This window comes from Sphingomonas aestuarii (genome assembly GCF_054457155.1).
Genome location: NZ_JBTKVV010000006.1, coordinates 1 through 111,522 on the forward strand (window position 1 = coordinate 1; position 111,522 = coordinate 111,522).

Annotated in this window: 114 protein-coding genes, 3 tRNA genes and 1 pseudogene (1 of these 118 only partly in view); 68 read left to right on the forward strand and 50 right to left on the reverse strand. The window is 64.5% G+C overall.

Going from position 1 to position 111,522, the window contains the following annotated elements; translation table 11 throughout:
• Nucleotides 1-6 precede the first annotated feature (6 nt).
• Nucleotides 7-306 (reverse strand): hypothetical protein, encoded by a 300-nt coding sequence (locus tag ACX0GZ_RS11905; protein WP_458816700.1) that lies wholly within the window; start codon nt 304-306, stop codon nt 7-9.
• Between the two features lie 129 nt (nt 307-435).
• On the opposite strand from ACX0GZ_RS11905, the gene ACX0GZ_RS11910 reads away from it, so the two are divergent.
• Nucleotides 436-1,380: a hypothetical protein gene (locus tag ACX0GZ_RS11910; protein ID WP_458816702.1), complete on the forward strand. Its 945-nt coding sequence runs from the start codon at nt 436-438 to the stop codon at nt 1,378-1,380.
• A 58-nt stretch (nt 1,381-1,438) separates the two neighbouring features.
• Here ACX0GZ_RS11910 and ACX0GZ_RS11915 read toward each other — a convergent pair whose 3' ends face one another.
• The gene (locus ACX0GZ_RS11915; RefSeq protein WP_458816704.1) at nt 1,439-1,609 is read right to left on the reverse strand and encodes a CsbD family protein; all 171 of its coding nucleotides are present in this window, start codon (nt 1,607-1,609) and stop codon (nt 1,439-1,441) included.
• 92 nt (nt 1,610-1,701) lie between these two features.
• Entirely contained in the window at nt 1,702-2,715 is a 1,014-nt protein-coding gene (gene thiS, locus ACX0GZ_RS11920) for a sulfur carrier protein ThiS (protein ID WP_458816924.1), read from the reverse strand.
• 118 nt (nt 2,716-2,833) lie between these two features.
• Between thiS and aroQ the strand changes: the two genes are divergently transcribed.
• The 10 genes from aroQ to bfr all read left to right on the forward strand — a co-directional run bounded on the left by aroQ (nt 2,834) and on the right by bfr (nt 12,363).
• Complete coding sequence (gene aroQ / locus ACX0GZ_RS11925) at nt 2,834-3,268, forward strand: type II 3-dehydroquinate dehydratase (protein ID WP_458816706.1); 435 nt, start codon at nt 2,834-2,836, stop codon at nt 3,266-3,268.
• Between the two features lie 33 nt (nt 3,269-3,301).
• Nucleotides 3,302-3,784 carry an acetyl-CoA carboxylase biotin carboxyl carrier protein gene (gene accB / locus ACX0GZ_RS11930; protein ID WP_458816707.1) on the forward strand — a complete coding sequence of 161 codons (483 nt, stop codon included), beginning with the start codon at nt 3,302-3,304 and terminating at the stop codon, nt 3,782-3,784.
• Between the two features lie 6 nt (nt 3,785-3,790).
• A complete protein-coding gene (gene accC, locus ACX0GZ_RS11935; RefSeq protein ID WP_458816709.1) occupies nt 3,791-5,152 on the forward strand; it encodes an acetyl-CoA carboxylase biotin carboxylase subunit in 1,362 nt (453 codons plus the stop codon).
• Nucleotides 5,149-5,484, forward strand: a complete 336-nt coding sequence (gene arsC / locus ACX0GZ_RS11940; RefSeq protein ID WP_458816711.1) for an arsenate reductase (glutaredoxin) — start codon at nt 5,149-5,151, stop codon at nt 5,482-5,484. The genes accC and arsC overlap by 4 nt, the downstream gene beginning before the upstream one ends.
• A gap of 158 nt (nt 5,485-5,642) precedes the next feature.
• Nucleotides 5,643-7,220: a phospholipase D-like domain-containing protein gene (locus ACX0GZ_RS11945; RefSeq protein WP_458816713.1), complete on the forward strand. Its 1,578-nt coding sequence runs from the start codon at nt 5,643-5,645 to the stop codon at nt 7,218-7,220.
• 170 nt (nt 7,221-7,390) lie between these two features.
• On the forward strand, nt 7,391-9,619 hold the full coding sequence (gene purL / locus ACX0GZ_RS11950; RefSeq protein WP_458816715.1) for a phosphoribosylformylglycinamidine synthase subunit PurL: 2,229 nt from the start codon (nt 7,391-7,393) through the stop codon (nt 9,617-9,619).
• Nucleotides 9,620-9,730: 111 nt separating this feature from the next.
• Nucleotides 9,731-10,117 (forward strand): hypothetical protein, encoded by a 387-nt coding sequence (locus tag ACX0GZ_RS11955; protein WP_458816717.1) that lies wholly within the window; start codon nt 9,731-9,733, stop codon nt 10,115-10,117.
• A gap of 174 nt (nt 10,118-10,291) precedes the next feature.
• Nucleotides 10,292-11,521 (forward strand): DUF418 domain-containing protein, encoded by a 1,230-nt coding sequence (locus ACX0GZ_RS11960; RefSeq protein WP_458816719.1) that lies wholly within the window; start codon nt 10,292-10,294, stop codon nt 11,519-11,521.
• A gap of 84 nt (nt 11,522-11,605) precedes the next feature.
• A complete protein-coding gene (locus tag ACX0GZ_RS11965; protein ID WP_458816721.1) occupies nt 11,606-11,791 on the forward strand; it encodes a (2Fe-2S)-binding protein in 186 nt (61 codons plus the stop codon).
• 86 nt (nt 11,792-11,877) lie between these two features.
• Nucleotides 11,878-12,363: a bacterioferritin gene (bfr, locus tag ACX0GZ_RS11970; protein ID WP_458816723.1), complete on the forward strand. Its 486-nt coding sequence runs from the start codon at nt 11,878-11,880 to the stop codon at nt 12,361-12,363.
• Nucleotides 12,364-12,459: 96 nt separating this feature from the next.
• Here bfr and ACX0GZ_RS11975 read toward each other — a convergent pair whose 3' ends face one another.
• From ACX0GZ_RS11975 to panB, 6 genes are all read right to left on the reverse strand, one after another.
• The gene (locus ACX0GZ_RS11975) at nt 12,460-12,885 is read right to left on the reverse strand and encodes an Hpt domain-containing protein (protein WP_458816725.1); all 426 of its coding nucleotides are present in this window, start codon (nt 12,883-12,885) and stop codon (nt 12,460-12,462) included.
• Nucleotides 12,886-13,060: 175 nt separating this feature from the next.
• Complete coding sequence (locus ACX0GZ_RS11980) at nt 13,061-13,264, reverse strand: sulfurtransferase TusA family protein (RefSeq protein ID WP_458816727.1); 204 nt, start codon at nt 13,262-13,264, stop codon at nt 13,061-13,063.
• Nucleotides 13,261-14,619, reverse strand: coding sequence for a ribosome biogenesis GTPase Der (gene der, locus ACX0GZ_RS11985; protein WP_458816729.1), 1,359 nt, complete (start codon nt 14,617-14,619; stop codon nt 13,261-13,263). Before der ends, ACX0GZ_RS11980 begins: the two co-directional genes overlap by 4 nt.
• 59 nt (nt 14,620-14,678) lie before the next feature.
• Entirely contained in the window at nt 14,679-16,001 is a 1,323-nt protein-coding gene (locus tag ACX0GZ_RS11990; RefSeq protein ID WP_458816731.1) for an outer membrane protein assembly factor BamB family protein, read from the reverse strand.
• The gene (locus ACX0GZ_RS11995) at nt 15,998-16,738 is read right to left on the reverse strand and encodes a tetratricopeptide repeat protein (protein WP_458816733.1); all 741 of its coding nucleotides are present in this window, start codon (nt 16,736-16,738) and stop codon (nt 15,998-16,000) included. Before ACX0GZ_RS11995 ends, ACX0GZ_RS11990 begins: the two co-directional genes overlap by 4 nt.
• A gap of 70 nt (nt 16,739-16,808) precedes the next feature.
• Nucleotides 16,809-17,675 (reverse strand): 3-methyl-2-oxobutanoate hydroxymethyltransferase, encoded by an 867-nt coding sequence (gene panB, locus ACX0GZ_RS12000; RefSeq protein WP_458816735.1) that lies wholly within the window; start codon nt 17,673-17,675, stop codon nt 16,809-16,811.
• A 125-nt stretch (nt 17,676-17,800) separates the two neighbouring features.
• On the opposite strand from panB, the gene ACX0GZ_RS12005 reads away from it, so the two are divergent.
• Together ACX0GZ_RS12005 and ACX0GZ_RS12010 are read left to right on the forward strand one after the other, a co-directional pair.
• Nucleotides 17,801-18,220 carry a hypothetical protein gene (locus ACX0GZ_RS12005; protein WP_458816737.1) on the forward strand — a complete coding sequence of 140 codons (420 nt, stop codon included), beginning with the start codon at nt 17,801-17,803 and terminating at the stop codon, nt 18,218-18,220.
• A gap of 3 nt (nt 18,221-18,223) precedes the next feature.
• A complete protein-coding gene (locus tag ACX0GZ_RS12010; protein WP_458816739.1) occupies nt 18,224-18,439 on the forward strand; it encodes a helix-turn-helix transcriptional regulator in 216 nt (71 codons plus the stop codon).
• A gap of 19 nt (nt 18,440-18,458) precedes the next feature.
• Here the strand turns inward: ACX0GZ_RS12010 and ACX0GZ_RS12015 are convergent, their stop codons facing one another.
• The 4 genes from ACX0GZ_RS12015 to ACX0GZ_RS12030 all read right to left on the reverse strand — a co-directional run bounded on the left by ACX0GZ_RS12015 (nt 18,459) and on the right by ACX0GZ_RS12030 (nt 21,988).
• Complete coding sequence (locus tag ACX0GZ_RS12015; protein ID WP_458816741.1) at nt 18,459-18,893, reverse strand: hypothetical protein; 435 nt, start codon at nt 18,891-18,893, stop codon at nt 18,459-18,461.
• 101 nt (nt 18,894-18,994) lie between these two features.
• Nucleotides 18,995-19,342 carry an ArsC family reductase gene (locus tag ACX0GZ_RS12020; RefSeq protein ID WP_458816743.1) on the reverse strand — a complete coding sequence of 116 codons (348 nt, stop codon included), beginning with the start codon at nt 19,340-19,342 and terminating at the stop codon, nt 18,995-18,997.
• Nucleotides 19,343-19,352: 10 nt separating this feature from the next.
• Nucleotides 19,353-20,249, reverse strand: a complete 897-nt coding sequence (locus ACX0GZ_RS12025) for a hypothetical protein (RefSeq protein WP_458816745.1) — start codon at nt 20,247-20,249, stop codon at nt 19,353-19,355.
• Between the two features lie 14 nt (nt 20,250-20,263).
• Complete coding sequence (locus ACX0GZ_RS12030; protein ID WP_458816747.1) at nt 20,264-21,988, reverse strand: DUF885 domain-containing protein; 1,725 nt, start codon at nt 21,986-21,988, stop codon at nt 20,264-20,266.
• Between the two features lie 198 nt (nt 21,989-22,186).
• Here ACX0GZ_RS12030 and ACX0GZ_RS12035 point away from each other — a divergent pair, with 198 nt between their 5' ends.
• The 3 genes from ACX0GZ_RS12035 (at nt 22,187) to ACX0GZ_RS12045 (ending at nt 25,878) form a co-directional block, all read left to right on the forward strand.
• The gene (locus tag ACX0GZ_RS12035) at nt 22,187-23,512 is read left to right on the forward strand and encodes an MFS transporter (protein WP_458816749.1); all 1,326 of its coding nucleotides are present in this window, start codon (nt 22,187-22,189) and stop codon (nt 23,510-23,512) included.
• Nucleotides 23,509-24,429 carry a cysteine synthase A gene (gene cysK, locus ACX0GZ_RS12040; RefSeq protein ID WP_458816751.1) on the forward strand — a complete coding sequence of 307 codons (921 nt, stop codon included), beginning with the start codon at nt 23,509-23,511 and terminating at the stop codon, nt 24,427-24,429. Before ACX0GZ_RS12035 ends, cysK begins: the two co-directional genes overlap by 4 nt.
• Before the next feature lie 117 nt (nt 24,430-24,546).
• Nucleotides 24,547-25,878: a cell wall hydrolase gene (locus ACX0GZ_RS12045; RefSeq protein WP_458816753.1), complete on the forward strand. Its 1,332-nt coding sequence runs from the start codon at nt 24,547-24,549 to the stop codon at nt 25,876-25,878.
• Nucleotides 25,879-25,977: 99 nt separating this feature from the next.
• Here ACX0GZ_RS12045 and ACX0GZ_RS12050 read toward each other — a convergent pair whose 3' ends face one another.
• Genes ACX0GZ_RS12050 through hisI form a run of 6 tightly spaced genes read right to left on the reverse strand, consistent with a single transcriptional unit; the run spans nt 25,978 to nt 31,132 of the window.
• Nucleotides 25,978-27,492 (reverse strand): PH domain-containing protein, encoded by a 1,515-nt coding sequence (locus ACX0GZ_RS12050; RefSeq protein WP_458816755.1) that lies wholly within the window; start codon nt 27,490-27,492, stop codon nt 25,978-25,980.
• Nucleotides 27,492-27,974, reverse strand: a complete 483-nt coding sequence (locus ACX0GZ_RS12055; RefSeq protein ID WP_458816757.1) for a PH domain-containing protein — start codon at nt 27,972-27,974, stop codon at nt 27,492-27,494. Before ACX0GZ_RS12055 ends, ACX0GZ_RS12050 begins: the two co-directional genes overlap by 1 nt.
• 9 nt (nt 27,975-27,983) lie before the next feature.
• Nucleotides 27,984-29,786: an acyl-CoA dehydrogenase C-terminal domain-containing protein gene (locus ACX0GZ_RS12060; protein ID WP_458816759.1), complete on the reverse strand. Its 1,803-nt coding sequence runs from the start codon at nt 29,784-29,786 to the stop codon at nt 27,984-27,986.
• A 20-nt stretch (nt 29,787-29,806) separates the two neighbouring features.
• Nucleotides 29,807-30,232: a MerR family transcriptional regulator gene (locus ACX0GZ_RS12065; RefSeq protein WP_458816761.1), complete on the reverse strand. Its 426-nt coding sequence runs from the start codon at nt 30,230-30,232 to the stop codon at nt 29,807-29,809.
• A gap of 46 nt (nt 30,233-30,278) precedes the next feature.
• Entirely contained in the window at nt 30,279-30,773 is a 495-nt protein-coding gene (locus ACX0GZ_RS12070; protein WP_458816763.1) for a hypothetical protein, read from the reverse strand.
• Nucleotides 30,770-31,132 (reverse strand): phosphoribosyl-AMP cyclohydrolase, encoded by a 363-nt coding sequence (hisI, locus tag ACX0GZ_RS12075; protein WP_458816765.1) that lies wholly within the window; start codon nt 31,130-31,132, stop codon nt 30,770-30,772. The genes ACX0GZ_RS12070 and hisI overlap by 4 nt, the downstream gene beginning before the upstream one ends.
• 114 nt (nt 31,133-31,246) lie before the next feature.
• Between hisI and ACX0GZ_RS12080 the strand changes: the two genes are divergently transcribed.
• The 11 genes from ACX0GZ_RS12080 (at nt 31,247) to ACX0GZ_RS12130 (ending at nt 39,235) form a co-directional block, all read left to right on the forward strand.
• Nucleotides 31,247-31,582 carry a lipopolysaccharide assembly protein LapA domain-containing protein gene (locus tag ACX0GZ_RS12080; RefSeq protein ID WP_458816767.1) on the forward strand — a complete coding sequence of 112 codons (336 nt, stop codon included), beginning with the start codon at nt 31,247-31,249 and terminating at the stop codon, nt 31,580-31,582.
• Entirely contained in the window at nt 31,579-32,256 is a 678-nt protein-coding gene (gene pyrF, locus ACX0GZ_RS12085) for an orotidine-5'-phosphate decarboxylase (RefSeq protein ID WP_458816769.1), read from the forward strand. Before ACX0GZ_RS12080 ends, pyrF begins: the two co-directional genes overlap by 4 nt.
• A gap of 177 nt (nt 32,257-32,433) precedes the next feature.
• Entirely contained in the window at nt 32,434-32,811 is a 378-nt protein-coding gene (locus tag ACX0GZ_RS12090; protein WP_458816771.1) for a hypothetical protein, read from the forward strand.
• A gap of 8 nt (nt 32,812-32,819) precedes the next feature.
• Nucleotides 32,820-33,326, forward strand: a complete 507-nt coding sequence (locus ACX0GZ_RS12095; RefSeq protein ID WP_458816773.1) for a GNAT family N-acetyltransferase — start codon at nt 32,820-32,822, stop codon at nt 33,324-33,326.
• A gap of 16 nt (nt 33,327-33,342) precedes the next feature.
• On the forward strand, nt 33,343-33,981 hold the full coding sequence (locus ACX0GZ_RS12100) for a phosphoribosylanthranilate isomerase (protein WP_458816775.1): 639 nt from the start codon (nt 33,343-33,345) through the stop codon (nt 33,979-33,981).
• Between the two features lie 147 nt (nt 33,982-34,128).
• Complete coding sequence (trpB, locus tag ACX0GZ_RS12105; protein WP_458816777.1) at nt 34,129-35,358, forward strand: tryptophan synthase subunit beta; 1,230 nt, start codon at nt 34,129-34,131, stop codon at nt 35,356-35,358.
• Nucleotides 35,355-35,609, forward strand: coding sequence for a hypothetical protein (locus tag ACX0GZ_RS12110; protein WP_458816779.1), 255 nt, complete (start codon nt 35,355-35,357; stop codon nt 35,607-35,609). Before trpB ends, ACX0GZ_RS12110 begins: the two co-directional genes overlap by 4 nt.
• Nucleotides 35,606-36,406: a tryptophan synthase subunit alpha gene (gene trpA, locus ACX0GZ_RS12115; protein ID WP_458816781.1), complete on the forward strand. Its 801-nt coding sequence runs from the start codon at nt 35,606-35,608 to the stop codon at nt 36,404-36,406. Before ACX0GZ_RS12110 ends, trpA begins: the two co-directional genes overlap by 4 nt.
• Complete coding sequence (gene accD / locus ACX0GZ_RS12120; RefSeq protein WP_458816783.1) at nt 36,403-37,257, forward strand: acetyl-CoA carboxylase, carboxyltransferase subunit beta; 855 nt, start codon at nt 36,403-36,405, stop codon at nt 37,255-37,257. Before trpA ends, accD begins: the two co-directional genes overlap by 4 nt.
• 112 nt (nt 37,258-37,369) lie before the next feature.
• Nucleotides 37,370-38,734 (forward strand): bifunctional folylpolyglutamate synthase/dihydrofolate synthase, encoded by a 1,365-nt coding sequence (locus ACX0GZ_RS12125; RefSeq protein WP_458816785.1) that lies wholly within the window; start codon nt 37,370-37,372, stop codon nt 38,732-38,734.
• Nucleotides 38,735-38,803: 69 nt separating this feature from the next.
• A complete protein-coding gene (locus ACX0GZ_RS12130; RefSeq protein ID WP_458816786.1) occupies nt 38,804-39,235 on the forward strand; it encodes a DUF6628 family protein in 432 nt (143 codons plus the stop codon).
• A 16-nt stretch (nt 39,236-39,251) separates the two neighbouring features.
• Here the strand turns inward: ACX0GZ_RS12130 and ACX0GZ_RS12135 are convergent, their stop codons facing one another.
• A complete protein-coding gene (locus ACX0GZ_RS12135; protein WP_458816788.1) occupies nt 39,252-40,955 on the reverse strand; it encodes an AmpG family muropeptide MFS transporter in 1,704 nt (567 codons plus the stop codon).
• Between the two features lie 62 nt (nt 40,956-41,017).
• On the opposite strand from ACX0GZ_RS12135, the gene ACX0GZ_RS12140 reads away from it, so the two are divergent.
• Entirely contained in the window at nt 41,018-42,199 is a 1,182-nt protein-coding gene (locus tag ACX0GZ_RS12140; RefSeq protein WP_458816790.1) for an aromatic ring-hydroxylating oxygenase subunit alpha, read from the forward strand.
• On the opposite strand, the gene ACX0GZ_RS12145 is transcribed toward ACX0GZ_RS12140, so the two are convergent.
• The 3 genes from ACX0GZ_RS12145 to ACX0GZ_RS12155 form a co-directional block, all read right to left on the reverse strand.
• Nucleotides 42,178-42,254 (reverse strand) — tRNA-Met (locus ACX0GZ_RS12145). The genes ACX0GZ_RS12140 and ACX0GZ_RS12145 overlap by 22 nt on opposite strands.
• A gap of 58 nt (nt 42,255-42,312) precedes the next feature.
• A complete protein-coding gene (locus ACX0GZ_RS12150) occupies nt 42,313-42,855 on the reverse strand; it encodes a 2'-5' RNA ligase family protein (RefSeq protein ID WP_458816792.1) in 543 nt (180 codons plus the stop codon).
• Nucleotides 42,852-44,726: a potassium transporter Kup gene (locus ACX0GZ_RS12155; RefSeq protein WP_458816926.1), complete on the reverse strand. Its 1,875-nt coding sequence runs from the start codon at nt 44,724-44,726 to the stop codon at nt 42,852-42,854. Before ACX0GZ_RS12155 ends, ACX0GZ_RS12150 begins: the two co-directional genes overlap by 4 nt.
• Nucleotides 44,727-44,992: 266 nt before the next feature.
• Between ACX0GZ_RS12155 and ald the strand changes: the two genes are divergently transcribed.
• Nucleotides 44,993-46,096, forward strand: a complete 1,104-nt coding sequence (ald, locus tag ACX0GZ_RS12160) for an alanine dehydrogenase (RefSeq protein WP_458816794.1) — start codon at nt 44,993-44,995, stop codon at nt 46,094-46,096.
• Nucleotides 46,097-46,137: 41 nt separating this feature from the next.
• Here ald and ACX0GZ_RS12165 read toward each other — a convergent pair whose 3' ends face one another.
• The 7 genes from ACX0GZ_RS12165 to ccmC all read right to left on the reverse strand — a co-directional run bounded on the left by ACX0GZ_RS12165 (nt 46,138) and on the right by ccmC (nt 51,003).
• Nucleotides 46,138-46,773, reverse strand: a complete 636-nt coding sequence (locus tag ACX0GZ_RS12165; protein ID WP_458816796.1) for a tetratricopeptide repeat protein — start codon at nt 46,771-46,773, stop codon at nt 46,138-46,140.
• Nucleotides 46,770-47,171 carry a cytochrome c-type biogenesis protein gene (locus ACX0GZ_RS12170; RefSeq protein WP_458816798.1) on the reverse strand — a complete coding sequence of 134 codons (402 nt, stop codon included), beginning with the start codon at nt 47,169-47,171 and terminating at the stop codon, nt 46,770-46,772. The genes ACX0GZ_RS12165 and ACX0GZ_RS12170 overlap by 4 nt, the downstream gene beginning before the upstream one ends.
• Nucleotides 47,172-47,290: 119 nt before the next feature.
• Nucleotides 47,291-47,821 (reverse strand): redoxin family protein, encoded by a 531-nt coding sequence (locus ACX0GZ_RS12175; RefSeq protein ID WP_458816800.1) that lies wholly within the window; start codon nt 47,819-47,821, stop codon nt 47,291-47,293.
• A complete protein-coding gene (locus ACX0GZ_RS12180; RefSeq protein WP_458816802.1) occupies nt 47,818-49,785 on the reverse strand; it encodes a heme lyase CcmF/NrfE family subunit in 1,968 nt (655 codons plus the stop codon). Before ACX0GZ_RS12180 ends, ACX0GZ_RS12175 begins: the two co-directional genes overlap by 4 nt.
• A complete protein-coding gene (gene ccmE / locus ACX0GZ_RS12185) occupies nt 49,782-50,216 on the reverse strand; it encodes a cytochrome c maturation protein CcmE (protein WP_458816804.1) in 435 nt (144 codons plus the stop codon). Before ccmE ends, ACX0GZ_RS12180 begins: the two co-directional genes overlap by 4 nt.
• Entirely contained in the window at nt 50,213-50,338 is a 126-nt protein-coding gene (locus ACX0GZ_RS12190) for a hypothetical protein (protein WP_458816806.1), read from the reverse strand. The genes ccmE and ACX0GZ_RS12190 overlap by 4 nt, the downstream gene beginning before the upstream one ends.
• On the reverse strand, nt 50,335-51,003 hold the full coding sequence (ccmC, locus tag ACX0GZ_RS12195; RefSeq protein ID WP_458816928.1) for a heme ABC transporter permease CcmC: 669 nt from the start codon (nt 51,001-51,003) through the stop codon (nt 50,335-50,337). The genes ACX0GZ_RS12190 and ccmC overlap by 4 nt, the downstream gene beginning before the upstream one ends.
• Nucleotides 51,004-51,340: 337 nt before the next feature.
• On the opposite strand from ccmC, the gene ACX0GZ_RS12200 reads away from it, so the two are divergent.
• Nucleotides 51,341-51,709, forward strand: a complete 369-nt coding sequence (locus ACX0GZ_RS12200) for an SLC13 family permease (protein WP_458816808.1) — start codon at nt 51,341-51,343, stop codon at nt 51,707-51,709.
• A gap of 6 nt (nt 51,710-51,715) precedes the next feature.
• A complete protein-coding gene (locus ACX0GZ_RS12205; RefSeq protein WP_458816810.1) occupies nt 51,716-51,994 on the forward strand; it encodes an MFS transporter in 279 nt (92 codons plus the stop codon).
• Between the two features lie 519 nt (nt 51,995-52,513).
• Here ACX0GZ_RS12205 and ACX0GZ_RS12210 read toward each other — a convergent pair.
• From ACX0GZ_RS12210 to ACX0GZ_RS12225, 4 genes are all read right to left on the reverse strand, one after another.
• A complete protein-coding gene (locus tag ACX0GZ_RS12210; RefSeq protein ID WP_458816812.1) occupies nt 52,514-52,942 on the reverse strand; it encodes an ExbD/TolR family protein in 429 nt (142 codons plus the stop codon).
• A gap of 25 nt (nt 52,943-52,967) precedes the next feature.
• On the reverse strand, nt 52,968-53,450 hold the full coding sequence (locus ACX0GZ_RS12215) for an ExbD/TolR family protein (protein WP_458816814.1): 483 nt from the start codon (nt 53,448-53,450) through the stop codon (nt 52,968-52,970).
• Nucleotides 53,451-53,537: 87 nt separating this feature from the next.
• Nucleotides 53,538-54,356 (reverse strand): MotA/TolQ/ExbB proton channel family protein, encoded by an 819-nt coding sequence (locus tag ACX0GZ_RS12220; protein ID WP_458816816.1) that lies wholly within the window; start codon nt 54,354-54,356, stop codon nt 53,538-53,540.
• Between the two features lie 66 nt (nt 54,357-54,422).
• Nucleotides 54,423-55,100 (reverse strand): energy transducer TonB, encoded by a 678-nt coding sequence (locus ACX0GZ_RS12225; RefSeq protein WP_458816818.1) that lies wholly within the window; start codon nt 55,098-55,100, stop codon nt 54,423-54,425.
• A gap of 228 nt (nt 55,101-55,328) precedes the next feature.
• On the opposite strand from ACX0GZ_RS12225, the gene ACX0GZ_RS12230 reads away from it, so the two are divergent.
• Nucleotides 55,329-56,207 carry a hypothetical protein gene (locus tag ACX0GZ_RS12230; protein ID WP_458816820.1) on the forward strand — a complete coding sequence of 293 codons (879 nt, stop codon included), beginning with the start codon at nt 55,329-55,331 and terminating at the stop codon, nt 56,205-56,207.
• 9 nt (nt 56,208-56,216) lie between these two features.
• Here ACX0GZ_RS12230 and ACX0GZ_RS12235 read toward each other — a convergent pair whose 3' ends face one another.
• Nucleotides 56,217-56,588, reverse strand: a complete 372-nt coding sequence (locus tag ACX0GZ_RS12235) for a dihydroneopterin aldolase (protein WP_458816822.1) — start codon at nt 56,586-56,588, stop codon at nt 56,217-56,219.
• 179 nt (nt 56,589-56,767) lie between these two features.
• On the opposite strand from ACX0GZ_RS12235, the gene ACX0GZ_RS12240 reads away from it, so the two are divergent.
• Genes ACX0GZ_RS12240 through ACX0GZ_RS12255 form a run of 4 tightly spaced genes read left to right on the forward strand, consistent with a single transcriptional unit; the run spans nt 56,768 to nt 59,703 of the window.
• Entirely contained in the window at nt 56,768-57,313 is a 546-nt protein-coding gene (locus ACX0GZ_RS12240) for a GNAT family N-acetyltransferase (protein ID WP_458816824.1), read from the forward strand.
• A gap of 13 nt (nt 57,314-57,326) precedes the next feature.
• Entirely contained in the window at nt 57,327-57,902 is a 576-nt protein-coding gene (locus ACX0GZ_RS12245; RefSeq protein ID WP_458816826.1) for a DUF1285 domain-containing protein, read from the forward strand.
• A complete protein-coding gene (locus ACX0GZ_RS12250) occupies nt 57,899-58,501 on the forward strand; it encodes a CoA pyrophosphatase (RefSeq protein ID WP_458816828.1) in 603 nt (200 codons plus the stop codon). Before ACX0GZ_RS12245 ends, ACX0GZ_RS12250 begins: the two co-directional genes overlap by 4 nt.
• Nucleotides 58,489-59,703 carry a CCA tRNA nucleotidyltransferase gene (locus tag ACX0GZ_RS12255; protein WP_458816830.1) on the forward strand — a complete coding sequence of 405 codons (1,215 nt, stop codon included), beginning with the start codon at nt 58,489-58,491 and terminating at the stop codon, nt 59,701-59,703. Before ACX0GZ_RS12250 ends, ACX0GZ_RS12255 begins: the two co-directional genes overlap by 13 nt.
• Here ACX0GZ_RS12255 and ACX0GZ_RS12260 read toward each other — a convergent pair.
• Nucleotides 59,673-61,382, reverse strand: a complete 1,710-nt coding sequence (locus ACX0GZ_RS12260) for a putative bifunctional diguanylate cyclase/phosphodiesterase (protein WP_458816832.1) — start codon at nt 61,380-61,382, stop codon at nt 59,673-59,675. The genes ACX0GZ_RS12255 and ACX0GZ_RS12260 overlap by 31 nt on opposite strands.
• Nucleotides 61,383-61,444: 62 nt before the next feature.
• Nucleotides 61,445-63,685: a DNA topoisomerase IV subunit A gene (gene parC, locus ACX0GZ_RS12265; protein ID WP_458816834.1), complete on the reverse strand. Its 2,241-nt coding sequence runs from the start codon at nt 63,683-63,685 to the stop codon at nt 61,445-61,447.
• Between the two features lie 236 nt (nt 63,686-63,921).
• Here parC and ACX0GZ_RS12270 point away from each other — a divergent pair, with 236 nt between their 5' ends.
• From ACX0GZ_RS12270 to ACX0GZ_RS12325, 12 genes and pseudogenes are all read left to right on the forward strand, one after another.
• Nucleotides 63,922-64,971, forward strand: coding sequence for a type III polyketide synthase (locus ACX0GZ_RS12270; protein ID WP_458816836.1), 1,050 nt, complete (start codon nt 63,922-63,924; stop codon nt 64,969-64,971).
• Nucleotides 64,968-65,663: a methyltransferase domain-containing protein gene (locus ACX0GZ_RS12275; protein ID WP_458816838.1), complete on the forward strand. Its 696-nt coding sequence runs from the start codon at nt 64,968-64,970 to the stop codon at nt 65,661-65,663. The genes ACX0GZ_RS12270 and ACX0GZ_RS12275 overlap by 4 nt, the downstream gene beginning before the upstream one ends.
• Nucleotides 65,654-66,721 carry an NAD(P)/FAD-dependent oxidoreductase gene (locus tag ACX0GZ_RS12280; RefSeq protein ID WP_458816840.1) on the forward strand — a complete coding sequence of 356 codons (1,068 nt, stop codon included), beginning with the start codon at nt 65,654-65,656 and terminating at the stop codon, nt 66,719-66,721. Before ACX0GZ_RS12275 ends, ACX0GZ_RS12280 begins: the two co-directional genes overlap by 10 nt.
• Nucleotides 66,722-66,870: 149 nt before the next feature.
• Complete coding sequence (locus tag ACX0GZ_RS12285) at nt 66,871-67,686, forward strand: alpha/beta fold hydrolase (RefSeq protein WP_458816842.1); 816 nt, start codon at nt 66,871-66,873, stop codon at nt 67,684-67,686.
• A complete protein-coding gene (kynU, locus tag ACX0GZ_RS12290; protein ID WP_458816930.1) occupies nt 67,686-68,861 on the forward strand; it encodes a kynureninase in 1,176 nt (391 codons plus the stop codon). Before ACX0GZ_RS12285 ends, kynU begins: the two co-directional genes overlap by 1 nt.
• Before the next feature lie 104 nt (nt 68,862-68,965).
• Nucleotides 68,966-69,745 carry a phosphoribosylaminoimidazolesuccinocarboxamide synthase gene (gene purC / locus ACX0GZ_RS12295; RefSeq protein ID WP_458816844.1) on the forward strand — a complete coding sequence of 260 codons (780 nt, stop codon included), beginning with the start codon at nt 68,966-68,968 and terminating at the stop codon, nt 69,743-69,745.
• A gap of 146 nt (nt 69,746-69,891) precedes the next feature.
• A pseudogene (locus tag ACX0GZ_RS12300) lies at nt 69,892-70,620 on the forward strand (phytoene desaturase family protein); the annotation flags it as partial.
• A gap of 190 nt (nt 70,621-70,810) precedes the next feature.
• Nucleotides 70,811-72,262, forward strand: a complete 1,452-nt coding sequence (gene cysS, locus ACX0GZ_RS12305) for a cysteine--tRNA ligase (protein WP_458816846.1) — start codon at nt 70,811-70,813, stop codon at nt 72,260-72,262.
• Between the two features lie 165 nt (nt 72,263-72,427).
• Nucleotides 72,428-73,363 (forward strand): D-2-hydroxyacid dehydrogenase, encoded by a 936-nt coding sequence (locus ACX0GZ_RS12310; protein WP_458816848.1) that lies wholly within the window; start codon nt 72,428-72,430, stop codon nt 73,361-73,363.
• A gap of 87 nt (nt 73,364-73,450) precedes the next feature.
• Entirely contained in the window at nt 73,451-75,049 is a 1,599-nt protein-coding gene (locus ACX0GZ_RS12315) for a class II 3-deoxy-7-phosphoheptulonate synthase (RefSeq protein WP_458816850.1), read from the forward strand.
• A gap of 49 nt (nt 75,050-75,098) precedes the next feature.
• A tRNA-Glu gene (locus ACX0GZ_RS12320) sits at nt 75,099-75,173 on the forward strand.
• 73 nt (nt 75,174-75,246) lie between these two features.
• Nucleotides 75,247-76,638, forward strand: coding sequence for a leucyl aminopeptidase family protein (locus tag ACX0GZ_RS12325; RefSeq protein WP_458816852.1), 1,392 nt, complete (start codon nt 75,247-75,249; stop codon nt 76,636-76,638).
• Nucleotides 76,639-76,657: 19 nt separating this feature from the next.
• Here the strand turns inward: ACX0GZ_RS12325 and ACX0GZ_RS12330 are convergent, their stop codons facing one another.
• Nucleotides 76,658-78,364, reverse strand: a complete 1,707-nt coding sequence (locus tag ACX0GZ_RS12330; protein WP_458816932.1) for a class I adenylate-forming enzyme family protein — start codon at nt 78,362-78,364, stop codon at nt 76,658-76,660.
• A gap of 208 nt (nt 78,365-78,572) precedes the next feature.
• Here ACX0GZ_RS12330 and ACX0GZ_RS12335 point away from each other — a divergent pair, with 208 nt between their 5' ends.
• The 9 genes from ACX0GZ_RS12335 (at nt 78,573) to ACX0GZ_RS12375 (ending at nt 89,307) form a co-directional block, all read left to right on the forward strand.
• The gene (locus ACX0GZ_RS12335) at nt 78,573-79,793 is read left to right on the forward strand and encodes a serine hydrolase domain-containing protein (protein ID WP_458816854.1); all 1,221 of its coding nucleotides are present in this window, start codon (nt 78,573-78,575) and stop codon (nt 79,791-79,793) included.
• 121 nt (nt 79,794-79,914) lie between these two features.
• Nucleotides 79,915-81,942, forward strand: coding sequence for a 3-hydroxyacyl-CoA dehydrogenase NAD-binding domain-containing protein (locus ACX0GZ_RS12340; protein ID WP_458816856.1), 2,028 nt, complete (start codon nt 79,915-79,917; stop codon nt 81,940-81,942).
• A gap of 151 nt (nt 81,943-82,093) precedes the next feature.
• Nucleotides 82,094-83,401: an amidase family protein gene (locus ACX0GZ_RS12345; RefSeq protein WP_458816858.1), complete on the forward strand. Its 1,308-nt coding sequence runs from the start codon at nt 82,094-82,096 to the stop codon at nt 83,399-83,401.
• Nucleotides 83,398-84,579 (forward strand): acyl-CoA dehydrogenase family protein, encoded by a 1,182-nt coding sequence (locus ACX0GZ_RS12350; protein ID WP_458816860.1) that lies wholly within the window; start codon nt 83,398-83,400, stop codon nt 84,577-84,579. The genes ACX0GZ_RS12345 and ACX0GZ_RS12350 overlap by 4 nt, the downstream gene beginning before the upstream one ends.
• 93 nt (nt 84,580-84,672) lie before the next feature.
• Nucleotides 84,673-85,800: an acyl-CoA dehydrogenase family protein gene (locus ACX0GZ_RS12355; RefSeq protein WP_458816862.1), complete on the forward strand. Its 1,128-nt coding sequence runs from the start codon at nt 84,673-84,675 to the stop codon at nt 85,798-85,800.
• 34 nt (nt 85,801-85,834) lie between these two features.
• Nucleotides 85,835-86,728, forward strand: coding sequence for an acyl-CoA thioesterase (locus ACX0GZ_RS12360; protein WP_458816864.1), 894 nt, complete (start codon nt 85,835-85,837; stop codon nt 86,726-86,728).
• Between the two features lie 108 nt (nt 86,729-86,836).
• The gene (locus tag ACX0GZ_RS12365; protein WP_458816866.1) at nt 86,837-87,175 is read left to right on the forward strand and encodes a DUF4174 domain-containing protein; all 339 of its coding nucleotides are present in this window, start codon (nt 86,837-86,839) and stop codon (nt 87,173-87,175) included.
• A gap of 64 nt (nt 87,176-87,239) precedes the next feature.
• Nucleotides 87,240-88,409: an acetyl-CoA C-acetyltransferase gene (locus ACX0GZ_RS12370; RefSeq protein WP_458816868.1), complete on the forward strand. Its 1,170-nt coding sequence runs from the start codon at nt 87,240-87,242 to the stop codon at nt 88,407-88,409.
• A 115-nt stretch (nt 88,410-88,524) separates the two neighbouring features.
• Nucleotides 88,525-89,307, forward strand: a complete 783-nt coding sequence (locus ACX0GZ_RS12375) for an SDR family NAD(P)-dependent oxidoreductase (protein ID WP_458816870.1) — start codon at nt 88,525-88,527, stop codon at nt 89,305-89,307.
• 158 nt (nt 89,308-89,465) lie between these two features.
• Here the strand turns inward: ACX0GZ_RS12375 and ACX0GZ_RS12380 are convergent, their stop codons facing one another.
• The 8 genes from ACX0GZ_RS12380 to ACX0GZ_RS12415 form a co-directional block, all read right to left on the reverse strand.
• On the reverse strand, nt 89,466-91,484 hold the full coding sequence (locus tag ACX0GZ_RS12380) for an ATP-binding protein (protein ID WP_458816872.1): 2,019 nt from the start codon (nt 91,482-91,484) through the stop codon (nt 89,466-89,468).
• On the reverse strand, nt 91,485-91,865 hold the full coding sequence (locus tag ACX0GZ_RS12385) for a lysozyme inhibitor LprI family protein (protein ID WP_458816873.1): 381 nt from the start codon (nt 91,863-91,865) through the stop codon (nt 91,485-91,487).
• The gene (gene bioB, locus ACX0GZ_RS12390; RefSeq protein ID WP_458816875.1) at nt 91,850-92,947 is read right to left on the reverse strand and encodes a biotin synthase BioB; all 1,098 of its coding nucleotides are present in this window, start codon (nt 92,945-92,947) and stop codon (nt 91,850-91,852) included. The genes ACX0GZ_RS12385 and bioB overlap by 16 nt, the downstream gene beginning before the upstream one ends.
• Entirely contained in the window at nt 92,944-95,088 is a 2,145-nt protein-coding gene (gene scpA / locus ACX0GZ_RS12395) for a methylmalonyl-CoA mutase (RefSeq protein WP_458816877.1), read from the reverse strand. Before scpA ends, bioB begins: the two co-directional genes overlap by 4 nt.
• Nucleotides 95,089-95,224: 136 nt before the next feature.
• Complete coding sequence (locus tag ACX0GZ_RS12400) at nt 95,225-96,010, reverse strand: enoyl-CoA hydratase-related protein (protein WP_458816879.1); 786 nt, start codon at nt 96,008-96,010, stop codon at nt 95,225-95,227.
• Nucleotides 96,011-96,143: 133 nt separating this feature from the next.
• Nucleotides 96,144-96,563, reverse strand: coding sequence for a methylmalonyl-CoA epimerase (mce, locus tag ACX0GZ_RS12405; protein WP_458816881.1), 420 nt, complete (start codon nt 96,561-96,563; stop codon nt 96,144-96,146).
• 102 nt (nt 96,564-96,665) lie between these two features.
• Nucleotides 96,666-96,935: a GIY-YIG nuclease family protein gene (locus ACX0GZ_RS12410; RefSeq protein WP_458816883.1), complete on the reverse strand. Its 270-nt coding sequence runs from the start codon at nt 96,933-96,935 to the stop codon at nt 96,666-96,668.
• Between the two features lie 120 nt (nt 96,936-97,055).
• The gene (locus ACX0GZ_RS12415; protein ID WP_458816885.1) at nt 97,056-98,582 is read right to left on the reverse strand and encodes an acyl-CoA carboxylase subunit beta; all 1,527 of its coding nucleotides are present in this window, start codon (nt 98,580-98,582) and stop codon (nt 97,056-97,058) included.
• Between the two features lie 140 nt (nt 98,583-98,722).
• On the opposite strand from ACX0GZ_RS12415, the gene ACX0GZ_RS12420 reads away from it, so the two are divergent.
• The gene (locus tag ACX0GZ_RS12420) at nt 98,723-99,484 is read left to right on the forward strand and encodes a class II aldolase/adducin family protein (protein WP_458816887.1); all 762 of its coding nucleotides are present in this window, start codon (nt 98,723-98,725) and stop codon (nt 99,482-99,484) included.
• A 146-nt stretch (nt 99,485-99,630) separates the two neighbouring features.
• The gene (locus ACX0GZ_RS12425; protein ID WP_458816889.1) at nt 99,631-100,170 is read left to right on the forward strand and encodes a (2Fe-2S)-binding protein; all 540 of its coding nucleotides are present in this window, start codon (nt 99,631-99,633) and stop codon (nt 100,168-100,170) included.
• 125 nt (nt 100,171-100,295) lie between these two features.
• On the opposite strand, the gene ACX0GZ_RS12430 is transcribed toward ACX0GZ_RS12425, so the two are convergent.
• Entirely contained in the window at nt 100,296-100,874 is a 579-nt protein-coding gene (locus tag ACX0GZ_RS12430) for a hypothetical protein (protein ID WP_458816891.1), read from the reverse strand.
• A gap of 15 nt (nt 100,875-100,889) precedes the next feature.
• Between ACX0GZ_RS12430 and ACX0GZ_RS12435 the strand changes: the two genes are divergently transcribed.
• From ACX0GZ_RS12435 to ACX0GZ_RS12460, 6 genes are all read left to right on the forward strand, one after another.
• A complete protein-coding gene (locus tag ACX0GZ_RS12435; RefSeq protein ID WP_458816892.1) occupies nt 100,890-101,216 on the forward strand; it encodes an RcnB family protein in 327 nt (108 codons plus the stop codon).
• 90 nt (nt 101,217-101,306) lie between these two features.
• Complete coding sequence (locus ACX0GZ_RS12440; RefSeq protein ID WP_458816894.1) at nt 101,307-101,984, forward strand: 2OG-Fe(II) oxygenase; 678 nt, start codon at nt 101,307-101,309, stop codon at nt 101,982-101,984.
• A gap of 102 nt (nt 101,985-102,086) precedes the next feature.
• Nucleotides 102,087-103,853, forward strand: coding sequence for a single-stranded-DNA-specific exonuclease RecJ (recJ, locus tag ACX0GZ_RS12445; RefSeq protein WP_458816896.1), 1,767 nt, complete (start codon nt 102,087-102,089; stop codon nt 103,851-103,853).
• 70 nt (nt 103,854-103,923) lie between these two features.
• Nucleotides 103,924-103,998, forward strand: a tRNA-Glu gene (locus tag ACX0GZ_RS12450).
• 21 nt (nt 103,999-104,019) lie between these two features.
• Nucleotides 104,020-105,918, forward strand: coding sequence for a DUF6538 domain-containing protein (locus tag ACX0GZ_RS12455; RefSeq protein ID WP_458816898.1), 1,899 nt, complete (start codon nt 104,020-104,022; stop codon nt 105,916-105,918).
• A complete protein-coding gene (locus ACX0GZ_RS12460; RefSeq protein ID WP_458816899.1) occupies nt 105,915-106,412 on the forward strand; it encodes a hypothetical protein in 498 nt (165 codons plus the stop codon). Before ACX0GZ_RS12455 ends, ACX0GZ_RS12460 begins: the two co-directional genes overlap by 4 nt.
• A 117-nt stretch (nt 106,413-106,529) precedes the next feature.
• Here ACX0GZ_RS12460 and ACX0GZ_RS12465 read toward each other — a convergent pair whose 3' ends face one another.
• From ACX0GZ_RS12465 to ACX0GZ_RS12475, 3 genes are read right to left on the reverse strand one after another with little or no spacing between them, the layout of a single operon-like run.
• Nucleotides 106,530-107,297: a hypothetical protein gene (locus ACX0GZ_RS12465; protein ID WP_458816901.1), complete on the reverse strand. Its 768-nt coding sequence runs from the start codon at nt 107,295-107,297 to the stop codon at nt 106,530-106,532.
• Between the two features lie 49 nt (nt 107,298-107,346).
• Nucleotides 107,347-107,892, reverse strand: a complete 546-nt coding sequence (locus ACX0GZ_RS12470) for a hypothetical protein (RefSeq protein ID WP_458816903.1) — start codon at nt 107,890-107,892, stop codon at nt 107,347-107,349.
• A complete protein-coding gene (locus ACX0GZ_RS12475; RefSeq protein ID WP_458816904.1) occupies nt 107,893-108,390 on the reverse strand; it encodes a hypothetical protein in 498 nt (165 codons plus the stop codon).
• A gap of 748 nt (nt 108,391-109,138) precedes the next feature.
• On the opposite strand from ACX0GZ_RS12475, the gene ACX0GZ_RS12480 reads away from it, so the two are divergent.
• The 3 genes in view from ACX0GZ_RS12480 to ACX0GZ_RS12490 are tightly spaced (at most 45 nt apart) and all read left to right on the forward strand, a layout consistent with a single transcriptional unit that may run on beyond the window.
• Complete coding sequence (locus tag ACX0GZ_RS12480) at nt 109,139-110,431, forward strand: SidA/IucD/PvdA family monooxygenase (RefSeq protein WP_458816906.1); 1,293 nt, start codon at nt 109,139-109,141, stop codon at nt 110,429-110,431.
• A 45-nt stretch (nt 110,432-110,476) separates the two neighbouring features.
• Nucleotides 110,477-110,764: a ribbon-helix-helix domain-containing protein gene (locus ACX0GZ_RS12485; RefSeq protein ID WP_458816908.1), complete on the forward strand. Its 288-nt coding sequence runs from the start codon at nt 110,477-110,479 to the stop codon at nt 110,762-110,764.
• Nucleotides 110,757-111,522, forward strand: partial view of an SEC-C metal-binding domain-containing protein gene (locus tag ACX0GZ_RS12490; RefSeq protein ID WP_458816910.1) — the start only. 2,120 nt of this gene lie beyond the right edge of the window; 766 of the gene's 2,886 nt are visible here — the first part of the coding sequence; it begins with the start codon at nt 110,757-110,759; its stop codon lies beyond the right edge, outside the window. Before ACX0GZ_RS12485 ends, ACX0GZ_RS12490 begins: the two co-directional genes overlap by 8 nt.

Genomic DNA, 111,522 nt, shown 5'->3' on the forward strand with positions numbered 1-111,522 from the left:
TTGACCCTAGCGCAATCCCGCCGATTCGACGCGGTAGGCGGCGGCGAGGCCGAGATATTCCTCGTCCCAGCCATCAACGACCGACGCCATGTGGACCGGGCCGTCCCATGCGAACAGCGTGTCGGTCCCGGCAAGCGCGTCGGCTTCCTGTTCGCGAACCGCTTTGGCCAGCCGCAATATGTCCGCCGACAACTCGGTTCGACCGTTCCGCTCGGCAAAATCGGCGCAGCGTTCGAGCAGTTCGGCTAGTGCCGTGGCCTGCGCGTGCGCGGATCGCTCCGTCGCACCGGTTTCACGCCCGAACATTCTCTATTCCCCCCAGATGACGTCAGGGTGTTGCGCCAGCACCTTGGCGGCGCGCAATGCATCCACTACCCAATATGGCAATTCAGGCGTCCGTTCTGTTCGAAAATGTCGCGTTATCGAGAATTGACAATGATCTACATGGCGAATGCAGAGACTGCCCTGCCCGCCCGGCTGATCGGTCGGATTGCCGCCGAAATGGCAATCGATTGCATGATCGCCACGCGACGCGCGCATTTCGACGTGTTTTCGGGCGGCGCCACCTATGACCGGGTGGTGCTGTATCTCGCGCTGATGCGTCATGCCGCCTGTCCGTTGGCGGGTGCACGGACCGAGCCGCGAGCGATGAGCATCGCTGGCCTCGCCGCATCGCTCAACCAGCCCTTCGAAACGCTGCGTCGGCATGTCCGGCGACTGGAATTGGCCGGGCTGGCAGTCCGAACGTCCGACGGCGTCACAATCCCCCAATCGGAATGCGAATCGCCAGTCATGCTCGCACTCGCGCATCGCATCCATGACGTCATGGTGGCGATGATCGACGATCTGGCACGCTTCGGGGTTCCGATGCCGCCTTCCAGGCCCGTCGAGACACGGCCTGCGGAGACGCTGCACGCCGCGCTGGATATGGTGTTGTACCTCGCCGAGCGGATACGTCCGGTCTATGGCACGTCGCTCGCCGCGATGGTCCTGAACGCGATCGTCGCCGCAAATGTTCGGGCCATCACCTATGATCCGGTACTGGCGATGCAGTATGGCGCGATCGACACGATTCCGCCCGATCACCTGCGCCGTCCGATCACGGTGGCGGCGGTCGCGCGGGTACTGGCGTTGCCGCATTCGACCGTGGCCAGAGAAGTGAAGCGATTAAAGGCCGCCGGGCGGGCACGGACCGTTGCCGACGGCGTGATCGTCGATCGCACTGCGCTGGCCATCAACACGCTGACCGACAACAATCGCGCCGCCACGGTCCGCGCACTGCAACTGGTTCAGCGGTTGCGGAACGGCGGCTTCGATTTCGGCTATCCCGCGCAGCACTATTTCGGTGGCCAGCGCCCGACGATGACCATCTACGAATGACAGCAAAAAGGCCGCTCCCTTGATGGGAGCGGCCCTTCGCATCTGGATGCATCAGCGATCAGATGTCGTCGCCGAGCGCGCCCTTTACCGAGCCAGCAGCCTGCTGGGCCTTGCCCTTGGCTTCCTGCTTGGCACCTTCGGCCTTCGTTTCGGGATTGTCCGATTTCTGCTTCAGGTTGCCGATGGCTTCGTTGACGTTGCCTTTGACCTTATCGACGAATTCGCCCATGATTTTAGCTCCTTCTAAGACTTCGCGCTTTCGCGCGGTAGCCGCGTTGTGCGGTCTCGGATACAGAACGGGCAAACCGGAAAACGGTTCCGTCAAATAAGGCCAGCCAATGGCGACGACGGATCGGCGTACATCCGCCGCCCCATCCGTCCGGCGCGATAGGACAGCCGACCGCTTTCGACCGCAAGCCGCATCGCCTTCGCCATCATGATCGGGTCCTTGGCCTCGGCGATTGCCGTGTTCATCAGCACGCCGTCGCAGCCCAGTTCCATCGCGACGCCGGCGTCCGACGCGGTGCCGACGCCCGCATCGACCAGGACAGGGACCTTTGCGCCTTCGACGATCAGTCGGATCGTCACCCGGTTCTGGATGCCCAGCCCCGACCCGATCGGCGCGCCCAGCGGCATGATCGCGACCGCACCCGCATCCTCCAGCCGTTTCGCCGCGATCGGATCGTCGACGCAATAGACCATCGGCTTGAAGCCTTCCCTGGCCAGCACCTCGGTCGCGCGGATCGTCTCAACCATATCAGGATACAGCGTGCGCGCTTCGCCCAGCACTTCCAGCTTCACCAGATCCCAGCCGCCCGCCTCGCGCGCCAGCCGCAACGTGCGAATCGCTGATTCGGCATCGAAACAACCGGCGGTGTTGGGAAGGTAGGTAATCTTCTTGGGATCGATATAGTCGGTCAGCATCGGCGCGTTCGGATCGCTGACGTTCACGCGCCGCACCGCGACGGTCACGATTTCGGTGCCCGAGGCCTCGACCGCGGCGGCATTCTGTTCGAAATCCTTGTATTTGCCGGTGCCAACGATCAGCCGCGAGGTGAAGGTCTTGCCTGCCACGGTCCAGCTGTCGTCATGGTCGCCGCCGCCCGTGACCGCATGGTCGCCGCCACCGACGAAATGCACGATCTCCAGCTCGTCGCCATCCTCGACCGCCACCGTCTCCAGCGTCGATCGCGGCACGATTTCCAGGTTGCGTTCGACCGCGACCTTTTCGGGGACCAGCCCCAGGTCGCGCGCGAGTTGCGCGAGCGTCAGCCCGGCATGGACCCGGCGGTGTTCGCCATTCAATCGGATGCTGACGGTGCCGTCGCTGTGCAAGACCTGCTCTCCGGTGATCGGTTCGCCCGTGAAACGTGCCTCGACTTCGCTCGACACGAACGGGTAGGAAAGCGGCAGATATGGCGTGAGCCCCGCCCCCGCAACCGGAAGGTCCGCAATGACCGACACGATCTTTGTCCTGAACGGCCCCAACCTCAACCTGCTCGGGATGCGCGAGCCCGAGATTTACGGGCATGACACGCTCGACGACATCGCCAACCAGCTGGACGACCGCGCACGCGAACTGGGCCTGACCATCGACCTGCGCCAATCGAACCATGAAGGGCATCTGGTCGACTGGTTGCACGAGGCGCAATCGTTCGAGGCGAAGGCCGTGCTGCTCAACGCGGGCGGCTATACCCACAGCTCGGTCGCGATCCATGATGCGATCAAGGCGATCAGAACCCCGGTGATCGAGGTGCATCTGTCCAACCCGCACGCGCGTAATTCCTTCCGCCATGTCAGTCTGATCGGACAGGCGGCGAAGGGAACCATCGCGGGCTTCGGCGCGCTTTCCTATACGCTGGCGCTTGAAGCCGCCGCCCGTCTCTGACAGGAGGCCCGTTTCGGATTCACTGGGGGTCGCATGACCGAGCATAACAAGCATGGCGGAATGAGCGTCGATATCGAACTGGTGCGCGCGCTCGCCGCCGTTCTGGACGATACGCAACTGACCGAGATCGAGGTCGAGGATGGCGACCGCAAGGTGCGCGTGGCGCGCAAGGCCGCACCCGCCGCACCGATGGCCTATGCGCCCGCACCCACTGCCGCACCCGCGCCGGTGGCTGCCGCTCCGGTCGCTGCCGAACCCGGCGCATCGGCACCTGCCGCCGTGGTCAATGCCGTCAAATCGCCGATGGTCGGCACCGTCTATCTCGCCGCGGAACCCGGCGCCAAGCCGTTCGTCACCACCGGCCAGAGCGTCAAGGCAGGTGACACGCTGCTGATCGTCGAGGCAATGAAGGTGATGAACCCGATCCTCGCAACGGCTGCGGGCACGGTCAAACAGGTGCTCGTGGAGAACGGTCAGCCGGTCGAATTTGACCAGCCGCTCGTCGTCGTCGAGTAACGCGGCGTGGCCAAGATCAAGAAGTTGCTCATCGCCAACCGCGGTGAGATCGCGCTGCGCATCCACCGCGCCTGCCACGAAATGGGGATCAAGACGGTCGCGGTGCACTCCACCGCCGACGCCGACGCGATGCACGTTCGCCTCGCGGACGAGGCGATCTGCATCGGCCCACCGCCCGCGGGCGAAAGCTATCTCAACATCCCGAACATCATTTCGGCCGCCGAAATCTCGGGCGCGGACGCAATCCATCCGGGTTATGGCTTCCTGAGCGAGAACGCCAAGTTTGCCGAGATCGTCGAGCTGCACAACATCCTGTTCGTGGGGCCGAAGCCCGAACATATCCGCGTGATGGGCGACAAGGTCGAGGCGAAGCGGACCGCAGGCGCACTCGGCCTGCCGCTCGTCCCCGGATCGGACGGCGCGGTCAGCGACGTTGCCGAGGCCAAGCGGATCGCTGCCGAAATCGGTTATCCGGTGATCATCAAGGCGGCATCGGGCGGCGGCGGTCGCGGCATGAAGGTCTGCGAGAGCGAAGACACAATCGAAACGCTGATGAGCCAGGCCGGTTCGGAAGCGAAATCGGCATTCGGCGACGCGACCGTCTATATCGAGAAATATCTCGGCAATCCGCGCCACATCGAATTTCAGGTGTTCGGCGACGGCAATGGTCATGCGGTGCATCTGGGTGAGCGCGACTGTTCGCTTCAGCGCCGCCACCAGAAGGTGCTCGAAGAGGCCCCCTCGCCCGTGCTGGGTCAGGCCGACCGCGACCGGATGGGAATGGTCTGTGCCAAGGCGATGGCCGATATGGGTTATCGCGGCGCCGGGACCATCGAATTTCTGTGGGAAAACGGCGAATTCTATTTCATCGAAATGAACACCCGGCTCCAGGTCGAACATCCGGTGACCGAGATGATCACCGGCATCGACCTGGTCCGCGAACAGATCCGCGTCGCCGAGGGCGAGCCGCTGTCGGTAAAGCAGGATGAGATCGAATTTCGCGGCCACGCGATCGAATGCCGGATCAATGCCGAGGATGCGAAGACCTTTGCCCCCTCGCCCGGCACCGTGGTTCAGTTCCACGCCCCCGGCGGGATGCACGTCCGCGTCGATAGCGGCATTTATGCGGGCTACCGGATTCCCCCTTACTACGACTCGATGATTGCCAAGCTGATCGTCTATGGCCGCACGCGCGAAGGCTGTTTGATGCGCCTGCGCCGCGCGCTGGAGGAATTCGTGGTCACCGGCGTCAAGACGACCGTGCCGCTCCACCGCGCCTTGCTCGACGATCCCGAGTTCCAGAAGGGCGATTATACGATCAAGTGGCTTGAGGAATGGCTGGCGCGCGAGGCGGACGAGCCGGCGTGAAGGCGCGTATCCTCCACAATCCGCGCTGCTCCAAGTCGCGCGAGGTGCTGGCGATCCTGAAGGATGCCGGCGCCGATGTGGAGGTGGTCGAATATCTGAAGGACGCGCCCAGCGCGGGCGAGTTGAAGCGGCTCTACGACAAGGCGGGCATGTCGCCGCGGGACGGCCTGCGCGCTGCCGAGCCGGGCGCGAAACTGCTCCGCGATGCCGACGACGCCACCCTGCTCGACGCGATGGCGAGCGATCCGATCCTTATCGAACGCCCGCTGGTTGAAACCGACAAGGGCGTCCGGCTGGGTCGCCCGCCCGAGCGGGTGCGGGAAATCCTTTGATGGCCTGTACTCCCGCGAAGGCGGAAGTCTAGAGTAACTAAGTGCACCATTTGTGGTTCTGGGCTCCCGCCTTCGCGGGAGCGCGTAGCGGGCCGGGGTGACGGTTGGGGATCGCTCGCCTATACCCATCTCCGACAACCAAGGGGCAAGCTCAACAAATGAACACGCACGACAAACTCCCCCTGGAGATCGGTCGCAATTGCTGGCGTATCAAGAAGGCCGAAAAGGCCACCGTCATCGTCGATGCGGAGGATTATTTTCGCATCTCGCGCGAGGCGATGAAGTCGGCGAAACACCAGATCATGCTCGTCGGCTGGGATTTCGACGCGCGCATCCGGCTGGTCCGCGAGGGCGAGGACGAGGCCCCGGTCACCGTCGGCGAGTTCATCGACTGGCTGATCGAACGCACGCCTACCCTGCAAATCTACCTGCTGCGCTGGGACGTCGGCGCGATGAAGAACCTGTTTCGCGGGCGCACCATCTTCACGCTGATGCGCTGGGCGAAGCATCCGCGCATTCACTTGCGCCTTGACGGTCATCACCCGACCGGCGGGTCGCATCATCAAAAGGTGGTGGTGATCGACGACTGCATCGCCTTTTGCGGCGGTATCGACATGACCGCCGGCCGCTGGGACACGCGCGAGCATCTGGATGACGATCCCGAACGGATCGGTCCCGATGGCGAACCCTACGGCCCGTGGCACGACGTGACCACCGCGCTGTCGGGCGATGTCGCCGGCGCGCTGGGCGACCTGTGCCGCACCCGCTGGCAATTGGCGGGCGGCAAGCCGCTTCCCGTTCCACCGCCGACCAGGGCGTGCTGGCCCGACGGGCTGCGCGTCCAGTTCACCGATGCCGAGGTCGCGACCTCTCGCACCCATCCGTGCGTCGATGGCGACGACGAAGTGCGCGAGATCGAGGCGCTCTACTGCGACCTGATCGCTCACGCCAAACACTGGGTCTATGCCGAGAGCCAGTATTTCGCGTCGCGCAAGGTGGCCGAGGCGATCGCCAAGCGATTGGGCGAAGAGAACGGCCCCGAATTCGTGCTGGTCAACCCGACCACGGCGGAAGGATGGCTGGAACCCATCGCGATGGACAATGCCCGCGCACGGCTGGTCGAAGCGCTTCGCCAGCGCGACACCTATGGTCGCCTGCGCCTTTATCACCCTGTTACCGAAGGCGGCGAGCCCATCTACGTCCACGCCAAGGTGACGATCGTCGACGGCCATGTGCTGCGCGTCGGATCGTCGAATTTCAATAACCGCTCGATGGGTCTCGACACCGAATGCGACGTGACGATCGACGCGGCGCGCGACGGCAACGAGGATGAAGTCGATACCATTCACGACATCGCCTACGATCTGCTCGGCGAACATCTGGGCGTGGCAGCCGAGAAGGTCGAGTCGCTGCATGCCGCCGGCGGCTCTCTGATCGCCGCGATCGAGGAACTGCGGGGCGAGGGCAAGACGCTGATCCCCTATGAAATTCCCGACGTGAATGCCGTCGAGGAATGGCTGGCCGACAATGAAGTGCTCGACCCCGAACATCCCGACGACGCGTTCGAGATTACCGAACGCAAGGGGTTGTTCCGCCGGTTGAAGGCGCATCGCCCACATCGCCCTCAGACCAAGCGCGCGAGCTTTGCACTGGGGGCGGCAGCAGCGGCGGTCGTTGCCGGCGGCGTCGCGCTGGCGGTAAGCAAGCGGGGCAAGGCGGATAACGAGCAACCCTAGCCATCGTTCGTCATTGCGAGCGCAGCGAAGCAATCCAGCCTTCGCACGCGATACACTGGATTGCTTCGCTGCGCTCGCAATGACGGTATCGCCGGATCAATCCGGCATTGCCCTTGTCGCGCGCAATCCACACTAGCCCCCCGGCCCCGCCCTCGCTAAAGCCGCGAGCCATGACCGATACGCGCCAGATCTCGCCCGAAACCGTCGCCGAACACGGCTTCACCCCGGAAGAGTATGAGCGCGTCCTCGCGGCGATGGGCCGCGAGCCGAACCTGACCGAACTCGGCATCTTTTCGGTCATGTGGTCCGAGCATTGCAGCTACAAATCGAGCCGCATCCACCTGAAAAAGCTCCCCACCGAAGCGCCCTGGGTGATCTGCGGTCCCGGCGAGAATGCGGGCGTCATCGACATCGGCGACGGGCAGGCGGCGATTTTCAAGATGGAGAGCCACAACCACCCATCCTATATCGAGCCCTATCAGGGCGCTGCGACGGGGGTCGGCGGCATCCTGCGCGACGTGTTCACGATGGGCGCGCGGCCCGTCGCCAACATGAACGCGCTGCGCTTCGGTCGGCCCGATCATCCCAAGATGCGCCACCTGATCGCAGGCGTCGTCCACGGCATCGGCGGTTATGGCAATTGCGTGGGCGTTCCCACCGTTGGCGGCGAGGTGAATTTCCACCCCGCCTATGACGGCAACATTCTGGTCAACGCGATGACCGTCGGCGTCGCCGATACCGACAAGATTTTCTACAGCGCCGCCAGCGGCGTGGGCAATCCCATCGTCTATGTCGGGTCGAAGACCGGGCGCGACGGCATCCACGGCGCGACGATGGCCAGCGCCGATTTCGGCGACGATGCCGACGCCAAGCGCCCGACGGTGCAGGTCGGCGATCCTTTCACCGAAAAGCTGCTGATCGAGGCTTGCCTCGAACTGATGGCCTCCGACGCGATCGTCGCGATCCAGGACATGGGTGCCGCGGGCCTGACATCGTCGAGTGTCGAGATGGCGTCGAAGGGCGGCGTCGGCATCGAACTCATCATGGACGACGTTCCCCAGCGCGAAACCTGCATGACGCCCTATGAGATGATGCTGTCCGAATCGCAGGAACGCATGTTGATGGTGCTGAAGCCCGGCCGCGAGGCCGAGGCGCAGGCGATCTTCCGCAAATGGGAACTCGACTTCGCGGTGATCGGACACGTTACCGACACCGGGCGCATGGTGCTCAAGTGGAAAGGCGATGTCGTCGCCGACATTCCGCTCGCCCCGCTTGCCGACGAAGCGCCGCTCTATGATCGCCCGCACGTTCCGACGCCCAAACCAGCGGAATTGACGGACGAGCCCGAATCGACCGATCTGCGCGCCGATCTGCTGACGGTGATGGCCTCGCCCGACATCGCCAGCCGCCGCTGGATCTGGGAGCAGTATGACCATATGGTCGGCGGTGACACCGTCCAGCGCCCCGGCGGCGACGCGGCGGTGGTTCGCGTCCACGGAACGCAAAAAGGCCTGGCGATCACCACCGATTGCACGCCGCGCTATTGCTTCGCCGATCCGGTCGAGGGCGGGAAGCAGGCGGTGGCGGAGGCATGGCGCAACCTGACCGCGGTCGGCGCCAACCCATTGGCGATCACCAACTGCCTGAACTTCGCCAACCCGCAGCGCCCGGAGATCATGGGCCAGATCGTCGGCTGTCTGGAGGGCATGGGCGAAGCCTGTCGCGCGCTCGACTTCCCGATCGTCAGCGGCAACGTCTCGCTCTACAACGAATCGAAGGCAACGGGCGGCGGCTCCGCCATCCTGCCCACCCCCGCAATCGGCGGCGTCGGGCTGCTCGCCGACTGGTCGAAATCGGTCACCATCGGCTTCAAGGGCACCGGCGACGTCATCATCGCGCTGGGCGAGCGCGGCGGCCATCTCGGCCAGTCGATCTGGCTGCGCGAGGTGCATGGCCGCGAGGAAGGCCCGCCGCCGCCCGTCGATCTCCGCGCCGAACGCCGCACCGGCGATTTCCTGCGCGCGCAGATCGAACGCGGCAACGTCACGGCGTGCCACGACGTATCCGACGGCGGCATGGCGGTGACGATTGCGGAGATGGCGCTGGCGTCGAACATCGGCGCGATGATCAACGAGGCGCAGCCCTTCGGCGTCGCAGGATCGTTCTTCGGCGAGGATCAGGGGCTGTACGTCGTCACCGTCAAGGACGAGGCGCTCGCCGATTTCCTGAGCCACGCTGCCGAAGCCGACGTGCCTGCCGACCCGATCGGCCGCACCATCCGCGACCGGCTGGTGTTCGAACTCGACGAAGGCGATTTCTGCCTGACCATCGCCGATCTGCGCGAGGCGCATGAGAGGTTCTTCCCCACACTGATGGGCGAGGACGCCGCGCTGGCCTGAGCCCGTCATTGCGAGCGTAGCGAAACAATGACGGTTTGGTGGTCGATCTAACCGACGCATCCCTTTGCCCCGTGACTGCGTTGAGCAGCGAAACGGCAAAGGACCACGCGCATGACCACCGGCAACGAAACCACCGAGACCGCGACCGAACTGGGGCTGACGCGCGGCGTCCGGCTGTGGCTGCGCGACGCGCCGGAAGCGCTGCGCAACGCGATCGATCCCGAAGCGATCGGCGCCGAACTGCTGGCATCGCCCTCGACCGGCATGGACGTCGCGATCATCGTCGTCGATGCCGACAAGCCGATCGAGCGCGAGCTTCAGGCGCTGGCCGGACTGATGCAGCCCGCCGGGCACGTCTGGGTGCTGTGGGAAGGCGACGCGGTGGCGAGCGATGACGTCACGCGGATCGCGCGTGACCAGGGATTTCTGACCGGCGACACTCACCGCATCGCCGACCGCTGGACGGGGTTGAAGCTCGACCTCGCGCCGTCGGGTTGAGGCTCGGGGAATCAAGCCTCAAACCGTCCTTCCCGCGAAGGCGGGAATCCATAACCGATGTCGGAGGATATGGATTCCCGCCTTCGCGGGAATGACGAAAGGGCGGGCCATTGATTGCTGGCAGCTAGCCGCGCCTCTGAATAAAGCTCTCCCTCTCCACGGGGGAAGCCGCACATGACCATATCCATCACCGATCGCATCGCCGCACTCGACATCGTGCGCGGGATGGCGGTGATGGGCATCCTGGCGATGAACATCGCCGGGTTCGCGCTGATCTTCCCGGCCTATTTCAATCCGCTTGCGACCGGAGAGGCAACCGCGATCGACCGCGGCGTCTATCTGTTCAACTATGTCGTGTTCGACGGCAAGATGCGCGGGCTGTTCTCGCTGTTGTTCGGCGCGTCGATGCTGCTGGTGGTCGAGCGTGCCGCGGCCAAGGGCGAGAACCCTGCGCGCGTCCATTACGCGCGGATGATCGCCCTGCTCGCCTTCGGACTGCTGCATCTTTGGCTGGTCTGGTGGGGCGATATTCTTGCCCATTACGCCATTGTCGGCATGGTCGCGTATTTCGCGGTGCATCAGCCCGCGAGAACCCAATTCATGCTCTCGGCCGCGCTGATCGCCGCACATACTCTGTTCACGGTCGGCCTCCCCTTCCAGATCGCGACGCTGCAAGGCGAGCTTCCCGCCCCCGCCGCCGCGGCCGCGCTTCAGGGGTTCTCCAACAGCTTCGGCATCCCCGACGCGACGCGGGCGGCGACGGAGACGCTGATCTATCGCGGCGATTATGCGGGCATCGTCGCCGACCGCTTCGCGCGATTCGGCTGGGCGCCGATCCGCGACCTGCATTATATGGGAATGGAGACGCTGGGGCTGATGCTGATCGGGATGGGGCTGCTCAAGACCGGGCTGTTGCGCGGCGAATGGCCGGTCGCGCGGCTAAGGCGCTGGGCAGCGATCGGCGTCGCCATCGGTCTCGCCGTCTATCTGCCGCTTGCGTGGTGGATGACGTCGGCGAATTTTTCGTTGCTGAGCGTCGTCACCGCCACTCTGGTTGCGCCGGTTCCGCTGCGGCCACTGGTCATCATCGGCATCGCCTGTCTGATCCTGCTCGCCGCGCGGCCCGGAGGCGCGCTAACCGAGCGCGTGGCCGCAACCGGACGCATGGCGTTCACCAACTACCTGCTGACCAGCCTCATCTGCACCTCGATCTTCTACGGTTACGGACTGGGGCTGTTCGGCCACCTGTCGCGACTGGAACTCTGGGGCGTCGTGCTGGCCGTCTGGGCAGGAATGCTGCTCTGGTCGAAGCCCTGGCTCGACCGATTCGCCTACGGGCCGCTGGAGTGGCTGTGGCGCAGCATCGCGCGCGGATCGGTTCAACCACTGCGTCGCCTCGCCTGATCGCCATCGGTGCGAACGCCTCGCATTAGGCTTGCGAATCATTCTCACTCGCCCTATCACCGCCTCAGCGTAGCGAGGATGTGCATGGTCGTCTGTGTCTGCAATGCAATTCGGGAACGCGATGTCCGCGAAGCGGCCCGTCAGGGCGCTCGCAGTGCGTGCCAGGCGTATCGGTCGATGGGTCGCCAGGCGAAATGCGGCCAATGCGTTCCGTTTGCGCGAGCCATTATCGACGCCGAAGCCCGCGATTGCATGACAGTCGCAGCTTGAAAAATGGCGGATTTCCGCCGTTTTTTGCTGTTTAAATCAGCGATTTGAGCGTATCATCGCCGCCGACCAGATAAAGGAACGGCGCGATGAAGGGTGACGAAAAAGTCGTCGAGTATCTCAACGAGGTGCTCAAGAACGAACTGACGGCGATCAACCAATACTGGCTGCATTACCGCATGCTTGACCATTGGGGCGTGAAGAAGCTCGCCGAGTTCGAACGCCACGAATCGATCGACGAGATGAAGCATGCCGACTGGGTGTCCGAACGCATCCTGTTCCTCGACGGACTTCCCAATTTCCAGCTGCTCGGACGCCTGCGCATCGGCGAGACGGTCGAGGAAGTGTTAAGGGCCGATCTCGCGCTCGAAATGGAAGCGGTCGCGGTGCTCAAGGACGCGATCGAGCATAGCGAAAAGGTGCGCGATTATGTCAGCCGCGACCTGTTCCGCCGCATCCTCGACAGCGAGGAAGAGCATGTCGACACGCTGGAAACCCAGTTCGAGATGATCGAACGCATGGGCATCCAGAATTATATCCAGCTCAATTCGAAGCCCGAGGAAGCCGGGGAGTAACCCGAGCCGACATTGTAAGCGCAGCGAAGCAATCCAATTCGGCGGTCGACCGCACCGGATTGCTTTGCTGCGCTCGCAATGGAGAAATAAGGGCCGTCAGCCCACCGCGCGTCGGCCGAACCCGCCTTGCGGCTTGCGCATCACCAGCGGATTGGCTTCGCGCTCGAGCAGTTCCAGCGTCTCGTTGAACAGCTTGCGCAGGCCGACGACATGCTCCAGCGCCGCGTCGGGCGATTCGCGCGTCTCGACACAGGTGCGGGCGATATTCTCGATGATTTCGGCGCAGTCGCCCAGCGGGTCGGCGCCGAACTGGCGCGATTCGCCTTTCAGCGTATGGGCAGGCAGCACCAATGCGGTCGCGTCATGCGCACGCATCGCGGCCTCGATCCGGTCCACCGCCTTCATGCCGTCCTCGCGGAAATAGCCCAGGATCCGCACGAAATTGCCGCCCAGCTCGGCGCGCGCCTGCTGGTACGTCGTCCAGTTGACCAATAGGGTGCCTTCAACTGGCGCCTGCATCATTCCCACTCCGAACGCCCCCGTAACGTCACAGGCGAATTTAGTCGCCAATCGGTAAACAGGGCGTTGATGCAGCAGCGGAAAAATGCGCTCGCGGATTGGCGGATACGACAGACTCAATGAAAAGGGCATGGGTGGTGCCGAGTCCGTGCAACTCGCCCAAACCCTCTGTCCGAAATCACCGACGGATACGAAACAGCCCCTCGCCGATCACGGCAAAATCCGCGCCACCGGCCAGAGCGACACGCTCGATCTCGCCCGGTGCCGCCGGATCGTCGGCATGGATCAGAAATTCGCCCGGACCGCCATCGCGCATCGCCTTGGCCAGCCGGATCGCGGGCCACGGACATTTCAGCCCGCGCGCGTCGATCCGGGTGGTCAAGACTTGTCTTGATCGAACGGATTCTTCGGCGCACGCATCGTCATCCGCACCGGCACCGCGCCGAAGCCGAATTCGCGCCGCAACCCGTTGATCAGGTAGCGGCGATAGCTTTCGGGGAGCAGGTCTACGCGGGTGCCGAACAGGATGAAGCTGGGCGGGCGCGACTTGTTCTGGGTGATGTAGCGCGGCTTGATCCGCTTGCCGCCGGGCGCGGGGGGCGGGTTGGTTTCGATCGCGCGTTCGAACCAGCGGTTGAGCTGGCCGGTGGACACACGCGAACTCCATGCCTCGCGGGTTTCGAAGGCGACCTTCATCAGCGTATCGATCCCCTTGCCGGTCGCGCCCGACACCGTCATCAGCGGCACGCCCTTGGCCTGCGCCAGTCCTTCCTCCAGCGCGGCCTTGACGCCGTTGAACAGGCTGGAGGCGTTCTCCGCCACGTCCCATTTGTTGAGCGCGATCACCAGCGCGCGGCCTTCCTGAAGCGCGCGGTCGGCGATTTTCAGATCCTGAACCTCCAGCCCGCGCGTCGCGTCGATCAGGAGGATCACCACCTCGGCAAAGTCGATCGACCGCAGCGCGTCCATCACCGACAGTTTTTCGAGCTTTTCCTGAACCCGCGCCTTCTTGCGCATGCCCGCGGTGTCGATCAGCTTGACCGGGCGACCTTCCCATTCCCACGGGACCGAGATCGAATCGCGCGTGATCCCCGCCTCGGGTCCGGTAATCAGCCGGTCCTCGCCGACCATGCGGTTGATGAGCGTCGATTTGCCCGCGTTGGGGCGCCCGATGATCGCGAGTTTCAGCGGCCCGTCGGTTTCCTCTTCGACCTCGTCCGTCACCGCGTCATCGTCGCGGTCGACATAGGGACGCAGCGCGTCGAACAGATCGACCACCCCCTCGCCATGTTCGGCCGACAGCGGGATCGGATCGCCCAGCCCCAGCGCCATCGCCTCGATCACGCCGGTTTCGCCGGCCTTGCCCTCGGCCTTATTGGCGACGACGACGATCGGGGTGTCGGACGTGCGCAGCCAGCGCGCGATTTCCTCGTCCAGCGGCGTCACCCCGGCGCGGGCGTCGACCATGAACAGCGCGACATCGGCGACCGCGACGGCGGCTTCGGTCTGCTGGCGCATCCGGCCGGGCAGCGTCGCCGCATCCTCGTCCTCGTAACCGGCGGTGTCGATGATGACGAATTCCAGCCCGAGCAGGTTCGCCTCTCCCTCGCGCCGGTCGCGCGTGACACCCGGCTGGTCGTCGACCAGCGCCAGGCGCTTGCCGACCAGCCGGTTGAATAGCGTCGATTTGCCGACATTGGGTCGGCCGATAATGGCGACGACGGGCATTGCGGTCATAGTCTAATCCAATATGCCCATCGGGAGGTGCGAAAGCGGCGCGAACGCCGCCCGCTTCCTCAGCGATAGGCCGAAATCGTGCCTGCGTCGTCGATCACGTACAGCATGTTGTTGGCGACCACCGGCGGCAGCGAGAATGGCTGGCGCCCCTCGATCGTCTGCAATACCGATCCATCGGCGGGAGAAATGAACACCAGTTGGCCTTCGCTGTTCACGGCAACCAGACGGTCGCCCGCCAATACCGGCCCCACCCAGGAAATCGCGCCCGTGCTGCGCTTCACATTGCGCCAGCGCGGCAACTGGTTGGCCCAGCGCACACGACCGCTGTCGCGCGACAGCGCCAGCGCCCGCGCATCGTCGGTGACGACGAACATCCAGTCGCCCGCGATCCACGGAGTCGAAATGCCCGACAAATTCTGTTCCCACAACCGCCGCCCGGTCAGCAGGTCGAGCGCGACGGTGCGCCCGCCGAGACCGACCGCATAGACGCGGTCATTGTCGATCACCGGTTCGGCATCAATGTCCGACAGCGCCGACACGGACGTGGAGATCGACGTGCGCGACAGCGCGTCCGCCCACAGCGCGTTGCCGTTTTCGTAACGATAGGCGTTGAGTTCGCCCGAAGAGAAGCCCGCGACCACCGTGCCGCGCGCCGCCGCCGGGGCCGCGACGCCGAACACGCCCTGCGCTTCGGGCGATGCCGCCGCGGTCCAGGCGACGCTGCCGTCGGCCTGGTTCAGCGCGAACAGCTGGTTGTCCTGGCTCTGGACATAGACCTGGCCGTTGGCGATGGTCGGTGCGCCGCGCAGGGGGCCGCTCGGTTTGGCGCGCCATGCAACGCCGCCCGTGCCCGCGTCATAGGCGACGACATCGCCCAGTCCGTTGGTCGCATAGACCCGGCCATTGTCATAGCTGACGCCACCGCCGAACCGCGATGCTTCGTTGGCGCTGCCCTCGACCGTGTTGGCGCGCCACACCTGCGCACCGGTCGCGGCGTCGAGCGCGTGGACCACGCCGTTGACGTCGACGACATACAGCCGCCCGCCGCCGATCACCGGCGACGACGCCAGCCGCGCGCGCAGCGAGCTGCCGGGGATCGACGCCGTCCATGCCCGCGTCACCGACGCGCCCAGCGCCAGATGTCCCATCGATTTGGCCGCGTTCCCGCCCGGCTGCGACCAGTCGGCATTGACCTGGGCGGCGGGCGCCGTGACCGGCAGCGACGCGATGCTGGGGTCGACCGCCAGTTCGGCGTCCGACGTCAGGATCGGCATGCGTTCGCCGACGACCGGCGTTCCCCGGTCGCGACCGCTGAAAATACCACATGCGCCAAGGCTCAGGAGCGCGGTGATGGCCGCGGTCGCTTTCAACGCTGTCTTCATTCGCCGTTCTTTTCCTCGCCAGCGGCAGGAGCCGCGCTATTTCCCTGCGCCGCATTGCCTGCGTCGCCAGCCGTCGCACTCAATACGCTGGCCATCTGAACCGCACGTTGCCGGATCGATTCGGGCACATCCTCGGTCGCGGCAATATCCTGGAAGACGCGCAGCGCAAGGTCCGGGCGGTCCATGCGAAGATGTGCCGCGGCAACCAGTTCGCCCGCGCTGCCGAACCAGGCGTTTTCCTTCGACGCCAGCCCCTGAAGCCGCCCGATTACCGCCTGGGGCTGCATCGTGTCGAATTCGGCCGAAGTCTGGCGGATCAGCGCCAGATCGCGGTAAACCTGATCCAGCCCGCTATCGTTGGCGACTTCGGCAAACTTCGCCGCCGCGCCCTTCAGATCGTCACGCGCCAACAGCATGTCCGCCTCGGTAAACCGCGCCATCGCGCGCATCGCTTGCGAATCGGACTGCGCCAGTTCGGCCAGCTTGGGCTCGGCCGCCGCGGTGTTGTTCGCCGCCAGATCGTCGAACACGCTGGCGAGTTGCTCACCCTGCTCGCCTGCGGCGACCTGTTGCCGGTTCTGCCAGAACAGATAGCCGCCGAACGCGAGGATCGCGGCAATCACGCCGACGATCACCCAGCGGCCCCAGCGCTGCCAGAAACTCAGCAGCTCGTCGCGGCGCAGCTCCTCATCGACTTCGCGAAAGAATGCGTCGTTGTTTTGCGGGGTAAGCGCCAAGGGGAACTCCGTGGATGGCGGGGATGTCGGGCGCGGACATTAGCCGCGCGGGTTGAGGATGGGAAGCGGTTCAGGACTTCGGGCGATAGACCTGTTCGTCCCCTGGAAACACGCGCGATCGCACGTCGGCGGCATAGGTTTCGACCGCGGCGGAGATGCGCCCCGCCATATCGTCGAACTTCTTGACGAACCGCGGCGTGCGTTCGAACAGCCCCAGCATGTCCTCTGCGACCAGCACCTGGCCGTCGCAGCGATTGGACGCGCCGATGCCGATGGTCGGGCACGCGACCCGATCGGTGATTTCGATCGCGATCGGCTCGATCACACCTTCGATGACGATGGCGAACGCGCCTGCATCGGCAATCGCGACGGCGTCACCGACGATCTTCGCGGCTTCCGCCTCGCTGCGACCCCGCGCGCCGTAACCACCGAGCATGTTGACCGCCTGCGGCGTCAGCCCGACATGGCCGACCACCGGAATGCCGCGTTCGGACAGGAAGCGCACGGTGGGCGCCATCGCCGCCCCGCCCTCCAGCTTCACCGCCGCCGCGCCGGTTTCCTTGAGCAGCCAGGCCGCACTTTCGAACGCCTGTTCGCTCGACGCCTCGTAGCTACCGAATGGCATGTCGATGACAACCAGCGAATGATAGCTGCCGCGCACGACCGCCGCGCCATGCGCCGCCATCATGTCGAGCGTGACCGGCACCGTGGACGGCAGGCCGTAAATCACCTGACCCAGACTGTCGCCGACCAGCAGCATGTCGCAATGCGGATCGAGCAGTTGCGCCATCCGCACAGTGTAGGCCGTCAGCATGACCAGCGGCTCCGCCTCCATCCCCTTGCGCTGCCGGATCGCGGGCACCGTCACCCGCTTCATCGGCGCTGGCGTCGGGTTCGCGCGGCTGGTCGCGGTGTCGATCGTGAACGTCGTGGACATGGCGAGCGCTCCTAGGCGTTCGCCGCGTCGCCGCCAAGCTGCAAGCGATCCGATGCACTATTCAGGTGACACCGTGTTAGCTTTGATATACATGGAGTCGTATCAGGCTTACATGGAGTTCGGCAATGTCGTTCCGGGAAAAAATCCACTGGGTGGCGTTCGTCGCCATCATCCTCGCCTTCGGCTGGTACTTCCTCAACTACCCGTGGAGCGCTTCGCCCTCCAGCGCCGGTCTTTGGGCGAGCGGCGGCATGTTGATCGCGGTTTCGATCGGCATCATCCTGGCGATGTCGGTCGCGACGGCGGTCATGGCGATCCGCAACCGGCACGAAGTCGATATTCGCGAAGACGAGCGCGACCGGGCGATCCATCGCCACGGCACGCATCTGGCCTATTATCCGATGGTGATCGGCAGCTGGACCTGCATCGTCCTGATCTTCGCAGGCACCGACAGCGTCGTCCTGCTCAACGTCATCCTCGCGATGGTGGTGTGCGCCGAATTGCTCCGCATCGGATCGCAAATCTGGCTCTATCGACAGGGTTGAGCGATGGCGAAAATTCCGATCAGCAACGACATCCGCACGCTGCGCTTTCTTTCTGGAGAGATGACGCAAGCCGAATTGGGCGAACGCATCGGCGTCACGCGCCAGACGATCGCCGCGATCGAGGCAGGCAAATATTCGCCCAGTCTGGAAGCCGCATTCCGCATCGCCCAGGTGTTCGACAAGCCGCTTGACGAGATTTTCAAATGGGAGGGCGACTGACCACCCTCCCCTTTGCCCTTCAGCGCAGCCAACCGCGCTTTATGGCGAGGTTGGCGAACCAGATCTGGAAGATCGCGATGGCGAGGATGAAGATCGGGAAGATCAGCGTCCATGCGCCCTTTTCCGCGATCAGGTCGGTGACGCCGAATACCCAGCCGAACTGGACGACCACCGCCACCGTCGACAACAGGAACAGCACGATCGCCAGCCGTCGCCTGAGCAGAAGTGCGACGCCGCCCAGAAACCCGCCCCAGGTTGCGAGGCCGTAAACGGTCGCGAACCATGCCGGACGCCCCAGATACATCCGTCGGTCGTAATCATCCATCGCCGCGAGCATCTCTTCGCTCATCGTCACGTCGGTATAGAATGCGAATACCCCCATCGCGCCCCACAACAGGATCAGGATCGACACGATCCAGAACCAGGTCGGCGGCTTCGCGCTTGCGTCGTTCATGGCCAAACTCCCCCACTCTCCGTCGCGTCGTTACGCCGCGACGTCGATGGGCGATCCTACGCCTTTTCGTTCGCATTCGCCATCATTTCGATAGCGTTACGTCACAGCAAGGCGCGCGCCCATTGCTCGGCCTTGAACCCGACCAATACGCCGCCGGGATATTCGACCACCGGGCGTTTTATCATCGACGGCTGGTCGACCATCAATCGGGTGGCCTTGGCCTGATCGATATCGGCCTTGGCGGCATCGTCGAGCTTGCGAAAGGTGGTCCCGGCCCGGTTGAGCAACGGCTCCCAACCGACGGACTCCGACCAGCGCGCCAGATGCGCGGCGTCGATCCCGGATTTCTTGTAATCGTGGAACCGATAATCGATCGCGTTGTCGGCAAGCCAGGTCCGCGCCTTCTTCACCGTGTCGCAATTGGGGATGCCGTATAGCGTCACGCTCATCGTCGGTTCCTTATCGTGCGATACAGGCCATGCCCGCCCAGAGCCCCTCGATCCGCGCATCGGGGCCGCGCCCCGACAACACGCCCGACAAGCCGCCCGCGTCGAATTCGGTGCCGAGCGAGGTCTGGCTGATTTCGGCGACCAGACTGTCCTCCATCTCGGCGCGAGTCGATCCGATCCGCACCCCGCTCATCGACGAGAAATCGCGCCCGCCGCGCGGATTGGCCGACCAGCCTGCGAACCGGTCATTCTCGAAATAAATCGCCATCCGCTCGCCGAACTGCGCCCCCGTCAGCGGCGCGACATCGCAGCGGTTGGTGGCCAACGGATCGCCCAGCGCGCTTTTGACCAGCGCGAGCGTTTCGGCGCGTGGGGTTCCGAACGCAATCAGCCGGGTGCGCCCGCTGTTCGGATCGACCAGTTGCAACCCGTCGCCCGACAGCGCCAAAGGAATGCGCTCGGCCGGATCGGCATTGGCCGCAGCGGGAGCATTGCAGCGCACGCGCGTCGATTCGCTGCCGCTGATCGTGACGTTCAGCCGCCCGCCCTCGCCCATCGCCAGCCGATACTGGCGCTGCTCGGTGATCCCTTCCCCGGTGGAGACCGCATCGACGTCGATCGCGCCACCATCGCGCGGCGTCACCCGCGTGACCCTGGTGACGCTTTCATGAAACCGCATTTCGCGCGCATCGACAACCAGCCGCATCTCACTGCCATTTGCGCCGCACGCCACGGCATCGCTGTCAAACGTGCCACGAAACGCCGCGGGGATATCGGGAAGCGGGGCGGCGGTGGCGATTTCGGGTGTCGTCTCATTGACCGGCAACGCATTGTCCGCCTCGTCCGGGCCACTCGAACATGCCGACAACGCGAACGCCGACGCCGCCATCAACCAACCATAGTGCATTGGAAAACCCCTCATCAAAACACCGCTTTCGGAGCGTCCTCGCCCATCATCGCCTGGCGCACCAGCGGGATCGGCGGGCCGCCATAGGACAGGTAGGTGTCGTGAAACGCCTTCCACCCCTGACGCCCACCGCGCGATGCGGTCCAGTCCTCGCGGAGCTTGCGGATCATCAGCTTGCCCAGCGTGTAGTTGAGATAGGCGGGATCGTAAGTGCCCCGCGCCGCCTGTTGCCGGGCATTGCCCTCGTCCTGATAGCATTCGTTCTGGAACAGCGCCTGCGCCTGTGCCTGGGTCATCCCGCGCGCGTGCATCCCGATCGCGGCGGCATAGCGGCAATTGCGCAGCAGCGCGTTGGACAATTGCCCGATATGCGTCTCCGGATCACCGCGAAGCCCCGCTTCCCACATCATCTCCTCGACATAATGGCCCCAGCCTTCGGCGCTCGCATAACCCACCGCCAGCTTGCCCAGCAGGTTCGGATTGCGGTTCGAATGGAGGAACTGGAGGAAATGGCCGGGAAAGATTTCGTGGACGGTGATGAACAGCAAATCCGCCTCTCCGGGCAGATAGGCCTGCTGCACCGCCTCCGGCCAGGCAGGATCGGGCGGCGAGATGTAATAGATTGACGACAGGCCTTTCTCGAACGGTCCGGGTATGTCGATATAGGCCAGGTTCTGGCGGTTATATGGCGGGCTTTCGCGCACTTCCGCCTGTTCGGTGCCGGGGATCGTCACCAGATCCTGTTCGGTCAGAAAGGCGCGCAATTCCGGGATTTGCCGCGTTGCCGCCGCGACCGGTCCGCCTTCGGCCTTGCGCGAGCGCACTTCTGCCATGCACGCCGCAACGCTCGCGCCCGGCAGCAATTTGGCGCAGGCCTGCTGCAAATCCGTCTGGTTGCGGCGCAGATCGGCGATGCCGATGCGTTCGAGTTCGGCCAGCGGCACATCGACGCCTTCGGTCGCCTTCAGCATCCGCGAGAAGCGCTCCGGCCCCATCGCGAAATCCTGAGTCGCGCGCGGGCGTTCGCCCTCCAACCATTCGGCCAGTTCGCGCATCGCCTGCGACGCAGCCTGCGCGGCCGTCGCGAATTCGCGCTGCATTGCGGGGTCGCCGACCGACGCGAACGCCGCGCGCGCGTCACCGACATAATAATCGGCCAGGCCGCCGAATCCGGCGACGCCGTAATCGATATAACTGGCGGGCATCGGCACCCGCAGATTGGCGCGAATCTGCTGCGCGGCGGTCGGCACATTCTTCAGAAACGCGATCATCGCCGCCATCCGTGTCGCCGGATCGGCATAGTCGCGCGCGACATAGACATTGGGGTCCAGCCCGCCGCCGACATAAAAGGCGGGGTTGCGCCGCCATTGCTCGGCATCCTCCAGCCAGAACAGCTTGCCCTCGAACGTCTTGACCAGATGCTCGCGCGCGAAATTCTCCTCCGCGCTCAACCGGCGGAAGGCGCGCGCTTGGGAAATCGCATCCTTGTAGAAGGCCGCTTGTTTGCGGATGCCCGCCTCGCTCCAGTCGGGCAGGCGACCGTCAAACTCATGCCGCCCCTGATAGACCGCAAAGGCCGGGTCGATCGCCATCCAGCCGTCGATGGTCCGCTGGAGGAAGCCATCCCAGTCGCCCTGATTGGCGACGACGCCGACGCGGTTGCCCGCTTCTTCGTCCGACGAACAGGCCGCAAGCGCCAGCCCGATCGCCGTCAATGCTGCCAGGGGTGCAAACCGCATCGTCATCCTCTCACCTGTCGCGTCGTTTGATTACAGGGATTCGCGCGATCGGCCACCCCGCAATTGGACGGCGTTGGCGGGCCTTCCGTTACGGCACGCTGAACCAGCCTGACAAATTGCATCCATGCCTGGACAGGCGACGTGCACTATAAATCTTCATTGCCGCAGCCGCCCGTCCACGCCTAAACCCCCGGCCGCATGAGCCAGCACCCCTTCGCCATCCCCAGCTTTCGCGCCTATTGGGTCGCGCGGCTCACCTCGACGATGGCGCAGATGGCGATGGTCATCGTCATCGGCTGGCAAGTCTATGACATCGCCCGCGAAACGATGGGGATCAGGGCGGCGGCGTTTCAGCTCGGACTGATCGGCGTCGCGCAGTTCGTGCCGCTGCTGGTGCTGTCGCTGGTCGCAGGCTGGGTCGCCGACCGGATCGATCGCCGGGTGATTGCTCGTGCCGCCATCGGGCTGGAGGCATTTTGCGCCTTTGCGCTTGCATGGCTCAGCTGGACCAACACGATCACGTTGCCGTCTCTATTTGCGGTCGCGGCGCTGCTGGGCGTCGCGCGGGCCTTTGCCGGACCGGCGTTGCAGGCGCTTGCACCCAATCTCGTCCCGGCAAAGGTGCTGCCGACCGCGATCGCACTCAGCTCGATCGCCTGGCAGGCGGGCGCAGTGATCGGTCCGGCGCTGGGCGGCTATCTCTATGCCGCTGCGCCCTGGCTGCCCTATGGCGTGTCGGGCGGGCTGTTCGCGCTCGCCTTCGTCATGCTGCTGCTGATCCACCCGGTGAAGCGCGCGGCGATTACCGGATCTCGCAACCCGTGGCGTCAGATGGCCGAGGGGTTGAGCTATGTCCGCCGCAACCGGCTGGTGTTCGGCGCGATCAGCCTCGATCTCTTCGCGGTGCTGCTGGGCGGTGCGACGGCGATGCTGCCCATCTATGCGCGCGACGTGCTGATGATCGGCGCGGAAGGGCTGGGTCATCTGCGCGCCGCCCCCGCCATCGGTGCGGTCGCGGTCGCATTGCTGTTCTCATGGCGGCCGCTGACCAACGATGTCGGCAAGAAGATGCTGTGGTCGGTCGCCGCCTTCGGCCTTGCCACCGCGATCTTCGGACTTGCGGGGCCGGTGTTGCTGCCCGTGCTCGGGCCAAGCGCGGTCGGCAGCGATTTCGCGCCCGCCGTTGCGCTGTCGCTGGTGGCTTTGTTCGCGATCGGGGCGACCGACATGGTGTCGGTCTATGTCCGCCAGTCGCTGATTCAATTGCATACACCGGACGAGATGCGCGGGCGCGTCGGCGCGGTGTCCACCCTGTTCATATCCGGCTCGAACGAGCTTGGCGAGGCACGCTCGGGCTTTCTCGCGGCGCTGGTCGGTCCGGTCATGGCGGTTGTCGCGGGCGGGTTCGGTGCCATATTGGTCACTGCATTATGGGCCAGGCTGTTTCCGGAACTCGTCCGGGCGCGGACCTTTGACCCGCCAGAAACTTTGCAACTCGCGCCCCTCAAGGAGACACCGGCATGAAGGCGAACACCATCCTGGAGACGATCGGCAACACGCCGCACATCCGCGTGGCACGGCTGTTCCCCGACGCCGAGGTCTGGATCAAGTCCGAACGCTCCAATCCCGGCGGATCGATCAAGGACCGCATCGCGCTGGCGATGATCGAGGCGGCGGAAGCATCGGGCGACCTGAAACCCGGCGGCACCATCGTCGAGCCGACCAGCGGCAATACCGGCGTCGGCCTGGCGATGGTCGCGGCGGTCAAGGGATACAAGCTGATCCTGGTGATGCCCGAATCGATGTCGATCGAGCGCCGCCGGTTGATGCTGGCTTACGGCGCGAGTTTCGACCTGACCCCGCGCGAAAAGGGCATGAAGGGCGCGATCGAACGTGCGACCGAAATCGTCGACGAGACTCCCGGCGCCTGGATGCCGCAGCAGTTCGAAAACCCTGCGAATATCGACGTCCATGTCCGCACCACCGCTCAGGAAATCCTGGCGGACTTTGCCGACGCGCCGCTCGATGCGATCATCACCGGGGTCGGCACCGGCGGCCACATCACCGGCGTTGCCGAGGTGCTGAAAAAGCAGTGGCCAGGGCTGAAGGTCTATGCCGTCGAGCCGGTGCTGTCGCCGGTGATTTCGGGCGGACAGCCGGGTCCGCACCCGATCCAGGGCATCGGCGCGGGCTTCGTCCCCGCCAATCTGCACACCCAGTCGATCGACGGCGCCATCCAGGTCGATGCCGACGACGCCAAGCAGATGGCACGGCGTTCGGCGACCGAAGAAGGGATGCTGGTGGGGATTTCGTCGGGCGCCACGCTGGCGGCGATTGCCAAGAAGCTGCCCGATCTCGCGCCGAACGCGCGGGTGCTGGGCTTCAACTACGACACTGGCGAGCGCTATCTGTCGGTCCCGGATTTCCTGCCGGAGGCGTAGGAACTACCCTTCCCCCGTTCGTGCTGAGCTAGTCGAAGCACTGTCCTTCTTGGCACGAAGAGAAGAACAGCATTTCGACAAGCTCAGTGCGAACGGGTTTTGTCATTCGGGATGCGAATGCAGCAGCCAGAGAACTCGATCCCCAGCGCCCCCCGCCCCGCCATCGTCCTGCCCCTGTGGCTGGCGATGGCGGCGGTGGCGCTGTTCGCGATCGTTCTCCCGCTGCTCGTCGCCGCCAACCCGCCGTATATCCCCGCTGAGGTGGCGCGACAGGTCCGCGCGCCGGAGCGGATCGTGCAACGCACCGAACTGCCGCCAGTCGAGCCGATCGAGTTTCAGGCGGTCGATACCGACGATGCGCGAGCGTTCAACGCATCGATCCCGTTCGTGACCGGTCCCCATCCCACCGCGCGCCCGTTCCGCTTTACCGGATCGAACGAAGACCGCGCCCGCGCCGTCGATTGCCTCGCCGCCGCCGTACTCTACGAAGCGGGCGACGATCGCCGCGGTCAGGAAGCGGTGGCGCAGGTCGTGCTCAACCGCGTCCGGCACCCCGCTTTCCCCAAAAGCGTGTGCGGCGTGGTGTTCCAGGGCTCGGAACGCGCAACCGGATGCCAGTTCACCTTCACCTGCGACGGTGCGCTCGCGCGGCGCTATTCCGACGGGTTCTGGGCACGCGCCAAGCAGGTCGCAAGCGCCGCGCTGGGCGGCAGCGTATTCGCGCCGGTAGGCCTCGCCACCCATTACCATACCGACTGGGTCGTGCCCTATTGGAGCGCCAGCCTCGACAAGATCGCGGCGGTCGACACCCATCTGTTCTTCCGCTGGACCGGATGGTGGGGCACGCAGCCCGCGTTCAACCGCGCTCATGCCGGCGGCGAACCGGTCATCGCGAAACTCGCCGCGAGCTTCGCCGCGCATCGCAGCGGACTGGAGGAAGTTGCCGAATCCACTGGCGTGGAAGCGCCGGTGATCGTCGCCGCCGACCTGCTCCCGCGTCCGATGGCGGGCGATCCCAACACCTTTCTGGTCGCGCTCGATCCGCGTATGCCTGCGACCAACTTTGCAAGCCTGGCGGCACAAAGCTGTGGCGATCGGCCCTATTGCAAGTTCCTCGCCTGGACCGACAAGACGCCGACCCCTGCGGCCGTGCCGTCCGATCCCAAGCTGTTGGCGGCGATGTCGTTCAGCTATTTGCGCGACCGCGCGCGTGGGTTCGAAAAGGCGCTGTGGAATTGCGAGGAGTTTCCGCGCACCAGCCAGGCCGAATGCATGCGCCAGCGGGTGGTGGTCGCGGTGCCGACGCGGGCGGCGGCGGCCAAGACCGAGCAACCCGTTGCAGTCGCACGGCCCGACACGCCCGCGTTGAGCGGCGTTCGGCGAAAGACCGGGACACTTGCGCCGGTGGTGCCCGCGCCTGCGCCTGTCACCGCACCCCAGCCCGACTAATTTCCCCGTTCGTTTCGAGCGAAGTCGAGAAACGCTCGCGAGCGCCAAGTTCACGTTTCTCGACTTCGCTCGAAACGAACGGTGTCAGGCGTCAACTGGTCATCGCAACCGCCGCAGCGGGCGGATCGCATCGACCAGCGCCCACGCCTCGCCAGGCCGCACATCCTCGACAGATGGCGTCGCGATCATCGATGCGCCTGCCGTATCCGAATAGACGCTCGCGGTGCCCAGCCGCCGCTGGAGCCAGGTGCGCCGGACGGTGATCGCCTGGATGTTGCGCGCAGGCACGATCCATTTTCTCTGTCCCAGCACCCCGCGCTGGACATGGAAGGTTCGCCCGATCAAGCCATAGCGATGATGCCCGCGCTGGAGCGCCGCGACGATTCCGACAGGCACCAGCAGGAACACGAACAGCGCCATCAGCACCGCCAGGAACATCGCGGCCTCCACCAGATTGGCGCGCGCGATCACGAGCGCCACGATCGGCGCGACCATCCAGCCGATCCGGGTGATGACCATCCGAAGGACATGCATCGTCGAAACCCGCGTCAACGCATCGGGGTCGGCGCGTTCGAGCGATAATGGCGCGAGCACCCCGTCGATCTCCTCGGGCCGCGCGAACGGCGCGACATCCTGCCGCCCGCCTTCGCCTTTCTCGCCACTGCCCAGCGTCTGGAGCTTCACCCCCGCCCAGCCGAGCAGCCGCATGACGAATCCGTTCTCGATCACCGCGAGTTGCACCCGCCGCAGCGCCACGACCGCCTCGGTCCGGGTCAGCAACCCGCGCACCCGGCGATACCGCCCGCCCTCGTCGGTCAGCGTGAAGCCATAGTCGCGCAACAGGGTCCGCACGACACCGGCGATGACCCCCAGCTGGAACAGGACGAAAATCACGGTCAGCGTGACGCCCGCGACGAATGCCGCCTCCGCCGTGGCGCTTGCCGCTTCGGCGCGCGATCGCAGGTCGTCGACCTCGATATTGTCCCACGGCACCCAGTCGTCGAGATATTGGAACGCACCCCCGATCACCGCCAGCCACACCAGCGAAAAGCGGAACAGCCCCGAATAGAGCACCCGCCCCAGCGTCATCGAAAACAGCACGGGCGCGTCATGCTCGACTAGCGCGACGGCGACAGCATCGCCCCCGGCATCCGCCGCCGGTTCGGCATGGGCCTGTGCCGCGCGTCTGCGGATCACGCCGCGAAGCCGTTCGGCCTCCGCCATCGACACGCTGTCGAGCGCCCCTTCATTCTCGCCCGCGCCGCCGGTTTCCAGATTGACCTTGGCCAGCCCGAACAATCGCGCGAGCAAATTGCGCTCGATATCGACGTCCTGCACGCGGTCGAACGGAATGGTCCGGCGATTACGCGACAACACGCCGCTCTGGATCACCACCGCATCGTCGGTCAGTTCATAGGTGAAGCGTCGCCAGTCCAGATACTGCCATATTCCCGATAACAGGATCAGGCCTGCAATCACCGGCAGGATGTAAAGAAACGGAGTCTCGCTGATCACGGCGTAGGCCGCCGGGATGCCAAGGATGGCGCCGGGCGAACTCCTGATCAGCTTAAGCGCGATCGTCCCCGGATGCAGCCGCCGGGCATATTCCGACATCACCACGGTTCGGCCCGGACATGGGTGCGGACGACGTCGCGCAGTTCTTCCGCCGTCGCGCGCGAGATGCCGGGCAGCGATACCGTCGCATGCGCCGTGCCCGCCGTATGGACGATCAGCGTCGCCACCCCGAATGCGCGTTGCAGCGGCCCCTGCGCCACGTCGATATGCTGGACGCGCGTGAGCGGGACGATGGTATGAACCTGGGTCCAGACGCCGTGCGCGACGTGCAACTCGTCATCGGCCAGCGCCCAGCCCCACGCGCGAAACCGCCGCAGCGGCGCGCCTGTTCCGCCCCACAGCGCGATCAGGCCCAGAATCGCGAAGGACGGCCACCACGGCCAGCCCAGATTATCCTCCAGCACCTTGCCCAGCCCGAAACCGCCAGCGGCGAGCATCAGGCTTGGGATGGCGTTGAGGATGAGCATCACCCATCGCTGGCCGGGTTCCAGAGGGCTCAGCGTGGGCGGTGTGCTATCCATATAATGCGCTTATGCCGCGCGAAACATCTCCGGATCAAGCGCCATGATCGCGTCCGCGCCGCCTTCGATCTTTCGACGCAGCGCAGCCGTATCCGGCAGGATGCGTTCGGCGAAGAAGCGCGCGGTCACCAGCTTGGCCTCCAGGAACCTGGTATCGCCGCCGCCGCTTGCGAGCGCCTTCTGCGCCGCCGTTGCCATCCGCAGCCACATCAGGCCGGTCGCGACGATGCCCATCAGGTGCATATAGCTGTGCGCGCCCGCGCCGACATGGTTGGGGTTCTGCATCCCGTTGGCCATGAACCACATGGTCGCGGCTTGCAGGTCGCCCAGCGCCTTTTCCAGCCGGCCGGCGAAATCGGCGAGCTTTTCGTCGCCTTTCGCGGCGGCTATCTCGTCGGTCACGACCTTGAACAAAGCCTGCACCGCGCGACCGCCATTTTGCGCCAGCTTGCGCCCGACCAGATCCATCGCCTGCACGCCGTTGGTGCCTTCGTAGATCATCGCGATCCGCGCATCGCGGACATATTGCTCCATGCCCCATTCGGCGATGTAGCCGTGGCCGCCATAGACCTGCTGCGCGTTGGTGGCGATGTCATAGCCCTTGTCGGTGCCATAGCCCTTGATGACCGGGGTCAGCAGGCTGACGAGATCGTCGGCCATCTGCCGGTCCTCCTCGCTCGACGCATTGTGCGCCAGATCGACCTGGAGCGCGCCCCACAGGCACAATGCGCGAAGCCCCTCGGTCAGCGCCTTCGCCTCCATCAGCATCCGGCGAACGTCGGGATGGACGAACAAGGTGTCGGCCTTTTCCGATGGCTCGGCAGCACCGGTCAGCGCGCGCCCCTGCCGGCGATCCTCGGCATATTGCACCGCGTTCTGATAGGCGGTTTCGGCCACGCCCAGCCCTTGCAGGCCGACGCCCAGCCGCGCGGCGTTCATCATGATGAACATCGCGGCGAGGCCCTTCATCTCCTCGCCGACCAACCAGCCGATCGCGCCGTCATAGTTCATCACGCAGGTCGAATTGGCGTGGATACCCATCTTGTGCTCGATCGAGCCGCACGACACGGCGTTGCGCTCGCCCAGCGAACCATCGTCATTGACCATGAACTTGGGCACCACGAACAGCGAAATGCCCTTCGAACTGTCCGGCGCGCCCGGCGTCTTGGCCAGCACCAGATGGATGATGTTGCTGGTCAGGTCATGTTCGCCCGACGAGATGAAGATCTTGGTGCCGGTGATCGCGTAGGAACCGTCGCCCTGCGGCTCGGCCTTGGTCTTGATCAGCCCCAGATCGGTGCCGCAATGTGGTTCGGTCAGATTCATGGTGCCGCCCCATTCACCCGACACCATCTTGGGGACGTATTTCTCTTTCTGCTCCTGCGATCCCTTGGCGAGCAGCGCCGCGATCGCGCCGTGGGTGAGGCCGGGATACATGGCGAACGCCATATTGGCGGAAATCATATATTCCTGAAACGCGGTGGAGACGACATGCGGCATCCCCTGTCCGCCAAATTCCTCCGGCGCGGACAGCGTCGCCCAGCCGCTTTCGACGAACTGGTCATAGGCTGCCTTGAACCCGTCGGGCGTAGTCACGCTGCCGTCGTCATGGCGCGTGCAGCCCTGTTGATCGCCCGACAGGTTGAGCGGGAACAGGACTTCGGCGACGAACCGCCCGCCTTCCTCCAGCACCGCATCGACCACATCGGGGGTGGCGTTGGTGAAGCCGGGCAGATTGGCGTGACCTTCGAGGCCGAGTACATCGCTCAGAATGAAACGCGTGTCGCGCACGGGGGGGGTATATTGGGGCATAAATCTCTCCGGGCGTATCTTTAGTGGCGCTGGTCGGTGTCGATCACCGACAGGAATTCTTTGAGTTCGTCGATCGAGGCGTCGATGTCGCGCTTCTGTGCTTCGAGATGCGCGATCTTGGCGCGGCAGCGTTGGATGGTCACCTGGCGCTGCGCCTGACGCCCGTCGCCGATGTCGTACAGGTCGATCATCTCGCGGATTTCACCCAGCGAAAAGCCGACGCGCTTGCCGCGCAAAATCCACGCCAGCCGCGCGCGGTCGCGGTGCGAATAGACGCGTTGCAAGCCCTTGCGCTCGGGCGCGATCAACCCTTCGTCCTCATAGAAACGCAGCGCCCGCGCGGTCACGCCGAATTCGGCGCACAGATCGGAAATGCTGAAGGTCGTGCGGTCGGGGCGCGGCGAAATCGGCGCGAGCCCGGCAATAATGGGAGCAGCCTGTGACATGGCCGCAATTATGCTTTCCCTTTACGTGAACGTCAAGAGGGTGACGTTACGTCTCTGCACAGGGAAACCGCCCGCGCCGGTCGCGAAAGGCTGCGACTTCGCCCGTCGCATGGCTCAGTCGCTCGGTCGCCATTCCCGCCAGCGACGCATTGCCACGACAAAGATCGGCGCATTCGGCGGGCAGCGCGCCGGGGAAGCGGATCACCTCTCCGTCGTAATCGGCGTCGAAGCGACACGCTTCGCTCAGTTCGATCGCCAATCCGCTTCCGATCCGTCGCGCCGTGCCGCGCGCGCTGCACCCGTTACCCTCGCCATAATCGATCGACACACCGATGATCGCATCCGCCGCATCGCCGGCGCGCAGGCACAGCCGGTCGGCATCGCGAGCGAACAGCCCGGTCAGCGGTGCGGCGTCGGGATCCGGCACCAATCCCCGCACGATCGCCGCTTCCTCGAGCGAAGGTCCCGCCGCATCGGGCGCGTCGACAACTGGCTCCGAACAGGCCGCCAGTAACAGGAATGCGATCGCCGCGACCCTCAATCGATTCGCTCCAGCCCTTGCGGTGTGATCCGGCGAAAGAAGCAACTGCGCGCACCGGTGTGACACGCTGGTCCGGCGGGCTCGACGATCAGCCACAGGCAATCCTGATCGCAGTCGATGCGCATCTCGACGACGCGCAGCATGTTGCCCGACGTCTCGCCTTTCTTCCACAGCGCCGCTCGGCTCCGCGACCAGAAATGCGCAAGGCCCGTTTCGCGCGTCATCGCGAGTGCTTGCGCGTTCATATGGGCGACCATCAACACCTCGCCGCTGGCATGCTCGCTCACCACCGCCGTCACCAATCCGGCGGCATCATAGTTGGGATCGAGCGTCAGCCCGGCATCGCGTACATCGGTCATCGCATCGATCTAGCCGCTGACAGAGCGAAGGTCACGCCTACGCCGCCGCCTCTGGCAAAAGCCGGACGCTTTCCCTAAGCTGCGTGGCCTGACCAACCCAGCGACGGAATTTCGATGCGTTTTCTGAAGATCCTGTTCTGGATCCTGATCGGCGGCCTGGCGGCGGCGTTCGTCATCTATAACGAAGCCGAACGAGTCGAAATCGCGCTGTGGGGCAATCTGGTCGCCGATGTCAGCCTGCCGATCCTGCTGGTGCTGGTGTTCCTGCTGGGGCTGATCCCGATGCTGATCGCTTATCACACGCTGCGCTGGCGGATGCGGATGCGGGTCAATTCGCTGGAACGCACCATCGGCGAATTGCGCCAGAGCCAGGAACCCGCCCCGCCGCCGCCTGCGGTCGATCCCGGCGACCTGCTGGTCGGCGTCGATCCGGTCGGAGCGCGGGCATGAGTGCGCGCATCTATGTCGCGCTCGATACCCCCGATCTGGCGCGGGCAAAGGCGATCGCGACCAAGGTCGGCCACCATGTCGGCGGCATCAAGTTGGGGCTCGAATTCTTCATGGCCAATGGCCGTGCGGGCGTGCATGAAATGGCGGAAATCGGCCTGCCGATCTTTCTCGACCTGAAATTCCACGACATTCCGAACACGGTCGCAAAGGCCGTGCAGGCGCTCCGCCCATTGGAACCCGCGATCCTGACCGTTCACGCATCGGGCGGGCGCGCGATGATGGAGGATGCCAAGGCGGCGGCACCGACCGGGACCAAGGTTGTCGCGGTGACGATGCTTACCAGTCTGGACGCCCAGGACCTGACCTCGATCGGACTGGCGCCCGATCCGCACGAACAGGTGGTGCGGCTGGCCGAACTCGCAAAATCGGCAGGGGTGGACGGCATCGTCTGTTCGGGTGCCGAAGTCGCGGCCGCGAAGCGCGCCTGGAAGGACGGCTTTTTCGTCGTCCCCGGCGTCCGCCCCGCCAACGGATCGGCGCTGGGCGACCAGAAGCGGGTGGTCACTCCGCGCGCCGCGCTCGATGCGGGCGCCTCGATCCTGGTGGTCGGCCGACCGATTACCCAGGCCGAAGACCCCGACCAGGCCGCCCGCGCGATCGAGGCGACGCTGTAAGACCGGGTGTCATGACACCCTGCCGTCACTGCGAGCATAGCGAAGCCATCCACTATGGTGCGCGGCGCTCTGGATTGCTTCGCTACGCTCGCAATGACGACGTAAGGACGGCAGACGCTTCGATCGCTTCGAGCACCCCATCAGCGAAAGGATGACGCCTTGCCGGTAAGGGCCGACATGCCAGTGCGAATCCTGGGCATCACGGGGGCCGTGGTCGCAATCGCCTTGCTCGCGCTGATGATCCACTCGGGCGACCCGACATCCTCATCCTGGTGGCTGGCGGCGATCCCGTTCGCGCTGTGGATCGTCGGCCCGGCGATTGCACCCTATCTGCTCGCATGGCGGCAGCGCGACCGGCGAGTCGCAATCGCGATGCTCGGCTTTCTCGCCGTCTCCACCGGGGCATCGGCGGTCGCCTATTATGACGCCATGTTCGTATCTGAATCCTCGACCGCCGCGTTGGTGTTCCTGTTCGTGCCCTTGTACCAGTGGACCGCCTTCCTGATCGTCGCGGCCATCACCCTCGTCGCCGCACGATGGGTGAAGCGAGACTGATCGTGAGCATGGATATACGGATTGCCACCGCCACCGCCGACAATATTTCTATCCTCCACCCGGTCATCGAACGCGCCTATCGCGGTGACGAGGCGCGCGTCGGCTGGACGCACGAGGCCGATCTGGTCAGCGGGGCACGAACCGATGCGGCGACGCTGACCGCACTGGTGACCGATCCCGCATCGCGCCTGCTGATCGCATGGCATGGGGACACACCGCTCGGTTGCGTCAATGTCGCGGATCGCGGGGACGGCCTCGCCTATCTCGGGCTGCTCTGCATCGAACCGGCGCGTCAGGGGACGGGGCTGGGCAAGCAATTGATGGCGGCTGCCGAGGCCTGCGCCCGCGCCGATTTCGCCGCGACACGCATCGAGATGACCGTGATCGACCGGCGAGTCGAACTGATCGACTGGTATCGCCGCCACGGCTACGCCCCCAGCGGCGAAACGCGCCCCTTCCCGATCCCGCTCGATCCGCCGCTGCGCATGACGGTGCTGGTCAAGCCGCTCGTCTGACGGCAAAGCGGTCGCCATGCCGACCACAGCCAAGATTTGCGGCCTTTCGACGCCCGACACGCTGAACGCCGCGATTGCGGGCGGAGCGAGCCATGTCGGCTTCGTCTTTTTCCCACCCTCCCCGCGCCATGTCGGGTTCGACCGGGTGGCCGGACTGGCGAGCGGCGTCCCCTCGCACGTCATAAAGGTCGGGGTGTTCGTCGATCCAGACGATGCGTTGATCGACGCGGCGCGCATTGCCGCGCGGCTCGATGCGATTCAAATCCACAAGGCCGCGCCCGACCGTGTTGCCGCAATCCGCGCGCGAACCGGGCTGGAGCTATGGGCAGCGGTCGCGATCAAGACCCGCGCCGATCTGGATGGTGCCCGCGCATTCGCCGGAGCTGCCGACCGCATCCTCTACGACGCCAAGACGCCCGAGGGCGCCACCCTTCCCGGCGGCATGGGGGTGCGCTTCGACTGGTCGCTGCTGGAGGGCTTCCGCCATCCGCTGCCCTGGGCGCTGTCGGGCGGGCTGGACGCGGGCAATGTGTGCGAGGCAGTGCGGCGCACCGGAGCGATGCTGGTGGACGTGTCCTCGGGCGTGGAAAGCGCGCCGGGGGTGAAGGATGCGGCGCGGATTGCCAACTTTCTCAGCGCGGTTCATTCCGCCTGACCCCCGCCCCGTTCGTTTCGAGCGAAGTCGAGAAACCCTCACACGCGAATGGCCAATGTTTCTCGACTTCGCTCGAAACGAACGGGCTTTAAGGGCGGGTCGCCTTGGGCTTCCCTCAGCGTCCAGCCGTGCTAAAGCGCGGCCACGATGACCACACCCAACAGCTACCGCGCCCAGCCTGACGAACGCGGACATTTCGGCGATTATGGCGGGCGCTATGTCGCAGAGACGCTGATGCCGCTCGTCCTCGAACTGGACGAGGAATATAAGCGCGCCAAGGCCGACCCCGCCTTTGCCGCGCAGTTCGACGATCTGCTCGAACATTATGTTGGCCGCCCCAGCCCGCTTTATTATGCCGAACGCCTGACCGACTCCCTGCGCGAGAGCGCGGACAAGGGCATGGGCGCCGAAATCTGGTTCAAGCGCGACGAGCTGAACCATACCGGCGCGCACAAGATCAACAATTGCATCGGCCAGATCCTGCTCGCCATCCGCATGGGCAAGACGCGGATCATCGCGGAAACCGGCGCGGGCCAGCACGGCGTCGCCACCGCCACCGTTTGCGCGCGCTTTGGCCTCCCCTGCGTCATCTATATGGGCGCAAAGGACGTCGAGCGGCAACAGCCCAACGTGTTCCGCATGAAGCTGCTCGGCGCCGAAGTTCGTCCGGTGACGAGCGGCGCCGCGACGCTGAAGGATGCGATGAACGAGGGGCTGCGCGATTGGGTCGCGAACGTCCATGACACCTTCTACATAATCGGCACGGCGGCAGGCCCGCACCCCTACCCCGAACTGGTCCGCGATTTCCAAAGCGTGATCGGCAAGGAGGCGCGCGCGCAGATGCTGTCGCGCATCGACCGTCTGCCCGACCTGCTGGTCGCGGCGATCGGTGGCGGATCGAACGCGATCGGGCTGTTCCACCCGTTCTTGGACGATGCCGATGTGGCGATGCTGGGCGTCGAGGCGGCGGGCGAAGGGCTTGAAAAGAAGCACGCCGCCAGCCTCGCGGGCGGTTTCCCCGGCGTGCTCCACGGCAACAAGACCTATCTGCTCCAGGACGAGGACGGCCAAATCGCCGAGGCGCATTCGATTTCGGCGGGGCTGGACTATCCCGGCATCGGCCCGGAACATGCGTGGCTGAAGGATATCGGGCGCGTCGAATACACGTCGATCACCGATACCGAGGCACTGGATGCGTTTCAGCTACTCTGCCGCACCGAAGGCATCATCCCCGCGCTGGAACCCAGCCACGCCATCGCCGCCGTCGCCAAGCGCGCGCGGGAAATGCGGTCGGACCAGATCATCCTCGCGAACCTGTGCGGCCGTGGCGACAAGGACATCTTCACCGTCGCCGAGGCGCTGGGGGTGGCGATATGACGAATGATAAAGATCTAGCACCGAGCTTCGCTCGGCTCGCGCGACTGATCGTCCGTATGTTCCTGCTGCTTTCTGTCGCTAGAATTGCTGTCAAATGGATAGCATCGGATAACATCGATGCTTGGCTTGCATGGCTGACTGTTGACTGGCTCACTGAACTCGCGATTTGTGCTTTCAGCGCTGTTTTGGTGAGCGTGCCTGCCATCTACGGCTTGGCAAACAATCGTTACGTCGATCGCGCTTCACGATGACCCGCCTATTTTCCGTCTTCGAGCAACACCGCGCCGCACTCGTCGCTTTCGTCACTGCGGGCGACCCGTCGCCGCAGGCCACCCCCGCCATCCTCGACGCGCTCGTCGCGGGCGGGGCGGACGTGATCGAACTGGGGATGCCATTTACCGATCCGATGGCGGACGGCCCCGCAATCCAGGCGGCGAACATTCGCAGCCTCGCCGCTGGCACCACAACCTCCGACATCCTGAAAATCGCCACCGATTTCCGCGCGCGGCACCCCGACGTGCCGCTCGTCCTGATGGGCTATGCCAACCCGATGCTCCGCCGTGGGCCGGACTGGTTCGCGCAGGCCGCACGCGATGCGGGCGTGGACGGTGTGATCTGCGTCGACCTTCCGCCCGAAGAGGATGACGCGCTCGGTCCGGCGTTGCGCGCGGCCGGGATCGCGCCGATCCGCCTCGCAACTCCGACCACCGATGCGGCACGCCTGCCGCAAGTCCTCGAAGGCGCCAGCGGCTTCGTCTATTACGTCTCGGTTGCCGGGATCACCGGGCTGCAACAGGCCGCCCAATCCTCGATCGAGGAAGCCGTCGCTCGACTTAAAGCATCCACCGACCTGCCGATCGCGGTCGGCTTCGGCATCCGCACGCCGGAACAGGCGGCGGCCATTGCGCGCGTTGCCGATGGTGTGGTGGTCGGCTCGGCAATCGTCGAACTCGTGGCAGAGCACGGCGCGGATGCACCCGCCGCCGTCACCGCCTATATCCAGACCCTCTCCGCCGCGATCCGCGCGGCCAGAAAGGAACCCGCATGAGCTGGCTCGACAGCGTCCGCAACGCGCTCCCCTTCGTCGCCAAACGCGAGACTCCCGACAATCTCTGGCACAAGTGCAAGGGGTGCGGGCAGATGGTGTTCACCAAGGAACTGGAGGAAAACCTCCATGTCTGCCCCCTTTGCGAGCATCACGGTCGCATCGGGCCAAGCCAGCGCTTCGACTATCTGTTCGACGAGGGCGAGCATGAAGTGCTGCCGTCCCCACGCGTGACCGAAGACCCGCTCAGGTTCCGCGACTCGAAACGCTATGTCGACCGGATCAAGGCGGCGCGCAGCGAAACCGGCGATCAGGACGCCTTCGTCAACGCCGCCGGGCTGATCCAGGGCCGCGAGGCGGTGGTCGGCGTCCAGAATTTCGGCTTCATGGGCGGATCGATGGGCCAGGCCGTCGGCGAAGCCTTCATCGCCGGGGTCGAAGCGGCGATCGCCCGCCGAGCGCCGTACATCGTGTTCACCGCCAGCGGCGGGGCGCGGATGCAGGAGGGTATCCTGTCGCTGATGCAGATGCCGCGGACCACCGTGGCGATCGAGATGCTCCACGATGCGGGGCTGCCCTATATCGTTGTGCTGACCGATCCCACGTCCGGCGGCGTGATGGCGGCGTACGCGATGCTGGGCGACGTACAGATCGCCGAGCCACGCGCGACTCTCGCCTTCACCGGACGCCGCGTGATCGAAAACACCATCCGCGAAAAGCTGCCCGACGACTTCCAGACTTCGGAATATTATCTGGAGCACGGCCTGATCGACATGGTGACGCACCGCAAGGAATTGCCGGAGGTGCTGGGCCAGGTGATCGGCCATCTGTGCGGCAAGCGGAAGGCGGCTTAGCCTGTCTCCATACCCTTCCCGTTTGTTTCGAGCGAAGTCGGGAAACGTGAGCTGGGCGTAAGCGAGCGTTTCTCGACTTCGCTCGAAACGAACGGGTGATTGGAAGAAGCGCATGGACCACGCCCGCTCCACCGACCCCGCCGTGCAGGCCCAACTCGACCGCCTATGGGCGCGGTCCCCCGGCGCGGACGTCCTGGGGCTTGAGCGGATCACGGCATTGCTCGCTGCGCTCGACGACCCGCACCGCGCGATGCCGCCGGTGTTCCACGTCGCGGGCACCAACGGCAAGGGATCGACCTGCGCGTTCCTGCGCGCCGGGCTGGAGGCGGCCGGATACCGCGTCCACGCCTACACCAGCCCGCACCTCGTCCGCTTCAACGAACGCATCCGGCTGGCAGGCACGTTGATCGGCGACCCGGCGCTTGCCCCGCTGCTCGCGGAGGTGCTGGACGCAGCGGAAGCGGCGAGGATCGGCGCGAGCTTCTTCGAAATCACCACCGCCGCCGCCTTCCTCGCCTTCGCGCGCACGCCCGCCGACGCCTGCGTGATCGAGGTCGGTCTGGGCGGACGGCTTGATGCCACCAACGTCATCGATGCGCCGCTGGTCACCGGCATCGCGCAACTCGGCGTCGATCACGAAGCCTTTCTGGGCAGCGACCCCGTGGGCATCGCGCGCGAAAAGGCGGGGATCGCCAAGGCGGGCGCTCCGCTGGTGACGATGGATTATCCCCCTTCGATCAACGAAGCGATCGAACACGCCGCCGCCAGCGCAGGCGCGTTGTTGCTCCGCCAGGGTCGCGACTGGAACTGGCGCAACGATGTCGCAAATCAGCGCATCCTCGTCAGCAATTCTCGGACGCATACCCACCTGTTAGAAAAATCACCCGTGGCGCCGGGCGAAGTTAGCCTCCCCCTCCCCATGCTGGCGGGCGAGCATCAGCACGCCAACCTCGCGCTCGCGGCCGCGATGCTGCGCGCGCAGCGCCATTTACCGGTTTCCGATGGGGCGCTGAACGCCGCCGCCGCCGCGCGCTGGCCCGCGCGCATGCAGTTGTTACGGCAAGGCCCGCTGACCGATTCGCTACCGTCCGGCAGCCGGGTGTGGCTCGACGGCGGGCACAATGCCGCCGCTGCCGACGCACTGGCGCACGCGGTCGCCGCTGTCGCACCGGGTGCGGGCGTCGATGTCGTCATCGGCATGCTCGCCAACAAGGATTCGAGCACGCTGATCGAAGGGCTCGCCCCGCACGCGCGCAGCGTCACCGCGGTGCCGGTGCCCGACCATGCGCATCACGCGCCGGAAGAACTCGCCCGTGTCGCTCGCACGGCAGGCATCGCAGGCGTCTCGACCGCCCCCGGTGTGGCGTCCGCGCTCCGCTCCCTGGCGAATAACGGCAAATCCGCCACCGTGCTGATCTGCGGATCGCTCTATCTCGCCGGTGAAGTGCTCGTCGAGAACGATGAATTGCCCGACTGATCTCTATTGATATTGACTTGCAATAACGCGTCCGCCAGCTTGCAGATCAAGCCGATGGAGTCCCCGCTTATGCAAGTCGCTCAACGCTTCGCCCACAGCCTCCCCCACGCCGCGCCGTCTGACGATACGCGCCGCACCATCCTGTTCGCCATGCGCCTGATGGGCGCAAAGGGGCTGGACGACGCCGCGACCGCCCACGCGTTCATGACCCATTTCGGCAAGGATTTCCGCCGCCCGCTCACGCTGATGCGCACGCTGATGCTCGAAATGTCGCGCGGGGCGGCGGGGCCGATCACCATCGCGCCCTGGTGCTGCCGCCGGATGACCGCGCAGGAAGCGACCTTGCTCGCGGTGATCGAGCGCGCCAGCGACAATCCGTGCGCGGCGGCGTTGCTGCTCGCCGACCTGATGGGCGTGCGCGATGCGGGTGCGGCGCTCTCGACCGCGCAGGCGCTGGCCTTTGCGCTTGCGGATTGCGGGCGGCCACTCACATGCGGGTGATTTTCAGCGACCGTTGTTACACGGCGTCAGCCACGGGGTCTGGCGCAAGACCCGATCGACCTTGCCGCTGCCGCCACCATTCGACCGCCGCCAAAACCACAGCGATCAATCCAAGCCCAGCGGTGAAGTAGAATACCCATTCATATCCCCGAACCTCAATCGCCTCTCCAAGAGCGCTCCGACCAAGCGAGCCGATCAGAAAAGTCAGCGAAGAAAGAAGCGCATATTGTACAGCACTATACTTTTTCGAAGCGATTGAGGACAAGTAAGCGACAAAAGCCGCCCCGGCCAATCCACCGGAAACATTCTCGCCGGATATGGCAAGCAGTAGCCTAGACAAACGCTCGTCCGACCCAAATTGCTCGAATACCCAGTACACCCCGCTATATCGCCCGAAAATGTCGAGACCGGCACCGCCGCCGGCCAAATCGGCGTAAAGCAGATTGCTGGCGGCGGCGACAAGCGCGCCGAAAAACACAGTCGCCATCCGACCAATTACGCTGAACATGACCGCTGCGAGGGCGATGCCGACCATCGTCATCCCGACCCCGAAAAACTTCGAGGCGAAAGCCACCTCGTCATTCGTGTACTGCAATTCGCCCAGATAGAAAGGGAACGCGAATGGCCCCCAGATCGAATCCGTAATCCGATAGGAGAGGATCAGAGCGAGCACCAGAATGACTGCCCAGCGCAATCGTCCGACCAGTTCAGCCAGCGGCAGAATCAGCGCCCGATACCCGTGATCGACCGCACGGTCGAAACCCGTTCGCGCAGGCGTTGCCTTACTCAACACATGCCGACCCTTGATCCGCCACATTTCGAGCACCGCAGCGATTATCGCGGGTATGACTACCGTGGCGATTACGATCAACGGGCCGAAAAGCTGGATGAACTCGGTGGGGTTGGGCCGATCTTCTGGAGCCCCTCCCAGCGACCGCACCATGAACACAATTACCGTTATGAGCGCCCAGCTCCACAATAAGCCGACGATTCCCAATGCCGCAGCCCGTATCCCGGGGCTTAGTTCGCCCGGCTGGCGAAGAGCGTCGTCAGCACTCAGTTCCACGGGTCTTGGCGTGTCTGGCGCGAAGAACGCGATGGCCATGACGATCAGCATCGCGACGCCCATGCCGAAATACACCGCTGGCCAACCGATGCGGGCAGCAAGAACAAGCGCCAGCGCCCCTCCCGCCAGCGCGGCGATGCGATACCCAAACTGGTAGACGGTAGACAGAATGTCGAGCGTCGCGACCTCGTCTGCGACGTCCACGCGCCAGGCATCGATCGCAATGTCCTGTGTCGCCGACGCAAAAGCCCCCAGCCCGGCCAGCAGTGAAAACCACCCCAGTGCGCTTTGCGGATTGAGCATCGACAGCACGACCAGGATCACACCGAGCAATCCCTGTGCAGGGATAAGCCAGCTTTTTCTTCTTCCAAGGCGCGAAAGACCGGGAAGCGTCGTTCGATCGATAACCGGGGACCAAAGAAACTTGAAAGCATAAGCCAAGCCGATGAGCGAAAACACGCCCATAGTTTCCAGATCGACCTGAGCCTCACTCAACCACGCATAAAGCGTGCCCAGCAACAATGCATAAGGGAGTCCGGCGGCGAAGCCGAACGCGAGCATGACACCAATTTTCCGGTTTGCAAATGCTGCACGCAGCAGCGCTAGCCCTTTCAATTTTGGCGCTTCCAAAGGCCCCGCGACCGCTTCGTTCATTTACGCTTGCTCCCCGCACAGATTGCGCGCGACACTAGCGCAAAACCGGCGAGAGGATAGCCATGAACGCATGCCCCCCGACGCAGGGCCAACTCGCTCTGGCGAAGGCGCTGGCCGATGGCGGCACGCGCGAGGACCGCGCCGTCGCTTATGTCGATGCCGCGCATTACACCGACCCCGCACGTCACCATCTGGAACAGACTCGCATCTTTGCCCGCGTGCCACTGGTGATCGCGCCATCCGCGCTGCTTCCCGGACCCGGCATGGCGGTGCCGCATGACGGGTTCGGCAAGCCGCTTCTCATCACCCGCGACCGCGATGGCCGGGCACATGTCTTCCTGAACGTGTGCCGCCACCGCGGAACCCGGCTGGTCGAGGGTTGCGAACCCGTCAAAGCCGGTCGTCTCGTCTGCCCCTATCACGCCTGGACCTACGGCATGGACGGCACGCTGATCGGGCTGCCCCGCGCCGATGCCTTTCCGGGGCTCGACAAGGCCGAATACGGCCTGCGCGCCTTGCCGACCCGCGAGGAAGGCGGGCTGATCTGGTTCGCGTTCGACGACGCCGCCGATTTCGGCGAGGCCAAAGCGCTGGGCCATGATTTCGCCGCGTTCGACCTTGCCGGGCAGCACGCCTTCCGCAGGCGCACGCATAAAGTCGCGGCGAACTGGAAACTCATCATGGATGCGTTTCTGGAGGGCTATCATATCCAACGGCTGCACTCGGGCACCATCGCGCCCTTTTTCAAGGACGGCGTCGCCGCCGCCGACACGATGGGCGCGCACCAGCGCTCCGCGGTGGGCCGCGCCGCCGAACATGACGCATTGTCGTCCAGCGACTGGGCCGTGCTGCGCTCGGCGATCACCTATACCTATCAGATGTTTCCCGGCGCCGTGCTGGTCGTCAGCCCCGACTACATCAACCTGATGGTGCTGATGCCACAGGACGAAAATACCGTGCTGGTCGAGGATTTCATGCTGATTCCCGAAGCCCCCTCGACCGACAAGGCGTTGGCGCATTGGGAGCGAAGCTGGGAACTGCTCGACAACGGAGTGTTCGCGGCCGAAGATTTCCGGGCGGCGGAACTGGGCCAGCAAGGGCTGCGATCGGGCGCGATCGATCGGCTGACATTGGGGACGCTCGAACTCGGCATCCGCACCTTTCACGACCAGATCGCGCGTGCGATCGGAAAGTCGTCGATCGGTGACGTTGGCGATACCGATGGTAGCGGAGGAGGGACTTGAACCCCCGACCCCAGGATTATGATTCCCGTGCTCTAACCAGCTGAGCTACTCCGCCCCGAGGGGCCTCACCCTTGCGGGGAGAGCGGGCCGTTTAGTCAGCCCCGCGCGGTCGGTCAAGCGAACATGTGGCGCGAAATCGGCTCCCACGGGCCGCCGCGATAATGGAAGCAGCCGATGCCCGCGATCGCCAGCGGGCGCGGGCGGAAATCGGCTTCGAGTTCGGCTTTCAGCGCGCGCGCGATGGAAGTCTCGACCTTGTTCTGGATGGTGACGTGCGGTCGCCATCCGCCCGCATCCTGCGGGGTCAGCAGCGGCGCGAAGGCATCGCGCAGCGATTCGCGGATCGCCTCAAGCTCAGGGGATTCGACCCGGAAGGCGACGCCGCGGCCCAGGTTCATCAAACCGGCCAGCATTGCCCGAGGCGGGGCCGTCCCCCGCGTTTCCTGCGCAAGCCGCTGCTTCAACTCGCTCTCGATCGACGGCGGCAGATGGTGGAACAGCGTCAGATGCGCGTCGAGATGATTGCGCTCCGGTGGGAAATGCGCGCGGCGAAGGCCGGTCAGGTAGGCCGCATCCTCCGCCCCGAACAGCGCCGACACGATGATCGGCGCTCCCGCGAGGGGGATCGGCGCGCAGGACGGGGCGTCGTCGCTCAAATCTCGACCTGACTGCCCAGCTCGACCACCCGATTGGTGGGCAGGCGGAAGAACTCCATCGCGCTTTCGGCGTTGCGCAGCATCCACGCGAACAGCTTTTCGCGCCATACCGACATGCCGGGCGTCTCCGCCGTCAACAAGGTCTGACGTGACAGGAAGAAACTGGTCTCGATCATCCGGAAGTCCGCCCCACAGGCATGAACCTGTTTGAGGGCGGCAGGAACATCGGCATCCTGCATGAAGCCGAAGCGCAGGATCATGCGGTGAAATCCCTGCCCCAGCGTTTCGAGTTCGACGCGTTCGTCATCCGAGACATAGGGCACGTCGCTGATCCTGACGGTCAGCAGAATCACGCGTTCGTGCAGCACCTTGTTGTGCTTCAGATTGTGGAGCAGCGCGTGCGGCACGCCTTCGGGCGTCGAGGTCATGAACACCGCCGTGCCGGGCACGCGCGTCGCCGAAGTCGCGGCCGACTGGATGAACACCTTGATCGGCATCGCGGCCTCGCGCATCCGCTCGATCATCAACGCCCTACCGCGCGACCAGGTGGTGAGCAGCGTAAAGATCACCAGGCCCACCACCAGCGGGAACCAGCCCCCATCGGGAATCTTGGTCAGGTTCGCGGCGAAATAGGCGATGTCGACGATGAAGAAGACCGTCAGCAACGGCACCGCATAATACCATTTCCAGCGCCACAGATAGAAAAGCGCAACCGTCAGCAGACAGGTATCGATCAGCATCGCCCCCGTCACCGCGATCCCGTAGGCGGCGGTCAGATTCGACGAGGACTGGAAGGTCAGCACCAGCAGGATGACCATGATCATCAGCGCCCAGTTGACGAACGGGATGTAAATCTGGCCCGCGGTCGATTCGCTCGTATGTTCAATCCGGAGGCGCGGCATGAAGCCCAGTTGGATCGCCTGTTGGGTGACCGAGAACGCGCCGGAGATCACCGCCTGGCTGGCGATGATCGCCGCCAAGGTCGCGATCACCAGCAGGATGATCTGGAACCAGTCGGGCGCCAGCAGGAAAAACGGGTTCTGAAGTGCCAGCACCCCGTCGCGCATCAGCAGCGCGCCCTGGCCCATATAATTGCACATGAGGGCCGGGATCACGAACCACAGCCAGGACAGCTTGATCGGCTTGCGACCGAAATGCCCCATATCGGCGTAAAGTGCCTCCGCGCCGGTAACCGCCAGCACCACCGACCCCAGCGCGAGAAACGCGGGCAAAGGATCGATGATGAAGAAATTGACCGCATAATAGGGGTTGAGCGCCCACAGGATCGACGGGGTTTTCAGGAAACTGATGATCCCCAGCGTGGCAATCGTCGCGAAATAGGTCATCATGATGGGGCCGAAAAACGCCCCCACCCGCCCCGTGCCGTTGCGCTGGATGGCGAACAGGAACACCATGATCGCAACCGCGATCGGCACGATCCACCCGGCAAAGGCAGGGGCGGCGACCGAAATCCCCTCCACCGCGCCCAGCACCGACACCGCCGGCGTAATCATCGAATCGCCATAGAACAACGCGGTGGCGAACACGCCCAGGAATACAATTCCGCGAGACCAACGCTGGCTTTTCGTCTTGCCCGAAATCAGCGCGAGCAACGCCAGGCTACCGCCTTCACCCTTGTTGTCGAGCCGCATGATGATGGTGACGTACTTCAGCGTCACCACGATCATCATCGACCAGAACATCAGGCTGACGACACCCATGATATGTTCGGTGTCGAGCGCGAGCGGATGGTGCCCGGCAAAGGTCTCGCGAAACGCATAAAGCGGGCTGGTGCCGATATCGCCGAACACCACGCCGATCGCGCCGACCGCGAGTTTCCACATCCCCTGCGCGCGACCATGCGCGTCCAGATGCGGCGTATCGCCGTGCGCTGCTTCTGCGGGCGACGCAGCGTCCGGGTTTTTTTCGTTCGAGGTCACAGGCGCGCGTTTGCGACCTGGAGGAAAACCGAGGACTTGGCCATGCGACCGACTGCCTGCCTTCTGCGATAAGCGCGCGCCGTTAGCATGGGCGCATAGCGCTCGCAATGCATCCCCGATCCGCGCCCATATCGCTGGAAACCGGGCAGGGTGTTCGGCTATGGGGCAGCGAACGAATCTTGCCCGGAGAGGAAATAATGCGAGTCGGCGTCCCCAAGGAAATCAAGAACCACGAATATCGCGTGGGCCTGACCCCGCCTTCGGTCGAGGAACTGGTACGCCACGGCCATGACGTGTTCGTGGAAACCAACGCGGGCATGGGCATCGATTTCACCGATCAGGATTACATGGACGCCGGTGCGACGATCCTGAACACCGCCGCCGAAGTGTTCGCGCAGTCGGACATGATCGTGAAGGTGAAGGAGCCGCAGCAAGTCGAAATCGCGATGTTGGAGCCACGCCACACGCTGTTCACCTATCTCCACCTCGCCGCCGACCAGCCGCAAACCGACGGGCTGATGAAATCGGGTGCGACCTGCATCGCGTACGAAACCGTCACCAGCGATTCGCGCCAGTTGCCGCTATTGAAGCCGATGAGCGAAGTCGCGGGCCGCATGTCGGTTCAGGTCGGCGCGCATTATCTGGAAAAGGAACAGGGCGGGCGCGGCGTGCTGCTGGGCGGCGTGCCCGGCGTGGCCCCGGCCCGCGTCGCCATTCTTGGCGGTGGCGTGTCGGGCGTGAACGCAGCGCAGATGGCGACGGGCCTGCGCGCCGACGTCACCATCTATGACATCTCGAACGAACGCCTCGCCGAACTCGACATGCATTTCGGCAGCCAGATCAAGACCGCCTATGCCAGCCGTGCGGCGATCGCAGCGGCAGTCGCCAAGGCGCATCTGGTGATCGGCGCGGTGCTGGTCCCCGGCGCCGCTGCGCCAAAGCTGGTGACGCGCGACATGCTCAAGACGATGAAGCGCGGGTCGGTTCTGGTCGACATCGCGATCGATCAGGGCGGCTGCTTCGAAACCTCACGCGCGACGACGCATGACGATCCGGTGTACGAGGAAGAAGGCGTCATCCATTATTGCGTCGCCAACATGCCCGGCGCGGTCGCGCGCACCTCGGCCTTCGCGCTCAACAACGCGACGCTGCCGTTCGTGCTGAAACTGGCCAACCAGGGCGCGGAAGCGGCGATGCGGGCGGACAAGCACCTCGCCAACGGGCTGAACGTGTCCGACGGCAAGATCCGTCACGAAGCGGTCGCCGAAGCGTTCGGTTACACGTTCGAGGCTTGGCAATAAGGTTGGAGCGTACCCCGGCGAAGGCCGGGGTATGGTTTTGATTAACCCGCCCGATCCCGCATCTCGATGATCCGGTCGAGCAACGCCAGCCGCATCGCAATCGCGTCCTTCAACCGCCCTTCAGACGTCAGCGCATAGGCTCTGGCCCAGCGCGCGCGCGCGCCGTCGAGATCGCCGGTGCGGACATGCGCCAGCCCGTCGAAGAACCACGGCCCCGGCTGCGACGGATCGATCAGGATCGCGCGATCGAATGCCAGCCGCGCGGCGGGCGAGATTGCCTCTCCGCCGTCATGTTCGACGATCGCGTCGCCCAGCCCGGTCCACGCCCCCTGGCTCGCCGGATTGGCGCGCGCTGCAGCCAGCATCACCGACACCGCGCTGCCCGTCGCTCCGCCGCGACGCAACCCGTCGCTGGCGATGAAATTCGCCGCTTCGGGGCCGAACCGGCCAAAGAAGGCCTGGCGCAATTCGACGATCTGCGGATCGACAGGCCGCCCGGCGGCGCGGCGCTCGACCGGACTGCCCGGCATCGATGGCTCACCTTGCCACGCATATCCCGCCGCCCCCAGCATCAGCGCCGCCGCGCCGAACGCCCAGAGCGGGCGCGGGAAGTGCAGCCACCACATCGCAACCGCCGCCGCGACGCCCGCCGCCAGCAACATCGCCCAGCCGATCATGGCCGCCGCCTCCTGAAACTGCGCCGCGCGATCAGGATGCCGATCGCCAGCAGCGCCAGCGGAGCGAGCCACAAAGGCGCGGATAAGGCCGACATCGGCGGGTCATAGGTGATCTGGTCGCCATAACGGTCGATCAGCCACTGCCGTACCTGCCCCGCCGTTTCGCCACCTTCGATCCGTTCGCGGATCAGCGCGCGCATATCGCCCGCCATGTCGGCATCGCTGTCGGCGACCGACTGGCCTTCGCAGGTCAGGCAGCGCACCTGTTCCATCAGCGATTTGGCTTCGGCCTCGCGCGCAGGGTCGGTGAGTTGTGTGTTCGCATAGCGCGCGGGAGCGGTGGTTTGAGCAGCAACCGGGAATGCCGCCAGCACGGCCAGCCCCACCCAAACCGTCACCCCGGACTTGTTCCGGGGTCCACCGGGCGACCGACGCAATCGCAAGAGGCTCCAACCGCGCGCAAGCGGCTTGGTGGACCCCGGAATAAATCCGGGGTGACGGTGAGTATGCGCCCCGGTCACTCCGCCGCCTCCAGCGCCGCGAGTATCTCCGGCACATCCTCCGCGCGGATGTCACCGATATGCTGCATCACGATCCGCCCCTGCCCGTCGATCACGAACGTCTCCGGCACGCCCGCCGAACCCAGATTGAGCTGAACCCGCCGCTCCGCATCGTCGCCGATCGCGCGATAGGGATCGCCGTGCCGCGCCAGAAACGCCGCCACCGCGTCCGGTTCGTCGCGGATCGCGATCGCATCGATCGTGGCACCCGCATCCTTCAGCGCCATCAGATGGGGCGCCTCGGCGATGCAGGGCACGCACCAGCTGGCAAAGATGTTGAGCAGGCGGGGTCGGCCGGTCGCGAATGCCTGGGTGGCGAGGCCCGGCTTCCCCTCGATCATCGGGTCGAGCGCGAATTCGGGCAGCGGCTTGCCGATCAGCTTCGACTTCACCGTGCGGTCGGCGGGCGCATAAAGCGCGCTCGCGACCAGGATCGCGACGCCGACGAACACCAGAAACGGCACCCACAAGATCAGTTGGCGTTTCATGGGACATATCCCCGCACATCGGGTTTGGCCGTCCGCTTGCCACGCACCCGCCCGATCAGCGACACCAATCCGCCCAGCGCGATCAGCAGCGCGCCGTACCAGATCAGCGTGACGAACGGCTTCCACCACAGGCGAAGCTGCCACCGGCCCTCATCCGCGCGCTGGCCGATCACGGCGTAAAGTTGACCGTTCCAGTGAGTCGACAGCGCCGCCTCGCTGGTTTCGGTGGGGGGCGACGCGAAGAAGCGCTGTTGCGGGCTGAGTGTGACCGCACGCGCGCCCTCACCCTTGCGCGCGACCAGAACCGCTTCGACCCCCGTCCAGTTGTTGCCGACGGTCGGCCGCACGCCGGCAAACTGCACGTCGAACGGGCCGACGGCATAGCTCTGGCCAGGCCGGGCGGCGACCAGCACTTCCTTGTTGAACGCGCTCTCGCTCGCCATCCCGGCGATCGACACCGCAACCCCGAAATGCGCGATCACCATGCCGTAAATGTGGAGCGGGGTGCGGCGCAGCTTGCGTCCGGCCAGCGGCGCAAGGCTCGCCACCGCGAGACCCGCAGCGATGCCAAGCCCAAGCGTCGGAAAGATGCCAGCATCGGCTGCCAGCACCAGTACCGCCACGACAGCGAGGACGAACGCCGCGATCGGCCATTTCATTCGCCCTACCAGCGCGCGCGTCTCGTCGCGCCGCCAGCGCAGCAACGGCCCGGCAGCGGCGACCACGAACAGCGCCAGCGCAATCGGCACCGTCGTCTTGTTGAACACCGGCGGCCCGACCGAAATCTGTTGCCCCATCCACTGTGCGACGATCGGATAGAGCGTGCCGATCAGGACGATGCCGAGGATCACGCTGAGCAGCAGATTGTTGACGACCAGCGCGCCTTCGCGGCTGACGGGTTCGAACAATTTCCCCTGTTTCACCGCACCGATGCGCGCCGCGAACAACGCCAGCGCGCCGCCGATATAGAAAGCGAGCAGCAGCAGGATGAAGGTGCCGCGCGTCGGATCGACGGCGAAGGCGTGGACGCTGGTCAATATCCCTGACCGCACCAGAAACGTCCCCAGCATCGACATGGCGAACGCTACCAGCGCCAGCACGATCGTCCAGGCGCGCAAACCATCGCGCGTCGCCAACACCGTCACCGAATGGAGGAGCGCGGTCGCCGCCAGCCACGGCATCAGCGATGCATTCTCGACCGGATCCCAGAACCACCAGCCGCCCCAGCCGAGTTCGTAATAGGCCCAGTAACTGCCCGCCGCGATGCCGATGGTCAGGAAAATCCACGCCAACAGCACCCAGGGCCGCATCGCCCGCGCGAACGCCGGGCCGACATCGCGCGTGACCAGCGCGCCGACCGCGAACGAAAACGCCACCGACAGTCCGACATAGCCGACGTAAAGCGGCGGCGGGTGGAACGCCAATCCCGGGTCTTGCAGCAGCGGGTTGAGCCCCAGCCCCTCGGGCGCAGCGGGCAAAATCCGCGCGAACGGGTTTGAGGAAAACAGCAGAAACGCATAGAAACCAATGGCAATCAGTGCCTGTGCCCCGAGTGTCGCAATCAGCGTATCCTGCCGCAACCGCCGCTCGAACAACGCCACGCCCGCTCCCGACAGCGCCAGGATGGTAATCCACAAGAGCATCGAGCCCTCGTGATTCCCCCACGTCCCGGTGATCTTGTAGAGCATCGGTTTCAGCGAATGGCTGTGCTGCACGACCAGCGACACCGACATGTCCGACCGCACGAACAGCGCGATCAGCGCGGCGAACGAGGTGATGGCGAGGATGCCCTGCACGATGGCGACGGGACGGATCGAAGCGAAGAGTTGCTGGACGGCTTCGCCCCGACCGCCCGCTTGCGACGGTTTTCGCAAAAGGCTCAACCCCAGCGCCACCATCGCCAGCTGCAACACCGCCAGCGCCGCGGCCAGCCACAGCGCCGCCAGACCGAATTCGGCGATCATTGTTCCAGCGACTCGCTCTTGTGCATCGCGCCCGCGATCTCGGGCGGCATGTAACGCTCGTCATGCTTGGCGAGGATGTTGTCGGCGACGAAGCTGCCGTCCTGCTGGAACCGCCCTTCCGCCACGACGCCCGATCCTTCGCGGAACAGGTCGGGGGTGATCCCGGCGAAGCGCACCGGCACCGTCGCGCCACCATCGGTCACGTCGAACGCGATCGACACCCCGTCGGCGGCGCGCTCGATCGATCCCTCGACCACCATCCCGCCCAGCCGAACGCCGCGATCGAGCGGCGGTGCGCTCCGCTGAACGTCCGACGGCGCATAGAAAAACGCGGCCTGATCCTGCAACGCCGACAGCGCCAGCACCGCTGCGCCGATCACTGCTGCCAGCGCCGCGAGCCCCAGCCACAACCGCTGATGCTTCGCCTTCATCGCCGCAGACTTTCCGCCGCACGCTCGGCGCGGCGCATCGCCAGAAACGACAGCAATGACATGCCACCGGTCGCGCCGATGACGATGGCATAGGCCGCTGCGATGAAATTCCAGTGGTTCACGCCGCTGCCATCCGCCGCATCCGCGCCTCGACGCGGTTGTCCGCGATCATCGTACGCATCCGCATCAGCACCAGCGCGCCGAACAGCGCGGAGAATCCCGAAATGCTCCACCACAGCGGCCACAGCATCGACGGGTCGATGCTCGATCCGGTGAGGCCGATGCTCTGTCCCTGATGCAGCGTGTTCCACCACACCACCGAATAGCGCACGATCGGCAGCAACACCGTGCCCGCAATCCCGAACAGCGCAACCACCCGCCCGTCGCCGCCGCGATCATGGTCGGCGCGCGCGAGCGCCATCCAGGCGAGATAGACGAAGAACAGGATCAGCATCGAGGTCAGCCGCCCGTCCCATTCCCACCACGTCCCCCAGGTCGGGCGCCCCCAGATCGAACCGGTAATCAGGCATAGCGCAGCGAACAACGCCCCCACCGGCGCGATCGCGCGTGCGGCGACGAATGCCAGCGGATGCTTCCAAACCAGATAGGCGAAGCACGCGATGGCAAGGCTCGACCAGCCGCTCAGCCCCAGCCAGGCGGCGGGGACATGGATATATAGAATGCGGAAACTGTCGCCTTGCAGGTAATCGGGCGGTACCTGGGTGAGCCCACCCCAGAACGCGACGACCAGCGCCACCACCCCTCCCCAGAACAGGATGGGCGTCATCGGGCGCGCGATCTTCAGGAAGCGCGTGGGATTGGCGAGAGCGTGAATCACGGTGTCTGGGGCACGCTTTAGGAGCAAATGCCGGCAGTTTCCACCTGTATCGATATGGCCGGTCGAGCGTAGCGAAGACATGCTCGAGAGCCCACTGCGTCCATGCCACCCGGTATCCGTTCGCTTCGAATGGACCGGTGAGAAGACCTGAGGGCTGGAAGCACCCATTTTGCTTGATCTGCGTTAATCTCTCCACGACGGAACGTGCCGAATTGCCGACGAAATGTGGCATGTTCCACCATAACAAGGGGTTAGCGTCATTTCGCCGGAGACCACGATCCTCGCCGTGTTCGTCGCCGTCTATATTGGCATGGCGACCGGCGGTTTTCCGCGGCTGAAGGTCGATCGCGCATGGATCGCGGTTGCGGGCGCGACGCTGTTGATCGTCACCCACACGTTGAGCGTCGAGACTGCCGCCCCCCTGGTCGAGATCGACGCGATCGTGCTGCTGCTGGGGCTGATGATCCTGTCGGCGCAGTTCGACCTGGCTGAATTTTATGGGCGGTGCGCGGAAATGGTCGTCCGCAACGGCGACAACCCTGCGCGCCTGCTGGCGCTGGTGGTGGCGCTGGGCGGATTTCTCTCCGCCTTCCTGGTCAACGACATCGTGGTGTTCGCGCTGACCCCGGTGCTGTGCGCGGGCGTGCGCGCCTAGGGGCTCGTGCAGGCGCTGGACGGCGTCGGCGCGGGGATTTTCGGGGTGATCTGGGTGCTGATCGTCGCCGATCTGACCAAGGGGACCGGGCGTTACGCCGTGACGCTGGGGGTCATCAATGTCGGTCACATGATCGGCTTCTTCCTCAGCCAGACTTTGGCCGGGATGGTGGTGGACGCCACCGACAGCTATCGCTGGGGCTTCTGGTTCCTTGCCGGGATCGCGACGCTGGCGCTGATCCTGTTTCAGTTCGGGATGAAGGAAACCAGGCACGATCCCACCTGACCGTTCGGTGCGACCAAACACCCGTTCGTTTGGAGCGTCGTCGAGAAACGCGACCGAAAGGTGCAACCAGCGTTTCTCGACTTCGCTCGAAACGAACGGGTGTAGATTGTTCTTTACCGCCTCGCGAGCGCCCCCGCTTTCCCGGCCGAGTCCGGCGGCTCGCACGTCATCATCGCCTGAGCATCGCTCATCATCGCAGCACCTGCCGATCCGGCCTGGCGGAACTTGGTCGATTGCGACCAAGAGTTTCACAAGCGGAGTAGTTCCGATTCAGAGTGATGGTTGCGGGCGCGGAGCAAGAGACGTCGCAGGCACGAACGACCGGAAGCGACCGCCGTTTCCGGTTTCCCTCGGATGTGACCTGACTGCTGGGGCTGACCGAGATCGAGCCTGATCGGCCTGTCGACGAGAGCAGCTGTCCAGCGAATGTTCCAGACCTGTAACTGCAACCGCAAACAAAAAAGGGCGCCCCGAGGGCGCCCTTTTCGCATTACGCTCGACTGTCCTGTCCCGTGAGGATCAGAACGCCGCGCGATATTGTTCGTTGCCGACGAAGCCGAGATTGGTGACCTGCGACCGCTTGATGATCGCGAGCACTTCATCGACCGTTTCGTAACGGGCCATCGGGTCCGGCTGGAAATGCAATTCCGGCGCGGGATCGATGGTCAGTGTCTGTTCCAGATACTGGGCCAGCGTCACTTCGTCGATCGGCGCGTCGTTCCAGGTCAATTGACCCTGCTGCGTGATGATCAGCTTGTTGCTGATCGGGTCGATCAACGGTTGATTGGGGCTGTCAGACGGCTGCGGCAGATCGATTTTCACCGCGTGCGTCTGGATCGGAATGGTGATGATGAACATGATGAGGAGAACGAGCATGACGTCGATCAGCGGCGTCGTGTTCATTTCCATCATCGGTTCGCCGTCATCGGTACCGGCGCTAATTCCCATATCAGGCTACTCCTAACTCTCGCGCTTACTGCCGCGTCGTGACTGTGCCCGCGGGCGGCTCGGAGATGAATCCGACCTTCGCGAAACCAGCCGACTGCATAGTGTAGATGGTGCCTCCGATGCAGCGATAAGGCGTGTCCACATCGCCGCGAATATGCACTTCGGGAAGTTCGAGGCCAGCGGCATTCGGGCCGCCCTGGCGTTCGACTTCTTCTTCCAGCTTGGTCACTGCGCGTTCGAGCAGGTTTTCGGCCGTCACCGGAGTCATGTTCCAATAGACCTGGCAGGTATCGCCCTGGCCCATCACGGAAAGATTGACGTTCTCAGGCTTGGTTTCGGTCGCTTCGAACTGCACCTTTGGCAGATTCAGTTCGACCGTCTGCACCACGACCGGAATCGCAATCAGAAAGATGATGAGGAGAACCAACATGACGTCCACCAGGGGCGTCGTGTTGATGTCCGACATCGGCTTTTCATCGGAGCCATCGCCCCCAACGCTCATCGCCATCGGCGTTATCCTATCCTTGTCACGCGTCTCGCCCAAAGGCGAGCGGGGGTGGCGAGCGCATGGCCCGCCACCCGGTACTCCAATCGATTATGCGCGCGGCGTCTGAACGCCACCGGTCTGGCCGGCGGTCGTGGTCGGCGCCTTGTTCGCGGGCGCTGCAGCTGCGGCGGTTCGTGCGGCAGCAGCCGTGGTCGCGCCGTGGTTCGGGCGAACCGCGCCTTCCGACGCCAGGAAGCCGAGCACGTCGGTCGAGAAGGCCGACAGGTCTTCCGCGATCGCCTTGTTGCGGCGCTGCAACCAGTTGTACGAAAGCACCGCGGGAACCGCCACGGCGAGGCCGAGTGCGGTCATGATCAGTGCTTCACCAACCGGGCCTGCGACCGCGTCGATCGAGGCCTGACCGGCCGCGCCGATCTTGATGAGTGCGCGGTAGATACCGATAACCGTACCGAACAGACCGACGAACGGCGACGTCGCACCGACGGTCGCGAGGAAGGCGAGGCCGTTGCCCAGCGACGAGTTGATCGACGCTTCCGAACGCGCCAGCGAACCGTGCAGCCAGTCATGCGCCTCGACCGGATCGGTCAGCTTCTTGTGCTGGTCCTGCGCTTCGATGCCGTCATCGACGATCTGGCGATACGCCGAGTTCTTTTCGAGCTTGGCTGCACCTTCGCGCAGGCTGTTCGATTTCCAGAAGGTTTCGCGCATCCGCTTACCCTGGTTGATCACCTTCTGCTGCTCGAACAGCTTGGTGAACAGAATGTAGAACGAACCGATCGACATGATGACGAGGACCGCGAAGGTCGCCCATGCGATGACGCCGCCCTGTTCGAGTGCTTCCCAGAAACCGTAGGGGTTCGACCCTTCCGTAGCTGCCGCACCCGCGGCGAGGATGTTGATGAGCATTTTGAGGTTCTTCCTTAGAAAAATCTGCTTCCGACCAGCGCCGAGGCACCGACCGCCGGCAAGGGATTAGCGATCAAGCTGCCAGGTAACCGACAACGGATAAGTCGACTCGACGGGCTGACCCGCCTCGTTCTGCGCCGGCGTGAACCGCGCCCTGCGCGCACCGCGGCACGTGGCGTCGTCCAGCGCCGAATTGCCCGAGGAACTGGTGACGACGCAGTTGGACACGGTGCCCGTCGGCGAAATCGTCAGGGTCGCTCGCGTGCGCCCTTCCGCTTCGTCGCGAATGGCCGACGGGGGATAGTTCGCCTGCCCAAAGAAACGACTGATATCGCCACGCGGACCGGCTTTCTTGCTGACCGCGGGGGGCGCAGGCGGGGCCGGCGGCGCGGGAGGCGCAGGCGGCGCTGGGGGCGCGACGGGCTGGAAATCGGGAATGATGTCCGAGGTGCGAATGGGCGGTGAAGGCACCGGCACCCTGACAATCGGCTGCTGCACGACGACGGTCGTCTGCGGCGGCGGCGGCGACGCAGACTCCGGTGGCGGAGGCGGCGGCGGTAGTTCTTCCGGTGGCGGTGGCGGGGGCACGGTCACGTCAATGACGTTCAGTTCTTCCTGGGCCTTTTTCACATATTCATATGCGAGACCCGAAATGAACGCATAACCGATAATGACGTGGATGATCGCAACGATCCCGATCGCCACAAACCGACTGCCACCTGCTTTTTGGTCAGCGTAGGCCATTCAGCAAGGTCACTCCTAATTAACCCGTTCGAGACATCGCCCGGCCTGACGGCGACGGGAAACAAGCCTGACCGGCATATGCTTTCGCCCATGCCAGTCACGGAAACGATTCTCTAACTTCACGCTTTGCATTCCGCAAACCATTTGTCGGACGCAAGAAACGTACAAACGTCGTGGACAGGAATTATTTCTGTATCAAGACAGCTTGGTTCGTTAACGGTATCCCCTATGAACGCACTCGCCAAGCCTTTCGTTACGGCAACCGCCCTTTTGCTGGGTACCGCCGCGGTTCCCCCCGCTTTAGCGCAACTTAGCGCCCCTCCTGCCGTCGGCCAGCCGGCCGCCGATATCGATTATCCGCGCTATGCCGCACAGGTGATCGAAGCACCGCTGATCATCGACGCGACGGTCCGGTCGACCAGCCGGATTCGCGGCGACGAAGCGGCCGGTCTCGCTCCGGGACATGTCCGTTATTACGTGACCGCCGACGTGCTTTCGTTGATTCGCGGGACGACCGCGATCCCGTCGCGGGTCGGCTATCTGCTCGACGTGCCGTTCGATTCGCGAGGGCGCGCGCCGCGGTTGAACCGCCTGCGCGTGCTCTTGTTCGCGCGGCCCGTACCCGGTCGCAGCGATCAGGTGCAACTGCTGTCGAACGACGCACATTACGACTGGTCGCCCGAACGCGATTCGCTGGTGCGGCGAATCGCAGAGGAAGTCGTGTCGCCCGACGCACCGCCCGAGATCACCGGCGTCGGCAACGCTTTCCACACGCCGGGCGACCTGCCGGGTCAGGGCGAGACGCAGATTTTCCTGCTGACCGCGCGCAACGATCCGATTTCGCTCAGCATCCTGCGTCGCCCAAATGGCGAGCGGAACTGGGCGGTATCGCTGGGCGAGATCGTCGGCGAAGGATCGCGCCCGCCCGCGCGCGACACTTTGCTCTGGTATCGGCTGGCCTGCGGGCTTCCCGGCGCGCTGCCAGAGGGCAATGTCGCCGCCGACATGCCCGAACATGCGGCGATCGTGCGCGAGGATTACCAGTTCGTGCTCGAATCGCTCGGCCCGTGCCGGGGCAGCGGCACGACCAATCGCGCCGCCTGGTAGGCGTTTGCGCTATCTGCGGTGGCGGGTGAGCGTGATGCCGATCGCCTCGCCCGCCTCGGCGATTGCCAGCTTCACGATCTTCACCTGAACGCGCGACACCCGTGGATCCTCGACGAACAGGGTTTCGGCGATGTGATCGGCGACGCCCTCGATCAGGGTGAAATGGACTCCGGGCGGCAGCGACGTGCTGGCCGCGGCTTTCAGATCGAGATAGCTTTTGGACGCCGACAAGGGCGTATCGGGCGCGAAATGGTCGGGACAGTCGAGATCGACGGTGATCGAAATCCGCAACGGCTGGGGAAGATGCGTTTCCTCCGAATAGACGCCGGTCAGCACCTGGACCTCCAGGTCATGGACTTCGAGCTGCAAATGATCCTTCAACGCGCATTCCCCGCTGGTTACGAAGCGCGCCCATAGCGGTGGCGTCCGCCGGGGGGAAGCCGTGCGCGCGTCCGGCCTGGGCGTCGCCAACGCCAATTTGCTTTGCGTGGGCCAGACGCCCCGCTATCAGGCCGCGCCCCGAGCCATCCGCCCAAGCCACCCGAAAGCCAAAGCCCGCATTGAACCAGCCCTTCGTCCTCCTCGATACGATCGATCCCGAACGGATCGAAGCGCTGCTCGACCGCGCGTTCGGGACCGACCGGCATGCCCGCACCGCCTATCGCGTGCGCGAGGGGACGAAGGCGATTCGCGCGCTCAGCTTCGCGGCGCGGCGCGACGACGGCGACCTTGCGGGCACGATCCAGTGCTGGCCGGTCGAACTCCGCACCCAGGCTCGGGCGGTGCCGATGATCATGGTCGGCCCCGTGGCGGTCGATCCGCGCTGGCAACAGGCCGGGCTGGGAAAGGCGCTGATGACCCACATGCTCACCATCGCCGAACGCTCCGCCCTCCCCGGCGCCGACGCGCTGATGCTGATCGGCGATCAGGATTATTATGGCCGCTTTTTCGGTTTTTCCGCTGCACATACCGGCCAATGGACCCTGCCCGGCCCGTTCGATCGCGACCGGCTGCTCGCGCGGGGCCCCCGTGTTCCGGCGCTTGCCGGGCAGGTCGCCGCACGGCTCGTCCGATCGGACTTGCCCGCGCCCGCGCCGATGCCCTAACGGCTCGATCATCATGAACGATCAGACACCCGACCTGTCGAGCCTGTCGCTCGCCGACATCGCCCGGCTGGCCGAGGAGCACAAGCTGCCGCCGGTCGAACGCTGGAACCCCGATCATTGCGGCGACAGCGAAATGCGGATCGCGCGCGACGGGACATGGTTTCACCAGGGGTCGCCGATCGGCCGCGCGGCAATGGTCAAACTCTTCTCCACCATCCTGCGCCGCGAGGATGACGGCAGCCATGTGCTGGTCACGCCCGTAGAAAAGCTGGACATCGAGGTCGAGGACGCGCCCTTCGTCGCGGTGGAGATGAAGGCGGATGGCGACGGCGAAGCCGCGCGGCTGCATTTCCGGCTGAACACCGACGATATCGTCACCGCCGGTCCCGACAACGCCATCCGGTTCGAGGCGCACGAGGATGGCCCCCGGCCCTATCTCCACGTCCGTCGCGGGCTGGAAGCGCTGATTTCGCGCGCGGTCTATTACGAACTCGCCGAACGCGCCCTGGCGGACGCTGGCGGCACGCCCGGCATCTGGAGCGACGGCGCGTTCTTCGCGATGGAGCCTGCCCAAGGATCGATCGAGTGACGCTGGCCGACCGGCTGCGCCACGCGCTGGCGGCGGTCGATCACGACCAGCTGGTGCTGTTGACCGGCGACGATCGCGACGCCGATGTCGGCGCAAGCGAGGCGCTGTACGAAGCCGCAGTGCTGATCGCGGTGACCGACCGACCGGTGCCGGGCCTGATCCTGACCCAGCGGCGCGACGACATGCGCAACCATGCCGGCCAGGTCGCCTTTCCCGGCGGGCGAATCGATCCGACCGACGCCGACGCGGTCGCCGCCGCGCTGCGCGAGGCGCAGGAGGAAATCGCGCTGGCGCCCCATGCCGTCGAGATCGTCGGCACCGCCGATCGCTATCGCACCGTCACCGGGTTCGACGTGACGCCCGTGGTCGGCGTTGTAGCGCCCGATGTGGTGTTGCGCGCCAACGAAGCCGAGGTCGCCAACATTTTCGAAGTGCCGCTCGATTTCGTGCTGGAGCCGGCCAATCACCTCGAAGCCAGCGTCGAATGGCAGGGTCGCGACCGGCATTATTACGAGATTTTGTGGAACGAGCGGCGCATCTGGGGTGCGACCGCGGCGATGCTCGTCAACCTGTCGCGGCGGCTGCGATGGGCGGAATAACGCTGCCCCATGCCGATTGGCGGACGCGCCCCGGCCTGCGCGAACTGGCGGCGGCGTTGGGGGCGGGCGATGCGCGATTCGTCGGCGGCGCGGTGCGCGACACGCTGCTCGGCCTGCCGGTGTCCGATGTCGATATCGCCACACGCCACGATCCGGATACGGTGATGGCGACGCTGCGTTCGGCGGGGATCAAGCCGATCCCGACCGGCATCGCCCACGGCACCATCACCGCGATCACCGAAGGCGGCCCGGTCGAGGTGACGACGCTGCGCCGCGACGTATCGACCGATGGTCGCCACGCCCAAGTCGCCTTCACCGATGACTGGCGCGAAGACGCGGCGCGGCGCGATTTCACGATCAACGCGCTCTATGCCGATCCGCAGACGGGCGAAGTCTTCGACTATTTCGGCGGGCTGGACGATCTGAAAGCTGGCCGCGTGCGGTTCATCGGCGATCCGCTGGGCCGCATTGCCGAGGATCACCTGCGAATCCTGCGCTTCTTCCGCTTCATGGCGCGGTTCGGCGACACACCGGACGAAGCGGGGCTGGAGGCGTGCGTTGCGCGCGCCAACGGCCTGATGGCCCTGTCGCGCGAGCGGATCGCCGACGAGTTTCTGAAGCTGCTGGTCGCCCGCGACGCGGTGCGCGTGCTGCGGCTGATGGTTTCGCGCGGCGTGCTGCTGCCGGTCTTGCCCGAGGTCACGGCAGACGGCATCGACCGGCTCGAACGGCTGACGCTGCGCGAGGTGGCGCTAGGCTTCGATCCCGATCCCATCCGTCGCCTGATCGCCGTCGGTCCATCGGACGCGGCAAAGGCCGATGGGGTCGCTGCCCGGCTGAAACTGTCCAACGCCCATCGTAAACGGATTGCCGCCGCGATCGGCGATGCGAACGAAGCGCCGCGCCCGCTAGCCTTTCGCATCGGCAAACACGCCGCAATCGACCGGTTGCTGCTGGCCGATCTTGAGGAAGCCGATGTCGCGGCGCGCATGGCCGAGATTCGCGATTGGGACGTCCCCACCCTCCCCGTATCGGGCGGAGACATCGTCGCACGGGGGATTCAGGCTGGACCGGATGTGGCCAGGCTGCTGGGTCAGGTGCGTGACCAGTGGGTGGCGGAAGGATTTCCCGACACGCCCCGCGCGCGCGAAATCGCCGATGTCACCGTCGATCAGTGGTTGCGCGAAACCAGCAGGTCGTAAGCCGCATCCGCCTCGATCGGGCGCGAGAACAGATAGCCCTGGCCATAGGTGCAGCCCATCGCCGCCAGCGTCTGGGCAAGCTCGTTCTGCTCGATCCCTTCTGCGGTGGTCTGCATCCCCAGCGCCTGCGCCAGGCTGAGGATCGCGCGGACGATCGCGATCTTGTCGCGATCGGCTAGCATTCCCGCGACGAAACTGCGGTCGATCTTGAGCAGGTCGATCGGCAGTTTCTGAAGATAGGCCAGATTCGAATAGCCCGTTCCGAAATCGTCCATCGCCAGCGTCGTGCCCAGGTCGCGCAGCGCCAGCACGGTCTGCGACACGCGGTCGGGATCGCCGACGATCGCGCTTTCGGTGAGTTCCAGCGTCAGGCGGCTTCCGGCGATGCCATGTTTTTCCAGCACGCCGCGCACCATGTTCGCCACCTGATCGCGCTGAAGCTGGATCGCCGACAGGTTGACCGCCATGCGGATGCCGCAATCGCCCCCCGCCTTGGCATCCCATTCGGCAAGCGTCCGCACGCATTCGTCCATTGCCCAGCGACCGAGCGGGACGATCAGGCCCGATTCCTCCGCCACCGGAATGAAGTTCACCGGCGACATTTCGATCCCCTGCGCCGTCCGCCAGCGCGCCAGCGATTCGAACGACGTGATGCGACCGGTCGCCAGATCGCAGATCGGCTGGAAGGCGAGATACAGGTCGCCGTTATCGATCGCGCGGCGCAGTTCGGCCTCGATCGAGAATTGCTCGCGCGCATGGTCGAAGCTGCGCGATTGATAGACTTCGACGCGACCCGTGGCCTGCGACCGCTTCACCGCGAATTGCGCGTGACGGATCAGGTCTTCGGCGCTGTCGGCGCTGTCGGCACCCAGCGCGATGCCGATCGAACAATCGACCTGAACCTCATGTTCGGACAGGCGAAACGGCGTGGACAAGGCCGACTGGATACGCTTGGCGACCTGAAACGCGTCGCCCGCGCCGTCCTCGACCGACAGCAGGATGCCGAATTCGTCCCCGCCGGTGCGCGCCAGGCTGTCGCGCCCGCGCAAGGCGCCTTTCAGGCGGCGCGCGACCGAGATGAGCAATTCGTCGCCGGCCAGCGATCCGATACACGCATTGATCCGGCTGAACCGCGCCAGATCGACGGCGATAACGGCGTGTTTTGCGAGCGCACCGTCTTCGAGCGATTCGAGCAGTTCCTCGAACCCCGCGCGGTTGGGCAGGCCGGTCAGCGCGTCGGTGAACATCTCGCGCCGCAGACTTTGTTCGGTGCGATAGCGGATGGTGTTATCGACCAGCGTCACGAAGCATCGCCCGCTGCCCGCGCGGGTGTGACGACGCGCCAGCGTCACGCCATAATGGCGGCTGTCGACGGCCTCGCCCACTTCCCAGTCGAATTCGTCGCGCAAGTCGCTGCTGCCGATGAACGCGGCAATCCGTGCGCCATTATCCTCCACGAATACCGATTTGCCCGAGGTCGTCCCCAGCCCTGCCAGTCGGAACGCTCGATTGACGACATCAAGCCGAACGACGCCGTCGCGAACCACCACGACGCAGCAGGGGACGGGGACCAGTTCGATGCCGGAGATGTGATCGCTGGTTCCGGGCACGGGCGCGGGTGGCGCGGTGATGACCGGCGCATCGCGCAACGTCTGCGCTGCGGGCTTCCTGCGAAACATTCACCCACCGGCCTAATGTCCAGTGGTTAAAAGCTGTTGAAGAAACGGCCCCGTAATAATCCTCAGAACCGGTTGTCGCGCGGGAATCCGGTCGGCGGCATGCGTCCCGCCGCCCCCCGCGCCGCGCGCCAAGACCCCATGTCCGCCTCGGTCCGGGTGCGTCCCTGTTCGCCGCCCATCGTCCAGCTAAGCCCTTCATCGAACCGGAAAGTTCGCGCGTCCGACAGGCCCCCGTCGCGGTAGCGCTGGATCTGAACCCCCTGCCCGCGCACCAGTTCGCCCAGTTCCGAAAGCGGGAACACCAATAGCTTTCGGTTATCCCCCACCGCCGCAACATAATCGTCGTCGGGCGCGATCGGACGAACGACTTTCAACCGCGATCCGGCGCGCGGGTTCATCACCTGCTTGCCCTTGCGCGTCTCGGCGATCGCATCGGCGGTCCGCAGCACGAAGCCGCGCCCGTCGGTCGCCGCCAGCAGCATGCGGGGTGCGGCGCTGGCCGGCACCAGCCCGACGATCTCCCCCTCCAGGTCGATCATCGATCGCACCGGCTCGCCGAACCCGCGCCCGCCCGGCAATTTGTCCGCGCCCAGCGTGTAGAAGCGGCCATTGTCAGCGGCGAGCAGCAATTTGTCTGTCGTCTGCGCGTGAAAGGCGAAGAGCGGGCCGTCGCCTTCCTTGAACTTGGCGGCGTCGGCGGCGGACAGGTCGCCATGCCCCTTCATCGCGCGAATCCAGCCGCGCTGCGACAGGATGACGGTGATCGGCTCGCGCTCGATCATCGCCTCCAGCGGGATTTCGCGCGCGGGTGCCGCTTCCTCGACCAGCGTCCGGCGCTTGCCGAGTTCGGTTTCGGGACCGTAGCGGTCGCGGATTTTGCCAAGGTCGCGCTTCAGCCGCGTGCGCTGCCGGGCTTCGGAACCGAGCAGCAGGTTCAGCTCCGCCTGCTCCTTCTCCAGCGCGTCGCGCTCCTTGCGAAGCTCCATTTCCTCCAGCTTGCGCAACGACCGCAGCCGCATGTTGAGGATCGCTTCGGCCTGACGGTCGGTCAGTTCGAACTCGGCGATCATCACCGGCTTGGGCTCGTCCTCGGTACGGATGATTTCGATCACCCGGTCGAGGTTGAGGAACGCGATGATATAGCCCGACAGCAATTCCATCCGGTCGGCGATCTTCGCCAGACGGTGTTCGCTGCGGCGGCGCAGGACCACGAACTGATGATCGACCCAGGCCGACAGCGCCTCTCGCAGGCTCATCACCCGCGGCGTGCGGTCCTTGTCCAGCACGTTGAGGTTGAGCGGGATGCGGGTTTCGAGATCGGTCAGGCGAAACAGCCCGTCCATCATCGTATCGGCATCGACCGTGCGGCTGCGCGGTTCGAGGACGATGCGGATGTCGGCATCCGATTCGTCGCGGATGTCGCCCAGGATCGGGAATTTCTTGTCGTTGATGATCGCCGCGACCGACTCGATCAGTTTCCCCTTCTGCACGCCATAGGGAATCTCGCTGACGATGACGTGCCAGCCGCCACCCTTTTCGCGCACGACTTCCCATTTCGATCGCACGCGAAACCCGCCGCGCCCCGTGGCATAGCTTTCGGCGATGGCGGCGGCGCTGTCGATCACGACGCCGCCGGTCGGAAAGTCCGGCCCCTTCACATGGCCAAGGATCGCCGCGTCGTCGGCCTGGCGGTCGTCGATCAGCATCACCGCCGCGTCGATCAGCTCGGCGGCATTATGCGGCGGGATGCTGGTCGCCATGCCGACCGCGATCCCGCTCGCGCCGTTCGCGAGCAGATTGGGGAACAGGCCGGGGAACAGCTCGGGCTCATGCTCCTCGCCGTTATAGGTCGGCTTGTAATCGACCGCGTCCTCGTCGAGGCCCGCCATCAGGTCGATCGCAACCTGGGTCAGCCGCGCTTCGGTATAGCGGTAAGCCGCGGCGTTATCGCCGTCGATATTGCCGAAATTGCCTTGCCCGTCGACCAGCGGATAGCGCAGCGCGAAGCTCTGGGCGAGGCGGACCATCGCGTCATAGACCGACTGGTCGCCATGCGGGTGGTATTTGCCGATCACGTCGCCGACGACGCGTGCGCATTTCTTGTAGCCCGATGCCGGGTCCAGTTTCAGCAGCCGCATCGCCCATAACAGACGCCTGTGAACCGGCTTCAACCCGTCGCGCACGTCGGGCAGCGACCGCGCCGTGATCGTCGACAATGCATAAACAAGATAGCGTTCGCTGAGCGCGGAATCGAAGGGATGATCGACGATCGCGTTGAAGGGGTCGGACAAGTCGGTGGCCATAGGCGCGAAGGACTAGCAGCGCACGTGCGGCTGCGTAAGGGGCGGTTTCGTACCCTCAACACGATACCCCTCCGCCGTTCGTTTCGAGCGACATCGAGAACCGTCGATCCAACGCTTGCGACAAGTTTAGCGACGTCGCTCGAAACAAACCGGTGTCGATGGGATACCCATGTACGCCAACCACGTTATGCTGGCATGCGCCTCGGTCACCGATCGCGTACGGAGAAGATCGGAACATGGCGGTTGCCAGCTATCTGAACGCGATAACGACTGCACTTCCCCCGCATGACGTTCACCGGGCCTTTATCGATTGGGCGACCGCGCAACTGACGAACGAGCGCGAGCGGGCGATCTTTGCGCGGATGGCCGACCGTGCCGGGATCGCCCACCGAATGAGCATCCTGCCCCCGTCCACGAGCGGCGGGACACAGACCGATCCGGGCGGATTCTACGGCGACGCCTGGCCCGGAACCGCCGAGCGGATGCGGCTCTATGCCGAACACGCGCCTGCGCTCGCCGCCGATGCCGCAAGAAAGCTGGGTCCGCTCGATCGCGTCACCCATCTGGTGCTCGCAAGTTGCACCGGCTTCGTCGCCCCCGGCATCGACCAGATTCTCGCACGCCAACTGGACCTGAGCGAAACCGTAGAGCGCACGCTGATCGGCTTCATGGGGTGTTACGCCGCGGTAACCGCGCTCAAGACCGCGCATCACATCGTCCGGTCCGAACCCGATTCGCGCGTGCTGGTGGTAACAGTCGAACTGAGCACGTTGCACCTCCAGCAATCGAGCGACCTCGAATCCCTGTTGGCGATGCTGCTGTTTGCAGACGGCGCGGCGGCGGCGCTGGTGACCAGCGAAGCGGTCGGACTGGAGATCGAAGCTCCCTTCGCGCTGGCCCTGCCCGACAGCAACGGGCTGATCACCTGGAACGTCGGCGACACCGGATTTGCGATGGGCCTGTCGGGCGAAGTGCCGGGGCGAATTTCGAGCGCGCTGGCGACCGAGGCCTTTCGGTCGCGGATCGGCGATCCGCAGGCGATCGACAGTTGGGCGGTCCATGCCGGCGGACGTTCGGTGCTCGACGCGGTTGAAAACGGGCTTGGCTTGCCCGCCCATGCGCTGAACGAATCGCGCGCGGTGCTGCGCAACCACGGCAATATGAGTTCATCGACCCTCATGTTTGCGCTCGAACGCATCCTGTCGGGTGATCCTGTCGGATCGGGCGTCGCGCTTGCCTTTGGCCCCGGTCTGGCGGTCGAGGGCTTTCGGTATTGCTCGCCATGACCGACCTGTCGGTCCGCGCGCTTGCCGAGGAGCAGATGGATGCGCCCGATCTGCCGCCCGCGACCTATGACGCGGTGCTGGCCGATCTGGCGCGGGTCAACCGGTGGACAATGGCGGCGCGACCGACGATCGGGTTTCTCGATCGGTTGGCGAGGCCGGGCGACCGCTTACGGATACTGGACGTGGGCTTCGGACAGGGCGACATGCTGCGACGGATCGCAGACTGGGGCGCGCGAAAGCGCCTCGCTCTCGATTTGGTCGGAATTGATCTCAACCCCCGTTCGGCCCCCGCTGCCGCGCGCGTTGCCACCTCGACGGCCATGAACATCGATTATCGCACCGGCGACTATGCCGATCTCGTCGGGGAAGATTGGGACGTGATCCTGTCCAGCCTGGTCGCGCACCACATGAGCCACCCGCAGTTGATCGCGTTCCTCCGCTTCATGGAGGCCCATGCCGCGCGCGGCTGGCTGATCAACGACCTGCACCGCCACCGCTTCGCCCATGCGGGCTATCCGCTACTCGCGCGCATCCTCGCCACTCACCGCATCGTGCGCGAAGACGGCACGCTGTCGATCGCCCGCGCCTATCGCCCCGCCGAATGGCCGCCGTTGCTGGCAGAAGCCGGGATAAAGGGCGCGCGAGTGGTCCGCCGTTTCCCCTTTCGCCTGTGTGTCGAGCGATGCCGCTGATCGTCGGCGGTGGTCCGGCGGGTGCCGCCGTCGCGATCACGCTGGCGCGCGGCGGAATGTCGCCGACGATCCTGGAACGCGGGACCGGCGACCACGACGCGCTGTGCGGCGGATTTTTGAGCTGGAACACATTGGGTCAGCTAAGCGAACTTGGCATCGAGTCCTCGGCCCTGGGCGGGCACCCGGTCGGTCGGCTGCACCTGTTCGCGGGCAGACGAAGCGCGCGGTTCGCGCTCCCCGCCCCCGGCATCGGTGTCTCGCGACGCACGCTCGACCGCCTGCTGCTCGAACGCGCGGTCGCATCCGGCGCGACGCTGAGGCGCGGGGTCGCGGTGCGGCGGATCGAGGGGCGGACGCTCCATCTGGCCGACGAAAGCGAGATCAGCGCCGCTCATATCATTCTGGCAACCGGCAAGCACGACCTGCGCGGCGCAGCTCGCCCCGTGGCAAGCGCCGACCCGGCGATGGGCCTGCGCTGGCGGTTTCCCGCTGGCGCGGCACTGGCCGAACGCATTGCAGGCGCGATCGAACTGCACCTGTTCGATCACGGCTATGCCGGGCTGGTGATGCAGGAGGGTGGGCACGCCAATCTGTGCCTCGCCATTCGTCGCAGCGCCTTCGTCGCTGCGGGCCAGCGCCCCGAAGCCGTGCTCGCCGAGTTGATCGCCCGCCAGCCCGCGCTTGCCGACCGCCTTTGCGGGATCGACCCCGGCGTGGCACAGGCGATCGCCAATGTCCCTTATGGCTGGCGCGCCACCGCCGCCGACACGCACGGCTTGTTTCGCGTGGGCGATCAGGCTGGCGTCATCCCCTCGCTGGCAGGGGAAGGTGTCGGCATCGCGCTCGCCAGCGGGATGGCGGCAGCGCGGGCGATCCTTGGCGGGCAGGAGGCGCGTGCGTTTCAGAACGAGTTGGCGGCGAGGCTCAAACAACCGATCGGCACAGCCTCTTTGCTATGGCGCGCCGCCGAACGACCTTTGATCGCGCGTGGAGCGTTGCCGATCCTGCAACGGCTGCCGGGCGCAATCGGTCGCGCCATGCGGCTGACAAGGGTGTGATACACCCGAACCAGTTACCGAACATGGGTCATTGTCGTACTCCTTCAGCCGCGATACGCACGCCCATGCGCTTTTTCCTCGCTCCGCTCGCACTGGCACTGACAGCCTGCGCCCCCTACGTCGGTCCAACGCCCCCATCGGCCACGTTGATGACGTGGGGCGACCTCACCGCGCGCGCCCGTCCAAAGGCGGATGCGACCATCGCCTATGGCGCGCACGAATATCAGAAGGTCGATGTCTGGCTGCCCCGCACGCAACCTCCGCACAAGACGGTGCTGATGGTGCATGGCGGCTGCTGGACCACCAGCATCGCCGACCGCACATTGATGGACTGGGCCGCCGCCGACCTGCGCGATGCGGGCTATGCGGTGTGGAACATCGATTATCGCGGGATCGATGTCGGTGGCGGTTATCCGGGAACATTTATCGATGCGGGCACGGCGGCGGACGCGATGCGGGTCCATGCCGAGCGGTTCGGGCTGGACACGCGCAAGGTCGTGGCGGTCGGCCATTCGGCGGGCGGGCATCTCGCCCTGTGGCTCGCCGCCCGACCGAACTTACCTGCCGACAGCCGCCTGCGATCGCCCGATCCGCTGCCCATCGCGCACGTCGTCAGTCTCGGCGGGCTGCCCGATCTGGAGCGCACCGCGAACACGCCCGACAATGGCTGCGGGGTGAAGGTGGTCGCCGATCTGGTGAAGGGCGCGAACCCGGTCGATCGTTACCGCGACACATCCGTCGCGCGGTTGCTGCCGATCGGGGTGCCGCAGGATCATGTCGCGGGGTTGCAGGACCGCATCATCCCGCTCGACCTCAAAACCGATTTCGTCGCCAAGGCAAAGGCGGCGGGTGACGACGCGACGCTCCACCGCATCGACCGCACCGGCCATGTCGAGCTGGTGTCGCCGGGCACGCCCGCTTGGACCAAGACGCGCGACCTGATCGCCAAGGCATTCGCCGAATGATGACCCTCGACCAGGCACGCACGCTCGACGCCGCCGATCCCTTCGCCGCGCACCGGGCGCGCTTCGCGATTCCCGACGGTGTGATCTATCTCGACGGCAATTCGCTGGGGGCGCTGCCGCGTGCCACCATCGACACCGCCCGCGAAACGGTCGAACATCAATGGGGCGAGCGGCTGATCCGCAGCTGGGGCGAAGGCTGGATGGACTCACCCGCGCGCATCGGCGCCAAGATCGCAGCCCTGATCGGCGCTCGGCCAGACGAGGTGATCGTCGCCGATTCGACCTCGACCAACCTCTTCAAGCTGATCGTCGCCGCACTCCGCCACGATCCCGCGCGGACGGTGGTGGTCAGCGAAACGGGCAATTTCCCGACCGATCTGCACATCGCGGAAGGAGCCGTGGCCTGCGTGCCCGGCGCGACGCTGAAGGCCGTGCCGCGCGACCAACTCGCCAACGCGATCGACGGCGACACCGCCCTCGTCCTCCTCACCCATGTCCACTACAAGACCGCCGAACGCTTCGACATGGCGGCGTGGACACAGGCAGCGCACGATGCGGGCGCGCTGATTTGCTGGGACCTGTCGCATTCGGCGGGAGCGGTTCCCGTCGATCTCGGCGACGCGGACTGCGCGGTCGGTTGCGGATACAAGTTCCTCAACGGCGGCCCCGGCGCGCCAGCCTATCTGATGGTGGCACAGCGGCATCAGGCGGCCTGGGCCAACCCGATCAGCGGCTGGATGGGCCACGCCGCACCTTTCGCCTTCACCGACGCGTACGAACCCGGCGCGGGGATGGAACGCTGGCGGACGGGCACGCCCCCGATGCTGTCGATGAACGCGCTGGAGGCCGGAATCGACGAGATGGCGGGCATCGACATGGCGGCGCTGTTCGCCAAGAGCGTCGCACTGTTCGACAGTCTCGCCGCGCAGGGCGACGCCATCGGCCTCGAATGCGTCACCCCGCGCGATCCTGCGAAGCGCGGCAGCCACATCGGTTTTCGCCACCCCCGTGCGCGCGCGATCGTCGACGCGCTGATCGAACGCGGCGTCATCGGCGATTTCCGCGATCCCGACATCATGCGCTTCGGCCTGACCCCGCTTTACCTCAGCCATGAAGACGTCGTACGCGCCGGACGGATCATCGCCGAAACCGTCGCCGATTTCCCGCGCGATTGATTGCGCGGGCAGCGCCGGTCCGATATAGGCGCGACCCATCTTTGATGCCCCGGCAAGCCACCGCGCCGCCGGGGCAATCGCTTTTGACGAAGGGCAAACCGCCGATGGCACGTCGCCGCCAGATCTACGAAGGCAAGGCCAAGATCCTGTACGAGGGCCCCGAACCCGGCACGCTGATTCAGTATTTCAAGGACGACGCCACCGCCTTCAACGCCCAGAAAAAGGGCACGATCAACGGCAAGGGCGTGCTCAACAACCGGATTTCCGAGCATATCTTCACGCTGCTCGGCCATATCGGCATCCCGACGCATTTCCTTCGCCGCCTCAACATGCGCGAACAGCTGATCCGTCAGGTCGAGATCGTGCCGATCGAGGTTGTCGTCCGTAACGTCGTCGCCGGTTCGCTGTCGAAGCGATTGGGGATCGAGGAAGGCCAGCAGCTTCCCCGCACGATCGTCGAATATTATTACAAGGACGATGCGCTGGGCGACCCGATGGTCACCGACGAGCATATCCTGGCGTTCGGATGGGCGCAGCAGGAAGAACTGCACGACATGGCCGACATGGCGATCCGCGTGAACGATTTCCTGTCGGGGCTGTTCGCCGGGATCGGCATCCGCCTGGTCGATTTCAAGCTCGAATTCGGGCGCATCTACGACAATGATTTCAGCCGGATTATCCTGGCCGACGAGATCAGCCCGGATGGCTGTCGGTTGTGGGACATGGCGAGCGGCGAAAAGCTCGACAAGGACCGGTTCCGCCGCGATCTGGGCGGTGAGGTCGAGGCCTATCAGGAAGTCGCGCGGCGGCTGGGGTTGCTGCCCGAGGGCGGCGACACCGCGGTGCTCGATCTGGAGACGCATCGGAAGAAGCGGGGGAAATAGTTCTCCCCGTCATTCCCGCGCAGGCGGAAATCCATATTCTCTGACAGGCGCGCTTCTTTCGAGACAGCAGCGGTTATGGATTCCCGCCTGCGCGGGAATGACGATGGATGTGGGCAGGCCAATCCCCCCACGCTATCCCCTTCCCCATGACCTACGACGCGATCGTCATCGGCGGCGGGCATAACGGCCTGGTCTGCGCCTTTTACCTCGCAAAGGCAGGCCTCAACACCTGCGTCCTCGAAGCGCGTCATATCGTCGGCGGCGCGGCCGTCACCGAAGCATTCGCCCCCGGTTTTCGCAATTCGACCGCCAGCTACACCGTCAGCTTGCTCCAGCCCAAAATCATCGTCGACATGGCGCTGCACGACCACGGGCTGCGCATGGTCCATCGTCCGGCCGCCAATTTCATGCCGCTGCCCGATGGCCGCCACCTGATCGCGCACAACGACACCGCCAAGACCCAGGCCGAGTTCGCCAAATTCTCGACGAAGGATGCCGACCGGCTGACCGCCTATGGCGAGGCGCTGGAGAAGATCGCCGATGTGCTGCGCGCTTTCGCCCTCAAGGCCCCGCCCCAACCGGGCGGCGGGGTCGCATCGCTTGTCGCCGCGCTGAGCCAAGGGCGCACCGCCGCGAAGCTGTCGCGCGAGGCGCAGCGCGACCTGCTCGAACTCTTCTCCAAAAGCGCCGCGGAGTTTCTCGACGGCTGGTTCGAAAGCGACCCGGTGCGCGCGCTGTTCGGGTTCGACGCGGTGGTCGGCAACCATGCCAGCCCCTACACGCCCGGCTCCGCCTATGTCCTTCTCCATCACGTCTTCGGCGAGGTGAACGGACGACGCGGCGCATGGGGCCACGCAATTGGCGGCATGGGCGCGCGCGGCCCGTGCTCGGCCATGCCGATTACCGCAGCCCCATCCCCGGCCTCTATCTGTGCGGATCGGGCACGCATCCCGGCGGCGGCGTCACCGGCGCGCCGGGGCATAATGCGGCGCGGGCGATCCTGCGCGACCGGTCGATGCTCGCGCGACTTGTCGGCAAGCGCCGCCGCGCCTAATCGCCAAACCCATGACCGACACGCCGCTCAAGCTCTACAATTCGCTCACTCGCCAGATCGAGGAATTCCGACCGATCAAGGGCAACGAGGCGCGCGTCTATACCTGCGGTCCCACCGTCTATAACTATCAGCATATCGGCAATATGCGCGCCTTTCTGTTCGCCGACACGCTGGGTCGCGTGCTGAAATGGAAGGGTTACAGCCTCCGCCACATCATCAACATCACCGATGTCGGTCACCTGACCAGCGACGCCGACGCGGGCGACGACAAGATGGAAAAGGCGGCACGCGCCGAACAGAAATCGATCTGGGACATCGCCGCGCATTACACTGCGGTGTTCAAGGCGGACATCGAACGGCTCAACATCACCCAGCCCGCCGAATGGACGGTCGCCACCGATTACGTCCCCCAGATGATCGAATTCGCCAAGCAGATCGCCGACAAACATTGCTACGAAATCGACAGCGGCCTCTATTTCGACAGCACCACCGTTCCCGATTACGGTCGCCTGGCGCGCGCGACGACCGGCGACGGCGAAAGTCGCATCGACCCGGTATCGGGCAAGCGCCACCCCCAGGACTTTGCGATCTGGCGCAAATCGCCGCCCGGCGAACAACGCCAGATGGAATGGGATTCACCCTGGGGCCGCGGCGCGCCCGGCTGGCACCTCGAATGCTCGGTCATGAGCCTGGAGCAACTCGGTCACCCCTTCGACATCCATACCGGCGGCATCGATCACCGTGAGGTGCATCACCCGAACGAGATTGCCCAGAATCAGGCGAAGCATCAGGCGCATTGCGGGTGCGACACCGCCGAGCCCGGCTTCACCGGCGCGCGCATCTGGATGCACAACAACTTCCTCGTCGATCGCGGCGGCAAGATGTCGAAGTCGGCCGGAGAGTTTCTGACGCTGCAAGTGCTGATCGATCGCGGCATCCACCCGCTGTCCTACCGTCTGATGTGCCTGAGCGCGCATTACCGCAGCGAATTGGAGTTTACGTGGGAGAATGTCGTCGCCGCACAGACGCGCTTGAAGCGGATCGTTCAGACAATCGAGAAACTTCGCGACGCTGCACCCAAAGGCAACGGCGATGCGGCAGCGTATCTGGAGCGCTTTGACGAAGCGATCAGCGACGATCTGAATAGCTCGCGCGCGCTGCCGGTGCTTGACGAACTGCTTGCGGACAAATCGATCGCGCCCGCCGGTCGCCTGACGGCGGTCGCGGCATTGAACAACGTTCTCGGCCTCGAACTCGCGACGATTACCCGCGCCGATTTGCGCGTCCGGCCCGCTACCGCATCCATCGACCCCTACGCCATCGAAGCCAAGCTGGTTGAGCGCAAGCAAGCCCGCGCGGCCAAGGACTTTGCCCGGTCCGACGCGATCCGAGACGAACTGACCGCCGCAGGGGTCGAGGTGATGGACGGCGACCCGCTCGGCTGGGACTGGAAGATCGCCTGATGCCTCCCCGGCACGAGAGGTGACAGCGCGAGCGACTGACGGAGGGGGCAAGCCGCGGAGCGCAACCTTCGTGGCCAACCCCCTCCACCATCCTTCGGATGGTCTCCCTCCCCGTGCCGAGGAGGAATTAGTTGCCCTTCGCAAACGACCGGTTACCCTGCCTCAATGAAAGCCGTGCTCCCCGCTCTCGCCCGCCCACTGCTCGAACCCAGGCTGCCGGATAATCTAAACATCCACTGGTTCGCGCATCGCGACGACGCGCTCGAACACATTCCCACCGCCGAGATCGGGTGGGTGGACATGCACCAGCCCGGCTGGACCAGCGAAGTCGCGGCGGCTGGCGCGAACCTGAAATGGCTGTCGACCATCTATGCCGGGGTCGACGCGTTCGACACCGAATTGCTCAAGGCGCGCGGCACGGTCCTGACCAACGGCGCGGGGATCAACGCCTATGCCGTCGCCGAATATGCCGTGCTCGGCATCCTTGCCGCCGCCAAACGCTATGACGAGGTCGTTCGAATGGCCGACCGCCGCGAATGGAGCATCACAGCGCCGGGACAGGTGGAACTGTTCGAGACCAGCGCACTGGTGATCGGCTATGGCTCGATCGGGCGGCTGATCGGCGAGCGGCTGGCGGCGTTCGGGGTCGAGGTCACCGGCGTAACCCGCTCGGGCCGCGACGGCACGCTGACTCCCGACCAGTGGCGCGCGCGGATCGGCGACTATGACTGGGTTGTCCTTGCTGCGCCTTCGACCGGCGACACCCATGCGCTGATCGGTGCCGCCGAACTCGCGGCGATGAAGCCGACCGCGTGGCTCATCAATGTCGCGCGCGGCGACATGGTCGATCAGCAAGCCTTGATCGAAGCGCTGGAGAAGCGCCGCATCGCCGGGGCGTTTCTCGACACCGTCACCCCCGAACCGTTGCCGCCCGAACACCCCTTGTGGATCGCACCCAACACCTTGCATTCGATGCACCTATCGGGCCGCAGCCAGACGCGGATGTTCCAGCGCGCCGCTGCACTGTTCCTCGACAATCTAGACGCGTTTCTGAACGGCCGACCGATGCGCAACGTCGTCGATCTTGATGCGGGCTATTGACGCGAACGGGGTAAGCGAGCGCATCGATCACGCCCGATAGCTTTTCTTTGCTTGCCTCGATTTACCCAATGGGGGTAAGCGATTGGCATGAGTACACTCGCAGGTTCCAAAATCCGCCGCTTTCGCGAAGAACGCGCCCTGTCCCGCGCAGCGTTCGGCGCGTGGTTCAACACGCCCGGATCGACGGTCCAGGGCTGGGAGGAAGAAGGCAAGCGCGCCAGTTCCGCCATCGCCAACCAGATCGCGGCCAACGGCATCGCCCACCATGCCGACTGGCATGTCAGCGCCCGCAATTCGGGGGACATGATGGACGACAGTTGGACCCCGGGCAGTTGGACCGGCGACGCGTTCGAGGCCCGCCAGCTTCCCGATTATCCTGATGCCGCCGCATTGACCCAGGCGACCGACACGCTCGCCAGCTTTCCGCCGCTGGTGTTCGCGGGCGAGGCGCGCAATCTTACCGCCGACCTCGCGCGCGTGTCCGAAGGCCGCGCCTTCCTGCTCCAGGGCGGCGACTGCGCGGAAAGTTTCGCCGAGTTCCACCCGAACAATATCCGCGACACGTTCCGCGTCATTCTTCAGATGGCGGTCGTCCTGACCTTCGCGTCCAAACTGCCGACGGTGAAACTCGGGCGCATGGCGGGCCAGTTCGCCAAGCCTCGTTCGGCGCCGATGGAGTCGATCGACGGGGTCGAACTCCCCAGCTATCGCGGCGATATCGTCAACGACATCGCCTTTACCCCTGAAGCCCGCATCCCCGACCCGCAGCGGCTGATCCGCGGTTACACCCAGTCGGCGGCGACGCTCAACCTGCTGCGCGCCTTTGCCAGCGGCGGATATGCGAACCTTCATCAGGTGCATCGCTGGACGCACGATTTCATGGGCCGCTCGCCCTGGTCCAAGAAATATGCCGACGTCGCCGACCGGATCGGCGAAGCGCTCGAGTTCATGGCCGCCTGCGGAATCGACGCCGACAGCGTGCCGCAGTTGAAGGCGACCGAATTCTACACCAGCCACGAGGCGCTGCTGCTCCCCTATGAGCAGGCGTTGACGCGCCAGGATTCGCTGACCGGCGACTGGTACGACACCAGCGCGCATTTCCTGTGGATCGGTGATCGCACGCGCTTCGAACGATCGGCGCATGTCGAATTCCTGCGCGGCATCGGCAATCCGATCGGCATGAAATGCGGCCCTTCGCTCGAACCCGACGCGCTGCTCCGCCTGCTCGACACGCTCAACCCGCAACGGATCGCGGGCCGGATGACGCTCATCACCCGCTATGGCCACGACAAGATCGAAAAGGGCCTGCCCGCTCTCATCCGCGCGGTGAAGCGCGAAGGCCATCCGGTGGTGTGGAGCTGCGACCCGATGCACGGCAACGTCATCAAGGCGGCGAACGGCTACAAGACGCGCCCCTTCGACCGCATCCTGGCGGAAGTCCGCGGCTTTTTCGCCGTCCACCGCGCGGAGGGCACGTTCGCGGGCGGCATCCATACCGAGATGACCGGCCAGAACGTCACCGAATGCACCGGCGGCGCGATCGACGTGACCGAACAGAGCCTGGCCGACCGCTATCACACGCATTGCGACCCACGACTGAACGCCGGGCAGAGCATCGAACTGGCATTTTTGCTCGCGGAAATGCTCAATCAGGAAATGGCGGAGCGCAGGAAGGCGGCGGCTTGACGCTCCCCCACCGCCCGCCTAGGGCCGCATTCCCGCTGCCCGACAGCGCGGCCCCTTCGTCTAGCGGTCAGGACGCGGCCCTCTCACGGCTGAAACACGGGTTCGATTCCCGTAGGGGTCACCAGGTCTGACGGGCGGTGAAAAAGCCGGAACCGCGCGCTTGCATGGCGATCGCTTCCGCCGCACATTCGCGGGCGATGCACTCAGATACTCCGATCGTCCAGCCCGATCGCGGCCAGCCCGCGCGCACCATTCACCTGACCGATCCGGCGCGTTTCGACGCATGGCTCGCCGCTCAACCAGCGCGCCACCGCGCGGCGGTTACGGCGCAGAAATTGAGGCCGAAAGGCTATTCTCATGCGATCCTTCCCGGCGATGCGGCGGAGGACTGGTCGGTCGTGTCCGTGGTCGCCGATGTCGCACAGCTCTCGCCTTGGTGCCTGGCCTATCTGGCAGAGATATTGCCCGAGGGCATCTATCGGCTGGCCGAAGGCGAACCGGGTCCGGCGATGCTCGGCTGGATGCTGGGTCAGTATCGGTTCGAGCGGTATCGCAAACCCGAAGCCCCGCAGGGTCCGCGTATCTTGTTGACGGGCGAAGCGTCGCGCATCGATGCGGTCGGCAATCTGGCCGATGCCACGATCCGGGTCCGCGATCTGGTCAACACCCCTGCTGCGGACATGGGGCCGGCGGAGCTGGAAGCCGAGGCGGAGGGGCTGGCCAAGGCGCATGACGCCCTGGTGACGGTGACGCGCGGCGGCGCGCTGGAAAGCGGCTATCCGATGATCCACGCGGTCGGCAGGGCGGCGGCCAAGGGGTATGAGCCGCGACTGATCGAACTCGAATGGGGCAACCCCGCGCACCCGCGCATCGCGATCGTCGGCAAGGGCGTCTGCTTCGACACCGGAGGCCTCGACATCAAGAATTCGGTCGCGATGCGACTGATGAAGAAGGACATGGGCGGGGCCGCGCATGCGCTGGCGCTTGCCCGCCTCGTGATGACGGAAAAGCTTCCCGTTCGCCTGCACCTGCTGATCCCGGCGGTCGAAAATGCGGTGTCCGGCGACGCGTTTCGTCCGGGCGATGTGCTCAGGACGCGTAAGGGGCTGTCGGTCGAGAACACCAACACCGATGCGGAAGGGCGGCTGGTGCTGGCCGATGCGCTGACCCGTGCAGGCGAGGAGGATCCCGACCTGATCCTCGATTTCGCGACGCTGACCGGCGCGGCGCGAGTCGCGCTCGGCCCCGATCTGCCGCCGCTATTCTCGAACGACCAGGCCTTTGCCGATGCGCTGATCGCGGCTGGAGAGGCGGAAGGCGACCCGGTGTGGCGGATGCCGTTATGGGATCCCTATGACGAGATGCTGAAATCGGACATCGCCGACATGGTCAACGCGCCCGACGGCAGCTTTGCCGGATCGATCACCGCCGCCCTGTTCCTGCGACGCTTCGTCCCGAAGGATACCGTCTGGGCGCATCTCGACGTGTTCGCATGGCGCCCGCTGTCGAAGCCCGGACGGCCAAAGGGGGGCGACGCGTTCGGCATTCGTGCGGCATGGGCAGCGCTGAAGGCGCGCTATCCCAGATAAGCCGGGCGCGTCGCCACCGTCAGTCTGCGGCGCTTTCGCCTGCGAATAATTTGCGCAATTCGCCTTTCAGGATCTTGCCGTTGGCGTTGCGCGGCAGCACGCTGTCGACGAAGCGGATCTGGACCGGCACCTTGAACCCGGCCAGATGCTTGCGGACCCAGTCCTGCAATTCCTGCTCGGTCGCCTTCTCACCAGGGGCCAGGTGAACGACCGCGGCGGGCTCCTCGCCCAGCACCCGATGGGGGATGCCCACCAATGCCGCGTCCGTCACGGCGGGATGCGCGTAGAGCACGCTTTCGACCTCGATCGAATAGATGTTCTCGCCACCGCGGATGATGATGTCCTTGGCGCGGTCGACGATGTAGCAGAATCCTTCTTCATCGAGGCGCGCGAGGTCGCCGGTGCGGACCCAGCCGTCGATAAAGGTTTCGGCGGTCGCTTCGGGCTTGTTCCAATAGCCTTTCACGACCATCGGGCCTTTCGCCCAGAGTTCGCCGACCTCGCCCACCGGTAACTCGGTGGCGCCATCGGGCGACATGATCTTCAGTTCGGCGACCGGAACGGGCGGGCCGCAACTGTCGGGGCGGTTCAGATAATCCTCGCCCTGATGACTGGTCACGGTCGCCATCGTCTCGGTCATGCCCCAGCCATTGCCGGGAAGCGCGCCGAATTCCTCATAGATGCGCCTGACCAGTTCGGGTGCGGACGGCGCGCCGCCATAAGCGATGCTTTCGAGCGAAGAGAGGTCGTAATTGGCGCGATCGGGATGTTCGAGCAACTGCCAAGCGATCGTCGGGACGCCGCCGGTGGCGTTGATCTTTTCGCGCTGGATCAGCTCCATCGCCTCGACCACGTCCCATTTGCGCATGAAGATGATGGTGCCGCCCGCGACCATATTCCCCATCAGGAACGCGCTCGACGCGGTGACATGGAACAGCGGGATGACGATCAGATTGATCTTGGGCTCGGGCATCGGGGGCGGGACTTCGCCGCGACGAAGCAGCGCGCGGGCTGCGCCGTAGCCCGTCGACATGATGTTCGAAAGGATGTTGCGGTGGGTGCCCAGCGCCCCCTTGGGCGCGCCGGTGGTGCCGCTGGTATAGAAGATCGTCGCATCGTCGTCGGGCGCGATCGCGACTTGCGGCAGGCCGACGTCCTCCAGCGAGGCCCAGCTTTCCGGCACGCCGATCACATCCTGCATCGACCGATGGCCCTCGGAGAGTTCGCCCTTGGGCCAGTTGACGACGACCTGCTTCAGATCGGGCAGGTTCGGATAATGCGGCTCGATCACCAGATGGCGGCGGCCATCGACGAACAGCATCTTCGCGCCTGAATCCTTCAGCCCATATTCAAGCTCGCGGCCTGTCCACCAGGCGTTCAGCGGCACGATGATCGCGCCGATCGCGGTCGCGGCGAAGAACACGACCGGCCATTCGTTGAAGTTGCGCATACACAACGCGACGCGGTCGCCCTTTTCGATGCCCTGTGCTTGCATCCAATGCGCCAGCGTCGCGGTCGCGCGGAAATTCGCTTCGTAGGTGACGCGATGGCCATTGAGGATCGTGAACTCGCGTTGCCCGTGCGTGCGGCTGAACATCAGGAGGTAGGGAAGCGCGGGCGGCAGATTCTTCCACACCTTCGTCCGAACGCCCCGAATCTCGACCTCGTCGATCTCGCATTTCTGGCCCGGCGCGGTCAGGATGCCCTGGACCTGTTGGAGCGACATTTTCGGCCAGGTGGGATCGAGGGCGACGAGCGGTTCGGTGGACACGGGGCTGGCTCTCCTGAAAACTTCGCTTCGATGTTCGGGTTTGGCATTTTTGCCGTTGCCGGGGAGGTTAGTGTTGATTCACCTCTCGCTCAAGGCAATAGAGTTTTGACGCGCACGTTCAACCGCGTTTGCGAAGATTCGAAATCGGGGTATGGTCGAGAGGATGTTGCAGCAAGCCCCCGCAGAAGCCGGATTCGATGCCGACCGCCTGACCGCGATCGATCGTTTCATCCAGTCGCGCTATCTTGATTCGGGCAAGCTGCCGCACGCGCAATTGCTGATCGCGCGCGAGGGGCGCATCGCGCATTTCGCCCATCTGGGGTCTGCGCGCGAGGATGGCGGCGAGGTGAGCGACCGCTCGCTGTTCCGCATCGCATCGATGACCAAGCCGATTACCAGCATCGCCTTCATGATGCTGGTCGAGGAGGCAAAAGTCGCGCTCGATACCCCGGTCCACCACATCCTGCCCGAATTGAAGGGCGTGGGCGTCTATAATGGCGGCGGCGCGGGGGTGCCCTTCGTGACCAGGCCGACCGCCGAGCCGATGCGGATGGTCGATCTGCTGCGGCACACCGCCGGGCTGACCTACAGCTTTCAGAATCGCAGCAATGTCGATGCCGCCTATCGCGAAGGCAGGATCGAGAATTGGCACGGCAATCTCGATCTCGACGGGTTCGTCGGCGCGCTGGGCCAGATCCCGCTGGAATTCTCGCCGGGCGAACAATGGAATTATTCCGTGGCGACCGACGTGCTGGGCGCGGTGATCGAACGGGTGTCGGGGATGACGCTGGATGCGTTCTTCGCGGCCCGGATTTTCGAGCCGCTCGGGATGCACGACACCTTCTTTCAGGTGCCTGCGGATAAGGTGGACCGCCTCGCCGATTGCTGGACGATGGCGCCGGGCAAGGGTCGGGTGATGTACGACCGGGGCGCCGACAGCGCGTGGTCGCGGCGTCCGAAATTGCTGTCGGGCGGCGGCGGGCTGGTGTCGAGTGCACTCGATTATCATCGTTTCTGTACGATGTGCCTGAACGGAGGCGAACTGGACGGGGTGCGGATCGTCGGGCGCAAGACGCTCGACCTGATGACGCAGAACCACCTGCCGGGCGGCAGCGACCTTGCCAGCATGTCGCAATCATTGTTCAGCGAGGCGACCAATGCGGGCGTCGGCTTCGGCCTGGGCTTTGCGGTGACGCAGGACGTGGCGAAGACGCTCGTCCCTGGCGGCGTCGGCGAATATTATTGGGGCGGGATGTTTTCGACCGCCTTCTTCATCGATCCGGTCGAGCGGCTGCACATGATCTTCATGACGCAGTTGAGCCCGTCGAACACCCATCCGATCCGCCGCGAGTTGAAGACGATGATCTATGCGGCACTGAAATGAATAAGCGGAGTAGAAACCCGTTCGTTTCGAGCGAAGTCGAGAAACGCTGACTAGCGCGGAGCAAGCGTTTCTCGACTTCGCTCGAAACGAACGGATCGAAATTTTAGGAGAGACCCGACCCATGACCTCGCCCATCACCACCACCCGCGACGGCGACGTGCTGATCGTCGTATCGAACAACCCGCCGGTCAATGCGCTGGGCGCGGCGGTCCGCACCGGCCTCGACGCCGCGATCGACGAGGCAGCCGCCGACGACAGCATCAAGGCGGTGGTCATCGCCTGTGACGGCCAGACCTTCTTCGCGGGCGCGGACATCACCGAGTTCGGCAAGCCCCCGGTCGAGCCGTTGCTGCCTGCGCTGGTCGACAAGATCGAGGCCTCCGAAAAGCCGGTCGTCGCGGCCATCCACGGCACGGCCTTGGGCGGCGGGTGCGAAGTCGCGATCGCCTGCCATTACCGCATCGCCGTGCCCAGCGCGAAGCTCGGCACGCCCGAGGTGAAGCTGGGCCTGCTGCCCGGTGCCGGGGGCACGCAGCGGCTGCCGCGCCTGGGCGGTGTGGAACTGGCGCTGGAAATGGTCGCCAAGGGCGATCCGATCCCGGCGAAGAAAGCGCATGAAGCCGGACTGGTCGATCGCCTTGCCGACGAAGGCGCGCTTCGCGAACAGGCCATCGCTTTCGCCCGCGACGTGGCGAGCGCTCGCCCGCTGCCCCGCGCCAGCGAAAAGGAGGCCAAGGCCGAACCGGGCGTGTTCGACGCGTTCCGCAAGACCAACGCCCGCCGCTTCCGCGGCTTCGACGCGCCCGAAGCCAACATCGCCTGCGTCGAGAAGGCAACGCAGACCCCTTATGCGGAGGGCGTTCAGTTCGAACGGGAGAGCTTCATGAAGCTCATGTTCGGCGTTCAGTCGGCAGCCCAGCGGCACATCTTCTTCGCCGAGCGCAAGGCGTCGAAGATCGACGACATCCCCGCCGACACCCCGCTGCGCGACATCAAGCGCGTCGGTGTCATCGGCGCAGGCACGATGGGTGGCGGGATCAGCATGAACTTCCTGTCAGCGGGCATCCCCGTGACCATCGTCGAGATGCAGCAGGATGCGCTCGACCGCGGCACCGGCGTCATGCGCAAGAATTACGAAGCGAGCGCCGCCAAGGGCCGGATGAAGCCCGAACAGGTCGAGGCCGCGATGGGCGCGCTGAAACCCACGCTCTCGCTCGACGACCTTGCCGACTGCGACCTCATCATCGAGGCGGTCTATGAAAATATGGACGTCAAGAAGGAGCTGTTCGGCAAGCTCGACACGATCGCCAAGCCCGGCGCGATCCTCGCGTCGAACACGTCTTACCTGAACGTCGACGAAATCGCGGCCAGCACCTCCCGCCCACAGGATGTGGTGGGGATGCATTTCTTCTCGCCCGCCAACGTCATGAAGCTGCTGGAAGTCGTGCGCGGCGCGAAAACCGCGCCCGACGTGCTCGCGACCGTGATGAAACTCGCCAAAAAGATCCGCAAGGTCGCGGTGGTTGCGGGCGTCTGCCACGGCTTTATCGGCAACCGCATGCTGATGCCGCGCCAGGTCGAAGCGATGAAGCTGTTGATGGAAGGCGCAACGCCGGAACAGATCGACCGCGTGCATGTCGAGTTCGGGATGCCGATGGGACCGTTCCAGATGAGCGATCTGGCGGGGGTCGATATCGGCTGGCACCGCGACCCGACCCGGATCGAGAGCATCCGCGACGCGCTCGCCGCCGAAAAGCGGTGGGGGCAAAAGACGCAGGCCGGCTTCTACGATTATGACGAGAAGCGGAACCCCTCGCCTAGCCCACGCGTGGCCGAGATCATCGAGGACTTCCGCAAGAAGACCAATACACCGCAGCATGAGGTGACCGACGAGGAGATCGTCGAACGCACGCTGTATCCGATGGTCAACGAAGGCGCGCTGATCCTGGAGGAAGGCATGGCCCAGCGTGCGTCGGACATCGATGTCGTGTGGATCTATGGCTATGGCTGGCCCGTCTATCGCGGCGGACCGATGTTCTGGGCCGATACCGAAGGACTAAAGAAGATCGTCGCCGGGCTTGAGAAGCACGACTTCGCGGTATCGAAGCTGCTCAAGGACAAGGCCGAGAAGGGCGAGCGGTTCAATTGAGCGCAGCAGCCCCCTCAATCCTCCCCCATCGGGGGAGGTGGCAGCACGAAGTGCTGACGGAGGGGGCCTGCCCCATAGTGAAGCGTCTGCCGCAATCCCCGTCCGTCAGCCGCTGGCGCGTCTGCCACCTCCCCCGGTGGGGGAGGAAAGGTTGAAAACCGCGCTAGAAATTGCTGCCGCGATCCGCGCGGGCACCACCACCGCCCGCGCTGAAACCGACGCGGCGATCGAGCGTATCGAACGCCTCGATGGCGCGATCAACGCTGTCGTCGTGCGTGATTTTGACCGCGCGCGCAGCACTGCGGACGACGCCGATGCCCGCCTCGCAAATGGCGACACCGCCCCGCTGCTCGGCGTGCCGATCACCGTCAAGGAAGCGTTCGATGTCGCCGGCCTCCCCACCCATTGGGGGTTCCGCCACCATGCGAACAACATCGCCACCAGCGATGCGCTGGCGGTGCGAAAGCTGAAAGCCGCGGGCGCAATCATCCTCGGCAAGACCAACGTGCCCAAGGCACTGGGCGACTGGCAATCGGTCAACTCGATCCACGGCGTCACCAACCATCCGACCGATCCGACGCGCACCTGCGGCGGCAGTTCGGGGGGCGCGGCGGCGGCCCTCGCCACCGGCATGGTGCCTCTGGAGCTGGGCAGCGATATTGGCGGGTCGATCCGCATCCCCGCGCATTTTTGCGGCGTCTGGGGATTGAAGCCGAGCTGGGGTGCGATCAGCAGTTACGGCCACCGCTATCCGGGCAGCGATGGCGCCGACGAACCGCTCGGCGTCATCGGGCCGATGGCGCGGTCGGGTGAGGATCTGGCGCTCGCGCTCGACCTGCTCGCGAAGCTCCCCTTGCCGCGCAGCAATGTTGCACCGAAGCGCGTTCTGCTTCTGGCCAGGCATCCCGAGACTCCGACCGCCTCCGCTTGCGTCGAGGCGGTCGAGCGCGCGGCCAACGCGCTCGCGCGGCAGGGAGTGGAGATCGTGCGTGACGCGACTGCGCTGCCCGACCTGTCGCGCCAGCATGACGACTATACGCGAATGCTGAACGTCAGCTTCGCGCGGATGGACCCGGCGATGCACTGGTCGCTTCCCGCCCTGACCGAGTGGTTCGCGATGCAGGACGCCCAGGCGCGCAATGCCCGCGCCTGGGAAGCACTGTTCGAAGAGGTGGACGCCGTGATCGCACCGCCCGCCGCGACCCAAGCCTTCCCGCACGACCATGCACCGCAGGCAGACCGCCGCCTGTCGATCGACGGGGTGGACAGCCCCTATGACGCGCACCTCGCCTGGGCGGGGCTTGCCACCTATCCCGGCCTGCCCGCAACCTGCGTGCCGGTGGGCACCATCGGCGGCCTGCCCGCCGGGGTGCAGGTGATCTGCGACACGCACCGCGACCATCAATCGATTGCCATCGCCACCCTTATCCACAACGCCCTTCACGGAGCGATCACATGACCGATCTCGACCAATTCCGCCGCGATACGCGCGCCTGGCTGGAAGCGAATTGCCCGCCCGAAATGCGGCAGCCCGTACGCTCCGAAAAGGACGCCTGCTGGGGCGGGCGCAACCCCGATTTCCAGCCCGGTCAGAAGGAATGGATGGACGCGATGGCGTCGCGAGGCTGGACGGTGCCCGATTGGCCGACCGAATATGGCGGCGGCGGGCTGACGCCTGCGGAAACCAAGATCCTGCGCGAGGAAATAGCGGCGATCAAGGCACGCAATCCGCTGAACAGCTTCGGCATTTCGATGCTCGGTCCGGCCTTGCTAAAGTACGGAACCGAGGAACAGAAGCTCGAACACCTGCCCAAAATCGCGCGTGGCGAAATTCGCTGGTGTCAGGGCTATAGCGAACCCAATGCCGGGTCCGATCTCGCCAGTCTTACGGCGTCGGCCGAGGATGCGGGCGATCATTATATCGTCAACGGGCAAAAGGTCTGGACCAGCTACGCCGACAAGGCGGACTGGATCTTCTGTCTGGTCCGCACGTCGAAGGAATCGAAGCAGGGCGGGATCAGCTTCGTGCTGTTCGACATGGAATCGCCGGGCGTCTCGACCAAACCGATCCTCTTGATCTCCGGCTACTCGCCCTTCTGCGAAACCTTCATGGACAATGTGAAGGTGCCCAAGGCGAACCGCGTCCATGAAGAGAACAAGGGCTGGGACGTCGCAAAATATCTGCTTGGGCACGAACGCGAGATGATCTCGGGGATGGGCCTTGGGTCGACGGGCGGCAACCCGTTGATCGAGGGGGCGATCGCGACGGTCGGACTCAACGATCGCGGCGAACTCGCCGACCCGTTGCTGCGCGCAAGCCTTGCATTGTTCGAGGTGCGGTCGAAAGCCTTCACGGCGATGTCCGAACGGTTCATCGACGAACTGAAGGCCGGGCAAGCCCATCCCGCCCAGCCGAGCATGATGAAATATTACGGGACCGAGTTGAACAAGGCGCGGCACGAACTGGTGATGGCGGCGGGCGGATCGGACGCGCTCGAATGGGAAAGCGAACGATCGAACGGCGGGGCCAAACCGCGTGCATGGCTGCGCACAAAGGCCAATTCGATCGAAGGCGGGACGAGCGAGATCCAGCTCAACATCATCGCCAAGCGGATCTTGGAATTGCCCGGCGCTTAACAATGCCCGTGCTCCGGTGCAGGCCGGAGTGTTGGCCGCATCCGCCACCCCTACCCAGCATTCCGGCCTTCGCCGGAATACGGAGTGTTTGAAATGCCTCTCTACCTCAACGACGAACAAGTCATGCTGCGCGATACGACGAAGGAATTCGTCGCCGAACACGCACCCGTCAGCCATCTGCGAAGCCTGCGCGATGCGAACGACGCCACCGGATTTTCTCGCGATCTGTGGAAGCAATTTGCCGAGATGGGGTTCACCGGCATCCTGATCGGTGAGGATCAGGGCGGGCTCGGGCTCGGCCATGTTGAGGCGGGCGTGGTGCTTGAGGAGATCGGCCGCAACCTGTCGCCCTCTCCGTTTCTGACCACCGCCGTCGCTGCGGTCGAGGCATTGAAAGGCACCGCGCATGCCGAGCGCTGGTTCCCCGGCATCGTCGCGGGCGACACGGTCGCGGCGCTCGCCATCGATGAACGTGCCAAGCATGGTGATGCGGTCGCGATGAAGGCCGAGCGATCGGGTAACGGTTTCCGGCTGTCGGGCGAAAAGCGCTTCGTCACGCATGGCCATGTCGCCGATCTGCTGATCGTTGCCGCACGCACGGCGGGCGCGGACGACGAGGATGCGGGCGTGACCCTGTTCGCGGTACCAAAGGATACCAGCGGCCTTACCCATGACGCCGAACGACTGGCGGATTCGAGCCTTGCCGCGCGCAGCAAATTCGATGGCGTCGAAGTCGATGCCGATGCGGTGATCGGCGAGGTCGACAATGGCCGCGAAGTGCTCAACCGGCTGCTGTCGGCAGGACGCACCGGCGCATCCGCCGAGATGCTGGGTGTCGGCGGCGGCGCGATGGACATGACCACCGCCTATCTGAAAGAGCGCAAACAGTTCGGCACGCTGATCGGCAGTTTTCAGGCGCTCCAGCACCGCGCCGCACACCTTTATTCCGAAATGGAGGTCGCGCGTGCTGCGGTGATGAAGGCGCAGCAATTGCTTGACGCAGGTGACGCGCGGGCAAACGAAGCGGTGTCGGTGGCCAAGGCGATGACCGGCCTCGCCACCACGCTTTCGGTGCAGGAAGGCATCCAGATGCACGGCGGCATCGGCATGACCGACGAGTATGACATCGGCTTCTACATGAAACGTGCGCGGGTGCTGGCCGAGATGTTCGGCGACAGCAATTATCACGCGGATCGGCTGGCGCGGGCTGCCGGCTATTGATCGGCACAGTATGCGCGGGCAAGCGGGTCGAATCATGACAGACATCATCAATCCCCGTGCCTCGACCCCGGAAGGCCAGGTCACCCAACTCATCGACCTGCTCGATGTGGAAATGATCGACACCGACCTGTTCCGGGGCGCCCGCCAACCCGGCGGGGTCGGACGCGTGTTCGGCGGCCAGGTCATCGCCCAAGGGCTGCAAGCCGCACAGCGGTCGGTCGACGACGACAAGGTCGCACATTCGCTGCACGCTTATTTCATGCGGCCGGGCGACGAGAAGCACCCGATCATCTACCGGGTCGTTCGCGATTTCGATGGGCGCAGCTTTGCCAATCGCCGGGTGATCGCGATGCAGCAGGGCAAACCGATCCTCAACATGACGGCATCGTTTCAGGTGACGGAAGAAGGGCTGCACCATCAGGACACGATGCCCGACGTGCCGCCGCCCGAGGACCTGCAATCCGAATTCGAACTGCGCCAGCAGATCGAGGATCAGGTGCCGGAGAAATTCCGCGACTTCTTCCTTCGCGCACGTCCGATCGAAATCCGCCCGGTCGCTCCGCGCAACTGGTTCCGTCCAGTGAAGGGCGAGCCGCGTCAGGCAAGCTGGTTCAAGGTTGCAGCGCCCCTGCCCGACGATCCCGCGTTGCACCGCGCGGCGCTCGCCTATGCGTCGGACATGAGCCTGCTCGGCACTTCGATGATTGCGCACGGGGTAAGCTGGATGTCGCACAAGATGCAGTCCGCCAGCCTCGACCATGCGATCTGGCTGCACGAGCCGTTCCGCTTCGACGAATGGCTGCTCTACGCGTGCGACAGTCCGTGGGCGGGCCATGCGCGCGGCTTCAACCGCGGTCGCATCTACAGCCGCGACGGGCGGCTGGTGGCGAGTGCGGCGCAGGAAGGACTGGTGCGACTAAAGGATTAAAGTCGCGGAGCTTTTTCGCGATCGTGGCGTTTATACTGCATGGTCGCTTCGCTTCTCCCCGCCGCCCTCGTCCTAGCCGCTCCACAGGCATCTGCGCCAGTCGATGCAATGCGCTGGGAAGAACGTGTGTTATTAGTGTTCGCTCCTGAAGAGCGGGACGCCGCGCTTTCGAAACAGCGCAAGATCGTCGGCGCCGATGGCGACGGATTTCGCGATCGTGAATTGCGAGTAGTCGAAGTTGTCGGCGAAAGCGTTGCCGGAGCGCGCGATTACGCTCCACGCTTGCGGCAACGCTACCGCATCGCCAGCGACGAATTCGCCGCGGTGCTTGTCGGCAAAGACGGTATGGTGAAACTGCGCACGAACCGCCCGATCGATACAGCGCAACTCTTCACCACCATCGATGCCATGCCGATGCGCCAGCGCGAAATGACCGGCGCTCACTAACGCATTGAACCCGGCTCGACCGACTGTTAGCGTTTCAAAAAGAAACCGACATCGGAGAGCCGCCATGACCACCGCCTATATCGTCGAAGCCGTTCGAACCGCAGGTGGAAAGCGTGGCGGCAGGCTGGCCGGATGGCACCCCGCCGACATGGCGGGCGCAACACTGGACGCCATCGTCGATCGCTCTGGCATCGATCCGGCGGCAATCGACGACGTCATCATGGGCTGCGTCAGTCAGGGGGGAGAACAGGGTTTTCAGGTCGGGCGCGGCGCGGTGCTGGCGTCCAAACTCCCCGAAAGCGTACCGGCCGTCACCATCGACCGCCAGTGTGGATCGTCGCAACAGGCGATCCAGTTCGCGGCGCAAGCGGTGATGTCCGGCACTCAGGATGTCGTGATCGCAGCAGGCGTCGAAAGCATGACCCGCGTCCCGATGGGATCGACCGGCATGTTATTCGCACAGGCCGGGCTGGGCAAAGCCAAGTCCCCGCGTCAGGAGGCGCGCTATCCCGGCATCCAGTTCAGTCAGTTCATGGGGGCGGAGATGATCGCGAAGAAATTCGGCTTCACCCGCGAGCAGCTCGACGAATACGCCCTGGAAAGCCACAAGCGCGCGTCCGCCGCCACCGAACGCGGCGATTTCGATGACGAGATCGTGGCGCTGGAAATCGAGACGCCCGAGGGTTCCGAATTGCACAAGCGCGACGAAGGCATCCGCCACGATGCGACCTTCGACGGCATCCATTCGGTCAAGCTGCTGGCGGAAGGCGGCGTCATCTCCGCCGCAAACGCCAGCCAGATCTGCGACGGGGCCAGCGCCGTGCTGGTCGTCTCCGAAGCCGCGCTCAAAGCCCACGGACTGACCCCGATCGCGCGCATCCACAACCTGACCGTGACTGGTGGCGATCCGGTGGTGATGCTGGAGGAGCCGCTTTACGCCACCGACCGCGCGTTGAAGCGCGCGGGCATGACCATCAATGAAATCGATCTGTACGAAGTCAACGAAGCTTTCGCGCCCGTGCCGCTGGCCTGGTTGCAGCATTCCGGTGCCGATCCGGCCAAGCTGAACGTCAATGGCGGCGCGATCGCGCTTGGCCATCCGCTTGGCGCGTCCGGCACCAAGCTGATGGCAACGCTCGTCCATGCGCTGGGTAAGCGCGGCAAGAAATATGGATTGCAGACGATGTGCGAGGGTGGCGGAATCGCCAACGTGACGATCGTCGAGCGGCTGTAAAGACACATCACACCTACACGTTCGTTTCGAGCGAAGTCGTGAAACGTAGACGGAGCGCCAAGCCAGCGTTTCTCGAACGCGCTCGAAACGAACCGATTTAGAAAGGATTGACGTAATGAAACTCGATTCCACCATCGCCGCGGTCGTCACGGGCGGCGCGTCCGGCCTCGGCGCCGCCACGGCCCGTGCGCTTGCCGCCAAGGGCGCGAAGGTCGCGATCTTCGATCTGCAACGCGAAAAGGGCGAGGCAGTAGCAACCGAAATCGGCGGCGTGTTCTGCGAAGTGAACGTGACCTCCGACGAAAGCGTCGATGCCGGGTTCGCCAAGGCACGCGAAACGCACGGCCAGGAACGCGTGCTCGTCAATTGCGCGGGCGTCGGCAATGCGATGAAGACCGCGTCGCGATCCAAGGAAGACGGATCGATCAAGCATTTCAATCTGGAAGCCTTCAACTGGGTCGTGCAGATCAACCTGATCGGCACCTTCCGCTGCATCGCCAAATCGGCCGCCGGAATGCTGACGCTCGACGCGCTGGAGGACGGCGAGCGCGGCGCGATCGTCAACACCGCCTCGGTCGCGGCGCAGGACGGCCAGATCGGTCAGGCGGCCTATTCCGCGTCGAAGGGCGGCGTGCTAGGCATGACCCTCCCCATCGCCCGCGACCTGATGGGCGAAGGCATTCGCGTGAACACCATCCTGCCCGGCCTGTTCGAAACGCCGCTGCTGATGGGCCTGCCCGACCATGTCCGCGAGGCACTGGGCGCGTCGGTGCCCTTCCCCAAGCGCCTGGGCAAGCCGCCCGAATATGCGCAACTCGCGCTGACGATGATCGAATGCGGCTATTTCAACGGCGAAGGCGTGCGGCTTGACGGCGCCATCCGCATGGCGCCGCGGTAAGGGCTTCTCTCCGCGACGTACTCGCCCCGCATCGTCATTGCGAGCGCAGCGAAGCAATCCAGTCCGACGCCAGTGGATTGCTTCGCTGCGCTCGCAATGACGTTTGAATAGTCAGCAGCCGCGTGTGTTTTCGAGCGAAAGCGAGCACGCGTTGCCGCTCACGCAAACTCCAGGATCGCCGCGTCCACCGCCAGGCTGTCGCCCGGCGCATGATTGACCGCGCTGACCGTCCCGGCCTTTTCGGCGCGCAGGATGTTCTCCATCTTCATCGCTTCGACCACCGCCAGCGGCTGTCCCGCCTCGACCGTATCGCCGACGGCGACATGAAGTTGCGTCAGCAGTCCCGGCATCGGGCATAGCAGCAGCTTCGACGTATCGGGCGGCACCTTCTCGATCATGTGACGGGCCAGCGGTGCGATATGTGCGGGCAGCACCCGTGCGACATGGCTCGCACCCCGCGTCGTCAGCCTGAACCCGCCGCGCGTTGGCGCGACGATGATCGACAGCACCGCGTCATCGACCGTTGCGGTCAACATGCCCGCGCCCGGCACATAATCGTGCCGCACCGTGGTCGGCATTCCGTCGATCAAGATGGTGTCGAGTTGATCGCTCAAATCGGCATCGAATACCGCGTCCCCCAGCGCGACTTGCCAGCGTAGCGGCGGCTCCACCCCGTTGCCCAACTGGCCGTCAATCTCCCCCGCACGCATCGCGGTCCGGCACGCAAGCGTCGCCGCCACCGCCGCAATGTTGCGCAGCAATTCCGGGGCTGCGGGTGCGCCTTGGAACCCTTCGGGATACTCCTCGGCAATAAAACCGGTCGTGATCTCGCCCGAGCGGAAGCGCGGATGCTGCATCAGCGCGGACAGGAAATCGATGTTGTGGCCCAGCCCCTCGATCCGAAAGCGATCGAGTGCGGCAACCTGCGCATCGATCGCTTGCTCGCGGGTCGACGCCCAGGTGATCAGCTTGGCGATCATCGGATCATAGAACATGCTAACCTCGCCGCCCTCGCGCACGCCGTCGTCGACGCGGGTATAGGCATCGGTCGCGGTGTCGCCATAGGGGGTGCCCTGCGCGACAGGCGGCGCATAGCGCACCAGCCGTCCGGTGCTGGGCAGGAACCCGCGATACGGGTCTTCGGCATAGACGCGGTTTTCGACCGCCCAGCCGTTCAGCCTCACATCGTCCTGACCGAAGGCCAGCGTCTCGCCCGCAGCGACCCGGATCATCTGTTCGACCAGATCGAGGCCGGTAATCGCTTCGGTCACCGGATGTTCGACCTGAAGCCGGGTGTTCATTTCGAGGAAATAGAACCCCTCCCCGCTCGTATCCGCGCCCGACACGATCAATTCGACCGTGCCTGCCGAATAATAGCCAACCGCCCGCGACAGCGCGACGGCCTGCTCGCCCATCCGCTTGCGCATGTCAGGCGTAACGAAGGGCGACGGCGCTTCCTCGACCACCTTCTGGTGCCGCCGCTGGATCGAGCATTCTCGCTCGCCCAGATAGACGATGTTGCCGTGCTGATCGCCCAGGACCTGGATTTCGATATGCCGCGGGCTTTCGATGAACTTCTCGATGAACACGCGGTCGTCGCCGAAACTGGCGAGCCCTTCGCGCTTGGTCGCCTCAAACCCTTCGCGGACATCGGCTTCGCTCCAGGCAAGCCGCATCCCTTTGCCGCCGCCGCCCGCCGACGCCTTCATCATCACCGGATAGCCGATGCCGTTCGCGATCTCGACCGCGTGCCCGGTATCGCGGATTTCGCCGACGAAGCCGGGGACGACGTTCACGCCCGCTTCCTTGGCCAGTTTCTTGGACTCGATCTTGTCGCCCATCGCCGCGATGGCATTGGGAGGAGGCCCGACAAAGGCGATCCCCGCCTCGGCACACGCCTTCGCGAAGCTTTCCCGCTCGGACAGGAAGCCGTAACCGGGGTGGATGCAGTCGGCGCCCGTGGCCTTTGCCGCCTCAAGGATCAACTCTGCCTTCAGATAGCTTTCCGCCGCCGGTGCCGGACCAAGCCGAACCGCTTCGTCCGCCATCAGCACATGCGGGCTGCGCGCATCGGCGTCCGAATAGACCGCGACCGTTGCGATCCCCATCCGCTTCGCCGTGCGGAACACGCGGCACGCAATCTCGCCGCGATTGGCGACCAGGATTTTCTTGAACACTCAGCGGCTCCGGATCAGGGTTTTGAGTTGGTCGGTACGCGCGTCGGTCAGTCGGGTGCGGCACTGCGCCTGCACCATCGGCTGCATCGACCCACCGGCATATTGCCCGCCTTCGACAACGCATTGCCTATCGCGAAACTTGAGCCAGGCGCGCTGGCTCTCGAGTAGCGTTCCTGCATAGCCGAAGCCCCCGCCCCGCGACGTGTCCTGCGCGTCGCGTCGCTTCATCTCGGCATTGGTCACCCGCCACTGCGCGTTCATCGCGGCATCCGCGCGCTGATAGTCGCGGCCTGCGCACCGGGTCATTTCAGTTTGCGTGGTGGCGTTCGCGCAGCTCTGCTGTGGCGCGGCAATGAGCATGAGGATCAGGCTGGGCAGCATGAGCGTTCCTTTGTTGCCGGCTCCGCCGCCATCGCCACGATCCCCAGCTTTGCGAACAGCGCCGCGTCCTTGTCGTCGCCAGCATTGCCGGTGGTCAGCAGCTTGTCGCCGGTGAAGATCGAGTTTGCGCCCGCCATGAAGCACAACGCTTGCGTGGCATCGGACATGCTCTCGCGCCCCGCGCTCAGCCGCACCATGCTGCGCGGCATGGTGATGCGCGCAACCGCGACGGCGCGGACGAATTCGATGTCGTCGATCTTCGCCAGCGGCGTGTCGGCGAGCATGTCGCCCAGCGGCGTGCCCTTTACCGGGACCAGCGCGTTGATCGGCACGCTTTCGGGCGGCGTCGGCAGGTTGGCGAGCGCATGGATGAAGCCGACGCGGTCGCCGCGCGTCTCACCCATCCCGACGATCCCGCCGGAGCAGACGTTGATCCCGGCCGACCGCACATTGTCGAGCGTATCGAGCCGGTCCTCGAACGACCGCGTCGAGATGACGTTCGCGTAATTCTCGGGCGAGGTATCGATATTGTGGTTGTAGTAATCGAGGCCCGCTTCGGCCAGTTGCTGCGCCTGATCGGGCGACAGCATCCCCAGCGTCATGCAGGTTTCCATCCCCATCTGGCGCACGCCCTCCACCATCTGGACGATCGCGCCCATGTCGCGATCCTTGGGATTGCGCCACGCCGCACCCATGCAGAAACGGGTCGATCCATTGTCCTTCGCCTGCGCCGCCGCTTGCAGCACCGCGCGGACGTCCATCAGCTTGGACGCCTTCAGGTCGGTGCCGTGCTTCGCCGACTGGTTGCAGTAACCGCAATCCTCCGGGCAGCCGCCGGTCTTGATCGACAATAGCGTGGAGCGCTGGACCTGGTTCGGTGCGTGATGCGCGCGGTGGACTTCCGCCGCGCGGAACACGAGTTCGGTAAAGGGCAGGTCGAAGAGTGCGGCAATCGCTTCCCTCGACCATGTTTGCCCCCCTTCGCCGTTCGTTTCGAGCGAAGTCGAGAAACGTGTCTCAGACGCTGTGCAACGTTTCTCGACTTCGCTCGAAACAAACGGTTGTTGGGTAATCACGCTCATTCCACCACTTCCTCCGCCGGGGCCATGTTGTGTCCGAGCAGCCGCAGCACATCGGCCGCGCACTCCACCACATTCGATCCCGGTCCATAAATCCCCTGCACGCCCGCGTCGCGCAGATAGTCGTAATCGCGCTGCGGGATCACCCCGCCCGCGATTACCTTGATGTCGCTGCGCCCGGCCTCGCGCAGTTTTTCGATCAGGTCGGGGATCAGCGTCTTGTGCCCCGCCGCCAGGCTCGAGGCGCCGACCACATCGACCTCGCTGTCGAGCGCCAGCACCACCGTCTCGTCGGGCGTCTGGAACAGCGGCCCCGACACCACGTCGAAGCCCATGTCTCCGAATGCGGAAGCGATGACGTTCGCACCACGGTCATGCCCATCCTGGCCCATCTTGGCGACCAACAGCTTGGGCTTGCGGCCCATGCGGCGCTCCACCGCCTGCACGCCTTCGACCACCTGACGCCAGCGCGCGTCTTCTGCATAGGGCGCGCCATAGACGCCCTTTACCGGTGTCGGTTGGGTGCCGTAGCGGCCGAACACATCCTCCATCGCGGCGGAGATTTCGCCGAGCGTTGCGCGGGCACGGGCAGCCTCGACGGACAACGCCAACAGGTTGCCGTCGCCCTTCGCCCCCTCACGCAGCGCATCGAGCGCTGCCTGACACGCCGCCTCGTCGCGCGTCGCGCGCACACGCTCGATCCGCTCGATCTGGCCGCGCCGCACCTTGGCGTTGTCGACTTCCAGCGTGTCGATCGGGTCTTCATTGGGCAGACGGTATTTGTTGACGCCGACGATGACGTCCTCGGCGCGGTCCACCCGCGCCTGACGCGCGGCGGCGGCTTCCTCGATCATCGCCTTGGGCCAGCCCGCGGCGACCGCTTTCGCCATGCCGCCCTCGGCCTCGACCCGCTCGATGATTTCCCAGGCCTGGTCGACCAGTTGTTGCGTCAGGCTCTCGATATAGAAGCTGCCGCCCAGCGGATCGACGACGTTGGTCATCCCCGTCTCTTCCTGCAACACGATCTGCGTGTTGCGCGCGATCCGTGCGGAAAAATCGGTGGGGAGCGCGATCGCCTCGTCCAGCGCGTTGGTGTGCAGGCTCTGCGTACCGCCCAGCATCGCGGCCATCGCCTCCACCGTGGTGCGGATAACATTGTTGTAGGGATCTTGCTCGGTCAGCGAGACGCCCGATGTCTGGCAATGGGTGCGCAACATTTTGGAGCGTTCGTCCTGCGCGCCCAATTGCGTCATCACCCGGTGCCACAGCACGCGTGCGGCGCGCAGCTTGGCGATCTCCATGAAGAAATTCATGCCGATCGCGAAAAAGAAGCTCAGCCGCCCGGCGAACTTGTCGATGTCGAGGCCCGACGCCACACCGTATTTCACATATTCCATGCCATCGGCGATGGTGAAGGCCAGTTCCTGCACCTGCGTCGCCCCCGCCTCCTGCATATGATAACCGGAGATCGAGATGCTGTTGAACTTGGGCATCTCGCGCGACGTGTAACCGAAGATGTCGGAGATGATCCGCATGCTCGGTTCGGGTGGATAGATATAGGTGTTGCGGACCATGAACTCCTTCAGAATGTCGTTCTGAATGGTCCCGTCGAGCAGCTTGCGGTCGACCCCCTGTTCTTCGCCCGCGACGATGAAGAACGCCAGGATCGGGATCACCGCGCCGTTCATCGTCATCGACACGCTCATCTTGTCGAGCGGGATGCCGTCGAACAGGATTTTCATGTCCTCGACGCTGTCGATCGCGACGCCCGCCTTGCCGACATCGCCGGTAACGCGCGGATGGTCGCTGTCATAGCCGCGATGCGTGGCGAGATCGAAGGCGACCGACAGGCCCTTTTGCCCGGCGGCCAGATTGCGGCGATAGAAAGCGTTCGATTCCTCGGCAGTGGAAAAACCTGCATATTGGCGAATGGTCCACGGCCGCCCCGCATACATCGAGGCCTTCACCCCGCGCGTATACGGCGCGAACCCGGGCAGGCCGGGGTCGAGATCGGCGACATCCTCGGCGGTGTAGAGCGGCTTGACGGTGATCCCTTCCGGCGTGTGCCAGTCAAGGTCGCGGCCCTTCACTTCCTTGTCGGCGAGCGCCTTCCAGTCGGCGGGGGTGGGTTTGTCGTTACTCATACCTAAAATCCGTTCGCTTCTGGCGAAATCCCAACTTACGCATCCATAATCCGTTCGTTTCGAGCGAAGTCGAGAAACGTGCCCATAGCGCCCAGCCAGCGTTTCTCGACTTCGCTCGAAACGAACGGGGTGGCAGTTACGTGCCCCGAAACTCAGGCTTGCGCTTCTGGAGGAACGCCATGCCCCCCTCCATCGCATCGGCCGTGCCGCGCATGTCGCGCTGGTTTTCCGCCTCGCGCGTCATCGCATCGGCATAGCTCAGCTCAAGCGCATCGTGCAGCCCGCGCCGCATCGCTCCCAGCGCGCGGGTCGGCCCCGCCGCCAGCCGCTCGGCCATTGCAAAGCTTTCCGCGTCCAGTGCATCGTCGGCCACGACCTTGTGGATCATGCCCCAGTCCTGCGCCTTGGCCGCGGGCACCCGCTCGCCCAGCATCATCATTTCGGCAGCGCGCGCACGACCGATCAGCCGGGGCAGCATCCAGCTTGCCCCACCATCGGGGATCAGGCCGATGTTCACGAAGGCCTGAAGGAAATAGGCGGTCTCGCTCGCGACGCAAAAATCGGCCGCCAGCGCCAGACTGCACCCGATCCCCGCCGCAGGCCCGCGCACTGCGCTCACCACGGGCACGTCCAGCGCGGCGATCGCCAGCATCGTGCGGTTGTAATGCTCGGTCAGCGCAGCGAAGGTCGTCTCGCCCGGATTGTCCATCCCCAGCGCCCCGCCCGCGACGTCCGCACCCGAACAGAAAGCCCGCCCCGCCCCTGCAAACAGCACCGCGCGCGCACCATCCAGATTGGCGATCGCGTCGCGGATTTCGTCGAACAGCGCAGGCGGCGCGGCGTTCAGCCGATCGGGCCGGTTGAGCGTGACCACCAGCACATCGCCGCGCCGTTCGGTCAGGATATGTTCGTAACTGGCCATTTGTCTGCCCTTCCTTGCCCCCTGCCCCGTTCGTTTCGAGCGACGTCGAGAAACGCTGATGCCCCGAAACGCTTCTCGACCTTGCTCGAAGCAAACGGGTGTTGGTATGCCGTCTGGTGTGCCGCGGGAGTGCTCAATGCATGTCCTTGGGCGTCTCCATAATCTCGGTCAGCACCCCGCCCATATCCTTGGGGTGGACGAAGAAGATCGGCGTCCCATGCGCACCGATCCGCGGTTCGCCCAGCACCCGCGCGCCCTTCGCCTCGAACCAGGCCTTGGCTTCATGGATGTCGGGCACTTCGTAGCAAAGATGATGCTGCCCACCATTCGGGTTCTTCGCCAGAAACCCGTGGATCGGCGAACCTTCGCCGAGCGGCTCGATCAACTCGATCTGGGTGTTGGGGGTATCAACGAAGCACACTTTCACCCCCTGCGCAGGCAGGTCGAAGGGTTCGTGGATGGTCGTCGCACCCATCACTACACGGTAAAAGGCGACCGATGTTTCGATCGACGGCGTCGCGACGCCGATATGGTTGAGGCGGCCGAGTTTCATATAGATCCCTCCGTCATTGCGAGCGTAGCGAAGCAATCCAGCGACGGATTTCCCGGCCGTGGAATAGTTCGCTGCGCTCGCAACGAGGCCGAGACACGATGCTCAGCCATGCGCGATTTGCTCATACAAGTCCTTCCATGTGGGATTCATCGCCTCGATCAACGCCAGTTTTTTAGCGCGTGATCCGCCCTTGATCTGCTTCTCGCGGGCGATCGCGTGCACCATCGTCTCGTGCGGTTCGTACCAAACCATTATCTTGCAGCCATAGCGCGACGTGAACCCTTCGGTCGCCTTTTCGCGATGCTGCCACACGCGCTGCGGCAGGCTCGATGTTACGCCGACGTACAGCGTCCCGTTGCGCTTGTTTGCCATGATGTAAACCGCAGGCTGCTTCAATGTACCGCTAGTCCGTCATGGCGAGTTCAGCGAAGCCAAGCCGTGATATGCTTGTCGCCCTGGATTGCTTCGCTGCGCTCGCAATGACGGGGGCTATCACAACGGAATATTGTCATGCTTCTTCCACGGGTTCTCCAGCTGCTTCCCGCGCAGTTTCCTTAAGCCCAACGCCACGCGCCGCCGCGTGGAATGCGGCATGATCACCTCGTCGATGAAGCCCTTTGCCGCCGCGACAAACGGGTTGGCGAAGCGCGCCTCATATTCCGCCGTCCGCTCGGCAATCTCCTCCGGCGTGCGGCCGCGGAAGATGATCTCGACCGCGCCCTTCGCGCCCATCACCGCGATCTCGGCCGTCGGCCAGGCATAGTTCAGATCGCCGCGCAGATGCTTCGACGCCATCACGTCATAGGCGCCGCCATAGGCCTTGCGCGTGATGACCGTGATCTTGGGCACCGTAGCTTCGGCATAGGCGAACAGCAGCTTGGCGCCGTGCTTGATGATCCCCGAATGCTCCTGGCCGACGCCGGGCAGGAAGCCCGGCACATCGACGAAGGTGACGATCGGAATATCGAACGCGTCGCAGAAGCGCACGAACCGCGCAGCCTTCTTGGATGAATTGATGTCCAGGCATCCGGCCAGCACCATCGGCTGATTGGCGACGATGCCGACGCTGCGCCCCTCGATCCGGCCGAAACCGATGATGATGTTGCCCGCATGCGCCGGTTGCAGCTCGAAGAAATCGCCCTCGTCCACGACCTTTCGGATCAGCTCGTGCATGTCGTAGGGCTGATTGGCGTTGGGCGGAATCAGCGTGTCGAGGCTGTCCTCGATGCGATCCCAGGGATCGTCGGTCGGACGCTCTGGCACCGCATCGCGGTTGGACGCGGGCAGGAAATCAAAGAAATCGCGCGCCGCCAGCAGCGCTTCGATGTCATTCTCGAACGCGACGTCGGCGACCGACGATTTGGTGGTGTGCGTCACCGCACCGCCCAGTTCCTCCTGGGTCACGACCTCGTTGGTCACCGTCTTCACCACGTCGGGACCGGTGACGAACATATAGCTCGAATCCTTCACCATGAAGATGAAGTCGGTCATCGCGGGCGAATAGACCGCACCGCCTGCGCACGGCCCCATGATGAGGCTGATCTGCGGCACCACGCCCGATGCCAGCACGTTGCGCTGGAACACCTCGGCATAACCGCCCAGCGACGCCACGCCTTCCTGAATGCGCGCGCCGCCGCTGTCGTTCAGGCCGATCACGGGCGCGCCGACCTTCATCGCCATATCCATGATCTTGCAGATTTTCTGCGCGTGCCGCTCGGACAAAGATCCGCCGAACACGGTGAAATCCTGGCTGAACACGAATACCAGGCGTCCGTTGATCGTCCCCGAACCGGTGACCACGCCGTCGCCGGGGATCACCTGATCCTGCATCCCGAAATCGACGCAGTTATGCTCGACATACATGTCGAGTTCCTCGAACGATCCTTCGTCGAGCAGCACGTTCACGCGCTCGCGCGCGGTCAGCTTGCCCTTGGCGTGTTGCGCGTCGATGCGCTTCTGTCCGCCGCCCAGCTTGGCACCGGCGCGCTTGCGTTCGAGTTCCTGGATCGTTGACGACATCGCTCTCGCCTGACTTTCGTTCGTGTTTTGGCATTCTCCCTGAAGGGCCGTGCGCGCCGGATCAACCTCAAAGTTGGCCGGGGGTGACGCCTTGGTGGAGGCATGGCATACTCGTTCCACGAAAATATCGGAGAGACGCCGTGGCCACCGCCTTCAAACCCGACACCCGTATTTCGGACGCCGAACATGAGGCGCGCCAGCAGCTTGCCGCCTGCTACCGGGTGTTCGACCATCTCGGCTGGTCGGAGATGATCTACAACCACATCACGCTGAAGATTCCAGGGGAGGATGGCGCGTTCCTGATCAACCCCTTCGGCCTGCATTTCAGCGAGGTGAAGGCGTCGAATCTGGTCAAGATCGACATCGACGGCAACAAGCTCGACGACAGCCCTTATCCGGTCAACCGCGCCGGTTTCGTCCAGCACGCATTGTTCCACCGGCATCTGCCCGACGCGCATTGCATCGCGCATACCCATACCACGGCGGGCATGGCGGTCAGTTCGGTCGAGGGGGGCCTGCGCCCGACCAATTTCTACGCGTGCAATTTCGCAGGCCAGATCGCCTATCACGATTTCGAAGGCGTGACGGTGCGCGACGAGGAAGGCGAACGGCTGCTCGCCAATCTCGGCGACAAGCGCGTCATGCTGCTCAGGAACCACGGGATATTGGTGATGGGTCGCACGGTGCCGGAGGCATTCATCAAACACTGGTCGTTGCAACGCGCCTGCGAAATTCAGGTCGCCACCGCCAGCATGGGCGAGCCGCTGGTCGTGTCGGACGAGGTGGTGGCGGTGCACCAGCGCGACCTGCACATGGCGCAAGTCCCCGGCGGCCCCGGCGCGGCGGACTTCGCGGCAATGGTGCGGCTGGTGGACAAGACCGACCGGAGCTGGCGGGACTGACTCCAATCCGTCACCCCCGCGCAGGCGGCAGTGCATCCCGCCCGTGCCGCTTGCCGGACCGGCAGGAGATGGGTTCCCCCTTTTGCGGGAACGACGTGAACGTTTTCCGGTAGCGTCAAACACCGCCAACCCGCTAAGCCACCGATATGCCGCGCCTGACCGTCAACAATCAGCCCGTCGAATATCTGATGCCGGGCGAAACGCCGCTGCTGTGGGCGCTGCGCGATGCGTCCAACCTGACCGGCACCAAATATGGCTGCGGCAACGGCGATTGCGGGGCGTGCATCGTCGATGTCGATGGCCAGGCAGTCAAAAGCTGTCGCTTCACGCTGGAAGCGGCCGAGGGCACGTTCGTCACTACGATCGAGGGGCTGTCGCGCGATCGCACGCATCCGATGCAACAGGCGCTGCTCGCATCGAACGTCGTCCAGTGCGGGTTCTGCATCCCCGGCATCGTCATGAACATGGCGGTCCTGATGAAGCGGTCGCCCCGCCCCTCGCAGGACGAGATCGAGCGGGTCGTCACCAACATCTGCCGCTGCGGCATCTACCCCAGGCTGGCCGAGGCGATCCAGCAGGCGATACGCATCGCGAACGGCGACGAAACCGTCGCCCCCGCCCCGCGCCCCGGCATCGAGCCCGAAGAGGCCGCGCGCGACGTCCCTGCGCTCGTTGCGCCGCGCTAACACTTTCTTTCAATTGGCTGACAGGCGAGTTCAGCAAGCGATCACTCGACTCGCCGTAGAAAGGCTTCATCCTAAGGGCCGGCTCGTGCGCCGGTGAGCGGAAAGAAGGCAATATGAAAAAGTCCCTATTGATCGCATTGATCGGCGCCACCGCCCTGGTCCCCGCCGCAGCGCTCGCGCAGGATCGCGGCGAGCGCGGCAATCGCGGTCCGCGCGCGGAACAGGTGCAGCAGCGCCAGCAGGCCCGCGAGGCGCGTCAGACGCAGCGTCAGGCGAACCCGCAGATGCGCGAGCAGCGTCAGGCCATTCGCCAACAACGTCAGGAACAGCGCGTCGAGCGCCGCGAGACTCTTCCCGACCGCCCGCAGCGCAGCTTCGAACGACCGATGCCCGCGCAACAGGCCGTCCCGCAGCAGCGCCGCGACTGGCAGAACCGCGCGGAAACGCCGCGCCAGGAATTCCGTCAGGAGCGTCGCGACGATCGCCGCGATTTCCGTCAGGAACGTCGCGAGGATCGCGGCGAGCTGCGTCAGGATCGCCGCGAGAACCGCCAGGATTTCCGTCAGGGAGAGATCAACCGCCGCGAATTCCGTCAGGAGCGCCGCGACGACAATCGCGATTTCCGTCAGGATCGCCGCGGCGACCGGCGCGATTTTCGTCAGGATCGTCGCGACGACCGGCAGGACTTCCGCCGCGACTGGCAACGCGACAATCGCGGGGTGCGGAACGATCGCCGCTGGGATCGCCAATGGCGCAACAACAGCCGCTACAACTGGCGCAACCATCGTCAGGTAAACCGCAACGTGTATCGCTTGCCGCGTTATTACGCGCCGCGTAACTATCGCTACGGCTATCAGCGCTTTTCGGTCGGGATCACGCTGGGGTCGATGCTGTTTGCGAACCAGTATTGGATCAACGATCCTTATACCTATCGCCTGCCGCCCGCTTACTACCCGTATCAGTGGGTGCGCTATTACAACGACGCGCTGCTGGTCGACACGATCACCGGAACGGTGGTCGACATCGAATACGACATCTTCTGGTAAGCCGGAACCAAGGTCGTCACGCGAGGGGCTCGGCAGCGCAAGCTGTCGGGCCTCTTGCTTTTCGCGGGGACCGCGACATTTTGCACGACCATGAGCAAATGGAAGCATCACAGCGGCCCGCCGTCGCCGCTGCGCGCGAAATTCGGACGGACTGGCGTCGAACGGCTTGAGGCGCATCCAGGAGCGAAGCGCGCCAAGGTCGAAGGCGCGGACATTTTCTACATCCCCGAATTCCTGACCAAGCAGGAATGCCGGACATTGATCTCCAGCATCGACGCCAGCTGTCGCCGTTCGACGCTGCTGACCGATTCGCCCGATCCCGAGTTCCGCACCAGCGATTCGAGCGACCTCGACCGGTGGGATCCCAAGATCCGCGCGATCGACGAACGGGTCGCGCATCTGCTCGGCATCCCGCTGGAACATGGCGAGACTCTTCAGGGGCAGCGCTACAAGCCCGGCCAGCAATTCCGCGCGCACCACGATTATTTCCACGAGGATCAGAGCTATTGGGCGCGGATGCTGGCCGAGGGCGGGCAGCGCACCTGGACGGCGATGATCTTTCTGAACGAAGTCGAACAGGGCGGCGCGACCTGGTTCCCCCAAGCGGGCATTCGCATGAAGCCCAAGCCGGGTCTGCTGCTCGCGTGGAACAACATGCGCCCCGACGGGTCGGCGAATCCGAATACGCTGCATGAGGGCATGGCGGTGGTTGCGGGCACGAAATACATCGTGACCAAATGGTTCAGAGAGGGGCCGTGGCTGCGGTAATTCAGTGAATCTGGCGGCGCGGGACCAGATTACGTTGATAAGGGCCGATCGCGCGTCATCATTTGCTGGCCCTCCCCACCCCACCCGCTACAACCTGGCCGGATGTCCCGTCTCGTCCTCAACATCGAACGCTCGATCCTCGGCCAGCCCTGGCACTGGCGCGGGCTCGCCGCCGATGCGCGCGACCCCGGTTTCGCGCCCGACGATCTGATTACCCAGCTTCTGCTGACCCGCGGCTGCACCCGCGAAGACCTCGATGCCCACCGAACCCCGACGATTCGCGGCTTCATGCCCGACCCGTCGATCTTCCGCGACATGGACCGCGCCGCCGAACGGCTGGCCGACGCCGTGACGGCGGGCGAGAAGATCGTGGTGTTCGGCGATTACGATGTGGACGGCGCGACCTCCGCCGCGCTCCTCATCCTGCTCATCCGCCAGCTCGGCCACGACGCCAGCCCCTACATCCCCGACCGGTTGATGGAGGGATACGGCCCCTCGGGCGAAGCATTGGTGCGGTTGAAGCGCGACGGCGCCGACCTGATCGTCACCGTCGATTGCGGCGCGCAGGCCTTCCAGGCGCTCGACATGGCCGCCGAAGCGCAGGCGGACGTGATCGTCGTCGATCATCACAAATGCGCCGCCGAACTCCCCAAAGCGCTGGCGCTGGTCAACCCCAACCGGCTCGACGAAGGCGAAGGGGCGGCGCACGGGCATCTGGCGGCGGTCGGCGTCGCCTTCCTGCTCGGCGCCGCGCTGATCCGCACCCTGCGCGCGCGGGGCTGGTTCGATGACCGCGCCGAACCCCGGCTGATCGACCTGCTCGACATCGTCGCGCTGGGCACCGTCGCCGATGTCGCCCAACTCCGCGGCCTCAACCGCGCCTTCGTCGCTCAGGGGTTGAAGGTGATGGCGCAACGCCGCAACATCGGCATGAACGCGCTGATTCAGGCATCGCGGCTGACGCGCGCGCCGACCTGCACCGATCTGGGCTTCGCGCTCGGCCCGCGGATCAATGCGGGCGGGCGCGTCGGCAAGTCCGATCTCGGCGTGCGGCTGCTGACCACCAGCGACCCGGCAGAAGCGCAGGTGATCGCCGAGGAACTCGACCGGCTGAACGAGGAGCGCCGCGCGATCGAGGCGGAGGTTCAGGCTGCCGCCGAACGGATCGCCGCCCAGGCCCCTCCCCGCGCGGTCGCGGTGATCGCGGGCGAAGGCTGGCATCCCGGCGTCATTGGCATCGTCGCCGGGCGCTTGAAGGAAAAGCTCGGTCGCCCCGCCATCGTCATCGCCATCGACGAACACGGCGTCGGCAAGGGATCGGGCCGGTCGATCAGCGGCGTCGATCTGGGGCAAGCGGTGCTGTCGGCCAAGGAACATGGCCTGCTGGCCGCCGGCGGCGGGCACGCAATGGCGGCGGGGCTGACGGTCCATGCCGACCATATCGAAGCCTTTGCCGACTTTCTCGACGAGCGCCTGGCCGACGGCGTCGCGAAATCGATTTCGGATCGCGCGCTGCTACTCGACGCGGTGCTCGCCCCCGGCGGCGTCAACCCGATGCTGGTCGAATCGCTGGAGGCCGGCGGCCCTTACGGCATGGGCTGGCCCGCCCCGCGCGTCGTCGCAGGCCCGGTTCGCATCCTGAAGGCCGATGTGGTCGGCAACGGCCATGTCCGGCTGGTCGTCGCGGGCGAAGACGGTCGCAGCCTCAAGGCCGTTGCCTTCCGCCAGGCCGAAAGCGAACTGGGCGCAGCCCTGCTCGGCGCGCCCAAACACCGCCGCCTGTGGCTCGCGGGTCGCGCAAGGATCGACGACTGGGGCAGCCGCCCGGCGGCGGAATTGCACATCGACGACGCCGCCTGGGCCGATTGATGTCGATTGGGGCAAAAAACCCGGTTGACCGCCGGGCGCGCTTTGCCTAGTTGCACCGCCACGCCTTCATGGCCCCTTCGTCTAGCGGTTAGGACGCGGCCCTTTCACGGCTGAAACACGGGTTCGATTCCCGTAGGGGTCACCATCCGCCCTCAATGGCGCGGAATTGCGTGATTTGGCCGTTCTTTACTTCTTCGCTGGTACAGCAAGCTGGTACAGCGAGGAAGATATGGCCGAAATGGCAAAGCCATGGAAACATCCCCAAACGGGCGTCTATTATTTGCGGCGGCAGATCCCAACCGCCATCCGTGAAGCCTTCGATCACCGATCGCTCCATAAGGCATCACTTGGTACGAAAGATTTGCGTCAGGCGACGGTTCTGTTTCTGCAAGCCAACGCAGACCTCGAAAACAAGTTTGAAGAGGCGCGGGACCGTCTGCGTCGTACGGGGAGCGCAGGTCGCTCCTCGCGCGATCGCGCGGACGAAATGGTCAGCAGCTATTTCCTAGGACCTCCTCTCTCAGAGGGGGGCGTGGCCGGACCGGAGAGACTGCTGCTGGCTCGAACCGAGATTGACCGAGGCCTGTGGAATCAAACCGAGCATGGCTGCGCGACCCCCGGCCCTGCCTCCACTGACCACTGGTGGTTGTTATCGAACAATGCGGCAACATACCGCGCATATCCAGGCGTTTCGCGTTTGGTTGCAGGACACCCGGTCGGCGCCATCTGGCAGTTTGATGATACGAAGTTTCGCGACGAGCACGCCCGCATCGCTCAAGTCGAACGAGTGGTCGAACAGATTGCTCGCTACCACGGTTGTGAGGTCTCTGATTTACCTGATCAGATCGTACCCGCGACCGCAGAGTTCCTGAATAAACTGCCAGTGGGCACGGTCCAAAATCGGAAGCAACGCGAAACGCCGCGTCGAGATCGACCAGACCTGAGACTCTTGGAACTGTTTGAAGAATGGCAAACGCGACGCAAACCGAGTGTGCAAACCGCGAGCGAATTCCGTCAATCTGTAATTGCCTTCATCGATTTCATCGGCGACATCCCCGTCAACGAGATAACCTACGACGACGTGTTAAACTTTCGGGATGCGGTCGCGTCGCTACCATCCCGAATGTCGAAGGCGGAGCGCAAACTTCCGTTCACGGAAAGGCTGGCTACTGCCAATGCCCCAAAGTCTGTAGACGTTCCGCGTGTGAAACCCACAACCGTCAAGAAGCAAGTCGGAGCAATTCAAGCCCTGTTAAATCTCGCTTTCCAGCAACGCTGGGTGAAGCAAAATGTAGGTCAGGGTATAGCCATTTCCGATTACGTCAAGGCTTCTCAGGATTCCCGGCTAACGTTCACCGAAGATCACCTACAAGCTCTATTCTCGTCAGATATTTTCTGCAAACCATCCACTTGGAGGTGGAATTTAAAGACCACCCACTGCACACTATACTGGATTTTCCTGATTAGTTTAACCACTGGGGCTAGGCTAGAAGAGATTGGTCAGGCACTGCTGCGAGATGTGAAAGACGCACATCGCTTTCCATACATCGACATCGACGACTATGTTAGCGCTGAGGATGGTGACGCCTCCAAATCCATCAAGACACCAGGTTCGCGCCGCGTCATTCCTATCCACAGCAATCTTTTTGCTTTGGGTTTCGGCGACTATTGTGCGGGACTAAGATCAAGCGGACAAACGAAGGTTTTCCCGGACTTAAGCACAAATTCTCTGAGCAAGCATACGCACGATGCATCCCGACGGGCAAACCAGTTAATCGACAGCGCTGTGTCGCGAGACAGCCGGCTGGTATTTCACAGCTTCAGACACACCTTCATAGATTATGCGCGCGAAGCGGAGCTTCGCGGCCGGGTAATAAGCCAGATATGCGGGCACGCACCGACAACGGTCGGCGGCAAATATGGCCGCGGTGTTCGCGTCCCCAAGCTTCACGAGCTTTTGCATCGCATCGATTGGTCGTTCCTAGCTTGGGATACGCTCATTCTCGCTGCGAGTTCAATCGATTGGAAAATGGTCGCCAATCAACACAACAGGAGGGAAAAATGACGAAAGAATATGATCCGCAAAATTTCGGGCGTTTCAGCGAAGAACGTGACGAGGAGATCCGAGCGATTCATGCCGAGCTCGAGAAAATCATGTCTAGCACAGATTACAACGAAAAAAAGCGTTTGAAGAACATCCGTCTCAAGACAACAATGCCAGCAATTCGTGAACGCGTCTTGAAGATCAATCTCATGAGGAACATGGATGAACTGCAAGAGCTATCCGAGAAATTTGCGAAGGTCCTGTTCAAGGTCCACAAGGACGAGGTAGAGCTTGGCATCGTGATGGACCAAAGGCGGCAAGCCGCATCGGACTATTGGAAGCGGCTCGCCGATGGTCGCGTGTATGCAGGCGCGAGGCAATTTTTAGACCTGCTGGACCGCGATGGCATCGATGCTGAGTCGCTCGCATCGCTTAATGCGCACGAAACCCACCAGATCAACAGCTACATCCAGAGCGTCTTGCTTAACAAGAATCCATCGAGAAAGCGCCGCTAAGGAATTCTCGTGCCTCTAGACGAACTGCGCGTCGAGATACCGGCGAACTCTGAGAAGGTCGTCCAGGTTATCGCTTATCATCAGCTCGAGCGGGGCTCGCCCAGCGAACAGCCCCGCTCAGTTAGGGTGCCGGATCCAGTGTCGCGAGCGTCCGGGCAACAGGCTTTCGAGCGCCGCGTAGATTCCAAACGTAGCGCTGATCCTGAGCAGCGTGTTTTTGGTCATTGTGACGGGGGATAATGATCGCTCAGCCTCGGCGATCACCGCTGCTTCGGGTCCGAGGAGCTTTATCTCCTCGTCGACCGTGAGCTCCCAGTAACGAGCGATGTTCCTGAACGTGCGGAGCCCGGCCCCTGACATGTCGCGTTGGATGTCCACGGGATTGGGCGGCTGGGTATCCTCATGCGCAAACAGCACGTCGAGTGCTCGCTGCTCGGCGTCCGCCCAACCATCCCCTTCCAAGATGTGGGCCCTTGCGCCGGCGACCGGGGCGGCCCGCCCGATCATCACGCACGAACCGTTTCTGTTCGTGGGCATGAATTGCGCCCGATCTTTGTCGTCGATCAGCAGCCGCATGAATGGAAAATACTCAGCCCGGCCATTCTCGTGCACCACGATATTAAACCGGCTGCTGGCGGGCCGATCGGCGCTCCACAACAGGATAACCGCGGACCAATCTTTTGTGCCAGCGGCGGCCAACAGATCGCCGCCCTCCCCGGCCACGCAGACGATCAGATCGTCTCTGGCAAAGCAAGCGCCACCCGCGATCTGCGCGGTCGGGGACCCACTGAGATGGGCCAGGTGATCGGCAAGCGCTTTTGCAACCGCTTCGGGGCGTGAGAGCGCTTGCTCGTCAGAGATAGGTTTGAAGCTCGTGAGCGACATCGCGCCCCCCTTTTCATTCTGAATTTAAGAAAGGTTGCAGCTGTGCCGATTAGCCGGCGGCCAAGATCTCAGCCCATTCGCCAGCAAGAATGGTGCGAGAACCGAAGTTGCGAACCTCTGTGAAGGCGCCCCAATTGCTACCCTGCAGAGCTCGGGAAAACGCAACGAGATGGACATGCGGCTTGTGATCGTAGCCAAGTTGGGAGGGAACATGCTGGATCAGGATCGTCGCCAGACTGCGCTTTTCAGCAAACGACCTGAGCGCGAAGCGACGGGCCAATTCGAATTGGCGATGCCGAGCCATGATTGGGTCGAAACGCACTGCGGTGATCGTCAGCAGATCACGCTGATCCTTGATCATCCGTCGCTCATAGTCAGCGATGATCTCCTCAACGCCATATAAGAGATCAGCCGCATCGCTCGGCAGCACCAGCGCATTGCGCGTGTTGATCTCAGCCGCCCCGCCAAGCCTCAAACGTCGATCGATCGCACCGCGAACGGTGTTGGGCTGACCTTCGTGTTCCGAAAGGATCGCGCCGTGGACGATATCGACATCGCCACACTTGGAATTGTCGGGCTTGTAATCGAGGGCCATTTACATTCCCCCGATGAGCTGACGGACGAGCCGCGTACCGGCGTCCACGCCATGCATGCGGCCTTCGCCACAAATGAACGGCGGGAGGTCGTCGGCAAATAATGCGCCGTTGACGACCGTCCAATGCATGCCAGTTGCACAAGGGTCTTCCGGGACGAACCAGCAGCAGCCGTCTTCGCCATTGAGCCAGAGCTCCAGATTACGATGCCAGAGCCAGAAACCGTCTGCGTTGTACGCGATGTCCGCGAACAGTCCGTAGCTGTCGCGCTCTCGTACCGCGATGAGGCTCGCACCGGATTTGCGAGCCTGTTTCAACAACTGACGTTCATCGAAGCTATCTCGTTCGCAACTGGCGATCAGAGATCTTAGCGGTGATTTGGTCTGATGTGGCGGCTGCCAACCACCTGTCACGATCAGGATTTGTTGGAGTGCGGCCACCAGCCCCGCCGGGCCGGAACTGAGATTTGCGGGAAGCGCGATCGCGCCGTGAAAGGACATTTTTCTAGCCTTTTAAGGGGTGAATAAGCACCCCGCTTCCGAGACTTTTTTCATTCTCTTCAGCGGAGCACTTCCTCCTCTCTGACCCTCACTTTTCCGGATTTTTGTTCCCTACATGCTCGGCATGACGCTACATGGCCGTCTTAGCCGATTCGATGCTGGCGTAGTTTACCGGCAGCTTTGCGCCTCAATGTCGGTCATTCGCCGGGCAAATCTTCGACCCCGAAAACCGTCGTAAGTTCACGGTATTGGGAACGACCGACTTTGGGACAAAGCTGCCGTTCTTAGCGACGTGTTGAATGACAGGTTCTGGCAGAAACCGACGTTCTGCGTTCGCCTGACCGGCATCTAAGAATTACACGGAAGTCGGCGGAGCATCAGTAAACAGCGCACCGCCTGTTGCACTTGGCCCCGGCGCTAGGCGCCAAGACATTCTACGAGGCTTTCAGTGCTGGCGCCCCCTCCGCGCTACCCTCGGAGGGCCTTTGGCAACGGTGCATGCGGATTTCACACCGCCAGGATTTCGGTGGGTCGCCGGTGCGGGGCCGGTGATCCTTAGGGTGGACCCGCCAAGTTGACGTCGCACACGTGGCTGTCCATCAGTCGCCCAGCTGTCGCACGACTCCCTAGCGCCGCGTGGCTCCGCAAGTCTAACATCAAGCGGCGATCGCGAGCGCTGAGCACGCGAGCGACGCCGTGCGAGACAGCAGCCAGTCATAGTGAAGAAGGGTGAAGGTGAAGCGATTCGATGCCACAACAGAATATCGCCGTGGTCGGAGCCGGCCCAAAGGCAGCGGCACTCGCGGCTAAGGCCTATTGTCTTCAGCAGGAGGGCCATGAAGTCGCGGTGAGCGTTTTCGAACGCTCCGAGATCGGTGCGAATTGGTCTGGCAACCATGGATATACCGACGGACTTCAGCGGCTTTGTACACCCGCCGAACGCGATCTTGGCTTTCCCTATGGAACGACGTTCGGCACCGATGTCGTCGAACTGATGCAGTCGCGTTTCTCCTGGAGCGCGTTTCTCGTCGCGCAGGCCAAGGATTCGGACCGCTATTCGGATTGGGTCAATCGCGGACGCCGGCCGCCCAGCCATGGCGACTTCAAGGACTATCTGCGGTTCGCCTTTGAGCAGGCGCTCGTCGAACCGGCGCTCGGCCGCGTCACCAAGATCATCGAAGATGGCGGCACCTGGAAGATCCGACAGATCGACGCCGCGACCAAGGACATCGTCGAGTGGCCTGGATTTCACGGGGTCGTGTTCACCGGCCCGGGCCCGGCCTCGAAGAAGCCGCCCCAAGTAAAGGATCTCCGCGTACTGTCCGGCGTGGACTTTTGGAGCCACCTTGCCCGCGTCCGCAAATTGCTAGCGACCATTAAGGACAAACCGATCGTCATCGTCGGCGGCGGCGGAACCGCTGCGGCGATCACGGCGTGGTTCGTTCGCGAGGGCGTGCGCACCCAGCCGATCAATCTGATCAACAGCCAGGCGATGCTGTTCACGCGCACGACCAATTTCTTCGAGAATAGTCTGTTCGACGACGAGGAGACCTGGTTCGCGCTCGATCCCAGAATCCGCAGCGAGTTTACTAAACGGCTCAATCGCGGCGTCGTCTGGGAGACGATCAGCAGCTTGCTCGCGGATGCCGAGAACCTGACGCTGCTTCCCGGGACCGCAACAAATATTCGCCACTCCGCACCGCCGACCGCAAGCGCGCTACCCGATCTCGAAGTCGAATATACCAATCACAAGGGCACCCATCCCCTGCCCGCCGGCCTCGTGATCGACGCGACCGGGTTCGACCCTTGGGCGTTCGAAGTGCTAACGCCGCCCGAGGTTCGCGCTGCACTCGTAAAGCCGCTCCGCGAGACGCTGGCGAACGACATTCGCGACGACCTGTCGCTGCCGATCACAGACTTCCCGCGGATTCACACCCCCGGGCTCGCTGATGCGCAGGGACCAGGCTATGGCTCGCTGATGGTGCTCGGCTCGATGGCTGACAGAATCCTCAGCCCCTATTACGACGCGGCAAAGCCTTGAATTTCGTCCCCGTATGTACATATGTACAGGTAACTGGAGGTTCCGATGGCGGACGATACGAACAATATGGTGCTTCGCACGATCTACTTACCGCCCGATGTCGATCAGGCGCTAAAGTCGGCTGCGATCCGTGGCTCGCGCAGCAAGGGCGACCTGATCCGCGAGCTTATCAAGACCGGTCTCGAAACAAAACGCAAGGAAGCCGGCAGCTATTTCGTTGAGCCGTCGGGAAGCAAGCAGCCGGTGCGGCCGGCGGCGGTGACGCGGACGGTCGTCGTCAAGGCGAAGGCACCCAAGCCGCGCGCGAGAACCAAGAAGGCTTCGATTGGCTGATTCGTCGCCCGAGGACGCATCCCAGGGCGAGGAAGGCGATGCTCGCCTTGTCGTGCTCAATGCGAGGCAGCTTGCACGCATCGAAAGCGTGCATCGCGGCTTTCTCTACCAGCATCTCTACGCGGCGCTTTGCCTGCTGCTTGCCGGACCGGCGGGTGTCGATCGGATCGTCGTCGAAGGCGATGAGGATGTTGAGTTCCAGCGCGGCTCTGAGCGGACTTATGTCCAGATAAAGTCCCGTCTCGAAATGCTGACGTTCAGCGATATTGAGGACGCGCTGCTGCGCTTCGACGCGCTCCGCGCCGAACACGCTAGCGGGACGCGGCAGGGTTCGGCGCGGTTCGTCATCGCCACCAATGCCCCGCCCGGTCCAAGGCTGGCCGAACAGATCAAAGCATGGCCGAGCGACGTCCAGCTATACTGGCCGGGCGGACCCGCGGCGGACGATTCCGCACTGCCCTCCCCGCCTGGCAATGTGAACGCCGCGCTCGCCGCCTGCAATGCGCTTGCCGGCCAGCTCCCGTTCGCGATGCTCCGCCCTGAGACACTGACCTGGAAGCTCGCCGGTCTGGTGCTGTTGGCGGCCTCGGGCACGCCGCCGCGGCAGGATCACGCATTCGAGCGAGGCGAGTTGCCGGCTTTGTTCGAGCAGCTCGTTGTCCAGATGCAGGATTTTCCCTCGCCTCCCGCAAACTACCGGGTCCAGATCGGCGAACCCGACCTGATCGGCGAGGAGCGTATCCGCATCGTCGCGGCGC

What these genes read in the sequence shown, in the direction of transcription:
- ACX0GZ_RS11905 (WP_458816700.1), bottom strand. Translation starts at nt 306, where the DNA reads ATGTTCGGGCGTGAAACCGGTGCGACGGAGCGATCCGCGCACGCGCAG.
- ACX0GZ_RS11910 (WP_458816702.1), top strand. Translation starts at nt 436, where the DNA reads ATGATCTACATGGCGAATGCAGAGACTGCCCTGCCCGCCCGGCTGATC.
- ACX0GZ_RS11915 (WP_458816704.1), bottom strand. Translation starts at nt 1,609, where the DNA reads ATGGGCGAATTCGTCGATAAGGTCAAAGGCAACGTCAACGAAGCCATC.
- aroQ (WP_458816706.1), top strand. Translation starts at nt 2,834, where the DNA reads ATGACCGACACGATCTTTGTCCTGAACGGCCCCAACCTCAACCTGCTC.
- accB (WP_458816707.1), top strand. Translation starts at nt 3,302, where the DNA reads ATGACCGAGCATAACAAGCATGGCGGAATGAGCGTCGATATCGAACTG.
- ACX0GZ_RS11945 (WP_458816713.1), top strand. Translation starts at nt 5,643, where the DNA reads ATGAACACGCACGACAAACTCCCCCTGGAGATCGGTCGCAATTGCTGG.
- purL (WP_458816715.1), top strand. Translation starts at nt 7,391, where the DNA reads ATGACCGATACGCGCCAGATCTCGCCCGAAACCGTCGCCGAACACGGC.
- ACX0GZ_RS11955 (WP_458816717.1), top strand. Translation starts at nt 9,731, where the DNA reads ATGACCACCGGCAACGAAACCACCGAGACCGCGACCGAACTGGGGCTG.
- ACX0GZ_RS11960 (WP_458816719.1), top strand. Translation starts at nt 10,292, where the DNA reads ATGACCATATCCATCACCGATCGCATCGCCGCACTCGACATCGTGCGC.
- ACX0GZ_RS11965 (WP_458816721.1), top strand. Translation starts at nt 11,606, where the DNA reads ATGGTCGTCTGTGTCTGCAATGCAATTCGGGAACGCGATGTCCGCGAA.
- bfr (WP_458816723.1), top strand. Translation starts at nt 11,878, where the DNA reads ATGAAGGGTGACGAAAAAGTCGTCGAGTATCTCAACGAGGTGCTCAAG.
- ACX0GZ_RS11975 (WP_458816725.1), bottom strand. Translation starts at nt 12,885, where the DNA reads ATGATGCAGGCGCCAGTTGAAGGCACCCTATTGGTCAACTGGACGACG.
- der (WP_458816729.1), bottom strand. Translation starts at nt 14,619, where the DNA reads ATGACCGCAATGCCCGTCGTCGCCATTATCGGCCGACCCAATGTCGGC.
- ACX0GZ_RS11990 (WP_458816731.1), bottom strand. Translation starts at nt 16,001, where the DNA reads ATGAAGACAGCGTTGAAAGCGACCGCGGCCATCACCGCGCTCCTGAGC.
- panB (WP_458816735.1), bottom strand. Translation starts at nt 17,675, where the DNA reads ATGTCCACGACGTTCACGATCGACACCGCGACCAGCCGCGCGAACCCG.
- ACX0GZ_RS12005 (WP_458816737.1), top strand. Translation starts at nt 17,801, where the DNA reads ATGTCGTTCCGGGAAAAAATCCACTGGGTGGCGTTCGTCGCCATCATC.
- ACX0GZ_RS12010 (WP_458816739.1), top strand. Translation starts at nt 18,224, where the DNA reads ATGGCGAAAATTCCGATCAGCAACGACATCCGCACGCTGCGCTTTCTT.
- ACX0GZ_RS12015 (WP_458816741.1), bottom strand. Translation starts at nt 18,893, where the DNA reads ATGAACGACGCAAGCGCGAAGCCGCCGACCTGGTTCTGGATCGTGTCG.
- ACX0GZ_RS12020 (WP_458816743.1), bottom strand. Translation starts at nt 19,342, where the DNA reads ATGAGCGTGACGCTATACGGCATCCCCAATTGCGACACGGTGAAGAAG.
- ACX0GZ_RS12025 (WP_458816745.1), bottom strand. Translation starts at nt 20,249, where the DNA reads ATGCACTATGGTTGGTTGATGGCGGCGTCGGCGTTCGCGTTGTCGGCA.
- ACX0GZ_RS12030 (WP_458816747.1), bottom strand. Translation starts at nt 21,988, where the DNA reads ATGCGGTTTGCACCCCTGGCAGCATTGACGGCGATCGGGCTGGCGCTT.
- ACX0GZ_RS12035 (WP_458816749.1), top strand. Translation starts at nt 22,187, where the DNA reads ATGAGCCAGCACCCCTTCGCCATCCCCAGCTTTCGCGCCTATTGGGTC.
- cysK (WP_458816751.1), top strand. Translation starts at nt 23,509, where the DNA reads ATGAAGGCGAACACCATCCTGGAGACGATCGGCAACACGCCGCACATC.
- ACX0GZ_RS12045 (WP_458816753.1), top strand. Translation starts at nt 24,547, where the DNA reads ATGCAGCAGCCAGAGAACTCGATCCCCAGCGCCCCCCGCCCCGCCATC.
- ACX0GZ_RS12050 (WP_458816755.1), bottom strand. Translation starts at nt 27,492, where the DNA reads ATGTCGGAATATGCCCGGCGGCTGCATCCGGGGACGATCGCGCTTAAG.
- ACX0GZ_RS12055 (WP_458816757.1), bottom strand. Translation starts at nt 27,974, where the DNA reads ATGGATAGCACACCGCCCACGCTGAGCCCTCTGGAACCCGGCCAGCGA.
- ACX0GZ_RS12060 (WP_458816759.1), bottom strand. Translation starts at nt 29,786, where the DNA reads ATGCCCCAATATACCCCCCCCGTGCGCGACACGCGTTTCATTCTGAGC.
- ACX0GZ_RS12065 (WP_458816761.1), bottom strand. Translation starts at nt 30,232, where the DNA reads ATGTCACAGGCTGCTCCCATTATTGCCGGGCTCGCGCCGATTTCGCCG.
- hisI (WP_458816765.1), bottom strand. Translation starts at nt 31,132, where the DNA reads ATGACCGATGTACGCGATGCCGGGCTGACGCTCGATCCCAACTATGAT.
- ACX0GZ_RS12080 (WP_458816767.1), top strand. Translation starts at nt 31,247, where the DNA reads ATGCGTTTTCTGAAGATCCTGTTCTGGATCCTGATCGGCGGCCTGGCG.
- pyrF (WP_458816769.1), top strand. Translation starts at nt 31,579, where the DNA reads ATGAGTGCGCGCATCTATGTCGCGCTCGATACCCCCGATCTGGCGCGG.
- ACX0GZ_RS12090 (WP_458816771.1), top strand. Translation starts at nt 32,434, where the DNA reads ATGCCAGTGCGAATCCTGGGCATCACGGGGGCCGTGGTCGCAATCGCC.
- ACX0GZ_RS12095 (WP_458816773.1), top strand. Translation starts at nt 32,820, where the DNA reads ATGGATATACGGATTGCCACCGCCACCGCCGACAATATTTCTATCCTC.
- ACX0GZ_RS12100 (WP_458816775.1), top strand. Translation starts at nt 33,343, where the DNA reads ATGCCGACCACAGCCAAGATTTGCGGCCTTTCGACGCCCGACACGCTG.
- trpB (WP_458816777.1), top strand. Translation starts at nt 34,129, where the DNA reads ATGACCACACCCAACAGCTACCGCGCCCAGCCTGACGAACGCGGACAT.
- ACX0GZ_RS12110 (WP_458816779.1), top strand. Translation starts at nt 35,355, where the DNA reads ATGACGAATGATAAAGATCTAGCACCGAGCTTCGCTCGGCTCGCGCGA.
- trpA (WP_458816781.1), top strand. Translation starts at nt 35,606, where the DNA reads ATGACCCGCCTATTTTCCGTCTTCGAGCAACACCGCGCCGCACTCGTC.
- accD (WP_458816783.1), top strand. Translation starts at nt 36,403, where the DNA reads ATGAGCTGGCTCGACAGCGTCCGCAACGCGCTCCCCTTCGTCGCCAAA.
- ACX0GZ_RS12125 (WP_458816785.1), top strand. Translation starts at nt 37,370, where the DNA reads ATGGACCACGCCCGCTCCACCGACCCCGCCGTGCAGGCCCAACTCGAC.
- ACX0GZ_RS12130 (WP_458816786.1), top strand. Translation starts at nt 38,804, where the DNA reads ATGCAAGTCGCTCAACGCTTCGCCCACAGCCTCCCCCACGCCGCGCCG.
- ACX0GZ_RS12135 (WP_458816788.1), bottom strand. Translation starts at nt 40,955, where the DNA reads ATGAACGAAGCGGTCGCGGGGCCTTTGGAAGCGCCAAAATTGAAAGGG.
- ACX0GZ_RS12140 (WP_458816790.1), top strand. Translation starts at nt 41,018, where the DNA reads ATGAACGCATGCCCCCCGACGCAGGGCCAACTCGCTCTGGCGAAGGCG.
- ald (WP_458816794.1), top strand. Translation starts at nt 44,993, where the DNA reads ATGCGAGTCGGCGTCCCCAAGGAAATCAAGAACCACGAATATCGCGTG.
- ACX0GZ_RS12165 (WP_458816796.1), bottom strand. Translation starts at nt 46,773, where the DNA reads ATGATCGGCTGGGCGATGTTGCTGGCGGCGGGCGTCGCGGCGGCGGTT.
- ACX0GZ_RS12175 (WP_458816800.1), bottom strand. Translation starts at nt 47,821, where the DNA reads ATGAAACGCCAACTGATCTTGTGGGTGCCGTTTCTGGTGTTCGTCGGC.
- ACX0GZ_RS12180 (WP_458816802.1), bottom strand. Translation starts at nt 49,785, where the DNA reads ATGATCGCCGAATTCGGTCTGGCGGCGCTGTGGCTGGCCGCGGCGCTG.
- ccmE (WP_458816804.1), bottom strand. Translation starts at nt 50,216, where the DNA reads ATGAAGGCGAAGCATCAGCGGTTGTGGCTGGGGCTCGCGGCGCTGGCA.
- ccmC (WP_458816928.1), bottom strand. Translation starts at nt 51,003, where the DNA reads ATGACGCCCATCCTGTTCTGGGGAGGGGTGGTGGCGCTGGTCGTCGCG.
- ACX0GZ_RS12210 (WP_458816812.1), bottom strand. Translation starts at nt 52,942, where the DNA reads ATGGGAATTAGCGCCGGTACCGATGACGGCGAACCGATGATGGAAATG.
- ACX0GZ_RS12215 (WP_458816814.1), bottom strand. Translation starts at nt 53,450, where the DNA reads ATGGCGATGAGCGTTGGGGGCGATGGCTCCGATGAAAAGCCGATGTCG.
- ACX0GZ_RS12220 (WP_458816816.1), bottom strand. Translation starts at nt 54,356, where the DNA reads ATGCTCATCAACATCCTCGCCGCGGGTGCGGCAGCTACGGAAGGGTCG.
- ACX0GZ_RS12225 (WP_458816818.1), bottom strand. Translation starts at nt 55,100, where the DNA reads ATGGCCTACGCTGACCAAAAAGCAGGTGGCAGTCGGTTTGTGGCGATC.
- ACX0GZ_RS12230 (WP_458816820.1), top strand. Translation starts at nt 55,329, where the DNA reads ATGAACGCACTCGCCAAGCCTTTCGTTACGGCAACCGCCCTTTTGCTG.
- ACX0GZ_RS12245 (WP_458816826.1), top strand. Translation starts at nt 57,327, where the DNA reads ATGAACGATCAGACACCCGACCTGTCGAGCCTGTCGCTCGCCGACATC.
- ACX0GZ_RS12255 (WP_458816830.1), top strand. Translation starts at nt 58,489, where the DNA reads ATGGGCGGAATAACGCTGCCCCATGCCGATTGGCGGACGCGCCCCGGC.
- ACX0GZ_RS12260 (WP_458816832.1), bottom strand. Translation starts at nt 61,382, where the DNA reads ATGTTTCGCAGGAAGCCCGCAGCGCAGACGTTGCGCGATGCGCCGGTC.
- parC (WP_458816834.1), bottom strand. Translation starts at nt 63,685, where the DNA reads ATGGCCACCGACTTGTCCGACCCCTTCAACGCGATCGTCGATCATCCC.
- ACX0GZ_RS12270 (WP_458816836.1), top strand. Translation starts at nt 63,922, where the DNA reads ATGGCGGTTGCCAGCTATCTGAACGCGATAACGACTGCACTTCCCCCG.
- ACX0GZ_RS12275 (WP_458816838.1), top strand. Translation starts at nt 64,968, where the DNA reads ATGACCGACCTGTCGGTCCGCGCGCTTGCCGAGGAGCAGATGGATGCG.
- ACX0GZ_RS12280 (WP_458816840.1), top strand. Translation starts at nt 65,654, where the DNA reads ATGCCGCTGATCGTCGGCGGTGGTCCGGCGGGTGCCGCCGTCGCGATC.
- ACX0GZ_RS12285 (WP_458816842.1), top strand. Translation starts at nt 66,871, where the DNA reads ATGACGTGGGGCGACCTCACCGCGCGCGCCCGTCCAAAGGCGGATGCG.
- kynU (WP_458816930.1), top strand. Translation starts at nt 67,686, where the DNA reads ATGACCCTCGACCAGGCACGCACGCTCGACGCCGCCGATCCCTTCGCC.
- purC (WP_458816844.1), top strand. Translation starts at nt 68,966, where the DNA reads ATGGCACGTCGCCGCCAGATCTACGAAGGCAAGGCCAAGATCCTGTAC.
- cysS (WP_458816846.1), top strand. Translation starts at nt 70,811, where the DNA reads ATGACCGACACGCCGCTCAAGCTCTACAATTCGCTCACTCGCCAGATC.
- ACX0GZ_RS12310 (WP_458816848.1), top strand. Translation starts at nt 72,428, where the DNA reads ATGAAAGCCGTGCTCCCCGCTCTCGCCCGCCCACTGCTCGAACCCAGG.
- ACX0GZ_RS12315 (WP_458816850.1), top strand. Translation starts at nt 73,451, where the DNA reads ATGAGTACACTCGCAGGTTCCAAAATCCGCCGCTTTCGCGAAGAACGC.
- ACX0GZ_RS12325 (WP_458816852.1), top strand. Translation starts at nt 75,247, where the DNA reads ATGCACTCAGATACTCCGATCGTCCAGCCCGATCGCGGCCAGCCCGCG.
- ACX0GZ_RS12330 (WP_458816932.1), bottom strand. Translation starts at nt 78,364, where the DNA reads ATGTCGCTCCAACAGGTCCAGGGCATCCTGACCGCGCCGGGCCAGAAA.
- ACX0GZ_RS12335 (WP_458816854.1), top strand. Translation starts at nt 78,573, where the DNA reads ATGTTGCAGCAAGCCCCCGCAGAAGCCGGATTCGATGCCGACCGCCTG.
- ACX0GZ_RS12340 (WP_458816856.1), top strand. Translation starts at nt 79,915, where the DNA reads ATGACCTCGCCCATCACCACCACCCGCGACGGCGACGTGCTGATCGTC.
- ACX0GZ_RS12350 (WP_458816860.1), top strand. Translation starts at nt 83,398, where the DNA reads ATGACCGATCTCGACCAATTCCGCCGCGATACGCGCGCCTGGCTGGAA.
- ACX0GZ_RS12355 (WP_458816862.1), top strand. Translation starts at nt 84,673, where the DNA reads ATGCCTCTCTACCTCAACGACGAACAAGTCATGCTGCGCGATACGACG.
- ACX0GZ_RS12360 (WP_458816864.1), top strand. Translation starts at nt 85,835, where the DNA reads ATGACAGACATCATCAATCCCCGTGCCTCGACCCCGGAAGGCCAGGTC.
- ACX0GZ_RS12365 (WP_458816866.1), top strand. Translation starts at nt 86,837, where the DNA reads ATGCGCTGGGAAGAACGTGTGTTATTAGTGTTCGCTCCTGAAGAGCGG.
- ACX0GZ_RS12370 (WP_458816868.1), top strand. Translation starts at nt 87,240, where the DNA reads ATGACCACCGCCTATATCGTCGAAGCCGTTCGAACCGCAGGTGGAAAG.
- ACX0GZ_RS12375 (WP_458816870.1), top strand. Translation starts at nt 88,525, where the DNA reads ATGAAACTCGATTCCACCATCGCCGCGGTCGTCACGGGCGGCGCGTCC.
- ACX0GZ_RS12385 (WP_458816873.1), bottom strand. Translation starts at nt 91,865, where the DNA reads ATGCTGCCCAGCCTGATCCTCATGCTCATTGCCGCGCCACAGCAGAGC.
- bioB (WP_458816875.1), bottom strand. Translation starts at nt 92,947, where the DNA reads ATGAGCGTGATTACCCAACAACCGTTTGTTTCGAGCGAAGTCGAGAAA.
- scpA (WP_458816877.1), bottom strand. Translation starts at nt 95,088, where the DNA reads ATGAGTAACGACAAACCCACCCCCGCCGACTGGAAGGCGCTCGCCGAC.
- ACX0GZ_RS12400 (WP_458816879.1), bottom strand. Translation starts at nt 96,010, where the DNA reads ATGGCCAGTTACGAACATATCCTGACCGAACGGCGCGGCGATGTGCTG.
- mce (WP_458816881.1), bottom strand. Translation starts at nt 96,563, where the DNA reads ATGAAACTCGGCCGCCTCAACCATATCGGCGTCGCGACGCCGTCGATC.
- ACX0GZ_RS12410 (WP_458816883.1), bottom strand. Translation starts at nt 96,935, where the DNA reads ATGGCAAACAAGCGCAACGGGACGCTGTACGTCGGCGTAACATCGAGC.
- ACX0GZ_RS12415 (WP_458816885.1), bottom strand. Translation starts at nt 98,582, where the DNA reads ATGTCGTCAACGATCCAGGAACTCGAACGCAAGCGCGCCGGTGCCAAG.
- ACX0GZ_RS12425 (WP_458816889.1), top strand. Translation starts at nt 99,631, where the DNA reads ATGCCGCGCCTGACCGTCAACAATCAGCCCGTCGAATATCTGATGCCG.
- ACX0GZ_RS12440 (WP_458816894.1), top strand. Translation starts at nt 101,307, where the DNA reads ATGAGCAAATGGAAGCATCACAGCGGCCCGCCGTCGCCGCTGCGCGCG.
- recJ (WP_458816896.1), top strand. Translation starts at nt 102,087, where the DNA reads ATGTCCCGTCTCGTCCTCAACATCGAACGCTCGATCCTCGGCCAGCCC.
- ACX0GZ_RS12460 (WP_458816899.1), top strand. Translation starts at nt 105,915, where the DNA reads ATGACGAAAGAATATGATCCGCAAAATTTCGGGCGTTTCAGCGAAGAA.
- ACX0GZ_RS12465 (WP_458816901.1), bottom strand. Translation starts at nt 107,297, where the DNA reads ATGTCGCTCACGAGCTTCAAACCTATCTCTGACGAGCAAGCGCTCTCA.
- ACX0GZ_RS12470 (WP_458816903.1), bottom strand. Translation starts at nt 107,892, where the DNA reads ATGGCCCTCGATTACAAGCCCGACAATTCCAAGTGTGGCGATGTCGAT.
- ACX0GZ_RS12475 (WP_458816904.1), bottom strand. Translation starts at nt 108,390, where the DNA reads ATGTCCTTTCACGGCGCGATCGCGCTTCCCGCAAATCTCAGTTCCGGC.
- ACX0GZ_RS12480 (WP_458816906.1), top strand. Translation starts at nt 109,139, where the DNA reads ATGCCACAACAGAATATCGCCGTGGTCGGAGCCGGCCCAAAGGCAGCG.
- ACX0GZ_RS12485 (WP_458816908.1), top strand. Translation starts at nt 110,477, where the DNA reads ATGGCGGACGATACGAACAATATGGTGCTTCGCACGATCTACTTACCG.